This window comes from Massilia pinisoli, from assembly GCF_024753285.1.
Classification (GTDB): Bacteria; Pseudomonadota; Gammaproteobacteria; order Burkholderiales; family Burkholderiaceae_D; genus Telluria; species Telluria pinisoli.
On record NZ_JANUGW010000014.1, the window covers coordinates 57,672 to 169,572 of the forward strand.

Sequence of the window (111,901 nt, forward strand, 5' to 3'; positions counted from 1 at the left end):
CAACAATACGAAGGTTCCGGGCACCCTGCCGCTGGTCGCAGACCGTCAGCAATCGCGCGCCAACTACAGTTACTTCAGCGATCCGCGCTACGGCGACCTCGTGAAGACAACCTTGTATACCTTCCCGACCTTCTTCAATGGCAAGGTTCCCCAAGTGCCAGCGATGGTGGTGCCGGACCCGGCCTTTGTCCAGAACCTGGCCAATAATGCGAATATCAAGCAGCACCTGCAGATGCAGTGCCAGGACGCCAACAACTACTATGGCAGAAACGACGATTGCTCGAACGCGTCTGGCGACTGGAAACCGCTGGTCTACAACGACGATCCGGCCCAGACCAGCCGCCAGCAGGAACGCACCGAAGCCCTCTACGGTCAACTGCGCTTCGGCTTCGACAACTTGCGCTTCCCCGTCGAGGGCAACATCGGCGTGCGCGTGGTCCACACGCGTAGCGAGGCCCACGGCTACACGATCTTTACTCCAAACTATGGCTCGAACACATCGGACGTGATCCCGCGCTTCGCCCCGATCAAGGATCCGGTGAATGCGTCGCAGCAGTACGTCGATGTGCTGCCCAGCCTGAACCTGAAGGCCGACCTGACGGACAAGCTGCAAACCCGTTTCGCGTTCGCCAAGTCGATGTACCGTCCGCCGTTCGACAACCTGAACGAGTACGTCAATCTGAACCAGAACATTACGACGGTGCAGGGCAACGGCCCCGATGCTGGCAAAATCCAGAACGTCAGCTACACGGGCTGGGACAGGGGTAACGCCTACCTGAAGCCGGTCCGCTCCAACAACTTCGACTGGACGCTCGAATGGTATCCGGGCAACGGTTCGTCGCTGACCATGGCCCTGTTCCGCAAGAACGTGCGTGACATCATCCTGAACACGGCATTCACCAGGAACTACAAGAGCCTGGCGGGCAACGATCAGGCGTTCCTGATCACGGGTCCGGATAACGTCGCGAAGGGTTCGGTAACGGGCCTGGAACTGGCTGGCCAGACCTACTTCAACAATGTGCCGGGACTGGACCGCATACTGCCGGACTGGGCCAAGGGCTTCGGCATCTCGGCGAACTACACGTACATCGACAGCAAGCAGAGCCTGTACCATCCGTTCACCCAGAAGTATTGCCCGGCGAACGGATCGTTCAACAACAGCTCGCTGAGCCTGTACGGTTGCGACACCAACGGTCTGCCGTTCACGTCGTTGCCGATCCTGTACCTGTCGAAGAACGCGTACAACCTCATGTTCCTGTATGACCGCGGCCCGCTGTCTGCGCGCCTGGCCTATAGCTGGCGCAGCCGCTTCCTGCAGGGCGTGGGTGCGAACGGCACGGGCGGTGACAACGCCACCAGTGCCGATCCGGCTCGCCAGACCGTGAACAACGGTGGCCCGGCGAGGGACGTGGGCTTCGGCCTGCCGACCTGGCAGGAAGCGACGGGCCAGCTGGACTTTGGCATGGACTACAGGTTCAACGAGCACGTCTCGGGTAACTTCTCGGCGAGCAACCTGACGGACATGGTCGTGCGCCAGACGCAGCAGCAGGGCATCGGCAACATGCCCCGCGCCTGGTTCGAGCCGGGCCGCAGCTTCCGCTTGAGCCTGCGTTACACGTACTAAAGGGCAAAGGCGGTCCCGCCCGCGGGACCGCCTCGGCCGACTCGTCAATACAAGTTGTAGCATCCGTGGGCGATTCGATGGGACGGCAGCAGCTCATACCCCTCGCCAGGCGCCGCTTCCTGGCAGGCGTGCAGCTGACTGACGATATAGTCTATCCTCGAAACTCGTGCTTAAAAAGGATAAATAGTATAAATCGTTTATCTTGTTCGCCTGAGCCTATGGTGCAAAGAAGGCGGAGCGTGTTGCGCTAGTACTGCAAATGAACGTTGTGGTAATCGGCGAATTGCCGCGCTTCACTGGCGTAGTATCTGGCGTAGGTTTCCCTACTTATCCTGGGCTCTCACTCGAGAACACACCCATGCATCATGGGCGTATGTTTTTCAGCGGATGGGCGTTCAGCCGGCTTCTCCGCTGCGGCGGCGTTGATTTCGCGTGGGACGTTCATAATTCAGGGCAGTAGTAACCAGGCAACTTGGACCGGAGGGCCATCATTTTACCGCTAAGCCCACCGGACCGAAGGTCGAATTGCGGTTGACCGGTGTCCAGGAAAGCCGCTGCGGTTCAAAATCGCAGAAACGATGTGCGATGCCATGGCGAGTTTCAACTGGAACTCATCGAAATGCCTGTCGTGTTAGTCTTTCAACACCTAACTCTCTTGCGAGTCAATATGTCCGATCAGCCAGCCGTCGCCTATACCCCGACAGCGAAGGCGCTGCACTGGACGGTCGTCCTGCTGGTCACGATCCAGTTCGTCACTGCGCTCGCAATGCCGGATATCGGTCCGCATACACAGCCTGACACTTGGATCAGCCTGCATTTTTCGTTCGGCGTACTGATACTTGCCGTGATGACGGCGCGCCTGATCCACCGCCTGATGTATCCAGTGCCGCTCGAGGCTTCGCAAGCGCCGGAATGGGAGCGCTTTGTTGCCTTATTGGCGCATCGGTTGTTCTACCTGATCCTGCTGGTCGGCCCCTTGCTCGGATGGGCGTCGGCGTCTGCGCACCGGCTGAACGTAAGTCTGTTCGGATTGGTGACGCTGCCCTCGATCGCCGCACCGAAGGCGCGCTGGGCGCTTATCGCGGGTGACGTGCACGCCACGGCCATGTGGGTATTGCTGGCGCTTGTCGGCCTGCACGCGGCGGCGGCGCTCTACCACCATGTCGTACGCCATGATGGCACGCTCAAGCGGATGCTGCCGACCGAATGAAGGGACAGCAAGTCCGGATCAGTGCGAAGTGAAGCACAGACCGCATCTGTGCGCGGCGATATCGTGTCGGTTCCAATCATCCGTGACGGAAATTATCATGTGCCCGACATTTGAGAACCTAAGCGGGGTGCGCCATGCATAGCGCTGCCTCCGAAGGGTTGGTCCGCCCTCATCTTGGCCTGGCCAGTCAACCAGTGTATGCGACTCTTGTTCAGTTTCCGGCCGTGTGCTTCGTCGGTGCGTTGCTGACCGACCTGGCGTACTGGGAAACCCTGAACGTCATCTGGGAGACGTTTTCGGTGTGGCTGCTGACGGCCGGTTGCATCGTGGCCGCCTTTGCCGGCATCGCCGGCTTGCTGACCTGGTTCAGGCTGCGCCATGTACGCGGGCTGCGCTTTGCCGGACTTCACGTCGCAGCGAGCCTCCTGGCGCTGTTGCTGTCGATCGTCAATGCCTTCGTTCACAGCCGTGACGGCTACACGGCGGTGGTTCCGCAGGGTCTCACGTTGTCCATCATCGTCGTCGTTCTGATGCTGCTGGCAACCTGGTTCGGCTGGCCGCGTCCACAGTACGCTAACGATGCCGGAGGCACGCGATGAAGACGACAACGCTTTTTTCACTCATCGCATCAACCTGTCTGTTGGCTGCATGCGACCACGGCGATCCCGCGGTGCAGGCAGCGCAGCAGGGCCCCGGCCCGACCTTGCCGGCGTTGAAGAACTATCTGCTGCCGCCAATGAAAGTCTCGCCGGCGGGCAGTTGGAAACAGGGCGAAAGCCCCGTTGTGCCGGCATCGCTGAAGATCAGTGCGCTTGCTACTGGACTGATGCATCCACGTTTCGTGTATGCGCTCCCGAATGGTGACATCCTGGTCGTTGAATCGAACGGTCCAAAACAGCCGAAGATGCGGCCCAAGGACGTCATCATGGGGCCGATCAAGGCCTATGGGGGCTCGGCACAGAAAGGCGGAAACCGGATCACGTTGATACGTCCGGCGAGCGGCGGTGCGGCGGCGCAGCGCACGATCTTCCTCGATCACCTGAAGTCGCCGTTTGGCGTGGCCCTGGTCGGCAACGATCTGTACGTCGCGAACGCCGACTCGCTGATGCGTTATCCCTACACCGAAGGCGATACGAAAATTACTGCCGCGGGCACCAAGGTCATCGACCTGCCGGGTGCGGAGGGTGCGCTCAACCACCATTGGACCAAGAGCCTGCTGGCGAGTCCCGACGGAACGAAGCTATACGTCGGCGTCGGCTCGAACAGCAACATTACGGAAAACGGCATGGAAGCCGAGATGAACCGCGCCGATATCCTCGAAGTGGACCGCGCCAGCGGTGCCACGCGTATCTTTGCGAGTGGTCTGCGCAACCCGAACTCGATGCAATGGGAGCCGCATAGCAAGGCCATGTGGGTTGTGGTCAACGAGCGCGACGAGATCGGGCCCGACCTCGTACCCGACTACCTGACGTCGGTGCGCGATGGCGGATTTTACGGATGGCCGTACAGCTATTACGGGCAGCACGTCGACCCGCGTGTGATGCCTCAGCGGCCAGACCTGGTCGCCAAAGCGATCGTGCCTGACTACGCGCTCGGCTCGCACGTGGCATCTCTTGGTCTTGTCTTCAACACCCCGGGTAGCACCATGCCGCCAAGCTTTCGCGAAGGGGCGTTTGTCGGCGAGCACGGCAGCTGGGACCGCAGTCCGCCCAGCGGCTACAAGGTCGTGTTCGTGCCGTTCCACGACGGTAAGCCGTCTGGTAAGCCTGTCGATGTCGTGACCGGCTTCCTGGCGAATGGCCACGCGAAGGGGCGCCCGGTCGGGCTGGCAATGGATCGCAGCGGCGCACTCCTGGTTGCGGACGATGTCGGCAATACGGTCTGGCGCGTCAGCGCGGCGGGGGGCCTTGAGGTGTTGACGAAGGCGCGGCCGCCCGCCTTCTTTTGTCGGCTCGGGCCAGATCGTGTGTGCCGGTCGGGATTGGGGAGCACGGCAACGGGCCTCGGCTCAATCCCTGACCTATCGCTGCGCTAACTCGACTGGCATGCCAGCCCGGATCGTGTTGTGTATTTCGGCTACGGCATCTGTTTCGCGCAGTAGTTGCGCTATCGAGGAACTGGAGGCGGACGAGGACACGGTTGTCCGGTAGGTAATATTGACAAGCCGGCTTGAGCGACCCCCGCTCAAAGCTGTTACCGCCGCGAGCGCAGGATCGAAAACGGTATCAGCGCAGACACCTTGCGGCGATAGGCGCAATAGCTGTCGCCCATCGCATTGACGAGATCGCGCTCTTCGAGAAACAGGGTCGCGATCACGCCGTACACTGTCAGAAAGCCGGCCAGCAGCGCGTGGCCGACGGTCATCGATGGCGTCGCCCAGAGCGCGATGATCAAGCCCGTCTGGATCGGGTGACGCACATGGCGATAGGGGCCGCGCATCGAGAACGGCGGTTCCTGCGCCGCGGGCGAGAATGCTTGCCGCAGGCCATAGAAGTGCCATTGATCGATGCTTCGTATCGCCCAAATCAGCAACAGATTGCCGAGCGCGAACAGGCTGAGTACGGCAAGCATGCCCCATCGCGAATCGACCGTCCACAGCGGCGCTGGCATCGGCGTCCAGAACGCGACGATCATCGCCAGTTGTACGCCCGAGACCAGGATGTAGACACTGCGCTCCAGCTCCGCGGGTACGCTGCGCCGCAGACGTTGCTTGAAAGCGGGGCGTGCCATCAGGCTGTGCAGCAGGCCGAACAAGGCGAGCAGCGCGCAGTTGCCGATGGCCGCAAGCGGGATGCTCGCTGCGGTTCCGGTATCGATACCTTTCGGCGTCCAGTTCTGGAGGAAGCCGATGAAGTACAGTTGCGTGGCCTGGGCCGCCAGGAATGCCGACAGGGCGATGAGACGGATAGTCATGCTGTTCTCCTTGAATGGAATAATCTGTAGCGTATAAATGGGGCGTTCCCTGGGCGTTCCTATGATTTCAAGGAGCTGCGATCGATGACGACGCGTGAACTCAAACTGTTCGGGCAGCCGGCCATCCTCGGCCCGGACGGGGCGACGCCGGTCAGGCTCAAGCGGTGCGCCCTGCTGCTGGCCATGTTGGCCTCGACGCCGGACGGCATGGAACGCGCGACGCTGGCCGAGCGGTTGTGGGAAGAGGGGGAGGAGGCCGCGCGCCTGCGGCGGCTGCGGCGGCTGGTATTCGAAGCGCGCGGTCTGCTGGGCGAAGACGCATTGCCGGAACAGAGCGGGCGGCTCGCGCTCAGCGACGCATGGCGGGCGCACTGCGATGTCGCGCGCTACCTGCAGCAATATCACAGCCTGATCCATCACGGCGGGAACGTGTCGGCGCCCGTGCCCGCATTCGATATCGTGCAAGCCGCGCGCGCCCCGCTGCTCGGCGACTGGGCGTTCGACGAGCGGACGCAGGCGGCCGAATGGCTCGATTTTCAGCGCACTGCGCAAAGCAGCCGTTGCCGCCGCATGCGCGACAAGATCGTCGCGTCGCTTCTGGCACAAGGCGCGCACGATGATGCACTGCGTATGATGTTGGCCGACATCGAGCGCGACCGGATCGACGAAGCAGGCTGGGAACAGGCGGCCATCATGCTGTTCAACGCGGGACGCGACGAGGAATGTATTGCGCGGTACCGCACCCTGCGCGGCAATCTGTTCGAAGCGCTCGGCGTCGAGGTGTCCGCCTCGTTCACGCGGCTGGCGCGCAATGCCGAGGCCAGGCTGGCGCTGCGCAACGTCTGGGGACAGTCGCGTCCGCGCACTTCGTACACGGATGCAGGCGGCGTCTATCTTGCCTGGCAGTGCTTCGGCGCTGGCAAGACCGACCTGCTGATTATTCCCGGCTTCGTATCGAACGTGGAGATGGCCTGGGAGCAGCCGGAGCTTGCGACTTTCCTGGCGCGCGCGGCGCGGGAGTTCCGCGTGATCATGTTCGACCGACGCGGCGTCGGGCTGTCGGACCGTACGCTGGAAGACCCATCGATGTCGACCGCAGTGAGCGATGTCCTGGCGGTGCTGGATGCCGCCGACAGCAAGAGCGCGGTGGTATTTGGTGCGTCGGAAGGCGGGCCGGTGGCGATTCAGCTGTGCTGCGCGCATCCGCAGCGCGTACGGGCACTATGCTTGTATGCCGCGCTGCCGAAGGGCACCGCGAGCGCCAGCTACGGTTCCGCGCTGACGTCTCAGCAGTACGACCTCTGGCGCGAGCGGCTGGTCGCGGACTGGGGCACCGGCCGCAGCATTGCCGCGTTCGCCCCTTCCCATGCCAACGATCCGACCCTGAACGACTGGTGGGCTCGCCTGTTGCGGCTGTCGAGCAGCCCGGGGACGATCGCAGGCATCCTGGACCAGTTGCGCAATATCGACGTGACGGCGCTGCTCCCGTGCGTGCGGTGTCCGACCGTCCTGATGCACCGCCGGGGCGACCGGGCGGTCCGCATCGAGGCCTCGAGATTCATGGCGGCGTCCATTCCCGGCGCAAGCCTGGTCGACCTCGAGGGCGCTGACCACTGGTGGTGGCTCGATGATGTCGATGTGCTTCTCGGCAGATTGCTGGCATTGCGTGACGGCGTCGAGTCTCTTGAAAACGGAAAATAGTATAAATCGTTTATCTAATTTGCCCGGGTCTATGGCTCAAAGCAAGTGCGCCATGTTGCACTGGCACTGCAAATGAGCGTTGCGACAAACAGCGAATTGCCGCGCTTTATCGGCGTAGCATCTGGCCCACGTTTCCCTACCTATCCCGGTTTCTCACTCGAGAACACACCCATGCATCATGGGAGTGAAGGCACTTTTCACTACCAGCGCAATGGCGTTGCCGATTATTTGTGCAGGGAACGAAATCAGGACGACAATCCAATTACCCTACATCTGTCGCTCCTACATTTGTCGGATGTACGGAATTCGTCCAGTTGAAATATATTTGAAGCGTCTTTGGCCACATGGAATGTTGTAGCACGCCTGAGCCAATGTGATATCGGACCGAAAGACCTCTCGACGTCTGAAGACGATGAGATGCCAACAAACAATAGGAGGTGATATGAGTAACAAAAAACTGAAAGAGGCTCTGGGAGACGCACTGGATTCGGACAAGGATCGCAAACCGCAAGAGCAAGTCCGCACCGACGCTGAACTGAGTAATGTCGACCTTGAAGGCGTTGCTGGAGGCAGCAGCATACCTCCGTGCTCCAGCTTTTGTTATGAGCCAGACTGAGTTTGAAAGAAGTGGATTAGACGTCGACCCGGTCGGTTCGATTAATACTGCGCCGGAGGCAACGTGGATGTCGACAGTCATTGCTTTCGACGCGATTCTCTGTCCATTAATATTTACTGATGGCGAATTTTCATTTTGCATTGACGGGTTGGATTATTCCGGTCGGAGGCGCCGGTTGTCGACGGACGCTAACGGAGCCTTCTCTTTTCTGCGTTCCGCGTAAAACGGTGCGTCGGAGTTCGACCCTCTCTACGGGTGGCGCTGCGTGCCTTCACGCCTTGCACGACGAGGTGCTGACGTGGGCCGTTCAAGCCGCGCACCGGCAAAGGTGCGCAATCCGCGTCGCGCCGCGCTTGCCCGAGTAGCGAAAGCAAGGATTCGCGGCGGATCGCGGTTGCATTGCCCCACCAACGGCACATAGGTTCGACAGGCCCGCAAGGGGTCGCCGTCCTGACCGTAAAGCGTTGTGGGAGGCGGCCCAGCGCAGACGGCCGCCGTGCGCGCCGAAGTCCGGTGGCGCCAGAGGCCACTCGTGTCTCGGCAACCTTGCCGCCCCAGCTGTGCTGACGGTTTCAACAGAATTCACGGACCGCGGTACGGCACGTCTACGCCGGTTTTGATTTCAGGCTGTCGCTCCCCTCAACCGCATCGCGTTTGGTCGTACAGCTCTACCGCCCATTCTCCGCGACCACGCAGTCAAGAATTGCTAGCAATGCCTCACTCAACACTGATGTGACAAAGCGCGTATTTGTTCAGAGTGATAACCGTTAAACTGGAGGATTAAGGTTTTTTTCGGTATTTTTGTTATGATCGCACTGGTTTCCCGTCCGTTGCGCGCCATCGCCTGCGCCATTTTGCTCATAGGGACCTATATGCCGATTGATGGCTTTGCGGAGGGCACGGCAAACTGGGCGGCGCTCGCGCGCAGAGACCTTCAGTTCGCAGGCGACACAATCGCTTCGAGGCACGCGGGCGCGGTGGATGGGCAAGCCAGCGTCACCGGACCGCTCGTGAACGGGCTGCGAGCAGCGTTGGCGGAGACTGAGGCCGTTCATAACGAGCAGGATTATCTGCGAGTAATGACGCGCTTTATTGCCGGATTTGGCGATCCCCACACCGGAATCGACTTGCATCTTGCTCCTCGCGGCTGGACCGGCATCCTACTTGACCAAGTCGAAGCGCGCTATCGCGTCGTATGGTCAGAAGCCGGTTGGCCAAATGAACTGCCGCCAGTCGGCGCCGTCGCTGTGAGTTGCGATGGTGTTTACACTGGCACCTATCTGCAGCTGAAAGTCGGACCGTTCGTGAATCGCAGCGCAGAATATGCCACGACCTTGAGTTCGTTGGCTCAACAATCCATGTTCGAAACTGGCCTTGGCTGGACGCCAGCCCAGTGTGTATTTGAGCTGGCCGACGGCACTTCGCGCCGCTTCGACCTGCCGCTACGCCGCGTGCCTGAACAGGTTAGCCATTCACGGTTGAACGCCCTCCGCTCCATTTACCACACGACGGCCAAGCCGGTCGGGGTGACCCAGTTGGGGCCCGGCCGCTATTGGGTCGGCATGCCGACTTTCGATGGCAGGCAGGCAAGTGCAGCCTATGAAGCGCTCTATCCGAAACTGGCGGCGCTGAAGCAGCCCGCATGGGTCGTTCTGGACCTGCGCGGCAATGGTGGCGGCGATTCGACCTGGGGCACGCGCGCGCTCGGTGCCCTGTATGGCACGGATTACAGCAACCAACTGGAAGAAGCCGGCGGTCAACAAGAGTATCTCATTGCCGACAGCGTAACGGTAGATCTGCTCAAGAGGTATATTGCGGCACCAGAATTCGCAAACTCAAGAGAGGATATGATCGAGGTCCTCGCGAAGGTCCACGCAGCGATAAAGGCGGGCAGCAAGATGGCGCTTGTGTCCGGACAAGCCGATGGCCTAACCGCGGATGTCATTCCTGCGCTCGTGGTCCATCGCACGCACGGCCCCCGCCTGGCCGCAATCATCGACCGCAATTGCTTCAGTTCGTGCATGAATGTCCTGCAACAGATCCGCGCAACCGGAGACGCTGTCGTATTAGGGGAGCCGACCATTGGCTATTCTCCTTTCGGTGAAATCACCAGGATCGATCTGCCAAGCGGGCGCGGGACCTTGCTGATTCCGTCCGCTGTGTTCAGGACTGCCCAGGCAACACGCGAACCATTCCTTCCGGACTATGCATTCCCAGGGAAAATGGGCGACGATAACGCGCTGACAGCCTGGGTCAACCGTATTCTCGACGGATTGGCTGCGCACTGAATCACCTGACCTCAATTCGTCCTGTTCGCGCCGTGTGGGGACGGTAGCAATTGGGCGGACCTTTTGTCGCGTGAAATTTCGACGGCAGGCATCGGGGCAGGGTAAAAGAATCTTCCGTCCTTGACGACAGCCATGACCAGGCGCTTGGCCACGACATCGCCTTTCGCATCGAATGTCTGAGCACCCGTCACACCCTGCCAGTTTTTCGTCGAGTGAAGAACGGTACCTACCTTAGCGGGATCAGTGCTGTGCGCGCTGCGCATGGCATATGCAAGAAGCTTCATCGCATCGTAACCTTGAGCAGCTGCGCTGTCCGGGACCATACCGTACTTGTCCGCGTACCGCTGCGTGAACGATTGGACATTCTCCCGATTGTCATTTGGGTTAAAGAGCGTGAACACAACAACCCCTTCCGCGTTGGATTTGCCTAGTCGAATCAAATCGGGGGAATCGAGGCCGGCGCCACCGAAAATCGGCACCTTCAGGCCAGCTGACTGCGCCGCTCGAAGAATGTCGGCACTGTCCGGAAAAGAGCCCACCAGAAAAACCGCATCCAGCTTGAAATAATGGGCCCAATCGGCCATGATGCTCTCGTGATCACGTGCCTTGGCATCGTAAGACCGCCGGTCGACGATCGATAGGCCGATATCATCCGCACGTTGTTCAAAATAGTTGGCCAAGTCCACGCCGTCATCGTTCTTGATGTAGTAGATCGCGATGTTGTGATAGCCTTGCGCCGCCGCCCAATCTGCGATCTGCCGTCCCTGTTCGGAATTGTTGGGAAGATTTCGAAAGATCAGCTTCCCGCCGTGTTCGGTAATCTTCTGGCCGCTCGCACCCGGCGTAATCAGCAATAACCCGGCTCGCTCATAAATTTTTGCGGCGGGTTCCGTAATATATGAGTTCAGATGCCCGATAACGGCGGAGATGTCTATATTGTCGGCAATTTCCTGCGCGACGAGGCGTCCTGTCGACAGCGCTCCTTCATCATCTTTCAACAGTAATTTTACTTTTCTGCCGCTGAAGACGCCGCCTTTGCTATTGATCTCATCCGTCGCAAGCGTAATGCCGTTGACCAGCGTCGCCTTCCCGCCATTCAGAGGCCAAGCTACCGCCACCGTAATATCGCCGGCCGCTTGATCAAGGTGCTCGGCGCGACGCTGCGCGATTGATCTGGTATCGCACGCAGCCAGAGTAAGCGCCAATAACAACCCGAATGCCCAATTTCTCATGGTGATTCCAATTCTTATGCAAGTTGACGTTTAGCCAGTTCCACAAACAGACCGTCTTGAGTCATGAGTTGCTCATAAGTTCCACTCTGCACAACTTTCCCCTTGTCAAGCACGTAGATGCGGTCCGCATTGATAATGGTACTCAGTCGGTGTGCGATAACGATTCTTGTTGCTTTCAGCTGGTCCAGACTTGCGCTGACAATCGCCTGTACCCTGTTATCGAGTGCACTGGTCGCCTCGTCAAAAAATACAAGTCGCGGCTTATTGACGATTGCGCGGGCAATTAACAGACGCTGCCGCTGACCACCGGATAATGTGCCGCCACCATCGCTAACGAGCGTATGTATTCCCATCGGCATCGCTTCGATGTCTGCGTCGAGACCGGAAGCGCGCGCCGCTTCCCATACCTGGTCTATGGAAACCGTCGTGGACCCGGTAATGTTCGAATGGACATCGCCACTCATCAATTTTCCGTTCTGCAGAACTACACCGATCTGCTGACGAACTTCCCGTATGTCGAGCTCGGACAAATCGTGTCCATCATAATAAATATACCCCTGGGCCGGACGTTCAAATCCCAGCATTAGCCGCAGGAGCGTCGACTTCCCTGATCCGGAGGAGCCGACCAGTGCCACGAACTCGCCGGGTTTTGCATGGATGGACACATCTTGCAAAACCGGCGGGCTATCCGGAGAATACGAAAAACTGACGTTACTCAGTTCGATGTCGCCTTTTAACGAGCCCGGGCTGACCTTGTCTTCATCGCTCTCAGGAATTGCCTCCAGAATCGGACGCACGCGATCAAATATGGAAATAACGGACACGAAATCGAGGCCGACACGAACCAGCGACAGTGCGCCACCAAGGAATAATGTAAATGCGGCACTGAAGGCGATGAAATCACCAGTCGACAAAATACTGCCTTCGTTGCTGGACAGCAAAGTGATGCTCAAAAAAATCACAGCTGTCGAGATAACAGGATACGTCACGCCGAATATCGCTGCTACATTGTTCAAGGCGCCCGTACGTAATGCTGCACGCTTTTGGCTGGCAAATTTCGTCGCCCAGTTGGCAAAAGCCTGGCGCTCGGCCCCGGTGATGCGCAACTTGGTAATGCCGCTCAAATATTCAAAAACCAGACCGCTCACTTTGCCGTTCAGTCGAGCGGTCTCACGGGTGGCGCGCACAGCAAAGTAGCCGACAAAGGCATTAAACGCGACTGCGACGGAAGCCAATCCAATCGCAATCAGAGCCAATTTGAGGCTGTACGTAAACAGAAAAAAAACGGTAAGCAGCGAGAAAATGCCGCTAACCAAAGTGGAGATCGTCAATCCAGACAGAATTTCCCGAATCTGATTAATACCATTGATCCTTGTGGCAAGATCGCCGGCAGTATAATCGCGGAAAAATGGCGCCGGCAGACTGAGCACGCGGTCCCAAACGGCCGCCTGCAGATTACTGCTCGCCCGGCCTTCGATCCTCAGCATCGCGAGCGAACGCGTTGCCTCCAGGAGAAGCGTCGCGAGACATACCGCAAACAATATTACGATGATCTCGACCATTTGCCGGCGATCTGCCGCCGGGAATACGCTGTCGAACAAATAGCCGCTCGCGACGGGAATTACCAAACTCAAGGTCGTCGTGGCGAGTGCGATCGCTGCGACAACGCCAATCTCACGGCCCGCGCCTTTCGACGCAAACCGCAGAATATCGGACAGAGCAAGTTTTTTCGACGGTAGTGCGGCATAGAACATGAGCCCAAACAGCATCCCTGTGTCGGCGAACGAAGCGGAGACAACCGTCGAATTTCCGCTGACCGGATCGATCGCTTCATACCCGCCCTCTTTCACTGGTATCAACGCGACGGGGCCCTTGTCCGATTGTGAGAAACCGAGCAGCGGTCCGTTGTCGCTTTTCCACCATTCCCCGGTGAGCGCTACGATGCGTGATCTCACCCTGGATGCCTGGGCAATTTTTCGAACAGTTGTCTTGCCGGGGGAATTCGGCTTTTTAAATTCAATACCTTGATAGTTACCGATGATACGGCAGGCGGCGAACAGCGGATCACTTCCGTTTGGAGAGATCAACCCATGCCTGTCCAGGTCAAAAATGCCGGCGAACTCCAGCAGAGCGTCAGACATGATTTTGCCGTTGTTCTCGCTCTTTGCCTGCAACCGGGCCAACTCGGCGCTGTCTTCCAGCCGCTTCCGTCTGAGTGCTTCGAGGCTGAGCAAAGAGAGCATGGCATCAATCCCATCCAGCATCTCGGCACACAACCCCCGCATATGGATCTGCGCAGTCGTGCTCGCAACAATCTCACATTGAGGTTCGGCACTGATCCATACATCGCTCGACCAGACTCTTACCGGCCCGGCATCGACGGGAATGCTGCCGAAGTACCGGCATTCCCCAGCGATTGCCTCAACCCACCTTACTCCGGGCTCAGGCGCAAGGTTCATCCGCTCGGCATTCGTGGTAAACCGGCTTCCTCCCGGCAACATTCTGCAGGAGGAGGGCGCTTTTTCAGGAAGACCCGCTAACATCGCATCGACAAAATTGTCGATGGGCGCGGTCGCCTCGTCGCTGGAGCTGGCTCGCACTTCAGCTAAAAATTGCGCGCGTGGAATCTTTAAATAACGGGCGCTGGGTCCAATAACTGCAACGAGTCCGAAATAGTCATCTGAAATAACCGGAAGCGAAAACAGGCTTCCGGCACCGACGGAAAAAAGAAAATTATGCGCCCCTTCATCGCCCCGCCCTGCATGTTGAGCAAAAAACAAGTCAACCGAACCGTGTTGAAGATAAAATACGTGTCCGGCCGAATCGACGGAGCTCAATTCCCGCTGTGTCCCGGGGATCCCAACCTCCTCCAGTCGGGCCACTAATCGACTTTGATATTGATCACTCATTGGAAATCAACTCCGCGTACTTGCCACGCAATGTCATCAACTCGTCATGTGTGCCGCGCTCCACGACTTTCCCCTTGTCCAACAAAATAATCTCGTCGCAATCGCGGATCGAACTCAGACGGTGCGCAATAACCAGGCAACTGCATCCCCGGTGTCGCAAATTATCGTTGACAATCGCTTCTGTTACAGGATCCAACGCACTGGTAGCCTCGTCGAGAACCAATAGCCGTGGATTTGAGGTTAATGCTCGCGCAATCTCCATCCGTTGCCGCTGGCCGCCGCTAAAATTCGAACCGCCTTCCGATACCAAGCTGTCGTAACCTCCAGTACGGGCACTGATCATGTCGTGCAAACACGCATCCTTGGCCGCTTTTACCATGGCTGGAGGCGGCACCGTACTGTCCCACATCACCAGATTTTCGCGGATCGTGCCGGAAAAAAGGGCGATATCCTGATCCACTGCTGCAACGGAGTTCAGAAATTGGCGCCGCGGCCATTCGCTCCTGGGCTTGCCATCAAACAGTATTTCGCCTGACCATGGTTGATACAGCCCAAGCACGAGTTTGGCGATGCTCGACTTCCCACACCCAGATGAGCCGACCAGGGCAACACGATGCCCGGGTTTCAGAGTTAGATTAAAATTTTCCAGAAGCGGTGGCTCATGGCGGCTATATCCGAAAGTAACGTTACGCAACTCCAGCGAACCTTCGAGCTTGGCACTATTCAAAACATCGTCAATATGCTCGAGGGCATTAAGGTCTTCGCAAGGCGTATTCGCCACGTCGTCCAAACGAGCCATGTCTCCCGCCAATGTCTGGACCTTGCCACCTAAAGCGATGAGAATATTGGTCGGGTTAACGAAACTGGCGATCAGTGCCTGAAATGCAACGAGAGTACCGATCGTCATGTCGCCGTTCATCGTCCGGATTCCGCCGATTCCTAAAATCACGCAGGTGTTTGCCGTTGTCAGAAACTTTGGCATGATGTCGAGGACAATCGACGACCGATTCATAGCCTGCATGGAATTCGCAAGGCGGGCTTGATAGCCTGCCCAGCGGCTGAAAAAATCGGACTCGCTGCCGGACGCCTTCAGCGATTCAATCAGGGTCAAGCCATTCATAGATATGCCCATGACCTTGCCCTGGTCGATGGACAATTTCTGGTTCAACTCGGTGCGACGCTGCGCGACCATGCACAATATGAGCAGATTTAATGCGACAATGCCGATCGTCACGAGACTCATCGCGACGTCATAAAAGAGCATGATCACTGCAAAAAATATTGCCGTGAGCACGCTCAGCATGCCAGTAGCCACGTCGCCGGAGAGGACTTTGGCGACGCGGTCGTTAATCCCCACGCGCGCACCGATATCTCCGGCGGAGCGCTGGATATAGAACCCAATCGGCAATCGCAGGACGTGCCAAAAAAGATTTGCCGAGGTGCTCAATGCGATACGCATCTCGAGCTTCAGCAGGAAATGTCGTTGTAACCACGTGAGAACGCCGGTCAATATCGACGTGCCGAGCATGATGAGAATCAATGGCAAGACCCAGGTCTTCATTCTGCCCACGAGAACCTGATCAATGAAAGTCGAAGTAAAAGCTGGAATAACGAGACCCGGAACGACCAGCGCAAGCCCGGAAAGGACAAGAAAGAGTATCGCCATGCGCGCGCCGACGAGGCGAGTCCGCAGACTGCTCGTTATACTTGGCTTTTGACCGCTCGGCACGAAGTCTGGACCTTTTTCGAACGTCAGCACGACACCCGTGAACGACTGATCGAACTCTTCACTTGTTACGATACGCCGGCCCATCGCGGGGTCATTCAACAATATTTTGTCGCCGGCGAAACCGTCCACCACCACGAAGTGATTGAAATTCCAGAAGACGATCATCGGTAAGGTCATCGATCTGAGATCGTCCGGCTCTTTTCGCAGGCCACGCGAGATTAATCCGTATTCGCGCGCCGCGCGAATCAAGTTCAGTGCCTTGCTGCCGTCGCGGGAAACCCCGCAAGCGGCTCGGAGCTCTTCGAGCGAGATGTATTTTTTGTAATACGCCAAGACCATGGCCAACGATGCGGCGCCGCATTCGACCGCTTCCATCTGTAGAATCGACGGCGCGCCGGCTCTTCTCTCTGCAGGCGTAAATCCGAGCTTGCGCATTGCCTTATGCCATGCTGCTCGAGAACGCCCAACTATATCTTTCATGGCTGCCATTGATTAGCCGAGTTCCAGGATTTTCTTGAGAATCGGAAGCGCTAATTCGATTGGACGCTGTTCTGACACAGTAATCGCTGCGGAGCAGGACGTCCCGCTCTGAATCTGAAATGGAGGGCCGCTGCGCGTCGACCATTGGTAGTGGCTCGGATTAAGGCCTGATGGGATGAGAGATGCCCGGATTTGGATAGGGGGCAAATCACCTGTGAGGTTGCGGACAAGCTTATCGTTACCAAAAACACGCATCAAACCCTGATCAGTAGAGGGATAGTCGGCGACGGACGCGACAATCGCACGCAGGAAGCCGAATTCTTCCCGCTTGGCGGTACTCGGACTCACTTCCACATTCATATTACTGCTCACCTTCTTTCCCTCTGCGGCAGGAAGATAAACATAGGCTTCGATTTCGTTCGCATCCGAACTCGACGATTCGATACTGATGAGTGGAGTTCCCCGTTCGACAAGCTGGCCCTCCGTGGCTTTGATCTCAAGTACGCGGCCTGTATAAGGGCTTACGATCGACGCAAAATCCTTTGCTTCCCGGATCATCATGGTAACGGTCCGCTTCGCGTCTTCGAGCTGGTTCTTCAGCGAGGCAAGCTCGTTCTCGCTTTGCTTTTCGGCATCGAGGCGCGTCACCTGCAATTGTTTGACTTGGGTATCAATCGTTTTTTGCTCGAGCAATACCGAAGAGAGCTCCAGCTGGGATTCGATCAGGGTCTGCTTGGTGATGAGGCCTTGATCATATAACCCGGTTTGCGTGTCGATTCGTTCACGCAACAACTTTGCCTTGCGGTCAGCGGTCGCCAATTGAAACAGCAATCCCTGTTTCTGTTGGGAGGAGGCGATTTCCCTCGACTTTTCGTTTTTATCGGCCAGCGCCATTGCCTGGTCGTATTGTGCTTGCACTTCCTTCAAATGCGCTTCGCTGGCGTGAATTTTCTGCAATAGATCACTCTGTTCCAGTCGGCCGATAATTTGCCCACGCGTGACCTTATCGCCAACGTCAACGGCCAAATCGGATAAACGGCCGCCAGCGGACGAACTTAATACATTGACGCCACCGTTTTTCACGAGAATGCACTGTTGCGCCACTAGTTTTGTGGGCAGACTGCCGAGTATCGCCCACAATACAGCGGTGATAATGAGCAGGCCGAGGCCTGCCAGTGCCAACCAGCCTTTTACACTGGTTACTTGCAACAAACTGTTCAATTCTTCCGGCGATGATAGACGATTTAATGCCGATTGCCTGAATATATTCTTCATATTTTGATTTCCTGAAGCTGAGACATGGGCGATCGATGCCAGTAAGGGCCGATGTCTTACAAAAATAGCCGCTGCAGATCCTGCAAGCGATCGAGATCAATAGTCACTCGATCCATCGCGCTTTTGCCCGGCACAACTTCTGGTAATAAGGTCCCTGCTGCATAGTTGAGATTTACTAATGCAACCGCGTATTCCAACTCGAGCTGGAGATAGTTGATCCGTGCGTTAACATATCTCGATTCGACATTGATAACGTCTATCAACGTCGAAAATCCGTTGCGCTGTTTGATGACTTCGTGCTCGATGGCCTTTTGATAGGAGGTAAGCCCATCTTTCGCGATCTGAATGCGCTCGGCGCTGCTGGTGACTGCCGCTACCGCTGCCTCGACGTTGTTAACGACTGCGATTTGCAAATCGCGGCGTTTGGTTCTCAGTTGCTCCACCGTGGCGACGGACTGCAGGAGTGCGCCAGAAGCCGAACGGTTCTCGATCGGAAACTGGAAATTCAATACAGCCGATACGGACGGACCGGTCTGCGTTCGGCCCGGGATCGAGATAAAACCAAAATGGGATCCACCTTCCGACGCCTTGCCGTAGCCTGCATTCAGCTGTAGGTCCATCCGCGGTTTCAGGTTATTCTTGGCTACCGCGAGCAATTTAATGGCGGCTTCGGTCTGTAACTCCACAGCCGAAACATCTGAACGTCTGCGCAGAGCACGCTCGCCCAGCGCTTGGACCTGAGCCGGAGAGATCGCACGCAGGACCTGCGGAAGAGGGAGCACGTCTTGCGCCAACGTCAACTGGGCGATTGCAACCGCGTCAAGCCCCAATATACGGCCAAGGCTGTTCTTTGCCTCTGTCCGATTAAGCGTCGCGGCCTTTCGATCGATAACTTTGTCCGCATAATCCGCATTTAATAGGACCAGATCCGCCCGTGGTTTTTCCGCATTGTCGACCAGCTTTTGAGTGGACGCTAGCAATGTCCGGCTTTGCTCCTCGGCGTCGGCCGCAACTTTCTCGAGTTGAATACGGGATCGATACGTCCAATAGGCGACGGCGACATCGCGCACCGTCTGGGCGACGCGATCCCGCACCATATATCCCGATGCCAGTGCGTTGAGTTCGGAGGAAGATTCCTGCCCTGTTACGTTTTCCGTACCGGAGCCACGCAAGAGCGGCAGGGTCAACGATACATTCAGTTTGACAGTGTTCTTTTGCCCCGGGAAAGCGCCAGGGGACGTGTCTTGCGTGGCCGCAGCGACAAGCGAACTACCGAAAGTCATCCCGTTTCTTAACTGCCTGATGACGCCGACTTCATATCCTGACGCAAACTGACGTGTTTGGGTCCAGACCGGCGCACCGTCACCGGCGGTATCGAGAGGGGTGATTGTTCTGCTCAGGTCGGCACTTCCCGCAAACTCCCAGTCGAATTGTGATTTCGCCTGCATTTCTGCACCGCGCAGGAACGTTGTCTGAGACCGCTGCACAGCGATATCTGGGTTTTTCGTCAATGCGATTTCAATCGCATCGATCAACCGTAAATCAGCTGCGAAAGCGCTCCTGGTGTTTCCTGCCATAAAGACGCACAGCAAAGTAACGGGCAGTAACCGGTCCTTAGCAAATTGCCACCTGAATTGCATGAGATATCTTGAGATGTTGAGAAAAGCTTTGCTTTCGATTTGGAAAATTCCAGTTCCTGATGAAAATAGACGCGAGAACCGCCGTCCCACTGCACTTTTATGGTTCAGTGTTACTTGGCGGCCCCCGCGTGGATTTTTTGACGCAGAGCGTCTCATCCCGACTGAGTGACTGGTGCTGGCTCGGCATTAACGCTCAGGCAATGAGTAGTTGTAGCGGCGTAGTCCACCGACAACTCGTTCCAACTCATCGATATTCAATACAATCTCGTCCGAAGATACGTCCTGACTGTTATCGACGCCTCTCGACCTGCCTGCATCTTCGAAGACATCTGTCGATTTTTCGTTGCTCATCCTTGCCCTCCTTTTCTTGGATCAGTACATCGAAACAGGAAAATACTCTTCTAAGGCGCTGCGTCCGCCAAGGAGGCGCTAACAAGCCATCCCAAGGGACGCCGATATTCTTTCCGGGATCACGCGACCTATCGAATCCGGTGGAGGCGAGGAACCGAGCTTTGGTTCGCGTGTCGACGTCTGCTTCGGCTCAACCGTGTCGCCATACCATCGAGTTTTTGCTACCCGCTTGTATGTCGATGATAAGCTCAGGAAATTAATCAGGATTGATTTCTGCGTTGCGTTCAGCTCGCATTCTGAGCGCGAAATGAGCGTTAATGCCAGGACATACTGCAAAGAAAACGGTAGACTCCGGAAACTCAACGGATACTCGCTGAGCGCAATATTGCCGCCTCCGTCACTTGCAAAACGGCAGCGCTGGAGCAAACTGAGCGCATTTTTTACGTTTCCGGGTGCCCAACTGTCGCACCGTTCATATAATTGCGTCAGCAATGTTCCGACAAGATTCCCATCTTCCGAAGTGATAAATTTGATCAGCAATTCGTCCAGGTAATGCGCGACCAAGGAATCGTGTTTGTCGGCCTCACAATGCGCCGCGAGCTTTTCGTGTTTGTACTTCGCGCCACCGCGGTCCGCGTATAGGAAGTCCAGTAAATCGAGAGTCTCGTCGATTGCTGCCTTGTTGCGTTTTGCTGCGACCAATACGCGGACTTTGTTGAGGTTTTGCTCAACCATTCCGAAGATGGCTTCGCCGAACCCTTGATCAAAAAGATTGCTGAAATGATTGAGGCTGATATCAAGATGATGCAGCGCGGTCTCGTGATTCCCTTTGAAATAGTCGTGCAGGGCCAAGGCTGGGTAATATAACGAACTCATGCCAATGCGTGCCAGATCGGTAGCGAGATTTAATTCCCTGCCATGTATCGCATCGAGCCAATGTTGTATTTGCCGGGATTCACGTCGCTTGATACTGGCCACGCACTTTTCGAATTGATCGAAACGGTGCATCATATCGATCCGATTTTCGCACGGTTCGCCCCGGCTGCAGTAGTCCAAGATGGCGTGAAAAATATGTTGTCGAAAAAATGCGGGCGCTGGTTTGTTGGTCTTCTGTCCTTGAACCTGCTCACACAAGGTATCGATGATATTGAGGATTGCGGCCATTGGTCACCCCGTCTTATTCAAAAGCCATTGATTTCAATCGCTCACCAAAACCCGCGTCCTTCTTGATTAAATAATTCATGACGATCCGGTCTTGGATATTTGCTTTGAACGGCGGACAAGCGACTTGGCCCGAATACCACTGCTTAGGGCATGCGCCGCCGCAAACAGGAAACAAATTGCATGATTTGCAAGGGGCGACTTCCCCTTTAATGTCCTCGAACCAGTTTTTCGTTACGGCATTGAGGTTACGTTCTGTATCGATCGTATCCAGGTGGCCGATCCGGTACTCCGGACCTTCGTAGGTCGGCGTATAAGGGAACTCATAGCACGGGAAAACGTTCCCTTTGACATCGTAGACCTCGCTATCCCGTTTCACGACCATGCAGGGACTTGTACTGCGCCGCGGTAGTACGTTCGGCTGGCGGAAGCCCTTTTTCATGGCATAAAGCATCCACTCGATTTCGGCAGCGGCGAAGTCAGCCTTGCTCAGCCCAGTCTGGTCGGCACCATTTCCGCCCCAATCAAAAACCGGAGAAAACTGGATCAATACGCCTCGTTCCTGGACGCCAAAGTGCGCCAACCTGTCGATCAATTTATAGATCGTTTTGGCGCTCGTACTGGTGACATTCACCCTGATGCCAATCGTGCACTTGCGCTCCACGAATTCCGGCAAACTGGCGACGTTAACGATATTCTGAAAGATAATATCGAACGTTTTTTTACCCTCTTTGGTCATCCTTTGCAGGTCGTGCGTTGCGCCGATGCCATCGAGAGTAATCTGGAAGCTTTTGACTCTGCGCTCTGCCAGCTTTTCGAAAACGGCCGGCTTGAAGCTCAAGCCGTTGGTGATCATTCCTGCAGAGTACTTTATTTTATGACTGTCGCAGTGCTCAATGAGGCGGTCACTCATTGTTAGAATTTCGCTGTAGGCCATCAGCGGTTCGGCACCGAACCATTTGACCCCAAGGCTCTCGTATGCACCGTTTTTCAAATTGGAAACGATGCGATTGAACATCTTGTCGCTCATTTCGGCGTCGACGTTCTTCTTCGAATGCACTTGCCCGCAATAGTTGCAGCCGAGCTGGCAATTTGCGGTTGGCATGATCGTCACATCAAGGGAGCGGGAGTCCTCGACTGCCAATACATTCCGTCGCAACACCTCAGCAAACTCATCCTCGTCTTTCCGAACGATGACTTCGGCATGGATCAGGGAAATCAGGTGCTGGTTGGTAAGCTGCGAAAAGTCGCCCCTGCTGATCGCCTGAAGTATTCTGTCTTTAATCGTGATCGTCTTACCGGTCCGGGTTGAATAGAGCAAGCGAGACGGGTCCGAAGATTCGTTTTCGTCGATTAAATCGGTCAGAACGACATATCTGGAGAGCTGATACTGGGTTGTCATGAATGAGTCCACGAATGTTTGATAAAGACAGGGAGCGCGGCTTGGAAGCCTCGCTCCTTGAAGCTTATTTTCCGTTACTCTTCAAACACGTGCATGGTGCCGCACATAGCGCCGCAACCGCCGGCAACCTCATCGAGATCCGAATCCGTCAACATGACGTCTTGTTGTTTCTCATCAAGTTTACCTCCAGCCTTCAGACCTTTAACCAGGGCTTCCTTGATCTTTTCGCTATTTAGTTTTTCATTGCTCATGATATTTCCTATAAGATGTGCTTAATTATCTAGTAGTTTTGAGACGTCAAGATACGGTTCGGTCTTTTGTATTACTTCATGCGGCAGATGTTGTTAACTTTATTTCGGATGGCCTGGATACATAAGCCCGACAAATGTAGGGGCGACAAATGTAGGGGTGGCGCAGCGTAATAGGAAGAATGTGCAAAAAAATATGCGGTAAATGGTTGCCCTGGCGGTTTCGCGCCGATCAATGGGCCCCGATAGGTTCTCGGATACCGGTGAAAATGCTCAGTTAGCGGCAAAAATCCACAAATCAGTGACATAATTTGTATGGCTGTGTTCGGTCCGCGGCATGCGGCATGCGGTGTACGGACGGGTAGCGTTGGAAACAAGGCGGTCCGGGTTGATTCTTCTTTATTGATTACGTGCCCGATGTGTCGCGACGGTTAAACGAATAAATCTACGCGTGAAACAGTTTTCTAAAAAGCTTCTTGTTTGCGCTCGGCCAACCGGTGTCTGCATTAGCCGAGCACAAACAACGGCAATACAAGCGAGGAGCGTACTCGGCCAGACATCCGTCCGATGAGCTGCCCTGTTTGCTGTTACTCTGCCGCCGCCAAGTTCATGGTGCCGCACATTGCGGCACAGCCGCCGGCGATTTCATCCAGATCGGAATCCGTCAGAACCACGTCGTCTTTTTTGCTATCCTGAGCTTCTGCAGGGGTGATGGAATTCGTCAAGGTTTCTTTCAGTTTTTCGTTTGTCATGCTAAGTCCTCTGGATGGATTGTTTTCTCATCTCCTAGTTTAAAGACTTCAAGATACCGTTCGGTCTCTGGAAACTGCATGGCTTGCGCACCTGATGAGGTGGCTTGATTACAGCTGCTCTGCTTTTAACAGATCACTCTGCCAGCCCGGTTTTTGGTATCGCGACGGTGTCCGGTTGTTTGCAACTCTATTTCTATTCACGAGCAGCGTTAAGCCCGACTGATGTAGGGGCGACAGATGTAGGGCGACAGATGTAGGGCCGACAAATGTAGGGCCTACAGTTGTAGGGTGTATAGACATGGGCTCAATGGAGGTAATCTCTACGACGTAAGTTCTACAGACATCGGGCGATAGATCGAGAGCCGAGAGTCGTGTCGCCATCTCGGCGCTGCAAATATCCTTATCAGCTAATTTTGGTAGTGCAGGTTCGCGCAGTTACCGCGTTCACGAGAAATCGTCGACGGCACAGCTTATTATTCGTACGGGCTTGTAAACGTGTTTATCTGCGTGGCGCAGGTTGAAAATTTATGAATGCCAATATATAATATTTCGTTTCTATCAATTTTCTATTTTTAAAAGAGGTTTTAAATGCATTTTGAAACGCCTTCGAAAGTCGTCAAATCATTCAAGGAATTCCTCTCCCATTACGCCATGATTGTGTTGTCAATTCTGACAGCGCTTGCGCTCGAACAAATTGCGTTAAGTACTCACCACCAAGCGGAAGCGAGTAGTGCAAAGGTGGAGATTGAGCAGGAAATTCGCGAAAATCACGCGCGGATCTCTGCGGCCTCGAAGGAGTTAGATGAAACGTTGAAAGTATGGCGAGCTCTGATGGCAGATGGCGTTGTGCAGCTGAAGGCCCATAATGCCTCCAGTTCCGAGCGGCTTAATTTGTTGCGTAAGGCGGCAAGTTACTACAGAGATGGACTGCCGTCGTTGCGCACCAATGCGTGGGATGCCGCGATTGCGAGCCAATCCGTCAACTATCTTAATCAGTCCGATCTCAGGAGGTATTCCGAGTTATATTCCACCCAAAAATTTGTATCGCAGACCGTTTTGAATCTTGCGCTGGACGGCACGATCCAGAATATGGCTGATATGACGCTAGCGCTTAACACCGAGAACGTTGATCCGCTGGAGGCTGTCCGTATCTTAAATTGGCGGGTCCGAACGTTATCGATGATTCAGTCCAACCTGGCGCAACTCGATGCCGCGTTGAACAAGGCTTCCTCGGTGAAATAGCCGTTATTGTTGGGCATCATGTCTGTGGCGGACATTGGCGCTGGGCGGCATAGCTCGAGCAACAAGTTCCGAGCGGACCATGAAACAGTCGACGGTCGCTCAGGCCGGTGAATTTTGATTATTTCGGGGACCCGCCCATCAGAATCCTCTCGAAAATTCGCTAAAATCCGTATCCCGTTTGAAGTGATAATTCTCTCGAAAAATCACTGGGTGTGTAGGAGTTTTCCTATTTTTAACGGTATCGTTGACAGGGTTGTACTAGACAAAATATTATCGTTCGCGTATGCATGGCGTAAGCGGTACGCAGCTACGTTGCAGTTGGATGAGAAAATCGTCAATGCCGTCGATCTTGACGGTAACCGATTCATATAAGAAAAAAGCGAGAGACTTTTGAATGAGCAATACATTTACGCAGAGGGAGCTCGAGATTTTAAGGCTTCTTGCGAACGGAAAACAGAACAAGAGCATCGCGAGGGAGCTCGGAATTAGTCCGTTTACTGTTCGAGATCATTTAAGCGCTATCTTTAAAAAAACTGGCGTGGCGTCGCGTTTCGAGCTTGGCTTACTAGCGGTTCGTGGCGGTTACAGCGTGGATAGTCGTGAGGATAAGTCTCTTCTGGATTTGTGAGGAAGCATCCGCGCCACCCGTTGATCAGCGCTGTTTCACCGGTCAGCGACATGCGCCTCTCTCCGCGTCGCAGAGAAAACCGGCGTTGTCGAACCACTGCATGCGACGGCAGAGGCAATTGCTGGCAACCTACCACGAGCCGGCTGCGGACAGCGGGAAGACTGTGCCATTTGTCTTTGCGGAAGGGCGCGGTTCTCTTGAAATCGTCGTAAGCGCTGCGCCAGCCGCATGCCGGGTTGGCGATGCAGTTGTTATCTATAAGCATAAGCGCGATTGGAGCTGTGCCCATCGACGCCACACGCTCGGAATTTCGTCAACCGGTTGCATGCTTCGTTCCCTCACTGAAGCATTTATACAATTTCAGCCGTTCGACACAGTGCGAAAACTGGTTCGTAGGCATTGTTGACGGTCCCAGGCTCCGCCGCGAATATACGGAAACAAGAACGTGCTGAACCCGACCGTCGTTGGCTCAGCGAATTGTCGCCCATAACTGCCCGAAGACCTCTCCGGCATCCCTGGGCTGGGCCAGGACCAAGGCCCCGTCACCGATGACGACGCGAAGTTGTCGGCGTACGCTCCGGCAGAGAGCCTGAACATGCCCCTGGCGAGGCCGTCGCGGTCTGCCGAGACGTCGATCGTCGTCGAGCAGGCCAGATCCCCGGTATTTCCCGAATAGTCGGCGACCTGGGCGCCAACGCCCGTGACGCTCTGGATGTCTTTTCCATTTCTCCATGCGCGGCAGACCCGGATCGGCTTGAACGGCAATAACGGGAACGCACGAACTGTAGCGGCATGCGCGATGATCTTTACGCTTATGCCGATTGCGAATAGCTCCATACCGAACTCGCATGAACGCCCTGTCTCGTCCACCTACACTCGATTACCCTGCGGCCATTCGTGTCACCGATATCGGCTCGCTCGTTGGGGACATTGATTAATAGGGAAACGGCTGAAGGAGAAGAAGATGAGACGCATCGGTTTAACAACTTGGATTATGGTGGGGATGATGCTGGGTGTGGCTGCCGGGGCAGCCATCCACACCGGGGCATTGCCCGCCGAAGCAAAGCAGATTGCAGGGTATTTCAACATTGTGACGGACGTCTTTCTACGTCTGATCAAGATGATCATTGCCCCGCTGGTGTTTGCGACGCTGGTATCCGGCATCGCAGGCATGGATGACGGCAAGGCCCTGGGCCGCGTGGGTTTCAAGGCATTCGGGTGGTTTGTTTCCGCTTCGCTGATCTCGCTGTCGTTGGGACTGTTCTTCTCGAACTTGCTCGAACCCGGCAAGTCGCTCGGCTTGGCGCTTCCCGCAGCAGATTCGGCAACAAAGCTGGCCACCGCAAGTTTCACCGTCCAGGAGTTTGTGACACACCTCGTACCGAAAAGCATTTTCGAGGCAATGGCAGGCAATCAGATTCTTCAGATCCTGGTGTTCTCCCTGTTTTTCGGTTGCGCGGCGACCGCGGCCAAGCCAGGCGGTGCGACCACGGTCGTGAAGTTTACCGAGGAGTTAGCGCAAATCATGCTGACGTTGACCGGGTATGTCATGCGCGTGGCTCCGTTCGCGGTGTTTGCTGCGCTGGCCTCCGCCATTACGGTCCAGGGATTGGACGTATTGGGCACGTATGGCAAGCTGCTCGGCAGTTTCTTCCTGGCCTTGGCCACGCTGTGGGTGGTCTTGATCGCAGCCGGTTTCCTGTTCCTGGGGCCGAAGGTATTCACCCTCATCAAATTGCTGCGCCAGCCCTTCCTGCTCGGCTTTTCGACTGCCAGCAGCGAGTCGGCCTATCCCAAGCTGATGGAACAGCTGGAAAAATTCGGCGTCAGCAATAAGATAACGAGCCTTGTCCTGCCACTGGGTTACTCGTTCAATCTGGACGGATCGATGATGTATCAGGCATTCGCCGCGCTGTTCGTGGCGCAGGCGTATGGGATCGACATGCCGTTCTCCCAACAGTTGACGATGCTCCTGGTCTTGATGATCAGTAGCAAAGGGATGGCGGGCGTCCCGCGCGGTTCCCTCGTCGTCGTGGCAGCGGTATTGCCCATGTTTGGACTGCCCGAGGCTGGCATCCTCCTGATCATGGGGATCGATCAGATCATGGACATGGCCCGTACCGGCACCAATGTGCTCGGCAACGGTATCGCTACCGCGGTGGTCGGAAAGTGGGAGGGCGCAGTGGTACCTGCCAACGCGCCGGGGTCCGTGCAGGCGCCGAAATCCGGTCATTCATATGGGTCGTCGGAAGTGTCTCAGGCCGCCGAATCCAGATAAGCAAGAGAGCGCCGGCATCGCGCATGCGCGACACCGGCGCTTTGGTTCTCTTTCCCTCCGAGCCTGACAGCGATACGTCGCTTATCGATGTCGAGCTTCGCCAGCCTCACCATATCCCCGTTCAGACAATCCTCGAGCCTTGCTTCCCGCTCGTAGCCGCGCGCACGTGATCGGACGGCCCGGTGCCGGCGTGGACGTCGCCGCATACGAATGGTTCCGACGCCGACTGCACCAATGCCTGGCGGTGCCCGCTTGTCCAGCATGAAGGTGTTCATTGCGGCCCGCACGCGGGGTACGGTACCCGTCCGATCGGATGGCTTACACGGGAGAGACTTCAGCAGGCGAGTGCCCTGCAGGGCAGTGTCGCCATCGGTATCATCAGGGGGAATCGATGCGGCGCTCGGATTGCGCGCAACCGAGGGCGCTACGGAAGAGGGGGGAGGAAGCTCTGCAGGTCGTCGACCTGGTTTGGGTGGCCCTCGACCGCTCGCGACGATGCGGTCGAGGGCGTGTCACGCCGCTTTAGAAATTATGTCGAATGCCAAGGTTGGTAGCAGTGTTACCCGACCCGACATCCGTGCCGTTCCCGACAGTGAACTTTGTGGCGCTGTGGTTATTGATGTGCGCGTATGCAGCGTACAGCTCGGTGCGCTTCGACAAGCTGTACACATAGGCGATGCCGTACTGCTGCGCCGTACCCGAGACAGGAACGCGGTCATGGTGAACGATCACTGAACCGAGCAATTTATGCCGTCCGAAAGGAACGGTAACGCCGAGCAGACTGTCATTGCTGCGGGCCGCGCCAAAGCCGAGATTTTGCGCATGCGCCACGCTGACCGCCACCGTATCCAGGTTGACCTTCGCGACGAACAGCGAATTGCTGGTATGGTCTTTCATGGTGGTTTGTTCGCGCCGGTGTTCCACGGCATACAGGCTGACGATGCCGTGCGTATAGGCGAGTGCGGTGCTGATCGTGCTGCCAAGGCTCGAGTCACCGGCGATCTCGCCCGCGCCATACCCGATATCCGCCGACCAGTCGCCAACCCGTGGACTCTGGTATTCCACCATATTGTTGACGCGCGTGTTCCCGGCCATGATATTGAGCGAATTGCCTGCAAAGCCAATGCCGAACGGGTCTGCGACGTCACGCATGACTTTGTAATACGGCGAATATTGGCGGCCGGCTGTGAGCGTACCCGCCGCACCGGAGAGCCCGACGTACGCCTGGCGACCAAACAGCAGTCCGCCTTGCCCGGCGGTTCCGGTGTCGATGTTGTAGCCATTTTCAAGCAGGAAAATGGCGGCGTTTCCGTCCCCGAGGTCTTCCTTGCCTTTGATGCCGAGACGGTTTCCCGCCGAAACGCCACTGCTGATGTTCGTGGCATTCCCGGTTGGCGTGCCTCGCTCGAGCACGAGGCCGGCATCCGCGACACCGTAGACGGAGATGTTCGTCTGGGCGTGGACGGATGGGAAGGCTGTGCTGAGTACTACGAGGCCGGCGGACAGACGCATGCGCGCACTGTTGTTCATGATGTCTCCTGTGAGTGGTTGGATTAAGCGGTTGCTACGGATCGTGGGCGGGTCAGGCTCGCCGGATGGAGCGCCTGGTCGAGTTCGGCTGAGGTCAGGAGCTCGCTGTCGAGTACCAATTGGCGGATGCTGCGGCCGGTGACGAGGGCGTCGCGGGCCAGTCGAGTGGCGGCTTCATACCCGATGTAGGGGTTCAGCGCGGTCACCAGGCCTATCGAGTTGTCCAGGTTCGCCTGCAGTTGATCGGCATTGGCGGTAATGCCGTCGACGCAGCGCGTGGCGAGAACACGGCAGCCGGCCGCAAGCTGGGAAATACTGTTGTGCAGCGCGTGAGCAATGATCGGTTCGAAGGCGTTCAGCTGGAGCTGACCGCCTTCGGCGGCAAAACTGATCGTGACGTCGTTGCCGAGTACGGCAAACGCGATCTGGTTGACGGTTTCGGGAATCACCGGGTTCACCTTGCCGGGCATGATGCTGGAGCCGGCCTGCATGGGCGGCAAGTTGATTTCGCCGAAACCGCAGCGCGGGCCGCTCGACAGCAGCCGCAGGTCATTGCAGATCTTGGAGAGTCGCAGTGCAAAGCGCTTGAGGCTGCCGGACAGCTGCACGAAGACGCCGACATCCTGCGTCGCGGCGATCAGGTCAGGGGCCGTCGTCAACGCCACGCCGGTCACGTCGGACAACGCGGCGCAGGCGAGGCGCGCATAGTCGGGGTGGCAGTTGATGCCGGTGCCGATCGCCGTTCCGCCCAGGCTGATCTCGCGTAATTTGGAGGCCGCCTCGATGAGCGATGCCTTGTCTTCCGCGAGCATCGCGGCGAAGGTGCCGAATTCCTGCCCCAAGGTCATCGGCACCGCGTCCTGCAACTGCGTCCGTCCCATTTTGACCACATCGGTAAATTCAGCGGCGCGGGCCGAAAACGACGAACGGAGCGTGTCGATCGCATCGAGCAGGTCCTGTACTTGGGCAAAGGCTGCCAGTCGAAGGGCTGTCGGGTACACGTCATTCGTGCTTTGGCCGAGATTGACGTGTTCGTTGGGGTGCAGGAACTCGTACGCGCCGCGCCGGTATCCCATCAACTCCAGTGCGCGGTTGGCGATCACCTCGTTCGCATTCATGTTGGTCGACGTGCCGGCGCCGCCTTGGATTACGTCGACGACAAACTGGTCGTGCAGTCTTCCTTCACCGATCTCTTTACACGCCGCGATAATCGCGAACGCGATGTCGTCGTCCAGCAAGCCCAGCTTGTGGTTCGCGTCGGCCGCTGCCAGCTTCACGGCGGCAAGCGCCTTGACCAGCGCGGGGTATTGGCCAATGCGGATGCCGCTGATGGGGAAGTTCTCCATTGCGCGCAGGGTGTGGACGCCATAGTAGGCATCGCTTTGAACAGCACGTTCGCCGAGAAGGTCCTTCTCGATTCGATGGCGGGTGGTTGACATGCGGATCCCTATATTGAACTCGTCGGAAATCGACGAATTCATTCTATGTAGGTCATCATTGCCAACTATTCCGATGCGGCATAGATAGATGCATTTAAGGAATTATCCATGTCATCGGTCACGATGCAGCGATCGGGAACCCATGCCGGCACCCGGCCCGCAATGCGGTTTTTGCTCGGAAAGCGAATAAACGAATACATCGTTTCATTTGCGGGAGCGCGTCCGTGACGGATTGGATCGGTCGAGACGGGTTCGGCAATCAATGTGGTTTCCCGGTCGAGAATCGATGCGGTGCCGCAAGGGGTTGTTCGCAAATTCATCAATTTGAACTACAATCCCTACGACTCCGGAGAGAATCGATGATTCGAGTTCTGTTGGCCGACGATCATGCGATCGTCCGAAGCGGCGTGAAGCAGTTGTTGCAGATCGCAGGCGATATCGAAGTGACGGCGGAAGCCATCAACGGCGCCCAGGTGCTGCAAGCGCTGCGCGCCGAGCAGTTCGACCTCATCCTGCTGGACATGGGCATGCCCGGCATCAGCGGCGTCGATCTCATTTCGCGCATCCGCCGCCACGACATCACGGTGCCGATCCTCGTCCTCAGCATGCTCAACGAGGCCCAGGCCGTCAGGCGGGCTTTCGCCTCGGGCGCCAATGGTTATGTCACGAAGGACAACGAGCCGGAAGTCCTCCTCGCGGCGATCCGCAAGACGGCGGCGGGCCACCGCTTCATCGACCCGCTCCTGGTCGACGAGATGGTATTCGGAAAAGCGGAGTCCGATACGCAGCCGGCCCACGAGCTCCTGTCCGACCGCGAATTCCACATCTTCAGGCTGCTGGCGCACGGCAAGAGCGTCAACGATATTGCCGACGAGCTCGCGATCAGCAACAAGACCGTCAGCACGCACAAGGCACGCCTGATGCAGAAAATGAACTTCAGCTCCAACGCGGAATTGGTGCGCTACGGTGTCCAGCATGGCCTCGTCGAATGACGCGGGCCTGACCTTGCGCGCGCGCGACGGCCTGATCCTGGTCGTCGACGATACGGTCGCGAACCTGCAGATCCTCGCCGACTTCCTCGTCGACTGCGGCTACCGGGTGCTGGTCGCGCAGGAAGGCGAAGAGGCGCTGGAGCGGGCGGCGCTCGCGTTGCCGGACCTGATCCTGCTCGACGTGATGCTGCCCGACACGGACGGTTTCGACGTCTGCCGGCGCCTGAAGCAGCAGAGCGCGACGTGCGACATTCCCGTCGTCTTCATGACGGCGCTCGTCGAGGTCGAGCACAAGCTGATGGGGTTCGCGGCCGGCGGCATCGATTACGTGACCAAGCCGTTGCAACTGGCGGAAGTGCTGGCACGGATCGACACGCACATGCGGCTGCGCTGGCTGCAAAAACAGCTGGAAGACAAGAATGCCGAGCTCCAGCGCTCGCACGACGAGCTCGAATGCCGGGTTGCGGAACGGACGGCGGAACTGAGCGAAGCCAATCGTTGCCTGCGGCTCGAGATCGAGGAACGGCGGCAGGCCGAGGAGCGGCTTGCGCGGAATGTCACGGCGCTGCAAGAGGCCGAGCAGAATCTGCGCGAACTCGCCGCGCGCCAGCACACGGCGCGCGAGGAAGAGCGCAAGCACATCGCGCGCGAACTGCACGACGAACTCGGCCAGTTCCTGACGGCGTTGCGCATGAGCGTGTCGCTGTTGCGCGTGCGGTTCGGCCAGGACAACCCGGCGCTGACGGAACACGCGAAAAGCATGACGCAACTCGTCGACCGGAATATCCAGGTCGTCCGCAACGTGGCCGCGTCGTTGCGCCCCGCCGCGCTCGACATGGGCATCCAGCCGGCGCTGGAGTGGCTGGTCGACGAGTTCCGCCGGCATGCCGGCAGCGCGGCCACGTTGCTCGTCGTGGAGGACAACATCGTCCTGGACGACGACAGCCAGACGGCCATCTTCCGCATCGTGCAGGAGTCGCTGACCAACGTGGCGCGCCACGCCGAGGCCAGCGACGTGACGGTGACCCTGGACAGCGACGATGCGTATTGCCAGGTGACCGTGCAGGACGACGGCGTGGGCTTCGACCCCGGCCAGGTCGGCAAGTCGTCGCTGGGCCTCGTCGGCATGCGGGAGCGGGTGCTGATGGTCGGCGGCGCGATCGATATCGACAGTGCGCGGGGCAGGGGAACGACCGTGGTGGTCCGCGTACCGCTCGGCGCCCCGTCCGCGCACGAGGCGCAAGCCCAGCCCGACTGATTGCGTCCTGTAGGGCGATCCCTACCCCTGTATTTACCCCCGCCTGACCCAAGAATCAAGATTGCCTGATGGCAGCCCGTTGTTGCGCGTAGCAAGATATGCCCTGGCTGGTTCTTCATGGATCGAACGAGGGATGAAATGACGCAGCAGGACTCACTACCAGGCGAACAGGACGATCGCGCAGCGGAGGCGGTTGCCGTGGCATGCCTGGACGGGACGGCACGCGAACCCGGCGCACGCACGCACGCACGCCCGATGCGCACGCGCGAAGACGAGATGCGTGCTCTGGTCGAGCAGTTGCCGGACGCGGTGGCCCGCCACGATCCCGCGACCCGCATCGTGTACGCCAACCCGGCCTGGACCCGGCTCATCGGTTGTGCGGAGGCCGTGCCGGGCCGGCGTATCGGCGAGGTCGCGCCGGGGTCGACCGCCGTGGCGCGCTACCAACGCGCGCTCGATCAGGCGGCCGCGTCCGGCGAGCCCGCCGAACTCGACTTCATCGGCGCCGCGGGCGGGCGTGCGGCGGCGCGGCTGCGCATCGTCCCGGAAGCGGCCGCCGACGGCACCTTGCTCGGCCTGATGGTGTTCGGCCGCGACCTGGCGCCGCAACACGAACTGGAGGACGAATTGCTGCAATGTTCGGCGGAGTTGCGCGAACTCGTCGAACATGCGCCCGTCAACGTTGCGCACTACGATGCGGGGTGCCGCCGCGTCTACGCGAACGCGCGGTTGATCGCGGCGCTGGGCGGCGATGCGGCGGAGGTGTTGGGGAAAACGCCCGCGGAATCGCCGGGAGGGCCCAGGGCGTCGATGTTCATGCAGGTCTTGCGCGACGTGCTCGAGCGCGGCGACGTGCGCGAGGTCGACATGCGCTGGCACGTGGCGGGCGAGGAGGTCTGCGACCTGGTGCGCGTGAGTCCCCAGTTCGATGGTGCGGGCCGGATCACGCACGTGCTGGCGGTCGGACGCGACGTGACGGAACTGGGCCGCTACCGCAGGCAGGTGCATCTCCAGGCCTTCTACGATCCCCTGACCGCGCTGCCCAACCGCCTGCTGTTGGGCGACCGGATCTCCCAGGCCATCGCCGATGCCCAGTATCACGGCCACGAGTTCGCCCTGCTGCTGCTCGACCTGGACCACTTCAAGAACGTCAACGACAGCCTCGGACACACGATGGGCGACCGCTTGCTGTGCGCGGTGGCGAAGCGCGTCCAGGATTGCGTCCGCACGCTCGATACGGTGGCCCGGCTCGGCGGCGACGAATTCGCGATCCTGCTGCCGGACGTGCGCGGCGTGGACGACGCGGCGGCAGTCGCCGACAAGATGCTCCGGTTCCTGGCGGAACCGTTCCTGATCGACGGCCGCGAATTATTCGTCACCGGCAGCATCGGCATCGCCCTGTTTCCCGTCGATGGGGGCGAAGTCGAGTCGCTGCTCAAGTTCGCCGATGCCGCGATGTACCACGGCAAGCGCGCGGGGCGCAACAATTTCCAGTTTTATGCGCGCGAGTTCACCGCGCGTTCGCTCGAACGGATGGACAAGGAACTGGCGCTGCGCAAGGCCCTGAAAAACGGCGAGCTGGAGGTGTATTACCAACCGCAGATCGACCTGCAGACGGGTCTGCTGATCGGGGCCGAGGCGTTGCTACGCTGGCGCCGTCCTGGCCTCGGGCTGATCGAGCCGGACGACTTCATCCCGATTGCCGAGGAATCCGGATTGATCGTGGAGATCGGCGAGTGGGTGCTGTCCGTTGCGTGCGAGGCCGTCGTGCGGTGGAACGCGCGGCGCAGCAGGCCTCTCAAGATTGCCGTGAACCTGTCGCCGCGCCAATTCGTGCGTAACGAACTGGTCGACACGGTGGCCCGCATTCTCGCGGACACCGGCTGCAAGCCGGCGTGGCTGGACCTGGAAATCACCGAGAACCTGCTGCTGGAAGACAGCGAGCGGACCGTGGCTATGCTGGCCGCGCTGGACGCGATGGGCGCGTCCATTTCGATTGACGATTTCGGAACAGGCTATTCGGCGCTGAGCTACCTCCACCGTTTTCCCGTCAGCCACCTCAAGATCGATCGTACGTTCGTCGACGGCCTCGAGGGCCAGCCCGAGAAGACCGAACTCGTCAAGGCCATGCTGTCGATCGCTGCGGCGTTGAACCTGGGATCGGTGGCCGAAGGGGTGGAAACCGCCCAGCAGGCCGCTTATCTGAAGCAGCGCGGCTGTCGCGCCGCGCAAGGGTATCTGTTCGGCAGGCCGATGCCGGTTGCCGACTTCGAAAATTTCTTGAATAAACAAACGGTGTCGCCGGCATCCTGACGGTGCGGCGGCGAAGTAGTACCTGCAACATTGGAGACTCACATGAAAAACCTGAAAATCGGCGTGCGGATGGGCATCGGCTATGCCATCGTCCTGGTCCTGCTGGCCGCGATCGCGTGGCTCGGCATCGATCGCATGGGGCAGATGCACGCGCGTCTGGAGCAGATCGTCACGGTCGACAATACCGTGTCGGCGTTGGCACGTGACATGCGCATGACGGTCGACGACAGGATGATCGCACTGCGTAACCTGGCCCTGATGGAAACGCTCGACGAAAAGCAGTCCGAGCTGCAGCGCATCCGGCGCCAGGAGCTCGCGTCTGCCGACGCGGCCGACAAGCTTGGGAAGCTGCTCGCAAGCCAGCCTGAGCTGGCGGCGACCGTCGGCCCCATCCTGATCACCATCCGGGACGACGACATCGCAGCCCGGCCTGTCATTGCCAAGGCAATCGACGTCGCGCAGCAGAACAAGCAGAAGGAGGCCACCGACGTCCTGATCAAGGAACTGCGCCCGCTTCAGTTCAAGTGGACAAAGGACTTGGCCAGGCTCGTCGAACACGCGAATATGCAGAGCGAACACAGCGCGGCGAACGCGAACGAGGCATATCAGCGGGCCCGCACCCTGTTGACGGCACTGGCGGTGCTGGCCTTCCTGGTCGGCGGCGGTTTCGCGTACGTGATCACACGTGGCATCGTGCGTCCCTTGAAGGAAGCGGTACAGGTCGCGCAGACCGTTGCCGGCGGCGATCTCACCAGCCGGATCGACGTAACGAGTCTCGACGAAACGGGCCAGTTGCTGCGGGCGTTGAAAGACATGAACGCGAGCCTCGTGAACATCGTCAGGGAAGTCAGGGGCGGCACCGACACGATCGCGTCGGCATCGCAGCAGATCGCCAGCGGCAACGCCGACCTGTCGTCGCGCACGGAAGAGCAGGCGAGCTCGCTGGAAGAGACGGCGTCGGCGATGGAGGAACTGACGTCGACGGTGCGGCAAAACGCCGACAACGCGCTGCGGGCCAGCCGGCTGGCCGTAACCGCATCCGACGTCGCGCGGCAGGGCGGCAACGTGGTGGAGGAAGTGGTCGGCACGATGAGTTCCATCAACGAGTCGGCGCGCAAGATCGTCGACATCATCGGCGTCATCGACGGCATCGCGTTCCAGACCAATATTCTCGCGCTGAACGCGGCCGTGGAAGCGGCGCGCGCCGGCGCGAACGGCGCGGGGTTTGCCGTGGTGGCGACGGAGGTGCGCAACCTGGCGCAGCGCAGCGCGGTCGCCGCCAAGGACATCAAGACGCTGATCAACGATTCGGTCGACAAGGTCGATGCCGGCAGCCTCCTCGTCGGACAGGCGGGCGCGACGATGACCGAGGTCGTCGACAGCATCCGGCGCGTCACCGACATCGTGGGCGAGATCAGCACGGCCAGCCAGGAGCAGAGCGCCGGCATCGAACAAGTGACGCAGGCGGTCGCGCAGATGGAGCAGACCACCCAGCAGAACGCCGCGCTGGTGGAAGAGGCGGCGGCCGCGTCCGACTCGATGCAGGACCAGGCGCACAAGCTGGCGGACATCGTCAGCGTGTTCAAGCTGGACGGGCGGCCGGCGGCGACGGCGCCTGCGCGCACCAAGGCCAAAGGGGCGAGGCCGGTCGCGCTGAGGCATTTGCCGGCCTAGCGCCGGCGGAGGAGTCGACCATGCACGGCTTGGCGAGGAAGGGATGATCCGGATATTGATAGCGGACGATCACGCGATCGTCATCGGCGGGCTGAAGCAATTGCTGGCGCAAGTCGACGACGTCGAGGTCGCGGGCGAAGCGAACAATGGCCAGCAGGTGCTGGACGCATTGGTCCGGGACCGTTTCGACCTGGTCCTGCTGGACATGAACATGCCCGGCCCGAGCGGCATCGACCTGATTGCCCGCATCCGCTCGCTCGATGCGGATCTTCCCATCCTCGTGCTCACCATGCACAACGAAGTGCAGGTGGCACGGGGGGCGTTCAAGGCGGGCGCCGCCGGCTACCTGACCAAGGATACGGAGCCCGAAGTGCTGGTCGCGGCCATCCGCAAGACGGCGTCGGGCGGCAAGTTCATCGATCCGACGCTCGTGGACCAGTTGGTGTTCGACGCCGGCGACGGGCAGCTCGAGGCGGCGCACGACAAGTTGTCCGCGCGTGAGTTCCACGTGCTGGCCTTGCTGGCGTCGGGCAAGACCGTCAACGAGATCGCCGCCGACCTCGGCCTCAGCAGCAAGACCGTCAGCACGCACAAGGCGCGGCTGATGCTGAAGATGAATTTCAGCAGCAACGCGGATCTCGTGCGGTATGCGGTCGAGAGCGGGTTGGCGAAATAGAGTGAGGCGGACGGGTCTTTATTGACTTGCCTGCGGAGGCATCACCGTTTGTCAGGATCGCCATACACGGCGGTACGATGCTCGTACTCCGCCTGGCGCAGCTCCCGGTCGTGATCCTTGTGGGCGCGAATGGGCCCGGCGATGCGGGCGACGATCACGAGCGCCGCGAAGGTAAGTAAGTAGACCATGGGAACTCCCGACTCCATTTCTTGAGTCGATCGTATTTTCTGGCCTGAGCGTTGTCAACTACTATCACGATGAATAAAGGGCGAACCGTTTTATTGGGTTCGCCCTCGATGCGCAGTGGCTCTTCAAGGCAGCAGGCCACGGCGGCGCCTGCCGGGCACGGCGAGGATGCGCAACGCCGTGTCGAGTTGGACGCGTCGGTATTCCATCGCGCGCGCGGCCGCGTGCACGCCGCGGGCGCGCAGCGCATCCTGCACGTTGTCGGCCGTCCAGCGGTCCGTGCGCCGTTCGCCCAGCATTTTTTTCAACAAGCCCTTGTCGTCGATCCAGCGATAAGTCATGGCGGCCTCCTGTGGGTGCGGACCTCCATCGTCGCGCAATTGCGCTACGGCAACTTACTGGGCGTCAAACAGCAAGGCGGTCACGACAGGCGCGCATGATTCAGGATGAGCCACGCGACCGTGATGACGACCATTCCCGTGAACGTCACGCACGACCACGTGAAGCACCAGGCGGACAGCAGCCCGGCCTGCAGCACTTTCTCGAACAGGACGCCGAGCGCGAAATCGAACGCGGTCAGGAACGACCAGCGCCGCAGGTAGACGGGCAGGTAGCGGCTCATCTTGCGGTTGTGCTGGTGCGCGGCGTGCCGTTCGAAGCGGTTGCGCGCGGCGCTGACGTCGCGGAACAGCCAGTCGAAGAACAGGAAGCGGTAGAGCAGGCGCCGGAACGGCATGTCCGGTGGCGGCTCGCCGGCAGGGGCGGGGTGAGGTGGCGTGTCCTTATCGATCGTCATGGTTGCACCGCTGGCTAGAATGGCGTGATCACACCACCGACAGGAAGCATGCCCACGTCGCCCATGGTATGACAGTTGCCGTCCCGGGCACGTTCGTTGGCTAACGTAGCGTGCGCGGGTCCACCGGACATTGTCGGCGAACGACGGCCGGGGTTTCTGAGCAGCACCAATAAAAGCGGAACGGGCGCACGCTGCGCCCGTTCCGAATGCGGAGAACGACCGGTCAGCCTTCCTGCACCCGTTTGGTGATGTGCGCCAGTGCCTCGTCGACCTGGTCGATGAGGATCAGCGACAGGTCGCCCGGCTGCAGGCGTGCCAGCGCCTTGTCGATGGCGACGAACTCGCCCTTGATCTCGTCGACGAACGTCGTGCGCGGCGCGCCCGCGAGGCCCTCGCGCAGCAGCGCGACGACTTCGCCTTCCGAGCGGCCGCGCTGGCACTGGTCTTCGTACAGCAGCACGTCGTCGAACGCTTTGCCGAGGATGCGGGTCTGGTCGCGGATGTCGTCGTCGCGGCGGTCGCCGGCGCCGGAGATGACGACCGAGCGGCGCTTGGCCGGCATCGATTCGACGGCGCCCACGAGGGCCTGGATCGCGTCCGGGTTGTGGCCGTAGTCGGCGATCACGGTCGCGCCGCGGTAGTCGAATACGTTGAAGCGGCCGGGCGCGTTATCGCTTTCGCCGACGAAGGTCTTGAGGCCCAGGCGGATCGCATCCCACGAGATGCCGACGGCCCATGCCGCCGCCACGGACGCCATCACGTTCTCGACCTGGAAGCCGACCACGCCGCCGCGGGTGATGGGTACGTCGGCGAGCGGCACGCGCTCTTCCTTCTTGCCCTGCGCCGCGACGAGGTGGCCGCGGTCGACGTAGACGATGCGGCGGCCCTGCGCGCGGTGCTTCTGCATGACGGGCAGCGAGCTGTCCGCGGCGAAGTAGGTGACGTCGCCCTTCGTGTTCTCGGCCATGGCGGCCACGATCGGGTCGGCCGCGTTCAGCACGGCCATGCCGGTCGGCGCCACGTTCTGGATGATCACGCGCTTCAGTACGGCGAGGTCTTCCAAGGTCGTGATGTAGTTCAGGCCCAGGTGGTCGCCGGCCCCGATATTGGTCACGACGCCGACCTGGCAGCGGTCGAACGCGAGGCCTTCGCGCAGCATGCCGCCGCGCGCCGTCTCGAACACGGCCGCGTCGACGTCCGGGTGCAGCAGCACGTTGCGCGCGCTGCGCGGGCCGCTGCAGTCGCCGCTGTCGATGCGGCGGCCCTGGATGTACACGCCGTCCGTGTTCGTCATGCCCGTGCGCAGGCCGGAGCTCGTGAGCAGGTGGGCGATCAGGCGCACGGTCGTCGTCTTTCCGTTCGTGCCGGTCACGGCGACGACGGGAATGCGGCCGTCGTCGCCCGGCGCGTACAGCGTGTCCATGATGGCTTCGCCCACGGCGCGGCCCTTGCCGAACGACGGGGAGATGTGCATGCGCAGGCCCGGCGCCGCGTTCACTTCGACCATGCCGCCGCCTTGTTCCTCGATGGGTTTCAGCACGCTGTCGCACACGAGGTCGACGCCGCAGATGTCGAGGCCGACCATGTGCGCGGCCGCGATCGCGCGCGCGGCCACCTCCGGATGGACGTCGTCCGTGACGTCCGTCGCGGAGCCGCCCGTCGACAGGTTCGCGTTGTTGCGCAGGGTGACGCGCCGGCCTTTCGGCGGCACGGATTCCGCGTCGTAGCCCTGCTTGACCAGCGAGCCGAGGGCGATGTCGTCGAAGCGGATCTTCGTCAGCGACGTCGCGTGGCCGTCGCCGCGGCGCGGGTCCTTGTTGACGATCTCGACGAGCTGGCGCACCGTGTGCGTGCCGTCGCCCACGACGTGCGGCGGGTCGCGGCGCGCGGCGGCGACGAGCTTGTTGCCGACGACGAGCAGGCGGAAGTCGTGGCCCGGCAGGTATTTTTCGACCATGATGTCGTCGCGGAATTCGGACGCGGCGGCAAAGCCCGCGTCCAGCTGTTCGCGCGTCGTGACGTTCACGGTCACGCCCTTGCCCTGGTTGCCGTCCTTCGGCTTGATGACGACCGGCAGGCCGATCTCCTGCGCGGCGGCCCAGGCGTCATCCGGATCGCTCACGGCCCGGCCCAGCGGCACGGGCACGCCGGCCGCGTTCAGCAAGGTCTTCGTCAGTTCCTTGTCCTGCGCGATCGATTCCGCGATGGCGCCCGTGGCGTCGATCTCGGCGGCCTGGATGCGGCGCTGGCGGCTGCCCCAGCCGAACTGCACGAGGCTGCCCTCGGTCAGGCGGCGGTACGGAATACCGCGCGCGACGGCGGCGTGCACGATCGACCCGGTCGACGGGCCGAGGCGCACGTCCTCGTCGAGGTCGCGCAGCTGCTTCAGCGCGGCGTCGAGGTCGAACGGCTCATCGTTGCGGGCCGCGGTGCACAGCTGCTCGGCCAGGGTCATGGCCAGGCGGCCCACGTCTTCCTCGCTGTATTCGACGACGACCTGGTAGATGCCGCGCTCCAAGGTGGCCGTCGTGCGGCTGAACGTGACGGGGCAGCCGGCCTGCGCCTGCAGGGCGAGCGCGGCGACTTCCAGCACGTGCGCGAGCGGGATCGTGTCGTCATGGCCGGTCGGCTGCAGTGGCCCGATGTCGGGGAACAGGGCGCGCAGGCGCGCTTCGAAACCGGTCAGGGTGCCGATCGATTCCTCCTCCGGCGTGCAGGCGACGATCGCCTCGATCGACGTGTGGTGGCTCCAGAGGTTGGGACCGCGCAGGGCCCGTACGCGAGTGACTTCCATAGATCTTTCCTTTAGGGTCTTGCGGCGCCGGCGCTCATGGCCGCCGGCGCGCGGGCCCGGTCGTGCCGGGCACGTATCGTTATTGAGCCTTGCCTTGTTTGGCGGCCGCGTCGAAGGTGCGCAGGCCGGCGCAGATCAGGTCCGTCGGCACGTCCAGCGCCCATCCGGCAAGCGCGGCCGCGAGCAGGGCGTCCGGTTGCGCGGCGGTGGCGGGCTTGACCTTGTTCATGCCCAGCAGCGGCATCTCTTCGCCGCCCTGGGCCAGCACGATGTGCCCGTCGCGCACGAACGCGACGCGCCCGCCCGCGGCGCGGTGCGCCTGCAGGGTGGCGTTGGCTTCGTCCTGCGCGTAGAACAGCACGGCGCCGTCGCACAGGTCGGCCAGCGCCGTCACGCGGGCGTCGCCGGCGTTCAGCACGGCCGCACCGTCGGACAGCACGACGTCCACCTGGCTGCGCACGACGTTGTACAGCGCGTCGTCGTCGCGCACGTACAGGTCGGCCACGTCGGCGACATTGCCCATGTCGGTCACGATGCCGACCTGGCAGCGGTCGTACGGCAGGCCTTCCGACAGGATCGTGCGCGCGTTCGATTCGAACACGGCGGCCTGCACGGTGCGGTTGATCAGCAGGCGCTGGCCCGCGTCGAAGCGCGTGCCGTCCTGCGCCGTCACGCGGCGGCCGTCGAGGAACAGCCCGTCGCGGTTCGCCACGCCCACGTGCTTGCCGGCCAGGTTCAGCACGGTGCCGACGAGGCGCGCCGCGAGCGCGGCGTCCGTGCTGCCGGTAACGCCCACGAGGGGAATGCGGCCCGTCTCGCCTTCCGCGAACAGGTGCTCGACGATGGCCTTGCCGACGTCGCGCGGCTGACCCTTCGCCGGCTTGATGTGGGCGAGCAGGCCGGGGCTGGAATTGACTTCGATGATGGCGCCGCGCTGTTCCTCGAGCGGACGCGAGATGTCTTCGCACACGAGGTCGATGCCGGCGATGTCCAGGCCGACGACGCGCGCGGCCAGGCCGGCCATGTACGCGACGTCCGGATGGACGTCGTCCGTCACGTCGTCCGCGACGTTGCCGTTCAGCTGGATCAGCACTTTCTGGCCCGCTTGCGGGACCGAATCGGGCGTGAGGCCCTGGCGTTTCAGGTCCAGCTGGATCTCGCTGTCGTGCGGCGTGACGAGGCCGAGCGGGAATTCTTCCGAGTCGCCGCGGCGCGGGTCGATGTTGATCTGGCTGTCGCACAGCTGCGTGACGGTGGAGGTGCCGTCGCCGACGACCCACAGCGATTCGCCCTTGGCGGCCGCGACGACTTTCGAGCCCACGACGAGCAGGCGGTGTTCGTTGCCGGGAATGAAGCGCTCGACGAGCACGGCGCTGGAATCGCCTTCCTCGGCCGCGATGGCGTAGGCGGCGTGCACGTCCGCTTCCGACATCAGGTTCAGCGATACGCCGCGGCCGTGGTTGCCATCGACGGGTTTCACGGCGACGGGCAGGCCGATGTCCTGCGCTTCTTCCCACGCGGCTTCCGCGCTGCGCGCGATCGAACCCTCGGGCACCGGCACGCCGCAGGAAGCGAGCAGGGTCTTCGTCAGGTCCTTGTCGCTGGCGATGGATTCGCCGATCGCGCTCGTGCGGTCCGTCTCGGCTGTCCAGATGCGGCGCTGCGCGGCGCCGTGGCCCAGTTGCACGAGGTTGCCTTCCGTCAGACGGATCGACGGGATGCGGCGGTCGGTGGCCGCGTCGACGATGTGGCCCGTGGACGGACCGAGGCAGTAGCGGTCGACGAGTTCCGTCAGTTCCGCGACCTTGGCCTGCAGGTCGAACGGGGTGTCGTTGATGGCGGCCATCAGCAGCGCATGGCCAGCCTCCAGGGCGGCACGGCCGACGGTCCCGTGGCGCGTGCGGAAGGCCATCTTGTAGATGCCGCGGTCCGCGGTGGAGCGGGTTTTGCCGAAGCCGGTCTTCATGCCGGCCAGGTTCTGCAATTCGAGGACGACGTGTTCGAGGATGTGGCCGGCCCACGTGCCATCACGCAGGCGCTCCAGGAAGCCGCCCCGTTCGCCGACGCCGCAGCGGTGTTCGATCAGTCCCGGCAGCCAGGCGGTCAGGCGTTCATACAGGCCGGGGAGTTTGTTCGAAGGACATTCTTCGAGTTCGCCGAGGTCGAGCCATGTTTCGATGACAGGGCGGTAGGTCCAGATGTTCGGGCCACGGAGGTGGGCCACACGAAGAATTGCAATGTCTTTCTTATATGTCATGAAAATATCCAGCCACGCGATGACCGCTCTCTCATCGCGTGGCGTTGCCTATGTTTGCACATCGTTGGTCAAAGCGGTCGCCGGATCGCGGCGACGCTTCCTCTCTTTCCACAATGCACATGTTGTATACTTGCCGGAACGAAGCTTACCGTGCCGTACCGATTTCTGCCAGTCTGGTCCCTCCGATAGAATACCGTACACGCCTGTACGCTGCCTTTCAGTCCGCGTGCGTGTCAACGGCATTACCGTCCGCAACGTTCCATCGTACAGATCTGCCAGCCTTTGGCACCAACTTCGCCTTCACCGGCGGCATCACATGACAACTCAACAACTTGTTCACTCCGTTCCGCCGGCATTGACTGCCGGTTTCCTGCCTGAGCACTGGCAGGCGGACGTCGCGAAAAAGCTTGCGCCAGGGGAAAACGTTTTAAACAGCGTCGAGGTTGACCTCGATGCGAAATTACGCTTCACCAAGGGTATCCTCGTCGTCACGAATTATCGCCTGCTCACCCGCGCACCCGGCGACACGATGTGGCGCGACTGGCCGTATCGTGCCGGTTTGACAATGCGCCACTACGACCATTCGGGCGTCGGCCACCTCGAACTCGTCGATGCGAACGGCCTGCTGGCCGCCTGGCGCTTCACCCTGGGCCAGAACCTGCAAGCCATCCGCGTCGTCGACCAGTTCCAGGACCAGGTCGAAAGCCACGTCAGCGGCATCGCCGTGCAACCGCCCGAGCAGCATACCTGCCCCAGCTGCAAGGCGCCGCTCGAACCGGACCAGGAAGAGTGCCCCATCTGCACGAAGGTGCTGCACACCCCGCCGTCGACGTGGACCTTGCTGCGGCTGTGGCGCTTCGCGCGGCCGTACAAGGGGCAATTGCTGCTCGGATTCTTGCTCATGTTGGCAAGTACCGGCGCACACATGATTCCGCCGTACCTGACGATGCCGCTGATGGACAACGTGCTGATCCCGTACCAGAACGGCAAGCACATCGATACGCGCCTCGTCTACCAGTACATGGGCGGCCTGTTCGCCTCGGCGATGCTCGCGTGGGCACTGGGCTGGGGCCGCACGTACATCCTGGCCCTCGTGTCGGAGCGCATGGGCGCCGACATGCGTTCCGAAACCTACGAACACCTGCTGAGATTGTCGCTGGAATTCTTCGGCGGCAAGCGCACGGGTGACCTGATGAGCCGCATCGGCAGCGGATCGGACCGCATCTGCGTGTTCCTGTCGCTACACCTGCTGGACTTCCTGTCCGACGTCCTCATGATCATCATGACAGGCGCGATCCTGTTCAGCATCAACGCCAAGCTCGCCTTGATCACCCTCGTGCCGCTGCCGTTCATCGCGTGGATGATCCACGTCGTGCGCGACAAGCTGCGCACGGGCTTCGAGAAGATCGACCGTGTGTGGGGCGAAGTGACGAACGTGCTGGCCGACACGATTCCCGGCATCCGCGTCGTGAAAGCGTTCGCGCAGGAGCACCGCGAGGCGTCGCGCTTCCGCGAAGCCAATCAGCACAACCTCGCCGTCAACGACAAATTGAACAAGGTGTGGTCGCTGTTCTCGCCGACCGTGTCTCTGCTGACGGAGCTGGGCCTGCTCGTCATCTGGTGCTTCGGCATCTGGCAGGTCAGCCAGCAGGAGATCACCGTGGGCGTGCTGTCCGCGTTCATCGCATACAGCGGCCGGTTCTACGTCCGCCTCGATTCGATGAGCCGCATCGTGTCCGTCACGCAGAAGTCGGCCTCGGCCGCCAAGCGCATCTTCGACATCCTCGACCACGTGTCGAGCGTGCCGGACCCCGTCAACCCCATGAAGCTGGACAAGGTCGAGGGCAATATCGCGCTGCGCGAAGTGGGTTTCCGCTACGGCAACCGCGCCGTCAACCGCGGCATCTCGCTGAACATCAAGGCCGGCGAAATGGTGGGCCTCGTGGGCCACTCGGGCTCCGGCAAGAGTACGCTGGTGAACCTGATCTGCCGCTTCTACGACGTTGCGGAAGGCGCGATCCTGCTGGACGGCCGCGACATCCGCAGCTTCGCCGTCGCCGACTACCGCCGCCACATCGGCCTCGTGCTGCAGGAGCCGTTCCTGTTCTTCGGCACCATCGCGGAGAACATCGCGTACGGCAAGCCGGACGCAACGCGCGAAGAGATCATCGCCGCCGCCCGCGCCGCGCACGCCCACGAATTCATCCTGCGCCTGCCGCAGGGCTACGATTCGATGGTCGGCGAGCGCGGCCAGGGCCTGTCCGGCGGCGAGCGCCAGCGCATCTCGATCGCGCGGGCACTCCTCATCGACCCGCCGATCCTGATCCTCGACGAGGCCACGTCGTCCGTCGACTCGGAGACGGAAAAAGAAATCCAGAAGGCGCTCGACAACCTCGTGCAGGGCCGCACGACGATCGCCATCGCGCACCGCCTGTCCACGTTGCACCGGGCCGACCGCCTCGTCGTGCTGGACCGCGGCCAGGTGGTGGAAGAGGGCAACCATGACGAACTGATGGCGCGCGAAGGCGCGTACTACCGCCTGTACGAGGCGCAGGCGCGCAACGTCGACCAGGATCCGGACGACGACGGCAGCAAGGACGACTGAACGATGACGACATTTCATTTACGCCGGGATGCGTTCGGCAAGCTGGTACTGACGAATGCCGAGGGCGAGGAATTCGTCGGCGTCGCGCCCGTGCGCTCGTTCCCCGTGCAGGCGCCGTCGAAGGGCATCTCGCTCGTGCGCGACGGCGGCAAGGAAGTCGGCTGGATCGACGATCTCGAGACGATGCCCGCCGACATCCGCGCACTCGTCACGGAAGAACTGGACGGCCGCGAATTCATGCCGGAAATCCGGTCGATCAAGGCCGTCTCCAGCTTCGCGACGCCGTGCACGTGGACCGTCGCCACGGACCGCGGCGACACGGAATTCGTGCTGAAGGGCGAGGAAGACATCCGCCGGCTGGGTGCGTATTCGCTGCTGATCGCGGACAGCCACGGGATCCACTTCCTCATTCGCGACATGTTTGCCATCGACAAGGGTAGCAGGAAGATACTCGACCGGTTCCTATAAGCGTTGCTGGCTAATGCGGGACGCTATCGCAGCCGGGAATTCACAACTGGTGGGATCTGGATCCTATTAAGCTGATCAGGCCCCCTCTGAGGAACCCGCGAAGACCGACTATGCCCGCTATCAATCCTACACGGTGACAATTCGTAATGCCGAACTCGGGAGCTTATGTCCAGGCCGATACCGTTACACCTCGAACAAGTGGAATTCGAAACAGGAGCCAGGAATTAATTATTCGTTGTCGCGTTCCTCAGAGAAACCCGGCGGTTAGTCGGTAGTCGGCCGCAAGAAAGCGCCTTTGTTGCGTTCAGTTTGCGACGCAAGCTCTTCTATTTTTGTTCCTCGTTTTTATTTTGGTTACGCAGCCGGAGACAATATCAAAAGCAAAGATCATTGTGAAGTACCCGACAATGAATGTGAAGTGGGAAAGGGAGGCTGCTCCACGCAACACTTGGTAGGCGTTAAGGCCCCCTGCGATAGTGACAGATACTTGGCTAACAGATATTGCCATGTTTCCGAGGAAATTATATATAGTATGCATTCCTATTGCCAGCAAAAGTGAATTCCATCTAAGAGCGATGCTTGCATAAAAAATCCCGCTGACTATGATTGTTGCCATTATTGAGAAGTGACAAAGATAAAAGATTAGCGAGGATAAAAATATGGCGTATATCGGCCTCATCCTTTTTAAAAGTGAGCGCAGAAGAAGCTTTCTGAACATGATTTCTTCTAAAACGGCTGCGCCAAACGAATTAATTAGAAACATTGGCAAAAGGTTGTAAGGAATTAAAGATTTTACGAAAGATAATTCCTTTCCTCTGAGCCCGAGGGCGAACAAAATATACAGAACAAGTGCTATATATGAAATAAATAATACGCCCTGCCAAACTATACTTCGCATAACGGTATGCCTTTCGGCGTACAGCAGCAACAGCAATGCACAAGTGACCATGATTGCGAGGTTCCATGGTCCTGTATTGCCTTTATATATCGCAGCCCATAATTTTGCTGCGAATAAAACAGGCAAAAAAAGCCAAGCGTTGATTTTTTTTACATGTTCCATCTGCTCTGGATTTCCGTTTGCGCCCCAACCAATTAAGTTGGGGCGCGATTGGTTAGTTAAATATCATCTGGCGATAAATATCGCTAAATACGCCATGTGATGCAGACTCATCTGCCGTTTTGTTTTTGCGCGGCGTGTGACAATGCATTGGATTGCGCCGATTGCATATTGCCAATAGCCGTCCCCCAACCATTCCAATCCACTGACTCTAATGTGTCGGTAAATGCGTTACTGCAAGCCGTAGCGGCGGTAGCGGCGTTCGTTAGTGTCGGCTTTTTTTTCACGCTGTTAACGGCAACGGCGCACCCCATACCTTCTCCGGCAATACGCACGGCTGCTCCGCCGGTGAGCGGCAAGGAACTTATCGAAGATAGAGTAAAGCCGTTGTGCGCGTCAATTGATTGTCTTTTTCCATTAACTACTACTTGATCCGTGCCGCCAGACACCAAATTGATTTCGATAAGAGATAATTTGCGCATTTTATTTCCTGATAAAAGTTAATTTAATCCACTAACTACGTGGTGCCGTCATTTGTACCGTCGCGAAGTGCCGGTACGCTTACTCCGTTACACTCACTATGGAACAGATTTTCCAATCGATCAGTGTACGGTGATTCTGTTGAGTATATGCTTCAGCGACATCCCAACTTTAAGAAATGCGCCATAATCTCCAATGATTGCTGTTTCGGTTTTTGTAATGGAACTAACTAATCAGCCGATTTTTCAGTCAATGGCCTCATTCCTGGGGCATGGCGCTAAGTCCGACATTAAAAGCTCCGCTCCAACTGTTCTTTGCTCAGAACCAGATGGCTGGGGTCCGCGCAACACCGTTGCGACCCCGCCCTGCAGCAGAACTACCCGTTTGGCCACGTCGATGGTTTCACGACGGTGCGCTATCACCACGCGCGTGAGCGGCATCTGATGGAGTGCTTGATTCACCTTGAATTCGTTGTCGATGTCCAGGTGACTTGTGGCTTCGTCCAACGCGAGTATCTTTGGCTGCTTGTACAGCGCACGGGCCAAAAGTAGGCGCTGCTTTTGGCCGCCAGAAAGGCTGCTTCCCATGTCTCCCACCAGCGTTAGATAGCCCATGGGCATAGCGGCGATCTCGTCATGGATTGCAGCGTAGCGGGCGCATTCCACGACACGCGCCTGGTCAATGCGGGCATCGAAAAATGCGATGTTGTCTTGCAGTGAGCCTGAAAGCAACACATCGTCCTGCATCACGGTTCCCACTAGTTGGCGGTAAGCGCGTAAGCCCAGTTGTGTGATCGGGGTATTGTCGATCAGCACCTCCCCTTCGGTGGGAGGTAGCAAGCCCAAGATGATCTTGCACAGCGTGCTCTTGCCACAGCCGCTGGGTCCCACCAAGGCAATGCTTTGGCCGGCAGGGATATGCAAATCGACCCCGTTGAGCACCCATGGTTCGCCTTCACCGTAGCGGAATCTGACGTTCTTCAACGTGATATCGCACCGTAGACGGCTCAGGTCCGATTCCTGCTCCACTTCGTGTTCCGCCGGTTCCATGACGATATCCGCCAATCGTTCCGCATGCAGGCTCAGAATTTTGAGGCTGAAAAACACGTCAATCAGGCTGAACAGGCGGCCCGAAAAAGTGCCTGCATAGCTGGTAAATGCCATCAGCATCCCTACCGTCAAGGCGTTCTGCATCACGGCATCCGCACCCAGGTAAAACAGCGCAAGTCCCTGTATGCCGAAAATTGCGGTATTTGCCACCTTGAACAGAATGCCAAGCTTTTGGGTTTGGACATCGCGATTGATGACGTCTTGCTGCAGGTTTTGCCAGCGTGCCCTGCGCTCGGCCTCCCGGCCGAACAACTTGAGCGGTGTGATAGCGCGCAGCGTCTCGAGGAAATGGCTGTTTTCCTTGGCTCCCAACACCAGACGCTCCTGCGACGCGTCCCGCAGCGGCTGGTAAAAAGCCCAGCGCAAGAGCGCATACACTACCACCGCCGCCAGCACGACGGCAGACAATGACAGGCTGTACATCAACATCATACCGAGCGCAATCAGCGCCATCAGGCCATCCACGAGGCTTTCCACGAACAGACTGGTTAGCGTCCCCTGAATCGCACCGATACTACCGAAGCGCGACACGATATCGCCCAGATGGCGCTTTTCAAAATACGTCACGGGGAGGCGAGTCAAGTGCCCGAATAGGCGAATCGCCCATTGCTGCCCGATGTGTATGCTCCATCGCATCAGGAACCAACTGCGCGCTAGGCTAATGACTGTCTGGGTCACAGTCAGTAGACCAAAACCGAGCAGCAATACCTTCAGCAAATCGTGGTCGCCGCTGACGATCACGTCATCGATGACGAACTGATTAAACAAAGGTGAGGCAATAGCAAATACTTCGAGCGCCAATGCAAGTGCGATTACTTGGATCAGGGCGCGGCGCAGCCCAGTAATACGGCCGGTTAAGTCGCGAATAGCGACGCGCTTTCTCTCGTCCCCTACAACAAAGTCGGCGCTGGGTGTCAGTTCCAGGGCAATGCCGGTAAAATGCTTGGACACTTCACTCAAGGGCAAGCTGCATTCGCCAACTGCGGGGTCAAGCAGCGTGACGACGCGTTTGCCATTAAGGCGGCGACTGACTTTTTTTAGAACGACGAAATGGTTCATGTTCCAATGCAGGATACATGGCACTTGTAATTGCTCCAGCTCCTCCAGCTCTAAGCGCAGCGGGCGCGATGCCAGTTGTAGCGCCGACGCATGCCGCATTAAATGTTCGAGTGTCGCCCCTTTCAGACTGACGGAAAACTTGCGCCGCAGTTCAGCCAAGTCAACACGATAGCCGTAATAGTTCGCCACCATCGCCAAGCTTGCCAAGCCACATTCGCTGGATTCAGTTTGCAGTACGACTTTCATCGTCAGTATCCGTCTTTCATGAAAAATAATGGCAAGACAGTTTGCACCACCGCTACTTGCCACCGTGAACTGCACCATAACTTTTTCTGGAAAGCACCTTTCTTGCAAGGTCCATATCGACATGTATTATTTGGCAATTGCTAGTAACGGCTCGGCTATCCATTCCCATATCTTTCGACTATCTTGCATAACGTCCGCTTCCAGCGTCATGCCAGGCTTCAGGTATTGCGACCGGCCATATGCTTGGATTGTCTGTTTTTCCGGACGCACCTTAATCCGATACAGGGCCTCCCCACCGCTTCCTTCCCTTGCGTTTTGCTGTGCGTTCGTTAATATCGTACTCGCCAAATTTTGCGGTAACTCATTCGGAGCAAAGGGCGTGGCACTTACGTCAATAACGATACCTTTTTGCAGTCCGAATTTCTGATATGGGAATGCCTGATAACGGATCAATACGTTCTGCCCCCGTGCAACGAAGCCCGCAGTCCGGCTGGGCGCGTACAGGTGCACTTCCAGTTCCGTCGCACCATCTGCGTTATCCGACCGCATAGGGATGAGCGTGGCCAATGTCTGCCCACCGTTGATCGCTTGGCCCGCCTGGTAAGTAATCGTAGTTAACTTCCCATCCTGCGGAGCGGTAATCAGCACGGACTTACGACTATTATTCTCAGCAATTTCTTGTTCAAGCGAAGCTTGTGCTCGCTGTAGCTGAGCAAGATCAGTAGCCAAGGATGTCGCCAGTGCGACCAGTTCACCCTCGACCTCGAGACGGGTGGCACGCAACTGCGCCGCGGTGCGGCCCTCGTTTGCCAGACGTGTGCTCAAATCGATCACAGCTTCTTCCTGCTGCTGGGTTTGCGCTGCAGAAAAATATCCGCTTGCTTGCAGGGTTTCGTATTTGCGCAAGGTTTGCTGCGCGAGTGCCAGGCGGCGCTTGATCAATTCAGTTTCTTGTGCCAGTTGGTTCGCTTCAGCATTCAAACTTTGAAGACGCTGCGTTAACACCGTCTTGCGCTCCTCATTCTGGGCAAGACGTAACCGCCGCTCCGTTTCGAGACTGCTCGTCCGGCTCTTCAACTGCTGGGCGATCAGAGCAGTCAATTCTCCACGGCTACCTTGGCGCTCGGTCGATAATTCGAACAGAGGCTCGCCCGCCCGCACTCGCTGCCCTTCAGTTATATAAGTGCGTACCAACACGCCGGCGTTCGGAGCATTGATTACCAAACTTCCTTTTCCCGGCACTAATATGCCCGTAACACGAGCCTTCTTTGTAATCGTGCCGACGAGTACAAACGTAATGAATGCAAGGAGAATGACAAAGGCTAAACCGGAAATCAGCCAGGAGGACAATGGCTGTGCCAGATGAATCGTACCGAGCCATTGCTGCCCCAATGACGCTGTTGCTTCCCGACGGAACAATAGCGAATTCGGCACTTCGATATTCGACATTTCTCATCTCTTTCGGTAATCGATACACGAACAAAGAAAACAGCGAAATAACTTGTGGACGTATGTGCTCCCGACCAGTGAAGACTATACGATGACGACCATTGAATTTCTGATTGGAAACAAGAAGTGCTTAACTGCACTGATTATGGGCGACTGCGTTGTCTAGTTCTTCACGGTGCTATCCCACCGGCGTATGCCAAATCTTCGACCGGGGCGTGCACCTAATCGATTGCATATTCATCAGGTTGGCAGTCGAGCAGGTAGCCGAGTGCCAAGTCCCAAGTAAGCGACCAGCGCGCGAAACGTGGACAATTCCAGACCACCGATTGATTGCGGCTCGATGTTTGCCACGCCAGCCAGCCGCACGCTTTCGCGTACAGTAGCGGCAACGCAAAACACGGAGGCGCCATCGATCCCACCCGCTACGTCGTCGTCACCATCGGCTCGGCCGGCGACCTGTTCCCCTTCCTCGCGCTGGCGCTTCGGCTGCACGCACGCGGCCACCGCGTCAGCTTCCTCGCGCCCGAGCCGCACGGCCCGTGGGTCCGGGCGGCCGGACTGCCGTTCACGGGCCTGCCCGTTGACGAGGGCGTACTGCACGACCCGGACCTGTGGCATCCGACGCGCGGCTTCGGCGTCGTCTGGCGCGCGACGCGGCCCGCGATGGCGTGCGTGGTGCCGTTCGTCGCGGCGTTGCCGGCGGACGAGCGTTGCGTGCTGCTCGTGCATCCGCTCGCGTTGCCGGAGGCTGACCTGTGCCGCGTGGTTCACCCCGGCGTGAAGATCGCGGCGGCCTACCTGGCGCCCGCGAACCTCATGACGGTGCACGACCCGCTGATGATCGGGCCGTGGCGCGTGCCCGCGTGGGTGCCGCTGGCGGCGCGGCGCGCGTTCTGGCGCTGGGTGGGACGGCGCTTCATCGATCCCGTCGCGCTGGCGGACGTGAACGCGGCAAGGGCCGCGCACGGCCTCGCGCCGGCCGCATCGCTGATGGACTGGATCGCCACCGTACCCGACCTGTCGCTGACCTTGTTCCCCGACTGGTTCGCGCCCACGCATCCGGACTGGCCGCAGCCCCTCGTACGTGGCGACTTTCCCCTGTTCGATCCGAACGCCGGCGCGCAGCTGGCACCCGAACTGGCCGCGTTCCTGCACGCGGGCCCGCCGCCGCTCGTGTTTACGCACGGCACGGGCAACACACAGGCGGCCGCGTACTTCCGCCATGCGCACGCGGCGGCCGCGCGCCTGGGCAGGCGCGCCGTCTTCCTCACACCGCACCGCGACCAGGTGCCGGCCGACCTGCCGGACACGATGCTGTGGCAGGACTACGTGCCGCTCTCGGCACTGCTGCCGCATGCGACGGCGCTGATCCACCACGGCGGCATCGGCACGACGGCCGAAGCCTTGCGCGCGGGCACGCCGCAACTCGTCGTACCGCTGGCGCACGACCAGTTCGACAACGGCGCCCGCGTGACGGCGCTCGGTGTCGGCGCGAGCCTGCCCGCTGCGCGCCTGAACGAGGACCGGCTCGTGCGCGCGCTCGACGCGCTGCTGGCGGCGCCCGGGCTGGACGCGCGCACGCGGGCCGTGACGGCGCGGTTCGCGCCCGAGGCCGGCGTCGACAGGATGTGCGTGGCGCTCGAATCGCTGCGCTGATGGTGGGCGAGCGCACCGACGGCCCTGTCCGGGCGTGCTGCAATACGCCATCGTGATGACATCGGGAGCTGCGCGCATGCGTGATCCATCCAGCAAGGCGACTCTGGCGGGCCACGTGCGCGTACGCGGCGCGCGCGAGCACAACCTGAAAAACGTCGACCTCGACATCCCGCGCGACGCCCTCGTCGTGTTCACAGGCGTCTCCGGCTCGGGCAAGTCGTCGCTCGCCTTCGGCACGCTGTACGCGGAGGCGCAGCGGCGCTACCTGGAATCCGTCTCGCCTTACGCCCGCCGGCTGTTCCACCAGATGCCCGTGCCGGAAGTCGACGACATCGACGGCCTGCCGCCCGCCGTCGCGCTGCAGCAGCAGCGGGGCACGCCGACGACGCGGTCGTCCGTCGGCAGCGTGTCCACGTTGTCGAACTCGTTGCGCATGCTGTACTCGCGCGCCGGCGACTATCCGCCCGGCCAGGAGCTGCTGTACGCCGAATCGTTTTCCCCGAACACGGCGGAAGGTGCGTGCCCCGAATGCTCGGGCCTGGGCCGTGTGTACGACGCGACGGAGGCATCGATGGTGCCGGACGACAGCCTGACGATCCGCGAGCGCGCCGTCGCCGCGTGGCCGCCCGCGTGGCACGGCCAGAACCTGCGCGACATCCTCGTCACGATGGGCTACGACGTCGACACGCCGTGGCGAGACCTGCCGAAGAAGGACCGCGACTGGATCCTGTTCACGGACGAGACGCCCACCGTGCCCGTGTACGCAGGGCTCACGCCGGCGGAGACGCGGCGCGCGCTGAAGCGCAAGGAGACGCCCAGCTACCAGGGCACGTTCAGCGGCGCGCGCCGCTACGTGCTGCAGACGTTCGCGAACACGGAAAGTGCCTCGATGAAGAAGCGCGTGGCACGCTACATGGTGAGCACGGAATGCCCGCTGTGCCAGGGCCGCCGCCTGCGCCGGGAAGCGTTGTCCGTGACGTTTGCCGGCATGGACATCATGACCTTGTCGCGCGTCCCGCTGGAACGTCTCGCTCAACTGCTGCGGCCGTACGCGGAAGGGACCGCACCCAAAGGCAAGGCGCGCACGGGCAAGCATCCGGAGCAGCTGATCGTCACGCAGCGCATCGCCGCCGACCTGTGCGCGCGGCTCGACACGATGCTGGCGCTGGGCCTCGGCTACCTGGCGCTGGAACGCAGCACGCCCACGCTGTCGCCGGGCGAGCTGCAGCGCCTGCGCCTCGCCACGCAGGTACGTTCGAACCTGTTCGGCGTCGTGTACGTGCTGGACGAACCGTCGGCCGGCCTGCATCCGGCGGACACGGAAGCCCTGCTGGACGCGCTCGCGCGGCTGAAGGCGGCCGGTAACTCGCTGTTCGTCGTCGAACATGCGCTGGACGTGATCCGCCACGCGGACTGGATCGTCGACGTGGGTCCGCAGGCCGGCGAGAAGGGCGGGCAGATCCTGTACAGCGGTCCGCCCGACGGCTTGCGCGCCGTGGCGGGCTCGCACACGCGGCGCTATCTGTTCACGGATGCGCAAGACGCCGTGCGCCCGGCCGCGCGCACGCCGCGCGCGCCGACCGGCTGGCTCAAGCTGGAGAACGTCACGCGCAACAACCTGCACGGCCTCGCCGTCGCGTTCCCGCTGGGCGTGATGACGGGCGTGGCCGGCGTCTCCGGCTCGGGCAAGTCGACGCTCGTGAGCCAGGTGCTCGTCGACCTCGTCGGCGCGGCGCTGGGACAAGGTGCAGCCGAGGACGAGCCCGAGGATGGCATGGACCTCGAGCGCGAGGCCGACATCCCCACCGTCGGCCACATCGCAGGCCCACTGCATGGCATCCGCCGCCTCGTGCGCGTGGACCAGAAGCCGATCGGCCGCACGCCCCGCTCGAACCTGGCCACGTACACGGGCCTGTTCGACCAGGTGAGAAAACTGTTCGCCGCCACGCCGGTCGCGAAGAAGCGCCGCTACGACGCCGGGCGCTTCTCGTTCAATGTGGCGAAGGGCCGCTGCGAGCATTGCGCGGGCGAGGGCTTCGTGATGGTCGAGTTGCTGTTCCTCCCGAGCGTGTACGCGCCATGCCCCACGTGCGGCGGCGCGCGCTACAACGCCGACACGCTCGCCGTGCGCTACCACGACCGCAACATCGCCGACGTGCTGGGCATGACGGTCGACGAGGCCCATGCGTTCTTCGCAGAGGAAGAGAGCGTCGCGCGGCCGTTGTCCGTGCTGCGCGAAGTGGGTCTCGGCTATCTGCGGCTGGGGCAGAGCGCGACGGAGCTGTCCGGCGGCGAAGCCCAGCGCATCAAGTTGGCGACGGAGCTGCAGCGCGCCGGCCGCGGCGGCACCTTATATGTACTGGACGAGCCGACGACGGGCCTGCACCCCCTCGACGCCGACCGCCTGCTGGCCCAGCTGGACCGCCTGGTCGACGCCGGCAACACCGTCATCATGGTCGAACACACGATGCGGGTCGTAGCCACGTGCGACTGGGTGATCGACATCGGCCCCGGCGCGGGCGAGGCGGGCGGAACGGTCGTGGCGGCGGGGCCGCCGGCGGAGGTCGCGCGAGCGAAGGGGAGTCGCACGGCCCCTTACCTGGCTGCGGTCCTGCCGGGGCGATAGTCCCTACGCCCTCACTCATGCAATTCCGGTGATGTTCGGCGTAATTACACTGTAACGCCGTCCAATCTCGGCGACTTGGTAAAAATGCACGTTCAAACGAACGCGCCGGTTTGTTTGCTTGCGTTACACTTGGGATATTTTTTTCATAAGAGTAACGACACAGCATGCCTGGTTCGACCATCGATAGTGACCAGTTCCGCCGCATCCTGTCGCGCAACGTCGCCATGCCCTTGGGCATGGGCGTGCTCAGCGCGCTCGTGTTCGTCGGTATCATCGCCTACCTCATCAACGTCCTCAGCTGGGTCGAGCATTCCGAACACGTGATCGGCCGCGCGAACGAGGTGAACCGGCTGTCGTCCGACATGGAAGCGGGCATGCGCGGCTACCTGCTGTCCGGCGACGACGAGTTCCTCGCCCCGTATTTGTCGGCCAAGCCGCGCATGGATGCCGAGCTCGCGAACCTGTCCCGCCTCGTCGGCGACAATGCCGCGCAAGTCGAACGCATCGCGCGCGTGCGCGCGGCGCAGGGCCAATGGCAGGCGTTCGCCGAGGAAATGATCGCGCGGCGCGGCAAGAGCAGCGATTTCGTCGACATCGTCCAGAGCATCAAGAGCGGCCGCGGCAAGCTGCTGACGGACCAGGTCCGGCGCGAGTTCCTCGACTTCATCCTGGAAGAACAACGCATCCTGCAGACGCGTAACGCGACGTCGCGCTCCGTGATCGCGTGGTCCGTCGCCGCGTTCCTCGCGTTCAGCCTCATCGTGGCCGGGTTGCTCGCCCTGTTCGGCCGACGCGAGTTGATGGCGCTGTCGAAGTCGTACGACACCATCCTGCAGGACGAGGCCGATCACAACGACCAGCTGCGCCAGCAGGCCTGGCTGCGCTCGGGCCAGGCGGAGCTGATCGCGAAGACGACCGGCATCGTGAGCCTGGAACCGCTGGCCGAGGTCGTGCTCAGCTACGTGGCGCGCTACGTCGAGGGCGTCGTCGGCGCCATGTATTTCCGTAACGACGACGGCACGCTGACCCGCATCGGTACCTATGGTTTCGCGCACGACGAGACCGAGCGCGGCCGCATCGTGCGGCCGGGCGAGTCGCTGGCCGCGCAGGCCGCCAGCGAGAACCGCATCGTCACGTTGAACGATTTGCCGCCCGACTACATCAAGGTCGGTTCGGCACTGGGCGAGGCCGCGCCGCACACACTCATCATTGCGCCAGTGTCGAATTTCGGCAAGATCAAGGGCATCATCGAGATCGGCTTCCTGCACGGCGTACGCGAGCGCGACGTCCAGTTCATGGAAACGATCGCCGCGTCCGTCGGCGCCGCGGTCGCCAACGTCGTGCACCGCCAGCGGCTGCAGGTGGCGCTGGAAGAGCAGCAGGCGCTGAACGAGGAGTTGCAGGTGCAGCAGGAAGAGCTGCGCACGGCGAACGAGGAACTGGAAGAGCAGTCGCGCGCGCTGGAGGAGTCGCAGTCGGCACTGGAAAACCAGCAGGCCGAGCTGGAGCAGACGAACGAACAGCTGGCCGAGCAGGCCGCGAACCTCGACACCAAGAACAGCGCGCTCGTGCAAGCCCAGGAGCAATTGCGCGAGCGTGCGCTGGAACTGGAGCGGGCGAGCCGGTACAAGTCCGAATTCCTCGCGAACATGTCGCACGAATTGCGCACGCCGCTGAACAGCTCATTGATCCTCGCGAAACTGCTGGCGGACAATGTCGCCGGCAATTTGAACGACGAACAGGTGCGGTTCGCCCAGACGATTTATTCGGCGGGCAACGACCTGCTCAACCTGATCAACGACATCCTCGACATTTCCAAGGTCGAGGCCGGCAAGCTGGAACTCGTGCCGGAAGACGTGCCGCTGCGCCGCGCCATCGAAGGCCTCGGCCGCGTGTTCGAACCGCTGGCGCGCCAGAAGAAGCTGGATTTCCGCGTGCACGTCGAGCCGGATGTCCCCGCCAGCATCCACACGGACCGCCAGCGGCTGGAACAGATCCTCAAGAATCTGCTGTCGAACGCCGTCAAGTTCACGGATGCGGGCAAGGTCATGCTGAACGTGAGCGCCAACGCGGACGGCTGGATCCAGTTCGCCGTGCAGGATTCCGGCATCGGCATCACGCCCGAGCAGCAGGACAAGATCTTCGACGCCTTCCACCAGGCCGACGGTTCCACCGCGCGCAAATACGGCGGCACGGGCCTGGGTCTGTCGATCTCGCGCGACCTGACCGCCTTGCTGGGCGGCACGCTCACATTGACGAGCACGCCGGGCGAGGGCAGCTGTTTCGTCCTCAGCCTGCCGCGCAACGGCACCGTCGCCGCGACGCCGCCCGCGCTGCCGGCCGCCCAGGCGCCGGCGCCCGTGCCGGCACCTGCACCTGCGCCGACCGTCGAGCCGCCGCAGGGCGTGACCTTGGCCGCGTTCACGGACGACCGCGCCGAGCCGGCCGCCGGCGTGCGCACGGTGCTCGTCATCGAGGACGAGCCGGAATTCGCGCGCATCCTGTACGGCCTCGCGCACGACATGGAATTCCGCTGCCTCGTCGCGTTGACGGCGCAGGAAGGCCTGGAACTGGCGACCGGCGAGACGCCGGACGCGATCCTGCTCGACATCCGCCTGCCGGACCGGTCGGGCCTGTCGGTGCTGCAACAGCTGAAGGACAACCCGGCCACGCGCCACATCCCCGTCCACGTCGTGTCCAGCCAGGACAACGGCGGCGAGGCGCTGCACCTGGGCGCCATCGGCTATGCGCTGAAGCCCACGTCGCGCGAGCAGCTGGAGGACGTGTTCCGCAAGCTGAAGGACAAGTCGTCGCAGACCATCAAGCGCGTGCTGCTCGTGGAGGACGACGAGCGCCAGCGCGACAGCGTCGTGCAATTGATTTCCGATACCGACGTCGAGATCGCGGCCGTCGGGTCCGGCACGGAAGCGCTGGACTTGTTGCGCACGCAGATTTTCGATTGCATGATCATCGACTTGAAGCTGCCCGATATGCAGGGCAATGAATTACTCAAGCGTATGTCTCTCGAAGAACTGTGCTCGTTCCCGCCCGTCATCGTCTACACGGGTCGCAACCTCACGCGCGACGAGGAAGCGGAGCTGTTGAAGTATTCGCGCTCGATCATCATCAAGGGCGCGCGGTCGCCGGAGCGCCTTCTGGACGAGGTGACGCTGTTCCTGCACAAGGTCGAGTCGGAACTGTCGTCGGAGCGCCAGTCGATGCTGAAGACGGTGCGCGGCCGCGACCGCGTGTTCGAAGGCCGCACGATCCTTCTCGTGGACGACGACGTGCGCAACGTGTTCGCGCTGACGAGTGCGCTGGAACAACGGGGCGCGAAGGTCGAAGTGGGCCGTAATGGCTTCGAGGCCATCGCCAAGCTCGATGAGAACGATGCCATCGACCTCGTGCTGATGGACGTGATGATGCCCGGCATGGATGGCCTCGAAGCCACCCGCCGCATCCGCCAGGACAAGCGTTTCGCGCGCCTCCCGATCATCGCGATCACGGCGAAGGCGATGAAGGACGACCAGGAACAATGCCTGGCGGCGGGTGCCAACGATTACCTGGCCAAGCCGATCGACCTGACCCGGCTGTACTCGCTGCTGCGCGTGTGGATGCCGACGCTGGAGCGCATTTGAAGAAGCCCATGCACAATCCGCCGGGCGACGTCGACATCGAGTTGCGGATGCTGATCGAAGCTGTCTTCCTCAAGTACAACTACGATTTCCGCGACTACACGGGGGCTTCGCAAAAGCGCCGCGTACTGGCCGCCATGCGCGCGATGGACTGCGATACGGTATCGGCCTTGCAGGCGCGCGTCATGCACGACCCGGCCGCGTTCACGCAGCTGCTGCAGTTTTTGACCATCCCCGTTACGGAAATGTTCCGCGACCCGGATTATTATTTGGCTGTACGCCGGCTCATCGTGCCGTTCCTGAAGACGTATCCGTCGCTGAACGTGTGGGTGGCCGGCTGCAGCACGGGCGAGGAAGTGTATTCGCTCGCCATCCTGCTGCATGAGGAGGGCCTGCTGGAGCGCACGCAGATGTACGCGACCGACATCAATCCGGATGCACTGGAGGCCGCGCGACGCGGCGTGATGCCGCTCGACAAGATGCGCCGGTACACGGAGAACTACCAGAAATCGGGCGGCACGCGCGCATTCTCCGACTATTACACGGCGGCCTATGGCGGCGCGCTGTTCGACCGCGCGCTCGTGGAGCACGTCACGTTCGCCGACCACAGCCTGGCCACGGACGCCGTGTTCGCGGAGACGCATTTCATCAGCTGCCGCAACGTGATGATCTACTTTAACCGGCGCCTGCAGAACCGGGTGCTGGGGCTGTTCCACGAATCGCTGTGCCACCGCGGCTTCCTCGGCCTCGGCAGCAAGGAAAGCATCGACTTTTCCACGTATGCCCAGCGGTTCGAATCGCTCGCGAAGCGGGAGCGGGTGTTCCGCAAGGTGGCGTCATGACGTCCGCGCCTGCCCATGTCGCGGACGATGCGTTGCGCGCCGTCCTGCGCGGCCGGCGCTTCGAGGCCGTCGTGATCGGCGGCTCGGCCGGCGGCGTGGACGCGCTCGTCGCGCTGCTGCCGGCGCTGCCGGCAAAGTTCCGCCTGGCCGTGGTCTGCATCCTGCACCTGCCGGGCGACCGCGAGAGCCGCCTGGCCGAATTGTTCGACGAGCGCTTGCCGCTGCCTGTGAAAGAGGCGGTGGACAAGGAAGAAGTCGTGCCCGGTACCGTGTATTTCGCCGGGGCCGGCTACCACCTGTCCGTCGAGCGCGACCGCACGTTCTCGCTCAGCTGCGAGCCGCCCGTGCACTTCGCACGGCCCGCGATCGACGTGCTGATGGAGTCGAGCGCGGACGCGTACGGGCCCGCGCTGGCCGGTATCCTGCTGACGGGCGCCAACCACGACGGCGCCGACGGCATGGCCCGCATCCGCGCCCGCGGCGGTTTCACGATCGTGCAGGATCCGGCCGATGCGCAGGTGCCCACGATGCCCGTGAGCGCCATCCATCGCAGCAAGCCGAACCTGATCCTGCCATTGGCGCGCATCCACGCCCTGTTGCCCATGTTGGAGACGAATGAACCATGAGCGCACACGACCCTAGCAAACTGCTGATCGTCGACGACCTGCCGGAAAACCTGCGCGCCCTCGACGCCCTCATCCGCGACGAGCAGCGCCTCGTGTTCCAGGCCCAGTCCGGCGAGGAAGCGTTGTCGCTGATGCTCGAGCACGAGTTCGCGCTCGCCATCCTGGACGTGCAGATGCCGGGCATGGACGGCTTCGAACTGGCCGAACTGATGCGCTCGACGTCGCGCACCCGGAACATTCCGATCGTGTTCGTATCCGCCGCGGGCCGCGAGCTGAACTATGCGTTCAAGGGCTACGAGACGGGCGCCGTCGATTTCCTGTACAAGCCGCTCGACCCGGACGCCGTGCGCAGCAAGGTGCACGTGTTCGTCACGCTGGACCAGCAGCGGCGCGAAATGCGGCGCCAGATGGAGGCGCTGGAAGCGGCGCGGCGCGAGCAGGAAGTGCTGCTGCGCGAACTGAACGCGACGCAGGCCGAGCTGCAACGCTCGCTGCACATGCGCGATGAATTCATGTCCCTCGTCGCGCACGAGCTGCGCACGCCGCTGAACACGCTGTTCCTCGAAACGCAGATGCGCAGCCTGCAGCTGAAGCGGGGCAATCTGCCCGCGTTCAATCCGGAACAGATGAGCAGCATGATCAAGCGCGACGAGCGCCAGATCAAGGCGATGATCCGCCTGATCGACGACATGCTCGACGTGTCGCGCATGAAGAGCGGGACATTGTCGATCCGCCCGGCGAAGGTCGAGCTGATGGCCTTGCTCGAGCGCGTCGTCAACGACCTGTCGCTGCAGGCCGCGGCGGCCGGCACGAACGTCGTGCTGGCGCCGCACGCGCCCGTCGAAGGCTTCTGGGACGAATTCCGCATCGAACAGGTCGTCGTCAACCTGCTGACGAATGCGCTGCGCTACGGCGGAGGCGGGGCCGTCGAGGTCAGCGTCCGGACGGAAGGCTGCAACGCGCGCATCGCCGTGCGCGACCACGGCAAGGGCATCGCGCCCGATTTCCTCGAACGCATCTTCGAACCGTATGAGCGGGGCGCCAAGAGCGGCGAGCCGAAAGGGCTGGGCCTGGGCTTGTACATCTCGCGTCAGCTCGCGCTGTCGCACGGCGGCCAGCTGACGGTCGAGAGCACGCCGGGCGAGGGCGCCACCTTCAGCCTTATCCTGCCATGCACGGAGACGGCCGTGCAGGCGGCTGCCACGCCCGCTTGAGCCGCTTCACGATCGTTGCGATAGGCTCGGCCTATGCGGTAGTGATAGCTAAAATCAATTGATAAAATCCATTCAATCAATTTCACATCAAACCCCGTGCAGGGTATAGTACGCACCTGAGCATTTTTTTAACCCCGAAAGAGGAGTACTGCATGTCCATCATCAACACCGAAATCAAGCCGTTCAAAGCAACCGCTTACCACGCAGGCAAGTTCATCGACCTGACCGAAGCCGATTTCAAAGGCACCTGGTCGGTCCTGATGTTCTACCCGGCAGACTTCACCTTCGTCTGCCCGACCGAACTGGAAGACCTGGCTGCTTTCCAGTCGGAATTCGACAAGATGGGCGTGAAAGTCTATGGCGTGTCGACCGACACCCACTTCGCCCACAAGGCATGGCACGACACGTCGGACGCGATCAAGAAGGTCAACTACCCGCTGATCGGCGACCCGACCGGCCTGCTGTCGCGTAACTTCGAAGTCATGATCGAAGAAGAAGGCCTGGCCCTGCGCGGCACGTTCGTGATCAATCCGGAAGGCCAGATCAAGGTCATGGAAGTGCACGACAACGGCATCGGCCGCGACGCGTCGGAACTGCTGCGCAAGGTGAAGGCAGCCCAGTACGTCGCATCGCACCCGGGCGAAGTCTGCCCGGCCAAGTGGACCGAAGGCGCCGCAACGCTGAAGCCGTCGCTGGACCTGGTCGGCAAGATCTAAGTAACACATGGTGGGCGGAGGCCGCCCACCCTACGACACCCGTAGGGTGGGCACTCCGTGCCCATCAGGCAGTAACGCAACAGTTGTACTAGGCACCGGCCGCGAGGGGCGGCCGGTGCCGACCCCTCCCCACGAGCCCAACCGGAACGGGCCCGCCCAAGCAAGACAGGCGATCTCACTAGTCGATCTGCCGGTCCAGATTCACTATTTAGATTGGATGGATGCGTCCGCGATGGACCGCATCGGCCTGAACACGACTGAACGAAAGGATACGATCATGCTCGAACAAGAACTGAAAACCCAACTCGCCGGCTACCTGCAACGCGTCCAGCAACCGTTCGAGATCGTCGCTTCGCTGGACGACAGCGACACGTCGAAGCAGACGCTCGACCTGCTGCAGACGATCCAGGGCCTGCGCGCCGACAAGATCACGTTGCGCACGGACGGCAACGACGCACGCAAGCCGTCGTTCAGCCTGAAGCGCGCCGGCACCGACATGAACCTGCGCTTCGCCGGCCTGCCGCTGGGCCACGAGTTCACGTCGCTCGTGCTCGCGCTGCTGTGGACGGGCGGCCACCCGCCGAAAGTCGAGGCCGAGACGATCGATGCGATCAAGGCGCTGGACGCCGACTACAACTTCGAGATGTACATGTCGCTGACATGCCATAACTGCCCGGACGTCGTGCAGGCGCTGTCCCTGATGGCGATCCTGAACCCGCGCGTCAAGACGACCGTGATCGAGGGCGGCGCGTTCCAGGCCGAAGTCGAGGCGCGCAAGGTGATGGCCGTGCCGATGGTGTTCCTGAACGGCGAGCTGTTCGGCTCCGGCCGCATGATGATCGAAGAGATCGTCGCCAAGCTGGACAAGGGCGCCGGCGACCGCGACGCGGCGAAACTGAACGCGAAGGACCCGTACGACGTGCTGATCGTCGGTGGCGGCCCGTCGGGCGCAGCCGCAGCCGTGTATGCGGCCCGCAAGGGCATCCGCACGGGCATCGCGACGGAGCGCTTCGGCGGCCAGGTCAACGACACGATGTCGATCGAGAACTACATCTCCGTGCTGGAAACGGACGGCCCGAAATTCGCCGCCGCGCTGGAAGCCCAGGTGCGCCACTATGGCGTCGAGGTCCTGACGCAGAACACGGCCGCGAAGATCATCCCGCCGTCCGCACCCGGTGAACTGGTCGAAGTGCAGTTCACGAATGGCGGTTCGCTGAAGTCGAGCACCGTGATCCTGTCGACGGGCGCGCGCTGGAGGAACGTCAACGTGCCGGGCGAACAGGAATACAAGAACGCCGGCGTGAACTACTGCCCGCACTGCGACGGCCCGCTGTACAAGGGCAAGCGCGTCGCCGTCATCGGCGGCGGCAACTCGGGCGTGGAAGCGGCAATCGACCTCGCGGGCATCGTCGAGCACGTGACCCTGGTGGAATTCGCGCCGCAGCTGAAGGCGGACGCCGTGCTCGTCAACAAGGTGGAAAGCCTGTCGAACGTGACGATCCACGTGAACGCGCAGACGACGGAGATCACCGGCGACGGCAGCAAGGTCAACGGCATCAAGTTCAAGGATCGCTTGAGCGGCGAGGAACACCACGTGCCGCTGGCCGGCGTGTTCGTCCAGATCGGCCTCGTGCCGAACACGGAGTTCCTGAAAGGCACGGTGGAATTGTCGCGCTTCGGCGAGATCGTTGTGGATGCGCACGGCCGCACGAACGTCCCGGGCGTGTTCGCCGCGGGCGATGCGACGACCACGCCGTTCAAGCAGATCGTCATCGCGGCGGGCGATGGGGCGAAAGCGGCGCTGTCCGCATTCGACTACCTGATCCGGATGCCGGTGTCCGTCGAAGCCGCGTAAGCGTCGACAGGCAGCGCTGAGCCCGGCCGGGAAACCGCCCGGGCTTTTTCTATTTACTGACTGACGAAGGTGTTGACGCTGCCGGGATCGATCCACGCCGTCGCGACGCCGCCCGTCACCGTGTACTGGCCCGCGTAGCCCGTGTTGTCGGTCGCCGTCGTGCGGTATTTCGTGAAGCCCGGCGCGGCGCTGCCGACCTGCAGCTGGAGCTGGCGCTGCGACGTGCCGTTGTTGATCGCCACCACGACCAGTTTGCCGGCCGTGTTCTTGTACGCGGTGACGAACACGTCGGCGTACGGTTTTTCCGTCGCCGCGACGCGCACGGCACCGGGGCGGACGTATTTCGCGAACTGCGCCATGATGTAGCCGCGCTTGCTGACGTTGCCGTCTTCCGTCAGCAGGCCGTACGGGCGGCGGATGTACCACCACACGTAGGCGCTGTAGTTCGCGACCATGCTGTTGTGCAATTCCAGCGCTACCGGCATCGCCTTCGTCCAGTCGTTCGCGTCGGACGTGCTGTCCGTGTAGTGCTCCGTCATCCACACTTCCTTGCCCTTCGAGCGCGCGAGCGGATAGTCGCTGGGCGTCGTACCGTACAAATGGCCGGCCACGACGTCGAACCCGGGCACCGCCGTCGCGCTGTTGAGGATGGGATCCGTGAGCGTCTTATTGAACGTGGCGGACTCTGCCACGATTACCTTGTAGCTGCCGAAGCGCGCTCCCTGGCCGGACAGGAAATTGATGAACTCCGTCGAGCTCCACAGGCAGCTTTCATACGTGCCCGGGTCGAAGTCCGGTTCGTTCTGGATCGAGATGCCGTACAGCGCCGCGCCGCCGCCCAGCCGGCGCCGCTGAAACCGCCGAAGCCGCGCACGGTCTGGTACGTCGCGGCAGGGTTGATGGCGACCGTCTGCGCGGACGCGCCAGTGGCAAAGGCGGACAACACGAGGATCGCCGACGCGATGCGGCGGGTGGTGCGCGAAAAAGCATGGGGCATGAACGTCTCCGTGGTTCGGGTGGGTGGCCCGGGCGCGGCGGCCCGGGAGTTCGCTGCTTGTGCTGCTTTTGCTGCGGACCCGCGCCGGGCATGCCGGCGGGGCAGGACGAGCGACGCCCGCGCCGGCAGGCGGCACAGGGTCACCGCGAAAACGGCAGACGGTCGTGTTGCGCGTTCAGCGCTGGACGAGGCAGGGGAGGGGAAGCGGTCGACGGGGCCGAATCAGGTTGTGCAGCATGGCTCCTCCGATTGTCGTTATTTAACGTTATCTTGCAAAGTTATGTTTGCGATAACATTTTAGTGCGACTATCTTATGCCTCGCTACATTCGGGATCAAACCAAAGATTATTCGCGGGAATTCACTTCGTGAATTTATGCCGGCCGAGTGTGGGACCCGTGCCGTGCATGGCGCCGCCGCTGGCCGTCGCGCCGCTCGTAGCGGACGGCGGCCGGGACCGGTCGCGCGCCCGTGCCGTCCAGCCCGAATTCGAGCACGTGCCGCAGCGAGCGCACGGTGACGGGTTTCGTGACGGTGGCGCTGAACGCGTCGTACATGGGAGGGAAGGGTTCGCCCTCATCCACCAGCAGGATCGTGGGCGTCTCGGGGCCGAGGCGGGACATTTCGCCCGGCAACGCGCGCCGCTCGCCGCCTGCGTGCGCGCTGGCCGTGAGGACCACGTCGAAGTGCAGCGCCTGCATGGCGTTCAGCGCGGCCTGGGCCGTCGTCGTCTCGGCGACGACATAGCCGAGCGATTTGAGCAGGGTGGCACTGTGGCGGCGTGCGGCCGCGTCATCGTCGTATAACAGGGCGTATTTCATGGATGAGTCCTCCTGACTCAGGTATGGTGCTCCTCTCGTGTTGTTCAACTGCTAATTTGTAACAATTGTGACAACGGCTGCGCGGGCGCGCCGGCAGGACGGTCGGCGCCGCCGGTGCGCGAGCGTCACGCAAAGAGAGCGCCGGCCAGGCGCAAGCTGCGCACGCGCGACCGGCGCGACTGCAGGACGTCAGGACAAGAGCGCAGCGGCATCAATGGAAGAACAGCGGCGCGAAGCCGCCAAGCGCGTCCGTTTCACACAGCAGCCACGTCGTCATGCTCGTGAGGGCGACGTAGGCTGCGGTCCAGGCCGTGGGGAAGAAGCGGATCATGATGAACCTCCGGATGCCGAATGCGGGAAATGTTGATCTCATCTTAGATCGTGTGCATTCTGGAAACTATCGGCTGGCAATCCGTCGCTCTGTAGGACAGTGCCTCGTGCCTTTGTATGAGCCGTTGTGTCACCTCGTCGTAGGCCTCCTACGGTTGCTGTAGGTTGCGTCCTATGGTGTGCGGCCGTGCTCAGGCTTACAGTCGTCCATCATGACCACACACGACCCCAAGCTTCTGCACAAAGGTGCCCTCGCGGTACGCCGCAACACCGTCCGTCGCCTGCTGCAGAACGTATTCGGCATCGAGCACCTGCGCGACGGCCAGCAACGTGTGATCGACAGTGTCCTCGACGGCAAGGACACGCTGGCGATCATGCCCACCGGCAGCGGTAAATCGCTGTGCTACCAGATCCCCGCCCGCATCAAGGACGGCATGACGGTCGTCGTCTCGCCGCTGATCTCGCTGATGAAGGACCAGCTGGAGAAGCTGGAGGAACTCGGCATCCGCGCCGAGCAGGTCAACAGCAGCCTGTCGGCCGAGGAGGAGAGGACTGCGCTGGCCGCAATCGCGGAAGGGCACTGCGAGATCGTGTTCTGCACGCCCGAGCGCCTCGCGATGCCCGAATTCGTCGACGTGCTGGCGGCCGGGAAGATTGCGCTGGTCGTCGTCGACGAAGCCCACTGCATCTCGCAGTGGGGCCACGATTTCCGCCCCGCCTACCTCGAGATGGCCGGCGCGATCGACGCGCTGGCCCGCCCGCCCGTGCTGGCGCTGACGGCGACGGCGACGGAAGACGTGATCGACGACATCGGCCGGCAGCTCGCTCGTCCCCGGATGAACGTCATCAACACGGGCATCTACCGCGCGAACCTGCAGTACGCTGTCGTGCAGGTGACGAACCCGGACGAAAAACTGCAGGAAGCGCTGCGCCTCGTGCGCGAAACAAAGGGGACGGGCATCGTCTACGCAGCCACCGTGAAGGCGGCCGAGGAGATGTACGAACTGCTGCTGGACGCGGGCGAATCCGTCACGCTGTATCACGGCAAGTTGCCGGCAGCCGAGCGGCGCGCGAATCAGGACCTGTTCATGAACGACGAGCGGCGCGTGATGGTGGCGACGAACGCTTTCGGCATGGGCATCGACAAGCCGGACACGCGCTTCGTCGTCCACCTGCAGATCCCCGCGAACCTGGAAGCCTATTACCAGGAATCGGGCCGCGCGGGCCGCGACGGCGACGACGCCAGCTGCACCTTGCTGTTCCTGCAGGACGACAAGCGCGTGCAGCAGTTCTTCCTCGTGAAGCACTACCCGACGGCGGACGAGATCCGCGCCGTGTACGACGCCGTGCGCGACCTGGCGGAGAACGAGACGGCGACGCCGGAGCGCGTGGAGGACGTCCTGGGCGACCTCGCGGGGCCGCACCTGAAAGTCTGCCTGAAACTGCTGAAGGATGCGAAGCTGCTGCGCCAGAACCGCAAGCTCGCGTACCTGCCCGGCAGCGCGGCGCCCAGCGATACACTGTTCGCGGCGATGGCCGAGGTTTATCGCCAGAAGCAGGAGCGCGACAAGGAAGCGCTGGAACAGATGGTATCGTATGCCGTGAGCGGCTTTTGCCGCTGGAAGCTCCTGCTCGATTATTTCGGCGACGAAGTCGACGGTTTCGAGAAGTGCTGCCGCTGCGACAACTGCCTGAATCCGCCGGCCGCCGTGCTGACGGAAGAAATCGAAATCCGCGACGACGAATTCGACCGCGAACCCGACGCGGATGCGCCGCCCGCGCCCGCGTTCGACGTGGGCGCGCGCGTGACGGTGCCCAAGTATGGCGAGGGCGTCGTGCTCTCGGTTGCCGGGGACCAGGTCAACATCGAATTCCCGGACGGCGAGCAGCGCGCGTTCGTCGCCGATTACGTGACACCTGCCTGAGGAGGGACGCCAGCCGCATGGGAGACATGGTCGTCGTACGCAAGGAAGGCCTGTATTGTGTGCCGGGCCAGTTCTACATCGACCCGTGGCGGCCGGTGGACCGGGCCGTCATCACCCATGCGCACGGCGACCATGCGCGCTGGGGCCACAAGCACTACCTCGCGTCGACGCAGAGCGTGGGCATCCTGAAGTCGCGCCTCGGCCAGGACATCAACATCGATGGCCTCGATTACGGCGAGCGCATCGTCCACAACGGCGTGACGATCTCGCTGCATCCGGCCGGGCACGTGTTGGGATCAAGCCAGATCCGCATGGAGTGTGGCGGCGAGGTGTGGGTCGCGTCGGGCGACTACAAGGTCGAGCCGGACGCCACATGCGCACCGTTCGAAGCCGTGCGCTGCCACACGTTCATCACGGAATCGACGTTCGGCCTGCCGATCTATCGCTGGGATCCGCAACAGGACGTGTTCGACGATATCAACCGCTGGTGGCGCCGCAATGCGGACGATGGACGCACGAGCATCCTGTACGCCTACGCATTCGGCAAGGCGCAGCGCCTGCTCAGCGGCCTCGATCCGGCAATCGGTCCCATCGTCTGCCACGGCGCCGTCGAACCGTTGAACCGCATTTATCGCGAGGGCGGCGTCGTACTGCCGCACACGCAGCTCGTCAGCGAGACGGACAAGGCCGATCTCAAAAAGGCGCTCGTGCTGGCGCCGCCGTCCGCATCGGGCTCGCCGTGGACGCGCCGCTTCGGCGACTACAGCGACGCCTTCGCCAGCGGCTGGATGCTGCTGCGCGGTGCACGCCGGCGGCGCGGCGTCGACCGCGGCTTCGTGTTGTCCGACCACGCGGACTGGCCCGGCTTGATGGAGGCGATCCACGCGACGGGCGCGCACCAGGTCATCGTCACGCATGGCTCGATTCCCGTGATGGTGCGCTGGCTGTGCCAGATCGGCCTCGATGCGAAGGCGTTCGATACGGAATACGGCGGGGAGGACGACGAAGCCGTGACGGCCACGCCGGGCGAACCGCAGGCACCGCCGGAGGCAGCCCAGGAGGCGAACGATGCGTGAATTCGCCCGCCTGTACGCGGAACTCGACGAAACGACCGCCACCAACCGCAAGCTCGAGGCGCTGCAGAATTACTTTGCCAGCGCCGCGCCGGAAAACGCCGCGTGGGCCGTCTACTTCCTCGCCGGCGGCAAGCCGCGCCAGGCCGTGCCGAGCAAATTGATGCGCCAGTACGCGATCGAATACGCGGGCCTGGACGACTGGCTGTTCGACGAATCGTACGCTGCCGTCGGCGACATGGCGGAGACCATCGCCCACATCCTGCCGCCGCCGAAGCACCACAGCGACGTGGGCCTCGCTGTGTGGATGGAAGAGCGCATCGGCCCCTTGCGGGGCGCCGATCCGGGCACGATCCGGGAGGCGCTGTTCTCGTACTGGGACGAACTCACGTGGCGCGAACGCTTCCTGTTCGTGAAGCTGATCGGCGGCGGCTTTCGCGTGGGCGTGTCGAAGCTGCTCGTCACGCGCGCGCTGGCCTCGATCGCCGCCGTCGACTCCAAGCTGATCGCGCAGCGCCTGATGGGCTGGACGGACGGCCGCGTCAAACCGACCGCGGCAGGCTTCCTGCAACTGATCGCCGCACAGACCGACAACGAGCACCAGCTGCGCGGCGGCCAGCCTTACCCGTTCTTCCTCGCGCACCAGTTGCAGGGCGACCCTGCTGCGTTAGGCGACATGAACGACTGGCAGGTCGAGTGGAAGTACGACGGCATCCGCGCGCAACTCGTGCGGCGCGGCGGCCAGAACTACCTGTGGTCGCGCGGTGAAGACCTGATCACGGAACGCTTTCCGGAACTGGCGGGACTCTCGCTGCCGGAAGGGATGGTCGTCGATGGCGAGGTGCTGATCTGGACGACGGGCGACGCACCGGCGCCGTTCGCCGACCTGCAGAAGCGCATCGGCCGCAAGACCTTGTCCGCGAAAATTCTGGCGGAGCTGCCTGCGGTGCTGCTCGCGTACGACTTGCTGGAACTGGACGGCGTCGACACGCGCGCGCTGCCGCAGCACGAGCGGCGCGCATTGCTGGAGACGCTCGTCACGGGCGCCGCGCAGCCGCAGCTGCGCATTTCTCCGCTCGTGACGGCGGACAGCTGGGACGATCTCGGCAAGCTGCGGGCCGAGTCGCGGGCGCGCGGCGTCGAAGGCATGATGCTGAAGGCACGGAACGCACAATACGGCGTGGGCCGCACGAAGGACGTGGGCACGTGGTGGAAGTGGAAGATCGACCCGTACGCCATCGACGCCGTGCTGATCTATGCGCAGGCGGGCAGCGGCCGGCGCGCGTCGCTGTACACGGATTACACGTTCGCCGTGTGGGACGGCGAGGGCGAGGCGCGCAAGCTCGTGCCGTTCGCGAAAGCGTATTCAGGCCTGACGGACGCGGAGATCGCGCAGGTCGACAACACCGTGCGCAAGACAACGATCGAGAAGTTCGGGCCCGTGCGCTCGGTGCGCCCGACGATGGTGTTCGAGATCGGCTTCGAGGGCATCGCGCTGTCCACGCGCCACAAGGCCGGCATCGCGGTGCGCTTCCCGCGCATCCTGCGCCGGCGCGACGACAAGACGGTCGACGAGGCGGACACGCTCGATACGTTGAAAGGCTTGCTGGGAGCCGTCACGCCATGAGCAAGACGCAGGCGGAAGCCGCCATCGACTCTTGGTTCGCGGCGCGCGGCTGGAAGGTCTTCCCGTTCCAGCGCGCCGTGTGGAAGGCTGCGCTGGCCGGCGAATCGGGCCTGCTGCATGCGAACACGGGCGCCGGCAAGACCTATGCCGTGTGGTTCGCGGCCATGCTCCGCGGCGCGAATCGAACGCGCCGTGCCAACACCGGCCTGCGCGTCTTGTGGATCACGCCGATGCGCGCGCTTGCCGCGGACACGCAGCGTTCGCTCGAAACGTCGGCGGCGGAACTGGGCGCCGCGAGCCCGGACGTCATCGGCACGTGGAGCATCGGCGCACGCACGGGCGACACGGGCGCGGCCGAGCGCGCGCGCCAGTCGAAGTCGCTGCCGGGCGCCTTGATCACGACGCCGGAAAGCCTGTCGCTGCTGCTGTCGCACGCGGCCGCGCGCGACCAGTTCAAGCACCTCGACATGATCATCATCGACGAGTGGCATGAGCTGATGGGCAGCAAGCGCGGCGTGCAGGTGCAGCTGGCGCTCGCGCGGCTGCGGCGCTGGAATCCGGGCCTCGTGGTGTGGGGCTTGTCGGCCACGATGGGTAATCTGGCGGAAGCGCGCGGCGTGCTGCTGGGCGATCCGGCCGGCGGCGTCCTGGTCGAGGGCGATCTGAAAAAGCAGATCGTCGTCGACTGCCTCGTGCCGGACAGCGTGGCGCGCTTTCCGTGGGCCGGCCACCTGGGCCTGCAGATGCTGCAGGCCGTCGTCGCCGAGATCGAGCACCACGAGGCGACGCTCGTCTTCACGAACACGCGCTCGCAATCGGAGCTGTGGTACCAGAACATCATCGAGGCGCGTCCCGACTGGGCGGGCCTCGTCGCGCTGCACCACGGTTCGCTCGACCGCGACGTGCGCGAATGGGTCGAGACGGGCCTCAAGCGTGGCGATCTGAAAGCCGTCGTGTGCACGGCGAGCCTCGACCTTGGCGTGGATTTTTTACCCGTCGAGCGCGTGCTGCAGGTCGGCAGCGCCAAGGGCATCGCGCGCCTGCTGCAGCGGGCGGGGCGCAGCGGCCACGCGCCTGGTCGCATCTCGCGCGTGACCCTGGTGCCGACGAACAGCCTGGAATTGCTGGAGGCGGCCGGTGCCAAGCGCGCCGTCGCCACGCGCCGCATCGAGGCGCGGCAGGTGCCGAACAAGCCGTTCGACGTGCTCGTGCAGCACCTCGTCACCGTGGCGCTGGGCGGTGGGTTCCGCTCCGACGAGTTTTACGAGGAAGTGAAAAGCGCGTGGTCGTATCGCCACCTGACGCCGGAGGAATGGCAGTGGGCGCTGGACTTCGTCGCGCGCGGCGGCCAGAGCCTGACGGTCTATCCGGAATACAAGCGCGTGCTGCCGGACGAGGAGGGCGTCTACCGCGTGCCCGACGTGAAGATCGGCCGCCGCCACCGCATGGGCATCGGCACCATCGTGTCGGACGCGCAGATGCAAGTGAAGTACGTGAGCGGCGGGCGGATCGGCAGCGTGGAGGAATCGTTCATCGGCCGGATGAAGCCGGGCGACCGCTTCCTGTTCTCGGGCCGCATCCTGGAGCTCGTGCGTGTGCACGAGATGACGGCGTTCGTGAAGCGATCGGACTCCACGCGCGGCGCCGTCAGCCGCTGGCAGGGCACCAAGATGCCGCTGTCGTCCGAGCTCGCGCACGCGGCGCTGGAAGAATTGAAACGGGCCGGCGAAGGTATCTATGACGGACCGGAGATGTGCGCGCTGCAGCCGCTGCTGGAGATCCAGGCGCGCTGGTCGGCGCTGCCCGACAGCGACGTGCTGGTCGTGGAAAGCATGAAGAGCCGCGAAGGCTATCACCTGTTCATGTACCCGTTCGCGGGGCGCGCCGTGCACACGGGGCTCGCGTCGCTGTTCGCGTACCGCGTGGGGCGCATCATGCCCAGCACCTTCTCCATCGCCATCAACGACTACGGGTTCGAGCTGCTGGCGCCGGAGCTTGTGGACTGGGCCACCGTGTTTGCCGGCGAGACGGGCGCCGACGTCGGCCTGTTCGACACGTCGCACCTGCTCGAGGACGTGCTCGACAGCCTGAATGCGACGCAGCTGTCGCAGCAGCGCTTCCGCGAAGTGGCGCGCATCGCGGGGCTGATCTTCCAGGGCTATCCGGGCCAGCACAAATCGATGCGCCAGGTGCAGGCGTCGTCGTCGCTGTTCTTCGAAGTCTTCCGCAAACATGACAGCAACAATCTGCTGCTCACGCAGGCCGAGCGCGAAGTGCTGGAGCAGGAACTGGAACTCACGCGGCTGCGCGACACGCTGGTCGAGCTGCACGCGCGCCGCGTCGCGTTTCGCGAGGTCAAACGCGCCACGCCATTCGGCTTTCCGCTGATGGTCGAGCGTTTCCGCGAAAAGGTCAGTACGGAAAAGCTGGCGGACCGCGTCGCGCGCATGGTGCGCGAACTGGAAAAGGCGGCCGAGGCATGAACGGTGTCGCCGTCGACGTCGCGGGCGAGCAGCTCGTGCTGCTGCCGCAAAAAGCTGTGTACTGGCCGCGCGAAAAAATGCTCGCGATCGCCGACATCCACTTCGGCAAGGCGGCCGCGTTCCGCTCGTTCGGCATTCCCGTCCCGCACGGGACGACCAGCGAGAACCTCGATGCGCTCGACGCGCTGATCGACGCGACGGGGGCGAACCAGGTGCTGTTCCTCGGCGACTTCCTGCACGCGCGCGCGGCGCACGCGGCCGGCACACAGGCCGCGATGCTCGCGTGGCGCCGGCGCCGCTGCGACCTCGTGCTGACGCTCGTGCGGGGCAACCACGACAAGCACGCGGGCGACCCGGCCGCCGTTCTTGCCATCGACCTCGTCGACGAGCCATACACGGTCGGTCCGATGTCCTTCTGCCACCATCCGGACCTGGACGCACCGGGCTATGTGCTGGCCGGCCACGTCCACCCGGTGTATGTCTTGGCGACACGTTTCGACGCATTGCGCCTGCCGTGTTTCGTGGTAGGGCCTTGTAGGATGATTCTTCCTTCGTTCGGATCTTTTACCGGCGGACATGTCATGCGTCCCGAGCCCGGCGATCGCATCTTTATTACCTCCGGGGAAGCCGTGCACAGCGTTCGGCAACGCACCGAACCCGGCGGGAGCGCGGCGTAAGCTGGTCATATCGACAACAAGATACGCCGGAGGACCTCATGGCAACAACCCGACAGACACTGGCTGCGGCCGTCGTGGCCGCGCTGCCTCTCGTCACGCTTCCCGTTACGGCACCCGTGCACGCGCAAGAGCATCCGCGCGCGGCCCGGCTGGCACCGCGCATCGACGGCTTCAACGTGGACGAAGTGCGGCGCCTAGAGCCGGGCACCGAACTCAATTTCGACCTGTACGGCACGCCGGGCGGCTACGCCACCTTGCGCATCGACGGCGCCACGCGCAACCTGACCCTGACGGAAACGTCGCCGGGCACTTACCAGGGCACGTACACGATCGGCACGCACGACCGCATCAATCCGGCCAGCGCCGTCACCGCCAACCTGCGCGTCAACAATATGGTGACCACCCGGTTGCTGGCCGAATCGATCGTGCGCGGTCCCGGTCGAGACGACCGCACCGACCGCACGGCATCGAACATGCCGCACGTCGACCGCTTCGACGTGCGCGGCAGCGATGATCTGGCGCCGGGCAACGAGCTGAAATTCACGGTGCGCGGCACGCCGAATGCGAAGGTCGAGGTGCAGATCGCCGGCACGCGCGGCATCTTCTTCCTGCCCGAAGTGCGGCCGGGCGAGTACAGCGGCCTGTACACGATCCGCCGCGATGACCGTATCGCGCCGGACGCCCCCGTGACGGCCACGATCCGCGCCAACGGCCGCTATTCGACGGCGACGCTGGGCCAACCGCTGATGGCGGGCGGCAGCGGCCAGGGCATCAACCCGCCGGGCACGCAGCCGCGCGTGGCGCGCTACTGCACGAATTGCGCGACGGTGGAAGCCGTCAACGTGGTGCAGGTGAGCGGCGACGGCAGCTATCTGGGCACGGGCGCCGGCGCCGTCGTCGGGGGCCTGCTGGGCAACCAGGTCGGCAGCGGCAGCGGGCGTACGGCGGCCACCGTCGCCGGTGCGGTGGGCGGCGCCCTCGCGGGCCGCGAGATCGAGCGCAACGCCCACACGAGCCAGCGCTACGAAGTCGTCGTGCGCTACCCGAACGGCGCCACGCAGACCATTCCTTACGAAAACAACCCGGGCTTCCGCGTCGGCGACCGGGTGAAGGTTGCCGATGGCGTCCTGATCCGCGACTGAGCGGGCGCGCAAAAACAGAAAGCCGGCTTCCGCGAGGAACCGGCTTTTTTTCGTTCGACTTGCAGATGGGCGGTCAGGGCCGCCGTGCGATCAGACTGTAGCGAGGACCTGGCCGTCGCCGGAGGAATCCGCTTCGGCCTTGTGCTTGGCGTTCTGCTTGGCACGCGAGCGCGATGGCGGCAGGCGGCGCAGCGTCTTGAGGGCTTCCGGATCCTTGATGCCGATGGTGCGCTGGTCGACCGTGATGAGGCCGATTTCATTGAACGCGGACAGCGTGCGGCTGACCGTCTCGAGCGTCAGGCCGAGATAGCTGCCGATTTCGTGGCGGGTCATGCGCAGGTTGAACAACTTGCTCGAATACCCCATCGCGGCGAAGCGTTCCGCCAGCGAGATCAGGAACCGCGCCACGCGCGCTTCCGCCGACAAGGCGCCCAGCATGCCGATCATCGCCTGCTCGCGCACCAGTTCGCGGCTCATCACGCCGTACATCAGGTTCTCGAGCTCGGCGTGCACGCGGCCGAGCGCCGTCAGCTTCTTGAACGGCACGAGGATCAGGTCGCAGTCGGACAGGGCCACGGCTTCCGACGCGTAGTGGCGCGTGTGGATGCCGTCGACGCCGAGCATGTCGCCCTTCATCGGGAAGCTCAGCACCTGCTCATTGCCGAATTCGTCGATGAGCACCGTCTTGAGGAAGCCCGAGTTGACGATGTACAGCGTGTCGAACGCCTGGCCGATCGTGTGCACGCGCTGGCCGGTCTTGAACTGTACGTGCTGGAACAACAGCTCTTCCGTATTCATCGATACGGCGGCCGGGATGTGGAGCAGGTCGCAGACCTCTTTCAGGTTCGACCAGAGACGGCCCTGGCGTTGGCGTCCCGCTTCCATCTGTGACGAGTGCAGGGTCGACGGGGCGGCATTGCGTTGTTCTGAAGTTAGCGGGGACTGCATACTCATCTCCAGGGTTTAGGATTTCAAAGAAGCAAGCTGCGGTCCGGTGGTGCCGTTGCGGTGCTTGGCATCGCGCTGAAGGCTGGATACGGATATGGACCGCAGGCAAGTCGAAACGCTGAAGTCAGTATGCCAACACGAGTCCGGCATTAATATCAGCAACGGCTGAATGTGCAGTAGGAGAGTACGTCAGCGTGTAGGAATTTTCTTACTGCCGATGGCGCATCGAGAGGGAAAGCGGGGAAGCGGGGAAGCGGGGAGAGGACAACGGCAACGAACCGCCCTGCATGGCGGAGAAAGTCGCCGGGACAGGGCACAGATGACGCCGTCGAATGTCACCCTGCGTCGTACGGCGCCGTCAGGCTTTCATTGGCGCCAGCAGACGATGCGCCACCGCGTACTGGACCATTTCCGACAGCGACGTCATGCCCATTTTCTGCATGATGCGCGTCTTGTGCGTGCTGACCGTCTTGACGGACAGGTGCAGGTTGTTGGCGATCTCCGTAATCGATTTGCCGCCCACGAGGAGGGAGAATACCTCGAATTCACGGTCGGAGAGCTGCTTGTGCAGCAGTTGTTCGTTCGGCGCCATGATGTTCAGCGCCAGTTGTTCGGCCACTTCCGTGCTGATGTACGGCCGGCCGCCCGCCACCTTGCGGATCGCGCCGACGAGCTGCGTGCCCGCACTTTCCTTCGTCAGGTAGCCCTGGGCGCCGGCGCGGATGGCGCGTACGGCGTACTGCTCTTCCTCGTGCATCGTCAGGATCAGGATCGCGAGCTTGGGCGCCTCGCTGCGCACCTGGCGGATCAGGTCGACGCCGCTGCGGCCCGGCATGGAGAGGTCGAGCAGTAAAAGATCGAAGCCGCCCTGGCGCACCAGCGACAGCACTTCGAAGCCGTTGGTGGCCTCGCCGACGATCTCGATGTCGAGTGCGCCGTCGAGAATACGCTTGAGACCCTCGCGCATGATCGTGTGGTCGTCGGCGATGACAATGCGAATCATAAAGTATCCGTATGGATCAATTGTAAAATAGAAGGTAAAAAGATATCACAGCAGCAACACTGCCGTTGCCTTTTTTTGCACAATGCCCGCTGTCCGATACGGCAGCGGCGACTCGGGGGGATACACTCAGGTGCCGGGCTCCCGGATCAGGCGGTGCACGAGCACGGGTTTGGTCGTATGGGACAGCACCTTGTTGGTTACGCTGCCGAGCAGCAATTGTCCCCAGCCACTGCGGCCGTGCGAGCCCATGAAGATCAGGTCACAGTGTTGCTGTTCCGCCACGTCGACGATCTTCAGCGCCGCCGCGTCGGAAAACACCGTCATGCACGCATGCTTGAGGCCGCAGCCTTCCGCCGAGCGCATGACCGACCCCATGTATTCGAGGCCCAGGCGCTGCATCTGCTCGACGTATTCCTCCTCGCTGGGATAGGCGGGCGGCACGATTTCGACGTAGACAGGGTACTGGTACTCGGGCGCGACGAACAGGGCGAGCACTTCCGCGCCCATCTGCTGAGCGAACTTGACCCCGGCGCAGGCGGTATGTTGCGATACCGTCGAGCCGTCGGTGGTAATCAGGATCTTCTGGTACATGGTGAGTCCTCCCTCACGTCACGCTACACTCCCATTGTAGTTCGCGTTGGCCTTCTTGGCAGAACGTAAATGGTTGATCTTGCTCAGTGATATGCTTTGCTATTCGCGAGCAAATACCGCTTGTCACAAATTCCTCCGCGATAAAAAAATACAACAGATACTTTGCGAAATTATTCAGAAATGGCTGTAAAAGATTGTCGACAGGCCAAGATTACTCACGAATCGGCAACGCGGGCATTTCAGAAGATTTACCTACGGCAACCACACTGATACACTCGTCGGAAATTCTTACCGTCAGCGACCTGACGGCAGCCGTACCGCACACAGCAAAGATCATCGCGATATTTAAATTATGGAGAAGCAGGGACTATGACCGACGCCGCTGACGATTTCGACGCACTATTCGAGGAAGTGGCAGCGCAGCGTGCCAGCGCACCCGCAGCCGCTCCATCTCCCGCCCCCGAGCCCGCTGCCGGCGGCGACAGCGGCGACACGGACGACCTGGAGGCCTTGTTCGACCAGGTCGCGGCCACCAACGCGCCGGCGCCGGCCGTCGTGCCCGCTCCGGCAGCGCCGGTCGCCGCAGCGGTCGAGGCCCATGGGGAAGAACACGAAAAAGGCATGTACGAGCGTCTCGGCGGCATCGTGCGCCTGCTGCACGACTCGCTGCGCGAGCTGGGCTACGACAAGGCCCTGACCGAGGCATCGTCCCAGATCATGGACGCGCAGGACCGCCTGGAATACGTCGCCAGCTTGACCGAACAGGCCGCCAACAAGGTCTTGAACACGCTGGACGACGGCATGCCGGCCCAGGATCTGCTGTCGAAGCAGGCCAAGGACATGGAAAACCGCTGGGACGACCTGTTCGCAGGCAAGCTCTCGATCGAACAGTTCAAGGCGCTGGCCGGCGACTCCCGCCAGTTCGCCCAGATCGTGTCGGAAGCGACGGAAGCCGAGAAGGCGCGCCTGCTCGAGATCATGATGGCCCAGGACTTCCAGGACATCACCGGCCAGCTGATCAAGAAAGTGGTCGTCATCACCAAGACGGTCGAGAACGAGCTGACCCAGTTGCTGAAGGACAGCGCGCCGCCGGACGTCAAGGAAAAGCTGGCGCAGAAACAGGCCGCACAGGAACAGCCGCAGCCGCTGATGTCGGGTCCGTCGGTGCCGACCGTGGCGCTCGACCAGGACAGTGTCGATGATCTTCTTGCCGATCTGGGATTCTAATGGATGAAATGCTCAAGGATTTCGTCGTCGAGGCGATGGATCTTGCTGCGAATGTTGAAGAGCATCTGCTGCACCTCGAACGCGATCCCAATAACAAGGAAACGCTGAACGCGGTGTTCCGCTCGTTCCACACCATCAAGGGTGGCGCGGGTTTCATGGGGCTGCCGGCGCTCGTCGCCGCCTGCCACCTGACGGAAAACCTGTTCGACGCGCTGCGCACCGGCGCGGCCCCCGTCACGCCCGCCGCGATCGAAGCGTCGCTGCAGGCTTCCGGCTTCGTGGCCGACCAGCTGAGCGACCTGAACAATGGCGCCACGCCGGACCAGCTGCCGCAGATGCCGGCCGACCTCGAGCGCATGCTCAAGGAAGCGATCGCCGGCAAGGACGCCGCGCCAGCGCCGAAGGCGGCTCCGGCTCCGGCCGCGGCTGCACCGGCGCCTGCCGCTGCGCCGGCACCGGTGGCCGCGCCTGTCGCCGCCCCGGCCGCCGCGCCAGGCGCCGACGGCCTCGACTGGGAAGCGATGTACATGGCCGTCGTCCCGCCGGGCACCTATACGCCGAGCGCGGCGCCTGCGGCCGTTGCGGTCGTCGAGGCTGCCGAGGTCGCCGCACCCGTGCAGGCCGCGCCGGCCGAAGCTGCCGCTGCCGCTGCCGCCGCCGGCAAGCCGGGCTGGGATGGCGTCGAGCGCCGCAACGAGGCCAAGCCGGCCGCCAGCGGTCCCGCGAAAGACGAGAGCATCCGTATCGACGCGGTCAAGCTGGACGCACTGCTGGAAGTCGCGGGTGAATCCGTGCAGGCAGCGAACCAGGCGGCCGTGCTGCTGGAGCGCCTGTCGCAGTTCAAGTTCGAAGGCCAGGCCGCCACGCTGATGGCCACGTTGACGGAAACGCTGGAGCGTGCGTCGCGTTACTCGGCCGAGCTGCAGCGCGCCACCTTGGCGACCCGCATGCAGCCGGTGGGCCGATTGTTCCAGAAATTCCCGCGCCTCGTGCGCGAGCTCGCGAAGGACCTGGGCAAGGACGTCGAACTGACCATCGAAGGCGCCGAGACGGAAGTCGACCGCGTCGTCGTGGACAGCCTGTACGACCCGCTCGTGCACATGCTGCGCAACGCGCTGGACCACGGCGTCGAGTCGCCGCAAGACCGCCTCGCCAACGGCAAGCCGGCCAAGGCGTTCATCCTGCTGAAAGCGTGGCAGGAAGCGAACAGCGTCATGATCGTGCTGCAGGACGACGGCCGCGGCATGGACCCGGCCAAGCTGCGCAAGAAGGCCCTCGAAAAGGGCCTGATCGGCGACAACCAGGCCACCAGCGACGACGAGGCGTACCAGCTCGTGTTCCTGCCGGGCTTCTCGACGAAGGAAGTGGCGTCGTCGGTCTCGGGCCGCGGCGTGGGCATGGACGTGGTCAAGACGGCCGTCGAGAAGAACCGCGGCGCGATCCGCATCGACTCGAACCTGGGCACGGGCACGAAGTTCTCGATCCGCCTGCCGATCGAACTGTCGATCGTGCCGACGATGCTCGTGTCGACGTCGGGCGCGCAACTGGCGCTGCCGATGGCCGTCGTCGAGCGCGTCGTCGAACTGCCGGAGACGTTCATGCAGGTCGGCGGCGCCCCGGTGCTGAAAGACCAGGGCCGTCCGCTGCCGGTGCGTTCGCTGGCGCTGTCGCTCGGCTACGAGGAGTGCGTGGAGCGCGTGGGCATCGTCATCAACGCCCCGCAGCCGTACATCATCGCGGTGGAAGCCGTCGACGGCACGGCCGACCTCGTGATCAAACCGATGACGGCGCTGAACGTCGACGGCATCACGGGCACGGCACGCTCGGCGGAAGGCTCGCTCGTGCTGGTCGTCGGCCTGTCGTTCCTCATGGACGGTTGCCGTACGACGGTCCGGTTGGCGGCATAAACGACGCCGACATCATTTTTGCTACAAAGCTACGAAAAGCCTGCGCAGGAAATGCGCAGGCTTTTTTTATTTGCATGTTTGGATACTCGTCCAAACAAAATTTTCGTATGGATGAGTTCATTGGAATAATCGTGCTCGAAGGGCCTTGCTTCCGCAGTGCACAAATATGGCATAATCAAAGACCATGCCCGCATAAGCGGTCGTTTCACTGGATTTGACATGTTAAAAACGCTCTACGACAAACTTTGGGATTCGCATGTCGTGCGTGCCGATGCGGATGGCACCACCGTGCTGTATATCGACCGTCACCTGGTCCACGAAGTCACCAGCCCGCAGGCGTTCGAAGGCCTGCGCGAAGCGCACCGTCCGCTATGGCGCACTTCGGCCAATCTTGCCGTAGCCGACCACAACGTGCCCACGACCGACCGCTCGCACGGCATCGCCGACCCCACCTCGCGCCTGCAGGTCGAGACGCTGGACAATAACACCAAGTCCTTCGGCGTCACGTACTTCAACATGAACGACAAGCGCCAGGGCATCGTGCACGTGATCGGCCCGGAGCAGGGCGCCACCTTGCCCGGCATGACGGTCGTGTGCGGCGACTCGCACACGTCGACGCACGGCGCGTTCGGCGCGCTGGCCCACGGCATCGGCACGTCGGAAGTGGAGCACGTGATGGCCACGCAGACGCTGCTCGCGAAGAAATCGAAATCGATGCTGGTGCAGGTCGACGGCGACCTGCCGCCTGGTGTCACCGCGAAGGACATCGTGCTCGCCGTGATCGGCAAGATCGGCACCGCGGGCGGCACGGGCTATGCCATCGAATTCGGCGGCTCGACGATCCGCGCGCTGTCGATGGAAGGCCGCATGACCGTCTGTAACATGGCGATCGAAGCGGGCGCGCGCGCCGGCATGGTCGCCGTCGACGACACGACGATCGACTACGTCAAGGGCCGTCCGTTCGCGCCCGTCGGCCCGCAGTGGGAACAGGCTGTCGCGTACTGGCGCACCCTGCACACCGATCCGGGTGCGAAGTTCGACCTCGTCGTCCAGCTGAACGCCCAGGACATCCGTCCGCAGGTGACCTGGGGCACGTCGCCCGAGCAGGTCACGACGATCGACGGCCGCGTGCCCGATCCGGACAAGGAAAAAGACCCGGTCAAGCGCGACGCGATGGAAAAGGCCCTCGTCTACATGGACCTGAAGCCGAATACCGCGATGGAAGACATCCGCATCGACAAGGTGTTCATCGGTTCCTGCACCAACTCGCGCATCGAAGACCTGCGCGCCGCCGCCGCCATCGTGCGCGGGCGCCAGCGCGCGTCGAACGTGAAGCTGGCGATGGTCGTGCCGGGCTCCGGCCTCGTGAAGGAACAGGCGGAACGCGAAGGCCTCGATGCGATCTTCAAGGCCGCCGGCTTCGAATGGCGCGAGCCGGGCTGCTCGATGTGCCTCGCGATGAACGCCGACCGCCTGGAACCGGGCGAGCGCTGCGCGTCGACGTCGAACCGCAACTTCGAAGGCCGCCAGGGCCAGGGCGGCCGTACGCACCTGGTGTCGCCGGCGATGGCCGCAGCGGCCGGCATTGCCGGTCATTTCGTCGACGTTCGTAAAATTTGAATATGAAGAAAATTTTTGCTCTCGCACTCATCGCTATCGCTGCCGCCGGCTGCAACACCATTTCCGGCGTCGGCAAGGACGTGCAGAAAGTCGGTCAAGTCATCACGGGCGCAGGCGGTAAGTAATCATGGATAAATTCACCGTACACGAAGGACTGGTGGTCCCGCTGGACCGGGCCAACGTCGACACCGACGCCATCATTCCGAAGCAGTTCCTCAAGTCGATCCGGCGCACCGGCTTCGGCCCGAACCTGTTCGACGAATGGCGTTATCTCGACCACGGCGAACCGGGCATGGATAACTCGAAGCGCCCGGTCAATCCGGACTTCGTGCTGAACCAGCCGCGCTACGCCGGCGCGTCGATCCTCCTGACCCGCAAGAACTTCGGCTGCGGCTCGTCGCGCGAGCACGCGCCTTGGGCCCTGCAGCAATATGGCTTCCGCGCCATCATCGCGCCGAGCTTCGCCGACATCTTCTTCAACAACTGCTTCAAGGGCGGCCTGCTGCCGATCGTGCTGGACGAAGCGAAAGTCGACCAGCTGATGAACGAAGTGAAGGCCTTCCCGGGCTACAAGCTCGTCGTCGACCTCGAGAAGCAGACCGTGGGCACGCCCGACGGCAAGTTCGCGTTCGAATTCGCCATCGACGACTTCCGCAAGTACTGCCTGCTGAACGGCCTGGACGACATCGGCCTCACCTTGCGCCACGCCGACGACATCCGCGCCTACGAAGAGCGCCACCTTCGCGCGCAGCCGTGGCTCGCCAACACCATCTGAACGAGAACAAGACATGAAGATTGCCATTCTGCCGGGCGACGGCATCGGTCCCGAAATCACCGCGCAAGCCGTCAAGGTGCTGAACGCGCTGGGCGAATCGTTTGAACTGGAAAGCGCGGAAGTCGGCGGAGCCGGCTATGCCGCGCACGGCCATCCGCTGCCGCAGGGCACGCTGGCACTGGCGAAGGCGGCGGACGCCGTGCTGCTGGGCGCCGTCGGCGACTTCAAGTACGACTCGCTGGAGCGTTCGCTCCGCCCGGAACAGGCGATTCTTGGCCTGCGCAAGGAACTGGGCCTGTTCGCCAACCTGCGTCCCGCGATCCTGTATCCGGAACTGGCCGGCGCGTCCACGTTGAAGCCGGAAGTCGTGTCGGGCCTCGACATCCTGATCATCCGCGAGCTGACGGGCGACGTCTATTTCGGCAAGCCGCGCGGCGTGCGCGAATGCCCGGACGGTCCGTTCGCGGGCCAGCGCGAAGGCTTCGACACGATGCGCTACGCGGAAGGCGAGATCCGCCGCATCGCCCACGTCGCGTTCCAGGCCGCGCGCAAGCGCAACCGCCGCCTGACGAGCATCGACAAGGCCAACGTGCTGGAGACGTTCCAGTTCTGGCGCGACATCGTCACCGACGTGCACAAGGAATACCAGGACGTCGAGCTCGAACACATGTACATCGATAACGCCGCGATGCAGCTCGTGCGCGCGCCGAAGAAGTTCGACGTGCTCGTCACCGGCAACATGTTCGGCGACATCCTGTCGGACGAAGCCGCGATGCTGACCGGTTCGATCGGCATGCTGCCGTCCGCATCGCTGGACGTGAACAACAAGGGCCTGTACGAGCCGTCGCACGGCTCCGCGCCGGACATCGCGGGCAAGGGCATCGCGAATCCGCTGGCGACGATCCTGTCGGCCGCGATGATGCTGCGCTTCACCTTGGGCAAGGCCGAGCAGGCCGACCGCATCGACAACGCCGTCAAGAAGGTGCTGGCGCAGGGCCTGCGCACGCCGGACATCTACGAGGAAGGCACGACGAAGGTCGGCACCGAGCAGATGGGCGACGCGGTCGTCAAGGCATTGGGTTGATCAGGAATACGCCCGGACGGGCGGAACATTTTTAAACGAGGGATATCATGAAATTAGTAGGTCTGGTTGGTTGGCGCGGCATGGTCGGTTCGGTCCTCATGCAGCGCATGCAGGACGAGGGCGATTTCGCCCACATCGAGCCGGTGTTCTTCACCACGTCGAATCCGGGTGGCGCTGCGCCGAAGATGGCGAAGAACGAAACCACGCTGAAGAGCGCAACCGACATCGCCGAACTGTCGAAATGCGAGATCATCATCTCGTGCCAGGGCGGCGACTACACGACCGAAGTGTTCCCGAAACTGCGCGCCAGCGGCTGGAACGGCTACTGGATCGACGCCGCGTCCACCTTGCGCATGAACGACGACGCCGTCATCGTGCTGGATCCGGTCAACCTGAACGTCATCAAGGACGCGATGACGCGCGGCGTGAAGAACTTCGTCGGCGGTAACTGCACGGTGTCGTGCATGCTGATGGGCCTGGGCGGCCTGTTCAAGCACGACCTCGTCGACTGGATGACGTCGATGACGTACCAGGCCGCATCCGGCGGCGGCGCGCAGCACATGCGCGAGCTGCTGACCCAGTTCGGCACGATCAACTCGTCCGTCAAGCACCTGCTGGACGACCCGGCATCGGCCATCCTTGAAATCGACCGCGGCGTGCTCGCGACGCAGCACGGCCTGTCCGCCGAAGAGACCAAGCAGTTCGGCGTGCCGCTGGCCGGCAACCTGATCCCCTGGATCGACAAGGACCTGGGCAACGGCCAGTCGAAGGAAGAGTGGAAGGGCGGCGCCGAGACCAACAAGATCCTCGGCCGTCACAACGGTTCCAACGTGATCCCCGTCGACGGCCTGTGCGTCCGCATCGGCGCGATGCGCTGCCACTCGCAGGCGCTGACCATCAAGCTGAAGAAGGACGTCCCGCTGGACGAGATCAACGACATCATCGCGAACGACAACCAGTGGGTGAAGTTCGTGCCGAACACGCGCGAAGCGTCGGTGCGCGACCTGACCCCGGCCGCCGTCACGGGCAGCCTGACGATCCCGGTCGGCCGCGTGCGCAAGATGTCGATGGGCCCGGAATACATCTCGGCATTCACCGTCGGCGACCAGCTGCTGTGGGGCGCCGCCGAGCCGCTGCGCCGTATGCTGCGCATCGTCCTGGACAAGTGATGTAAGCTGCGCCTGCGGGCGCGGAAAAAGAGGCGGCCGCGGGCCGCCTTTTTCATTGTTGGGCTGCCTGCGATGGCTTATCCTTTGATGCTGTCGAATTGACACGGGATCATCCAAAAAACATCACAAGTCTGAATACACCGTCTACATATCTCAGACCCGCTGAATGTTTCTCCCTGCGGAACTTGCATGCCACAGTGCATGATGATATGTTGCTGGGACCTCCGGGCAAGCCGTTTCGCCCCCGTCAACCCACACCGCTTTCGAATCTATGCATGTCACTCACCGCCTCCCGATGAAGTCGTCCGCGCTGAAGAAACTCACCGCGGCGGTCGCAAGTGCGCTGGTCCTGACGTCCGCGGCCCACGCGGCGGGCCTCGGCAAGCTCACGGTGTTGTCCGCGCTCGGTCAACCGCTGCGCGCCGAGATCGAATTGACGGCGGTGTCCGGCGACGAGGCGTCCGGCCTCGCGGCCAAGCTTGCGTCGCCGGAGGCATTCAAGGCCGCGAACATCGACTTCAATCCGGCCCTGCTGTCGCTGCGCTTCACCGTCGAGCAGCGCGGCGGCCGCCAGTTCATCCGCGTGAGCTCCACGCAGCCGCTGAACGAGCCGTTCGTCGACATGCTGCTGGAACTGTCGTGGAATAACGGCCGCCTCGTGCGCGAGTACACGTTCCTGCTCGACCCCGCCGAGCTGCGTGCCACGCAATCGGCCCAGGTCGCGCCGAGCGAGACCCGCGCCGCGCCGGCTGCCCGTCCGCAGGCCGCGGCGCCGTCGACGGCCGATGCGGCACGTCCGCAGGAAACGGAGCGCGGCGCCGCGCGCGCCCCGCGCCGCGCGGAGGCCGACGAGAGTGCAGCGTCGAAGTACCGCGTCAAGCCGGGTGATAACCTGGGCCGCATCGCCGCCCAGGTCAAGCCCGTCGACGTGTCGCTCGACATGATGCTCGTTGCGCTGTACCGCGCGAACCCGGATGCATTTATCGGCAACAACATGAACCGCCTGAAGTCGGGCCGCATCCTCACGGTCCCCGCAGGCGACGCGGTGCGCGGCACGGACGCCGCCGAGGCGCATGGCGTCGTCGTCGCCCACGCGGCCGACTTCAACGCCTATCGCAACAAGCTGGCGGGCCAGGTCGGCGCGTCCGAGCCTGCCAAGGCCCCGGAAGCGGGGCAGGGTGCGGCCGGCAAGATCACGGCCAAGGTCGAGGAACGCCCGACCGCCGCCAACGAAGCCCAGGACAAGCTGCGCCTGTCCAAGGCCGCGCCGGCCCAGCCGGCCGGCAAGGGCGCGACGATGAGCACCGAGGACCGCATCGCCAAGGAGAAGGAACTGGCCGATGCGCAGTCGCGCGTGCGCGAGCTCGAACGCAACGTGAGCGACCTCGAGAAGCTGGCCACGGTCAAGAACAAGGCCGGCGCCGAGGCGGAGAAGAACGCATCGGCACCGCCCGCCGCGACCCCTGTGAAACCGCAGGCGCCGGCGGTGGCCGCAACGCACGCACCGACGGCTCCGACGAAACTGCCGACCATCAAGCCTGCCGTCAAGCCGGCCGCCGCGCCGCCGGAGCCGGGCCTGATGGATTTCATCATGAACAACCTGCCGCTCGTCGGCGGCGCCGCGGCCGCGCTGTTGCTGGGCGGTCTGCTCGTCGCCCAGCGCCGCAAGAAGCAAGTGGTCAAGACGGTGGCCGAGCCGTCGGTCCTCGGCGTGCCGAGCGAACCGGCGCACTCGATGTTCGCCGAGACGGGCGGGCAGAGCGTCGACACGAACAACAGCGTCTTCAATTCCAGCTTCGCGCCGTCCGCCAGCCAGCTCGACACGAACGAAGTCGACCCCGTCGCGGAAGCCGACGTGTACATCGCCTATGGCCGCGATGCGCAGGCCGAGGAAATCCTGAAGGAAGCCTTGCGCACGCATCCGGAGCGCGCGCCCGTGCGTCTGAAGCTGCTCGAGATCTACGCGGCCCGCAAGGACCTGCGCGCGTTCGAGACGCAGGCGACCGAGCTGTATGCGACGACCCGCGGCCAGGGCGACGAATGGGCGCAGGCCGCCGCACTGGGCCTGTCGATCGACCCCATGAACCCGCTGTACGCGCACAGCGCCGCGCCGGCTGCCCCGGTGGCCAGCACCGAGGAACTGGGCCAGCAGGCCATGCTGTCGAAGGAACTGGACGACGACGCCTTCCGCGCGTCCGCCGCGCACGAGGCCGATCCGTTCGCCACGCAGCCGGCCGCGATGGACTTCGGCCAGCACTTCGCCGACGCCATGGCGACCGCGCAGCCGGCACCGGCACCCGTGACCAATGCGCCGTCGCCGACGCCGGTCCCGACCGAAGACGACCACATGCTCGACTTCGACCTGGGCGGCCTGGCGTTCGAGCCCGTCGAGGCGGCGGCCGCGCCTGCGGCGGCAGCCCCGGTGGCCGAGGCGAACGACGTGGCCGACTTCGACTTCGACATGAGCGCCTTCGAGAAGCCCGCCGTGCCGGCACCCGCACCGGCCGAGCCGGTGGAAGCGGTCGCGCCGGTGAAACCTGCCGTCGCGCTGGATAAGGCAGGGCACGAGCCCCTCGACTTCGCGTTCGACATGGATTTCGCCGCACCGGCACCGAACCCCGTGCCGGAACTGGAAGCGCACACGGAACACGACCTGCTGGCGCCGACCGCCGCGCCGGCCGCCGCATCTACCGCCGCAGCCGACATCGAGATGGCCAGCCTGGCCCGCGAATTCGACCTGCCCGACCTCCCGACGGAACTGCAGGCCAGCCTGCCCGCCGAACCGGCAGCGTCGGCGGCGCCCGAGGCGAAGGACTCGCTGTTCGACCTCGACGCCATGGACTTCGGCCTGCCCGAGACGCCGCATGTGGAAAGCCCGGCGTCGATCCCGACGGCCGCGCTGGACGAGCACCTGTTCGACATCCCGGCCACGCCGGCGCCCGCCGAGGCGACGTTCGCCGAGCCGGACCGCATCGTCATCGAACCGGTGACCGAACCGGTGGTGCCGCAGTTCGACATGGGCGGCTTTGATCTCGATCTGCCGGCCGACGGCAGCCTGCCGCTGCCGGAAGTGCAGTCGCTGTCCGAGCCCGAGTTCGCCGCGCCGGCGGCCGATGCCGCTCCTGCGGGCGCACAGTCGCCTGCCCACATGGAGATGGAGACGAAGCTCGACCTGGCCATCGCCTACCAGGAAATCGGCGACAAGGAAGGGGCGCGCGAGCTGCTGGAAGAAGTCATCCGCGGCGGCAATCCGGAGCAGGCGGCACGGGCCAACTCGATGCGCGCGACGCTGGCGTGAGGTAACGGGTCTTTGGCACGCATCGCTTTGGGTGTCCAGTACGTGGGCACCGCCTGGAACGGATACCAGAAACAACCTTCGCGCGACACGGTCCAGGATCAGCTGGAGATCGCACTCGAGAAATTTGCCTGCACGCCGCTCGCGACGACGTGCGCCGGCCGCACGGACGCCGGCGTGCACGCGATCGAGCAGGTCGTCCATTTCGACACGGACCTCGACCGCGCGCCGCAATCGTGGGTGCGCGGCACGAACGCGTTCCTGCACGAATCGATCGTCGTGCGCTGGGCCCACGTCGTGGCGCCGGACGCCGATGGGCAGGATTTCCACGCGCGGTTCTCGGCCCGTTCGCGCACCTATCACTACGTGCTGTACAACCACGCCAACCCGTCCGCGCTGCTGGCCGGGCGCGCCGGCTGGGTGTTTCGCCCGCTCGACGTCGAGCGCATGCGCGAAGCCGCCACGCACCTGATCGGCACGCACGATTTCACGAGCTTCCGTGCATCCGGCTGCCAGGCGAATTCGCCCGTCAAGCAGATGCACGAGGTGAAGATCGAACGGCTGGGCGACATCATCGTGTTCACGGTGCGCGCGTCCGCGTTCCTGCATCACATGGTGCGCAACATCGTCGGGTCGCTGATCTACGTCGGCACGGGGCGCAACGAGCCGGGCTGGATGGCCGAGGTGCTGGACGCGCGCTCGCGCGACGCGGCGGCGCCCACGTTCATGCCGGATGGGCTGTATCTCGCCGCGATCGACTACGATCCGAAGTGGGGGTTGCCGCAGGAGCCGGCGCCGCCGCTGCCTTGGCTGTAGAATGTTTGTTTGACCAACTGCCGTAGGGTGGACAGCTCTGCTGTCCACGCGTTCAGGCGGCCTTGATATCGTCGCGACGGATCCAACTCTTGTTGAACGCGTGGGCGGCATAGCCGCCCACCCTACCAAAATCTCCATGGCTCGTACACGCATCAAAATCTGCGGCATCACCCGCGAACAAGACCTGCACGCCGCCATCGATGCCGGCGCCGACGCCCTCGGCTTCGTGTTCTATCCGAAAAGCCCGCGCTACGTCACCGCGGCGCGCTACGCCGAGCTGGCGCGCGCCCTGCCGCCATATGTGAACGCCGTCGCCCTGTTCGTCAACGCGACCGTGGACGAGGTGAGCGCCGTCGTCGCGGCAGGGCCGGTAGCGCTGCTGCAATTCCACGGCGACGAAACGCCGGAGCAGTGCGCGGCGCTGGCGGCCGCCGTGCAGCGGCCGTTCACGCGGGCGTATCGCGTAAAACCTGACACGACGGGCGCCGATTTGCTAGAATCGGAAGCTCAATACCGCGCCGCATCGCCCTGGTTCTCGGGTCTTCTGCTCGACACGTACGTCGACGCCTACGGCGGCGCAGGAAAGGTTTTCGATTGGTCTCTAATTCCAAAAGAGCTCGCGCCTCGGGTCGTTTTGAGTGGTGGCTTGAGCGTACACAACGTGACTGGCGCGGTGGCGCTAGTACGCCCCTTCGCGGTCGACATCAGTAGCGGTGTCGAGGCGGCGAAGGGGATCAAGGATGCCCGCAAGATTGCCGCGTTCATCGACGCGGTGCGGGCGGGCGATGCCACCCTTTTGAGCCAGGAACACCATGAAAGCGAATCAAGTTAGCGGCGCCCAGCCGCTGTTTCATACCCCCGAGTACCAACTGCCGGACACCACCGGCCACTTCGGCCCGTACGGCGGCTCGTTCGTCGCCGAGACGCTCAGCCACGCACTGGCCGAGCTGAACGACGCGTACGCGCGCTACAGCCAGGATCCCGAGTTCCTCGAAGAATTCCGCTACGAGCTGGCGCACTTCGTCGGCCGTCCTTCGCCCGTCTACCACGCCAAGCGCTGGTCGGAGCAGGGCGGCGGTGCGCAGATCTTCTTCAAGCGCGAAGACCTGAACCACACGGGCGCCCACAAGATCAACAACGTGATCGGCCAGGCGCTGCTTGCGAAGCGCATGGGCAAGCCGCGCATCATCGCGGAGACGGGCGCCGGCCAGCACGGCGTCGCGACGGCCACGATCTGCGCCCGCTTCGGCCTCGAATGCGTGATCTACATGGGGAGCGAGGACGTCAAGCGCCAGGCGCAGAACGTCTACCGCATGAAGCTGCTGGGTGCGACCGTCGTCCCTGTGGAATCCGGTTCGAAGACCTTGAAGGACGCGCTGAACGAAGCGATGCGCGACTGGGTCACGAACATCGAGAACACGTTCTACATCATCGGCACCGTGGCCGGTCCGCACCCGTATCCGATGATGGTGCGCGACTTCCAGTCCGTGATCGGCGAGGAATGCCGCGTGCAGATGCCGCAGATGACGGGCCGCCAGCCGGACTACGTCGTCGCCTGCATCGGCGGCGGCTCGAACGCGATGGGCATCTTTTATCCGTACATCGACGAGGCGGGCGTGAAGCTCGTGGGCGTCGAGGCGGCGGGCGAAGGCCTTGACTCCGGCAAGCACGCGGCGTCGCTGACGGCCGGCTTCCCCGGCGTCCTGCACGGCAACCGCACCTACCTGCTGCAGGACGAGCACGGCCAGATCATCGAGACGCATTCCGTGTCGGCCGGCCTCGATTACCCGGGCGTCGGTCCGGAACACGCGTGGCTGAAGGACAGCCAGCGTGCGCAATACGTGTCGATCACGGACGACGAGGCGCTGGCCGCCTTCCACGACTGCTGCCGCATCGAGGGCATCATCCCGGCGCTGGAATCGTCGCACGCGATCGCCTATGCGGCCAAGCTGGCGCCGACACTCCCCAAGGACCAGATCATCCTGGTGAACCTGTCGGGCCGCGGCGACAAGGACATGCACACCGTGGCGCAACGGGCGGGACTCAACTTCGGCTGAGCCCCATCCATCGTTTGCCAACCACAGAATAAGGAATCACAGCATGTCGCGTATCGCACAAACCTTCGCCGCCCTCAAAGAGAAGGGCAACACCGGTCTCGTTTGTTTCATCACCGCCGGTGACCCGGCCCCGGAACTCACCGTCCCGCTGCTGCACGCCCTCGTGGCAGGCGGCGCCGACGTGCTCGAACTGGGCGTCCCGTTCTCCGACCCGATGGCGGAAGGCCCCGTCATCCAGCGCGCCTGCGAGCGCGCCCTGACGTTCGGCGTCAGCATGACCGACGTGTTCGCGCAGGTCGCGGAATTCCGCAAGACGAACGAGCACACGCCCGTCGTCCTGATGGGTTACGCGAACCCGATCGAGCGCATGGGCCAGAGTGAATTCGTCCGCCGCGCCAAGGCGGCCGGCGCCGACGGCGCCATCGTCGTCGACTATCCGCCCGAAGAATGCGAAGCGTTCGCCGCCGAGATGAAGGCGAACGGCCTCGACATGATCTTCCTGCTCGCGCCGACGTCGACGACGGAACGCGTGAAGCAGGTGGCGCGCCACGGCAGCGGCTTCTCGTACTACGTGTCGCTGAAGGGCGTGACGGGCGCGGGCGGCATCGACACGGCCGACGTGGCCAAGCGCGTCGCCGCGATCCGCGAGCACGTCAAGCTGCCGATCGGCGTGGGCTTCGGCATCCGCGATGCGGCGACCGCCAAGTCGGTGGCGGCCGTGGCGGATGCCGTCGTGATCGGTAGCCGCATCATCCAGGAACTGGAAAACACACCGAAGGAGCAGGGGCCGGCGGCCGTGCGCGCCTTCGTCGCCGGGATCCGCGAAGCGCTGGACGCGCGCTGAAGCGGGCGGCCGCAGACGACCGAACGGGGCCGCTGTCCCCGTTTTTCACGGCACAATGCCGTGCTGTACCCAGGCACAAGATTGCCTAAAAAGCAAGTTATTAACGGCAAGAATTCGACAATCTGTATGCGAGCGATTACACTACGCCCAATTCCAGAATTGCCGCAAAGGAGAGAACATGAGTTGGTTGGAAAAGCTGCTGCCCCCCCGGATCCAGCGCTCCGATGCCGCCAAACGCCAGACGATGCCCGAGGGCCTGTGGGTCAAGTGCCCGTCGTGCGAGTCGGTCCTGTATCGCTCCGACCTCGAGTCGAACCTGCATGTTTGCCCGAAGTGCAGCCACCACATGCGCATCCGCGCCCGCGACCGCCTCGACGCACTGCTCGATGAAGGCGGCCGCTACGAGATCGGCCAGGACGTCCTGCCGGTCGATACCCTGAAGTTCAAAGACAGCAAGAAATATCCCGACCGTCTGAAAGACGCGATGGAAGCCACCGGCGAGACGGATTCCCTCGTCGTGCAGGGCGGCTCGATCATGAGCCTGCCCGTCGTCGTCGCTTGCTTCGCGTACGAATTCATGGCCGGCACGATGGGCTCCGTCCTCGGCGAGCGCTTCGCCCGCGGCGCCCAGGTGGCGCTCGAGCAGAAGGTACCGTTCATCTGCATTACCGCCAGCGGCGGCGCGCGCATGCAGGAAGGCCTGCTGTCGCTGATGCAGATGGCCAAGACCACCGCCATGCTGACCAAGCTGTCCGAGAAAAAACTGCCGTTCATCAGCATCCTGACCGACCCGACGACGGGTGGCGTGTCGGCCTCGTTCGCGTTCATGGGCGACGTCGTCATCGCCGAGCCGAAGGCGCTGATCGGCTTCGCCGGCCCGCGCGTCATCGAGAACACGGTGCGCGAAAAGCTGCCGGAAGGCTTCCAGCGTTCCGAGTTCCTGCTGCAGAAAGGCGCCATCGACATGATCGTCGACCGCCGCAAAATGCGCGAAGAGCTTGCGCACCTGCTCGCGCTGCTGCAAAGCCAGCCGGCCGACGTCATCGCCTGATCGTTCATCACGTACGGCCGGCTTCCGCTTTGCGGCGCCGGCCGTTCGCATTTTGAAGCCTCCCATGCCCAATCTCCCGACCACCTTGCCCGACTGGCTGGCGCTGCTCGAGTCGCGCCACGCCGAAACCCACATCGACATGGGACTGGACCGCGTCCGCACCGTCAAGGAGCGCATGGGCCTGGCCTTTTCCTGCCCCGTGATCATGGTCGCCGGCACCAACGGCAAGGGTTCCACGTGCGCCATGCTGGAAGCGATGCTGCTGCAGAGCGGCTACAAGGTCGGCCTGTACATCAAGCCGCACTTCCTCGACTTCAACGAGCGCGCCCGCATCAACGGCGAGATGGCCAGCGACGCCTCTCTGATCGCGGCATTTGACGAAGTCGAGGCGCGCCGCGGCGACATCGACCTCACGTATTTCGAATTCACGACGCTCGCCATCATGCACCTGCTGGCCACGTCCGGCGTCGACGTGGCGATCCTCGAGGTGGGCCTGGGCGGCCGCCTGGATGCCGTCAACGTGATCGATGCGGACGTGTCCATCGTCACGAGCATCGACATCGATCACAAGGATTATCTGGGCGACACGCGCGAGGAGATCGGCTTCGAGAAGGCCGGCATCTTCCGCCCCGGCAAGCCTGCGATCTGCAGCGATCCGTTCCCGCCGCAATCGCTGCTCGATCACGCGGAAAAGATCGGCGCCGACCTGTGGCTGCTGGGCCGCGACTTCAACTACCAGGGCGACAAGCAGCAGTGGGCGTACGGCGGCCGCAACCAGCGCCGCAATTCGCTCGCCTACCCGGCGCTGCGCGGTGCCAACCAGCTGCTGAACGCATCGGCCGCACTGGCCGCGCTGGAAGCGTTGCGCAACGTGTTGCCGGTGGGGGCGCAGGAAGTGCGCACGGGGCTCGCGCTCGTCGAGCTGCCGGGCCGTTTCCAGGTGCTGCCGGGTCGTCCGACGACGATCCTCGACGTCGCGCACAACCCGCACGCGGCGGCGACGCTCGCGCAGAACCTGTCCAACATGGGGTACCACCGCTTCACGTACGCCGTGTTCGGCATCATGCAGGACAAGGACATCGATGCCGTCGTCGCGCACATGGCGCCGAACATCGACCACTGGTGCGTGGCGGCGCTGCCGTCGCCACGCTCGGCCGACCCGGCTGCGCTGGCCGAGAAGCTCGCCGCGTTGAAGCCGGCGGGAGCGAAAGATGACGAATTCTCCGTCAAAACGTTCGCGAATCCCGCCGAAGCATTCGCAGATGCAACAAGCAGGGCCGGACAGGATGATAGAATAGTGGTCTTTGGTTCGTTCTACACCGTAGCAGGCGTGATGGCGGCCCGTAAATCCTCTCTTCATTGACGTGACACCGCATGGGTTTGTTCTCCCGTAAAAGCAAGCAGGACCGCCTCGCCGAGGACAGTGGCCGCTTCTACAGCAAGGACGACGACGCCAAGATCGGCGAACGCGCCCGCGCCAAGCGTGCGAGCAATGCCGGCGGCGGCGCGACGCGCCGTCCCGGCAACGACCCCATGCTCCCCGAAAAGAAGCGGGCCCGCCGCCGCCTCGTCGGCGCCATCGCGCTGGCGCTTGCCGCCGCCGTCGGCCTGCCGATGCTGCTCGATTCCGAACCCAAGCCCATCGCCGGCGACATCGCCATCCAGATCCCCGCGAAGGACAAGGCCGCGCCGCTGCCCGTGCCGGCCGCCGAGAAGGCCGTGTCCGCCGCGGACAGCGTGGACAAGGGCGAGGAAGTGATCGATGCGCCGCCGCCCGCCAAGGCCCCGGCCGCCGTCGCTGCCGCCAAGCCGGACACGGTGACCGCGCCGAAGGTCGAGCACAAGCCCGAATCGAAGCCGGAACCTGCGAAGCCGGAATCTAAGCCCGAGACCGCCAAACCCGAGCACAAGGACGCGCCTAAGCCCGAGCACAAGGACACGCCCAAGGCCGAGCACAAGGAAGCGAAGCCCGAGCCGCGCCCCGCGGAAAAGGACAAGGCCCCCGTCAAGCCGAAAGCGGACGAGAAGCCCGTGAAGCCGCATGACGACACGGCACGCGCGCTGGCGATCCTGGAAGGCAAGCAGGCCGAGAAGGCCGCCGAGAAGGAGCGCTCTGCCGAGTCCGGGTCGCAGAAATACGTGCTGCAGGTCGCGGCCATGTCGAGCGCGGAAAAGGCGGCCGAAGTGCAGGCCAAGCTGCGCGAAGCGGGCATCCCGTCGTACACGCAGAAGACGACGACGCCGTCCGGCGAACTGATCCGGGTGCGGGTCGGTCCCCTGAACAAGGAAGACGCCGAAAAAGTCCGCGCCAAACTGGGCCGCCTGGGCATGTCCGGCGCCATGACACCGGTCTGACGCCTGCCTGCCCGATGCCGACCATGAACGTAGAAGCCGCGCCGTGACGATTTTCGACTACGTGGTGTTGTTCATTCTGGTCGCGTCGGTTGTCATCAGCACCATGCGCGGCCTCGTCAAGGAAATCCTGTCGCTGGCCGGCTGGGTGGCCGCCTTCATCGTCGCCAACGCCTTCGGCGCCAAGCTGGCGCCCATGCTACCATCCGTGATTCCGGGTGAAGCCTTGCGGCTGATCGTTGCCTTCATTGCATTGTTCCTCGGCGTGCGCGTGCTGATGGGCCTGTTGGCCCTCGCGATCAGCGCGCTGATCGAGGCGTCCGGACTGAGCCTGGCCGACCGCGGCCTCGGCGGCCTGTTCGGATTGGGGCGGGGCATTGTCATCGTGCTGGCCGGCGTCATATTGTGCGGGATGACTTCCATCCCCCAGCAGGCTTTCTGGAAAGACGCGTTGCTCTCGCCCCTGGCGGAAACCGGAGCGCGCACGGTCAAGCCTTTCTTGCCCGCTGCCTTCGCGCAGCACGTACAGTTTTGAACATCTCTTCACGGTATTAGGAGCACACCATGTGTGGCATCGTCGGCGTCGTCTCGCAAGCCCCCGTCAACCAGCTGTTATATGATGCTTTGCTGCTGTTGCAGCATCGCGGTCAGGACGCGGCGGGCATTGCAACCAATCACAGCAGCATGTTCTCGATGTACAAGGCCAACGGCCTCGTGCGTGACGTCTTCCGCACGCGCAACATGCGTTCGCTGCAGGGCAATTCCGGCATCGGCCACTGCCGCTATCCGACGGCCGGCTCGTCCAGCGAAGAGGAAGCGCAGCCGTTCTACGTGAACGCCCCGTTCGGCATCACCTTGGCACACAACGGCAACCTCACGAACCAGGAACAGCTGAAGGAAGAACTGTTCCGCAACGACCGCCGCCACGTCAACACGAACTCCGATTCGGAAGTGCTGCTGAACGTGCTCGCGCACGAGATCGCGCAGGCGGCCGACGGCTACACGCTCGCGCCGGACGCCGTGTTCAAGGCCGTCGCGCACGTGCACCGCCGCGTGCGCGGCGCGTATGCCGTCATCGCCCAGATCGCCGGCCATGGACTGCTCGCGTTCCGCGACCCGTTCGGCATCCGTCCGTTGTGCCTCGGCATCAACGAGACGGAGAACGGCCCCGAATACCTGCTCGCCAGCGAATCCGTCGCGCTCGAAGGCCTGGGCTTCCGCTTCGTGCGCGACATCGCGCCCGGCGAAGCCGTCTGGGTCGACGCCGACAGCCAGCTGCACACGCGCCAGTGCGCCGAGAATCCGTCGCTGAACCCGTGCGCGTTCGAATACGTGTACCTCGCCCGTCCGGACTCCGTGATCGACGGCGCCTCCGTGTACGCGACGCGCCTGCGCATGGGCGAATACCTGGCCGAGAAGATCCGCAAGGAGATCCCGGTCGAAGAGATCGACGTCGTGATGCCGATCCCCGATTCGTCGCGCCCGGCCGCCATCCAGCTCGCGCTGAAGCTGGGCGTCGAGTACCGCGAAGGCTTCATCAAGAACCGCTACATCGGCCGCACGTTCATCATGCCGGGCCAGACGATGCGCCGCAAATCGGTGCGCCAGAAGCTGAACGCGATTGCGTCCGAATTCAAGGACAAGAACGTGCTGCTCGTCGACGACTCCATCGTGCGCGGCACGACGAGCCGCGAGATCGTGCAGATGGCGCGCGAATCGGGCGCCCGCAAGGTCTTCTTTGCGTCGGCCGCGCCGCCGGTGCTGTATCCGAACGTGTACGGCATCGACATGCCGACGCGCGACGAGCTGATCGCCCACGGCCGCACCGTCGAGGAAGTGTGCCGCGAAATCACGGCCGACCGCCTCGTCTACCAGGACCTGGACGCGCTGCGCAAGTCGATCTCGGACGTGAACCCGGCGCTGACGAGCGTGGAAGCGTCGTGCTTCGACGGCGTCTACATCACGGGCGACGTCACGCCGGCCTATCTCGACCAGCTCGAGAACGTGCGCCATAAATCGTCCGGCAAGTCGTCGGACGATCTGGTGCGGACGCAGCTGAATTTGAATCCGCCCGTCGCGGCCGAATAATTCGGGCCGCGTGCCCGTAGGGTGGACGGCTCTGCCGTCCACGCGTTCAACGGACGTCGGCATGGTCCCGGCATATCTTCTGACTCGTATCACCGCGTGGACGGCGAAGCCGTCCACCCTACAAACATGAGCGACAAACCATCCTACGGCTTCACCACCACCATCCTGCACAACGACCGCCGCAAGCCGATCGAGCACTATTCGCTGCACAAGCCGGTCCACACGTCGGTCGCCTTCGGCTACACGGACGCGCGCCAGCTGGCGTCCGTCTTCCAGGGCAAGGAACCGGGCTTCCGCTACGGCCGCCAGGGCAACCCGACCGTCTCCGCGCTGGAAGACAAGATCAGCAAGATGGAAGACGGGGTCGCCACGCTGTGCTTCGCGACGGGCATGGCCGCGATCGGCGCGCTCGCGCAGGCGCTGCTGCGCGCGGGCGACCACGTCGTGTCGTCGTCGTTCCTGTTCGGGAATACCAACAGCCTGTGGAACACGGTGGCCTCGCAGGGCACCGAGGTGTCGTTCGTGGACGCGACCGACGTCGCCAACGTGGAAGCGGCGCTGAAGCCGACCACGCGCATGGTGTTCGTCGAGACGATCGCGAATCCGCGCACGCAGATCGCGGACCTCGCCCGCATCGGTGAACTGTGCCGTGCGCGCGGCATCCTGTACGTCGTCGACAACACGATGACGACGCCTTACCTGTTCCGTCCGAAAGCCGTCGGCGCGGGCCTTGTCGTGAATGCGTTGACGAAGTCGATCGGTGGCCACGGCATGGCGCTGGGCGGCGCGCTGACGGACACCGGCGTGTTCGACTGGAGCACCTACCCGAACATCGCCGACAACTTCCGCCGCCAGCCACCGGCCGCACAGGGCATGGCCCAGCTGCGCGCGAAAGGGTTGCGCGACTTCGGCGCGTCGCTCGCGCCGGAGGCGGCGCATCACATCGCCGTCGGTGCCGAGACGCTCGCGCTGCGCATGGAGCGCACGTGCGCCAACGCGCTCGCGCTGGCGCAGATGCTGGAAGCGGACGAGCGCGTCGCCGCGGTGTACTACCCGGGCCTGCCGTCGCACCCGCAGCACCGGCTGGCATCCGAGCAGTTCCGCGCCTACGGGTCGCTGTTCAGCTTCGAGCTGAAAGAGGGCATCGACTGCTTCGACTACCTGAACCGCCTGAAGGTCGGCATCCCCGCCAGCAACCTCGGGGACACGCGCACGCTCGTGATCCCCGTCGCGCACACGATCTTTTTCGAGATGGGCCCGGAGCGCCGCGCCAGCATGGGCATCGCGGAATCGCTGATCCGCGTGTCGGTGGGTATCGAAGACACGGCCGATTTGCTGGCCGACTTCGGCAACGCGCTGTCGTAAAGCTGCGTAAAGCAGGGGAGGGCGGCCAGCCTTTCCCGTTGAGCACGTGCGGCGCAGCGGTTATGATCGTCGTGTTGCCATCTCTCCATTCGTAGGACCGCATACCCATGAAGACTGTCCTGTTGTGTGCCGCACTGCTGTGCGGCGCGAGCGCACTGGCCGCGGAGCCCGCCGCCAAATCTTCGGCGAAGGCCGGCGCCGCAAAATCGGCTGCGGCCGCGACGGCGCCATCCGCCAATGCCGCCGCCGAACTCGCCGAAGCGGACGCGCTGTTCGCCAAGAAAGCGTATCCGGAAGCCCTGCAGAAATACACGAAGCTGGCGAACGCCGGCAACGTGACGGCCCAGCAGCACCTGGGCGAAATGTATTTCTATGGCGAGGCGGGCGCCATCGACATGGACAAGGCCGCGCAATGGTTCCAGAAGGCCGCCGCGAAAGGCAATGCCGTCGCCATCGCGTCGCTGGCACTGATGAAGCAGCGCGAGGCGCGCCGCGCCGACCTCGACTACTGGATCGCGAAGTACGACGGCTCCGACCTGCGCACGACCGAATACCGCTGCCCGGCGCCGCGCTTCCCCGCGATGTCGAAGGTCAACGAGGAAATCGATTATTACAGCGGCAAGATGAAGGATTGGGAGGCTTGCCACAACCGCTGGGTGAAACACCTGAACGCATCGCTGCCGCTGACCAAGCGCATCCCGGACGACATCGCCAAGCTGTTCACGAAGGACGAGTCCGACAAAGCTGCCGCGCACCTGAAGGACGTGGGTGACCGTCTCGCGGAAGATACGAAGGTGGCCGGCAAGCTCGTCATTGCGGACTTCGACGCATGGCGCGCGGGTACCGAGGCGTACGTCAAGGAACACAACGAGATGGTCAAGAACGCGCCGCCGCGCGATCCGGACGAGGGCAAGTGACGGCTACGAAGCGTCGCGACAGGATGCCGGATCGTCGATGCCGGCCCAGTCCAGCGCTTCCTGTCTCTCGCCGAATGACAGGTACTCGGTGATCTTCCCGTCGCGGAACACGAATCCATCGGCGAAGCGCCCGCCGATCCATTCATTGGTCGCTTGCAGACGCACCCAGGCGTACAGGTAGACGACGACCTTGTCGCCGTTGACGAAGAATCCCTCCGGCTCGCATGTCCCCTCGGCCCACGTGCCGCGTCCGGCGCGCACGTGCTCGCGTACGTGCTCGATGCCGCGATACGTGCCCGCCATCGGAAAGCTAGATGGCTCGATGCGTACGATGTCGGGTGCGAAGTCCTTCGTCATCGCTTGCATGTCGTTGCGGTTGATCGCGGCGAAGAAATCCTGGAGTGCTTGGACGTTGGGGTTCATGGGACTCCCGTTGGCGTAACGATGTTGGATGGTCGAAGCGGATCCTGCGGCATGGCCCGACGCGGCCGGGCGAGGCGTTGGAATTTTAGATCGAATCGCGCTCCAGTCTACGCAACTGGAGATAGTCCCGCAGCCGGAAGAGGGCAGCAACGATCATCGCAGCGATCGTAAATCCGACACATACCAAAAAGCCTATCCAGCTGTCCTCGAACAGCCAAACGGTTCGATAGATTTCCATGCCGTGGCCGTTCATGACCGCGGTAACTGCAAGAAACATCATCGCGGCGAAGCCGAAAACGGACGCAACGCCGGCAATGATGAAGCCCGTCGATATCAAACGCCGCAGTCTGCGGGGAACCTTGGGGTTGGCTTGCTTGATTTACCGATGCTCCTAGCGATTCGTGGGGGCGACAGTGGCCGACGCGTAACGGACTGCGCCTTTAATCCTTCGCCGTACGTCGCTTCCCGGCCAGCCTTCGCAACCACGGAAAAATGTCCGCCTGCGGACTACGCAGGAGGTGAGCGATCCATGCGTCCGTTTGCCAGTCCTCGTATCCATAAAGAAAGCCTTCACGTCGTTCGAACTCTTCGCTCCACCCACGAACATCGGCTTCCGCCTTCAATTCGAAGAACGCATCGATTCTCCAGCTCTCTTCAGGAAGCGAATAAAGTACCCAACGTATTCCCTTCACGTGGCGATGCGTCGCAGGAGGAGGGGTGTCGAGGAACGTGACAAACTCGCGCTTTTCGAACCTGCCGGCATCGACATATGGCCTGAACGCATTCTCTGGGATGATCCTTTCGGAAGGCTCGTCGGGATGCGAATGATAGAAAACCGCCAGCGGTTTTACCCCCGCGACCATTAACTCCAGTTCACGGCCGGTGTGAACGAGGTAAGGCAAATCGGCGAATAAAGTCATGAGTTATTTGCGAAAAAGGCCGCAATATGCGGCCTTTCGATGTCATGGATGAACTTGCGATCCTCGAGGCTCAATGCCACGACCGCAGCAACCCGACCGCCAGCCCTTCCAGCGCAAACTCGTCGGCGCTCGGATCGACGGTGATCACGGAAAAGTCCGGATTTTCCGGCAGCAGTTCGATCGTGGACCCCGTCTTGCGGTAGCGCTTGACCGTCACTTCCTCGCCGATGCGGGCGACGACGATCTGGCCGTTCTTGGCACTGTCGACCTTCTTGACGGCCAGAAAGTCGCCGTCGCAGATGCCGGCGTCGCGCATCGACCAGCCGCGCACTTTCAGCAGGAAGTCGGGCTTGCTCGAGAACATCGCCGGGTCGACGGAGTAGGTCGCCTCGACGTGTTCCTGGGCGAGGATCGGCGAACCGGCGGCGACGCGGCCGACGAGCGGCAGGGACATCAGGTTCGGCGGAATCGCCGGCACGAACGACGGAATGGCCGACTTCGACTCCGGTGCGGACTGGCCGACGAGGCGGATGCCGCGCGATGTGCCGGGGGAAATTTCGATCGCGCCTTTACGGGCAAGCGCCTGCAGGTGTTCCTCGGCCGCATTGGCCGAGCGGAAGCCAAGCTCCTGGGCGATTTCGGCGCGGGTCGGCGGGAAACCCGTGTTGTCGATGGCTTCCTTGATCAGGTTGAGGATCTGTTCTTGCCGTGCGGTGAGCTTTAGCATGTTCGTCTTGGTTGCGGTGCGGGATCAGACTGTATTTTTGTACAGTATTGCGCCGCGCGCAAGGGGATTTCAGATTTTTTTTCGCGGTGCGGCACGCAGCGCGTGTCCACAACCATTCGCGGTGCGGCATGCAGCTCGTCGGCAATTTTTGGCGCTGCGACAAAGATGGCGCACTTGACGTTTTTACGGTTATAATGTCGGGCTTCCCTTCCCACACTCGTCTTGACGCCGAGGTGGGCATTTGTTTAAACGTCCTTAAGGAGTGTTTCATGCGTCATTATGAAATCGTGTTTATCGTCCACCCGGACCAGAGCGAACAGGTCCCGGCGATGATCGAACGCTACAAGACCACGGTCACCTCGCGCGGCGGCAACATCCACCGCGTCGAAGATTGGGGCCGTCGTCAAATGGCTTACCAGATCCAGAAGCTGCCGAAGGCACACTACATCTGCATGAACATCGAATGCGACAACGAGACCCTGGTCGAGCTGGAAACCGCATTCAAATTCAATGATGCCGTGCTGCGTCACCTGACCGTGAAGATGAAGAAAGCTGAAACCGCACCGTCGCCGATGATGAAGTCGGTCCAGCGCGAAGACGCAGCCAAGAGCCACCGCGCCGAGCAGGCCGCCGCTCCGGCCGCTGCAGCCTAAATCTCTCGCGGGAGCATCAGGCTGTAAGTGAACGAGCTGTCGCTGGTCGCAAGCATTCTGGAACGCGACACCTTGCGCTACACACCGGCCGGCATCCCCATCGTGGGCGGCGTCCTGCAACACGGATCGACGCAGACGGAAGCGCGGATGGACAGGCAGGTCGACTTCGAGATTCCCGCGGTTGCCGCGGGCGAGATTTCGGGACGATTTGCCAACGCCGAGTTGGGCGCGATGTACCGCTTCACGGGATTCTTGGCCAGGAAAAGCCGTCACAGCAAAAGCTTGGTGTTTCACATCATTGATTTCAGTGCCGCCGCATAAAAGTTTGCGGGCACGTTTATAGATAGATACAGGAGCCTCAAAATGGCATTCGGTAAAAAGTTCGACAAAAACAAAGCTAAGCTCAAAGAGAAGCGTAAACAGCAGAACCCGCTGTTCAAGCGCAAGAAGTTCTGCCGCTTCACCGCTGCAGGCGTGGAACAGGTTGACTACAAAGACGTCGACACCCTGAAGGATTTCGTCCAGGAAAACGGCAAGATCATGCCGGCACGCCTGACCGGCACCAAGGCACACTACCAGCGTCAAGTGGATACCGCCATCAAGCGCGCCCGTTACCTGGCTCTGCTGCCGTACACCGACCTGCACAACGCTTAATCGTCGGTCGCGACATCAAAGCATAGTCAGATTACTGGAGAATAAAATGCAAGTTATCCTGCTGGAAAAAGTCGTCAACGTCGGCAACCTGGGCGACGTCGTCAAGGTCAAGGACGGTTACGCACGTAACTTCCTGATCCCGCAAAAAATGGCCCGCCGCGCAACGCAAGCTGCCGTCGCCGAGTTCGAAGTCAAGCGCGCCGAACTGGAAAAAGCCGCTGCCGAGAAACTGGCCGCCGCTCAAGCCCAAGGCGACAAGCTGAACGGCATGACCGTCACCATCGCCCAGAAAGCCGGCGTCGACGGCCGTCTGTTCGGTTCCGTGACCAACTTCGACATCGCTGAAGCCCTGACCAAGCAAGGTTTCGCCGTCGAAAAGGCACAAGTGCGCATGCCGACCGGTCCGCTGAAGACCACCGGCGAGCACCCGGTGTCGGTCGCTCTGCACACCGACGTCGTGGTGGAAATCACCATCGCTGTCGTGGGCGAAGCTGCCTAAGAAACATTCTGTTGCCAGAATGAGAAAAGCCGGGGACTCCCCGGCTTTTTTATTTTTGGAAACTCACCAATGATTTCAGCGCCTGATCGGATACGGGTATAATGCCGGCCATGAACACCCCAGCAGACCCGCAGATCGAGTCGCTCCGCATTCCCCCGCATTCCATCGAAGCAGAACAGTCCGTCATCGGCGGCCTGCTGCGCGACAATGCGGCGTGGGATCGTATTGCCGACTTCATGCATGCGGAGGATTTTTACCGCTACGACCACCGGATCATCTTCGAACAGATGGTCCGCCTGATCAATGCCGGCAAGCCCGCCGACGTGATCACCGTGTACGAGGCGCTCGTCCAGCTCGGCAAGGCCGAGGACATGGGCGGCCTCCAGTACCTGAATGCGATGGCGCAGAATACGCCATCCGCCGCCAACATCCGCCGTTATGCCGAGATCGTGCGCGATCGCGGCGTGCTGCGCCAGCTCATCACCGTCGCCGACGAAGTCTCCGGCAAGGCATTCAATCCGCAAGGCGCCGAGGTCAAGCAGATCCTCGACGAGGCCGAGTCGCGCATCTTCGCGATCGCCGAGCAGGGCGCCCGCGGCGCGCAAGGCTGGCTGCCCGTGCAGCCGCTGCTGACCCAGGTGGTCGAGCGCGTCGACGAACTGTACAGCCGCGACAACCAGGGCGAGATCACGGGTGTGCCGACAGGCTTTATCGACCTCGACAAGATGACGTCCGGCCTGCAGCCGGGCGACCTCGTCATCGTCGCCGGCCGCCCTTCGATGGGCAAGACGGCGTTCTCCGTCAACATCGGCGAGAGCGTGGCCGTCGACGCCGGCCTGCCGGTCGCGATCTTCTCGATGGAGATGGGCGGCGTGCAGTTGGCGATGCGTATGCTCGGCTCCATCGGCCAGCTCGACCAGCATCGCCTGCGTACCGGCAAGCTGCTCGACGAGGATTGGCCGCGCCTGACGCACGCGATCCAGAAGATGAACGATGCGCAGATCTTCATCGACGAGACGCCCGCTTTGAACCCGATCGAAATGCGCGCTAGAGCCCGCCGCCTGGCGCGCCAGTGCGGCAAGCTGGGCCTCATCATCGTCGACTACCTGCAGCTGATGCAGGGTTCCAAACCGGGCGACAACCGGGCGTCCGAGATCTCGGAGATCTCGCGCAGCCTGAAGGGCCTGGCGAAGGAACTGGGGTGCCCCGTGATCGCGCTGTCCCAGCTGAACCGCTCGCTGGAACAGCGCCCGAACAAGCGCCCCGTGATGTCCGACTTGCGCGAATCGGGCGCTATCGAACAGGATGCGGACGTGATCATCTTCCTGTATCGTGACGAAGTTTACAACCCGGACTCGCCCGACAAAGGTACCGCCGAAATCATCATCGGCAAGCAGCGTAACGGCCCGATCGGCGCCATTCGCGTGACCTGGATGGGCATGTACACCAAGTTCGGCAATTACAGCGGCAACCTGGGCATCTACCAGGGCGATTAAGCCGATAGCAGTCAAGGATCGCGGCGCCCGGTCCATGAGGACGGGCGCCGCGACTTTCGAGAAGTCCCAAGAGAATTACCCAACGGAGAACCTATGTTTGGACGCCTGATGCCCACGGAGGGCAAATTTTTCGACCTGTTCAACCAGCACGCCGCGTTGTGCGTGAAGGGTGCACAAGAGATGGTCGGCCTGATGACCAACTTCGACGACCTGGAAAACCGCACGCACGCCGTGGAGAGCATCGAAAAACAGGCGGACAAGGTCACCTACGCGTGCGTCGACCTGCTGCACAAGACGTTCATCACGCCGCTCGACCGCGACGACATCCACAAGCTGATCACCCGCATGGACGACATCCTCGACATGATGGAGGACGCCGCCCAGACCATCTCGCTGTACGACCTGCACGCCGTCACGCCGGAAGCGAAGCGCCTGGCCGAGCTGTGCCTGTCGTGCTGCGAAAAGGTCCAGCAGGCCGTCGGCATGCTGCACAACATGGACAACGCCCAGAAGATGGTCGCCATCTGCGAAGAGATCGACCGCCTGGAATCGGACGCCGACCACGTGATGCGCGCCGCGATGTCGAAGCTGTTCCGCGACGAACCGGACGTCCGCAACCTGATCAAGATGAAGGCCATCTACGAGATCCTCGAGACCGTGACCGACCGCTGCGAAGACGTTGCCAACATCATCGAAGGCATCATCGTCGAGAACGCGTAACGACCGGACCAATAAAAACAATATGGAATCTCTTCACATCAGCATCTATGTGCTGGGCCTGCTCGTCTTTCTCGCGCTGATCTTCGACTTCATGAACGGCTTCCACGATGCCGCCAACGCGATCGCGACGGTGGTGTCGACCGGCGTCCTGCGTCCGCAGACGGCGGTCGCGATGTCGGCGATGTTCAACTTCGTCGCCATCTTCACCGTCGGCCTGCACGTGGCGTCGACCGTGGGCAAGGGCACGGTCGATCCGCACATCGTCGACCACTACGTCGTGTTCGGCGCGCTCGTCGGCGCCATCATCTGGAACGTGATCACCTGGTACTACGGCATCCCGTCGTCGTCCTCGCACGCGCTGATCGGCGGCCTGGTGGGCGCTGCCGTCGCCAAGAGCGGCACCGGCGCGCTGGTCGGTGGCGGCCTGCTCAAGACCGTCGAGTGGATCCTGCTTTCGCCGCTGCTGGGCTTCATTCTCGGCTCGCTCGTGATGCTGGCCGTGTCGTGGATCTTCGTGCGCACCCCGCCGCGCAAGGTCGACACGTGGTTCCGCCGCTTGCAGCTGTTCTCGGCCGCGGCCTACAGCCTGGGCCACGGCGGCAACGACGCGCAGAAGACCATCGGCATCATCTGGATGCTCCTGATCGTGGCCGGCGTGTCGAAGGCCGGCGATACGGCGCCGCCACTGTGGGTGATCATCGCCTGCTACACGGCGATCTCGATGGGCACCCTGTTCGGCGGCTGGCGCATCGTGCGCACGATGGGTCAGAAGATCACGAAGCTCAAGCCCGTTGGCGGCTTCTGTGCGGAATCGGGCGGCGCCATCACGCTGTTCATCGCCAGCGCCATCGGCGTGCCGGTGTCGACGACGCACACGATCACGGGCGCCATCGTCGGCGTCGGCTCGGCGCAGAAGGCATCGGCCGTTCGCTGGGGCGTGGCCGGCAACATCGTGTGGGCGTGGGTCTTCACGATTCCCGCATCGGCGTTCATGGCCGCGATCGCGTGGTGGGTCGGTACCCATATCCTGTAAGCGCGTGATGCATCGAACGAAAAGCAGCCTGCGGGCTGCTTCTTTTTCGCCGTTCGCCCGCATTTGCGCCGGCGCCACACCCGACGTTTCCTTTTTCATTTTTACTAACGACGTAGTAATATTACATACGATCGTCGGCCAGCGTTGCCGTCCGGGCCACGCCTGTCGGTCAGAATAAGAATGAAGAGGGGACAATATGATATCGAGAAGTAGTTTGACTTCATGGCGAGGCGTCGTCGCGGCTGCCTGCGCCGGCCTGCTGCTGGCCGGTTGCGGCGCCGGCGACGCGGCTCAGCCGGGCGCGCCAACCGGCAACCGGATGCTGGCGCTCTCCGCCTCGGCAGCCGCCACGCCGGTCGCGCCGGGCAGCATCCGCATGCACTTCCACCGCGTCCAGAACGACGCGGCCCAGTGGGGCGTGTATTCGTGGGACGGTCCGCGGCAACCCAGTTCCGCGTGGATCACCGACCGCTTCATGTTCGCGAACAGCGACGCCTTCGGCGGCTACGTCGACATCCCGCTCGCCGCCGGCAAGAGCGCGATCTGGTTCCTCGTCACCGACGGCAACGGCACGAAGAACTGCGGCGCCGACCAGCACGCGGACCTGAACGCCGACGTCGCGACGACAGGGCAGGAGGTCTGGATGCTGGAGGGCGACTGCACCGTGTACGCGAGCCAGCCCGCGCTCAGCTACGGCAACCTTTCCTTCGCCAAGGCGCACTGGCTGTCGGCGACGACCCTGGCCTGGCCGGGCGCGGCCGCGAACGGCAGCTATAAACTGTTCTACGCCGCGAACGGCGGTCTCGCGCCCACGCCGGGCGGCGCCCTGGGCCTGTCGGGCGCGGACAACGCCTTCGACCTCACGGTGGCCGCGCTGCCGGACGCGATGCGCCAAAAGTATCCGCACCTGGCCAGCGCCACGGGCCTGCGCCTGTCGGATGCCGACGCGGCCAAGGTCGCCGCCATGGTCAGCGGCCAGTTCGCCATCGCGCAGTACGATGGCGCCGGCAACCTCGTGCAGGTGACGTCGCTGCAGACGGCCGGCCTGCTGGACGACCTGTTCGCCGCGAAGGCGACGCAGGCGCAGCTGGGCGTGTCGTTCGACCGCGGCGGCCGCGCGACGTTCCGCGTGTGGGCGCCGACGGCGAAATCCGTCGCGCTGAACCTGTACGCGAGCGCCAGCGCGGCGACCCCGGCGACGGTCCCGATGACGCGCGACGCGGCCAGCGGCGTGTGGAGCTATACGTCGAACGATCCGACGCTCGCGAACCGCGCCTACTACACGTACACGGTGCAGGTGCTGTCGCGCTGGGCGGACAACAAGGTCGTGACGAACACGGTGACCGATCCGTATTCCGTAAGCCTGTCCGCGAACAGCGCGCGCAGCTTCGCCGCGAACCTCGACAGCGTGCAGATGAAGCCCGCCGGCTGGGACGACCAGCGCATCCCGCAACTCGATGCACCCACCGACATCGCGCTGTACGAGCTGCACATCCGCGACTTCTCCGCCTCCGACGCGACCGTGCCCGCCGCCCACCGCGGCAAATACCTCGCCTTCACGGACGGCGACTCGCACGGCATGCGCCACCTGAAATCGCTGCAGAAGGTCGGCATGACGCACGTGCACCTGCTGCCCAGCTTCGACTTCGCGAGCGTCAACGAGAAGGGCTGCGTGACGCCCACCATCCCGGATGCCGCGGCCGATTCGACGGCGCAGCAGGCCGCCGTTGCCGCCGTGGCGGATACGGATTGCTTCAACTGGGGCTATGACCCGGTCCACTACGATGCGCCCGAAGGCAGCTACGCGACGAACGCCGACGACGGCGCCGTGCGCGTGCGCGAGTTCCGCGCGATGGTGCAGGCACTGCACGAAGCCGGGCTGCGCGTGACGATGGACGTCGTGTACAACCACACGAGCCAGTCGCAGCAAGGCCCGCTGTCCGTCCTCGACCGCATCGTGCCGACGTACTACTACCGCCTCGGCAATGATGGCCACATCCTGAACGACAGCTGCTGCGCCGACACCGCGCAGGAAAACGCCATGATGGGCAAGCTGATGATCGATTCCGTGTCGCTGTGGGCCCGCCAGTACAAGGTCGACAGCTTCCGCTTCGACATCATGGGCTTCACGCCGCTGGACTTGCTGAAGCGCCTGCAGGCGAGCGTCAACCAGGCCGCCGGCCGCGACATCTACCTGTACGGCGAGGCCTGGAACTTCGGCTCCGTGGCCAACGATGCCCGCTTCGTGCAGGCGCGCCAGGCGAATATGGCCGGCACGGGCATCGGCTCGTTCAACGACCGCATCCGCGACGCCGTGCGCGGCGGCGGCTGCTGCGACGGCGGTCAATGGCTCATCAGCCAACAGGGCTTCATCAACGGCGCCTACCTCGACCCGAACGCGCAATCGACGCAGACCCGCGACGACGCGCTGCGCCTCGCGGACCTCGTACGCGTCGCGTTGTCCGGCACGTTGCGCGACTACCGCTTCACGGACCGCTTCGGCAACGTGCGCACGAATGCGCAGATCGACTACTTCGGCCAGCAGGCCGGCTTCGCGGCGAATCCGTCCGAGACGATCAACTACGTCGAGGCGCACGACAACCAGACGCTGTTCGACGTGAACGCGTACAAGCTGCCGCAAGGGACGTCGCTGGCCGACCGCGTGCGCGTGCAGACCTTGGGTGCCGCCGTCAACGTGCTGGCGCAGGGCGTGCCGTTCTTCCACGCGGGCCAGGAGATCCTGCGTTCGAAATCGCTCGACCGCGACAGCTACAACGCCGGCGACTGGTTCAACAAGCTCGATTACAGCTACGCGTCGAACAACTTCGGCGTCGGCCTGCCGATGGCGGGATCGAACCAGGACAACTGGTGGCTGATGTCGCCCATCCTCACGAATCCGCTGATCAAGCCGGACACGCGCGCGATCCTGGCGGCGAAAGGCGCGTTCTCGGACTTCCTCGCGATCCGTTCCGACACCACGCTGTTCCGCCTGCGCACGGCGCAGGACGTGATCGACCGCCTGAAGTTCTACAACGTGGGCCCCGACCAGGTGCCGGGCATCGTCGCGCTCTCGATCGACGGCGCGGGCTATCCGGGCGCGAAGTACAAGGCCGTCGTCGTCGTGTTCAACGTCGACAAGGTCGCGAAGACGATCGCGATCCCGGAACTGAAGGGCCGCAAGCTGCAGCTGCACCGGGCCCAGCGCAACGGCAGCGACGACGTCGTGAAGGCATCCGGCTACGATCCGGCCGGCGGCACGTTCGCGATCCCGGCCCGCACGGCGGCCGTGTTCGTCCAGAACGCCAACGACTGACCGCGGCGTGAATAGGGCATGAAAAAGGGTTCATCGCGGGGAAT

At 62.4% G+C, this 111,901-nt stretch carries 92 protein-coding genes (1 of these 92 running past the window's edge); 58 read left to right on the plus strand and 34 right to left on the minus strand.

All coding sequences use genetic code 11. The features are described 5' to 3' along the window. The 4 genes from NX784_RS18365 to NX784_RS18380 form a co-directional block, all read left to right on the plus strand. A protein-coding gene (locus tag NX784_RS18365) for a TonB-dependent receptor (RefSeq protein WP_258818144.1) crosses the window boundary here: on the plus strand, positions 1 to 1,624 show its 3' portion. The gene continues 1,529 nt to the left of window position 1, outside the view; only the last 1,624 of its 3,153 coding nucleotides appear in the window; its start codon lies off the left edge, out of view; its stop codon occupies positions 1,622 to 1,624. 667 nt (positions 1,625 to 2,291) lie between these two features. Beyond that, a complete protein-coding gene (locus NX784_RS18370) occupies positions 2,292 to 2,834 on the plus strand; it encodes a cytochrome b (RefSeq protein WP_258818145.1) in 543 nt (180 codons plus the stop codon). Positions 2,835 to 2,968: 134 nt separating this feature from the next. After that, a complete protein-coding gene (locus NX784_RS18375; RefSeq protein WP_258818146.1) occupies positions 2,969 to 3,433 on the plus strand; it encodes a DUF2231 domain-containing protein in 465 nt (154 codons plus the stop codon). Continuing rightward, complete coding sequence (locus NX784_RS18380) at positions 3,430 to 4,869, plus strand: PQQ-dependent sugar dehydrogenase (protein WP_258818147.1); 1,440 nt, start codon at positions 3,430 to 3,432, stop codon at positions 4,867 to 4,869. The genes NX784_RS18375 and NX784_RS18380 overlap by 4 nt, the downstream gene beginning before the upstream one ends. 158 nt (positions 4,870 to 5,027) lie before the next feature. On the opposite strand, the gene NX784_RS18385 is transcribed toward NX784_RS18380, so the two are convergent. Continuing rightward, a complete protein-coding gene (locus NX784_RS18385; protein WP_258818148.1) occupies positions 5,028 to 5,747 on the minus strand; it encodes a methyltransferase family protein in 720 nt (239 codons plus the stop codon). Positions 5,748 to 5,831: 84 nt separating this feature from the next. Between NX784_RS18385 and NX784_RS18390 the strand changes: the two genes are divergently transcribed. From NX784_RS18390 to NX784_RS18400, 3 genes are all read left to right on the plus strand, one after another. Further along, a complete protein-coding gene (locus NX784_RS18390; RefSeq protein WP_258818149.1) occupies positions 5,832 to 7,448 on the plus strand; it encodes a bifunctional AfsR/SARP family transcriptional regulator/alpha/beta hydrolase in 1,617 nt (538 codons plus the stop codon). Positions 7,449 to 7,890: 442 nt separating this feature from the next. After that, positions 7,891 to 8,064, plus strand: coding sequence for a hypothetical protein (locus NX784_RS18395; protein WP_258818150.1), 174 nt, complete (start codon positions 7,891 to 7,893; stop codon positions 8,062 to 8,064). A gap of 806 nt (positions 8,065 to 8,870) precedes the next feature. Then, entirely contained in the window at positions 8,871 to 10,352 is a 1,482-nt protein-coding gene (locus NX784_RS18400) for a S41 family peptidase (protein WP_258818151.1), read from the plus strand. A gap of 11 nt (positions 10,353 to 10,363) precedes the next feature. Here NX784_RS18400 and NX784_RS18405 read toward each other — a convergent pair whose 3' ends face one another. From NX784_RS18405 to NX784_RS18450, 10 genes are all read right to left on the minus strand, one after another. Further along, positions 10,364 to 11,584: an ABC transporter substrate-binding protein gene (locus NX784_RS18405; protein ID WP_258818152.1), complete on the minus strand. Its 1,221-nt coding sequence runs from the start codon at positions 11,582 to 11,584 to the stop codon at positions 10,364 to 10,366. A gap of 14 nt (positions 11,585 to 11,598) precedes the next feature. Continuing rightward, positions 11,599 to 14,493, minus strand: coding sequence for an NHLP bacteriocin export ABC transporter permease/ATPase subunit (locus NX784_RS18410; protein ID WP_258818153.1), 2,895 nt, complete (start codon positions 14,491 to 14,493; stop codon positions 11,599 to 11,601). Further along, positions 14,486 to 16,657 (minus strand): NHLP family bacteriocin export ABC transporter peptidase/permease/ATPase subunit, encoded by a 2,172-nt coding sequence (locus NX784_RS18415; protein ID WP_258818154.1) that lies wholly within the window; start codon positions 16,655 to 16,657, stop codon positions 14,486 to 14,488. Before NX784_RS18415 ends, NX784_RS18410 begins: the two co-directional genes overlap by 8 nt. Positions 16,658 to 16,714: 57 nt before the next feature. Then, positions 16,715 to 17,977, minus strand: a complete 1,263-nt coding sequence (locus NX784_RS18420) for an NHLP bacteriocin system secretion protein (RefSeq protein ID WP_258818155.1) — start codon at positions 17,975 to 17,977, stop codon at positions 16,715 to 16,717. 56 nt (positions 17,978 to 18,033) lie between these two features. Then, positions 18,034 to 19,617, minus strand: a complete 1,584-nt coding sequence (locus NX784_RS18425; protein ID WP_258818156.1) for a TolC family protein — start codon at positions 19,615 to 19,617, stop codon at positions 18,034 to 18,036. A 186-nt stretch (positions 19,618 to 19,803) separates the two neighbouring features. After that, the gene (locus tag NX784_RS18430) at positions 19,804 to 19,968 is read right to left on the minus strand and encodes a hypothetical protein (protein WP_258818157.1); all 165 of its coding nucleotides are present in this window, start codon (positions 19,966 to 19,968) and stop codon (positions 19,804 to 19,806) included. Between the two features lie 78 nt (positions 19,969 to 20,046). Next, positions 20,047 to 21,132, minus strand: a complete 1,086-nt coding sequence (locus tag NX784_RS18435) for a hypothetical protein (RefSeq protein WP_258818158.1) — start codon at positions 21,130 to 21,132, stop codon at positions 20,047 to 20,049. A gap of 13 nt (positions 21,133 to 21,145) precedes the next feature. Next, positions 21,146 to 22,531, minus strand: a complete 1,386-nt coding sequence (locus NX784_RS18440) for a radical SAM/SPASM domain-containing protein (protein ID WP_258818159.1) — start codon at positions 22,529 to 22,531, stop codon at positions 21,146 to 21,148. A 74-nt stretch (positions 22,532 to 22,605) separates the two neighbouring features. Beyond that, positions 22,606 to 22,782, minus strand: coding sequence for a hypothetical protein (locus tag NX784_RS18445; RefSeq protein ID WP_258818160.1), 177 nt, complete (start codon positions 22,780 to 22,782; stop codon positions 22,606 to 22,608). Between the two features lie 584 nt (positions 22,783 to 23,366). Then, positions 23,367 to 23,531: a hypothetical protein gene (locus NX784_RS18450; protein WP_258818161.1), complete on the minus strand. Its 165-nt coding sequence runs from the start codon at positions 23,529 to 23,531 to the stop codon at positions 23,367 to 23,369. 588 nt (positions 23,532 to 24,119) lie between these two features. On the opposite strand from NX784_RS18450, the gene NX784_RS18455 reads away from it, so the two are divergent. Beyond that, positions 24,120 to 24,773 (plus strand): hypothetical protein, encoded by a 654-nt coding sequence (locus NX784_RS18455; RefSeq protein WP_258818162.1) that lies wholly within the window; start codon positions 24,120 to 24,122, stop codon positions 24,771 to 24,773. 394 nt (positions 24,774 to 25,167) lie between these two features. Next, positions 25,168 to 25,401, plus strand: coding sequence for a response regulator transcription factor (locus tag NX784_RS18460; RefSeq protein ID WP_258818163.1), 234 nt, complete (start codon positions 25,168 to 25,170; stop codon positions 25,399 to 25,401). Positions 25,402 to 25,761: 360 nt separating this feature from the next. On the opposite strand, the gene NX784_RS18465 is transcribed toward NX784_RS18460, so the two are convergent. Then, a complete protein-coding gene (locus tag NX784_RS18465; protein WP_258818164.1) occupies positions 25,762 to 26,238 on the minus strand; it encodes a hypothetical protein in 477 nt (158 codons plus the stop codon). A 127-nt stretch (positions 26,239 to 26,365) separates the two neighbouring features. Between NX784_RS18465 and NX784_RS18470 the strand changes: the two genes are divergently transcribed. Further along, on the plus strand, positions 26,366 to 27,679 hold the full coding sequence (locus tag NX784_RS18470) for a dicarboxylate/amino acid:cation symporter (RefSeq protein WP_258818165.1): 1,314 nt from the start codon (positions 26,366 to 26,368) through the stop codon (positions 27,677 to 27,679). A 522-nt stretch (positions 27,680 to 28,201) separates the two neighbouring features. Here NX784_RS18470 and NX784_RS18475 read toward each other — a convergent pair. The 3 genes from NX784_RS18475 to NX784_RS18485 all read right to left on the minus strand — a co-directional run bounded on the left by NX784_RS18475 (position 28,202) and on the right by NX784_RS18485 (position 30,968). Continuing rightward, positions 28,202 to 29,209, minus strand: a complete 1,008-nt coding sequence (locus NX784_RS18475) for a porin (protein WP_258818166.1) — start codon at positions 29,207 to 29,209, stop codon at positions 28,202 to 28,204. 23 nt (positions 29,210 to 29,232) lie between these two features. Then, complete coding sequence (locus tag NX784_RS18480; RefSeq protein ID WP_258818167.1) at positions 29,233 to 30,648, minus strand: aspartate ammonia-lyase; 1,416 nt, start codon at positions 30,646 to 30,648, stop codon at positions 29,233 to 29,235. Between the two features lie 65 nt (positions 30,649 to 30,713). Beyond that, complete coding sequence (locus NX784_RS18485; protein ID WP_258818168.1) at positions 30,714 to 30,968, minus strand: hypothetical protein; 255 nt, start codon at positions 30,966 to 30,968, stop codon at positions 30,714 to 30,716. A 39-nt stretch (positions 30,969 to 31,007) separates the two neighbouring features. Between NX784_RS18485 and NX784_RS18490 the strand changes: the two genes are divergently transcribed. From NX784_RS18490 to NX784_RS18510, 5 genes are all read left to right on the plus strand, one after another. Then, on the plus strand, positions 31,008 to 31,640 hold the full coding sequence (locus NX784_RS18490; protein ID WP_258818169.1) for a response regulator: 633 nt from the start codon (positions 31,008 to 31,010) through the stop codon (positions 31,638 to 31,640). Beyond that, a complete protein-coding gene (locus NX784_RS18495) occupies positions 31,624 to 32,898 on the plus strand; it encodes an ATP-binding response regulator (RefSeq protein WP_258818170.1) in 1,275 nt (424 codons plus the stop codon). The genes NX784_RS18490 and NX784_RS18495 overlap by 17 nt, the downstream gene beginning before the upstream one ends. Before the next feature lie 138 nt (positions 32,899 to 33,036). After that, the gene (locus tag NX784_RS18500; RefSeq protein WP_258818171.1) at positions 33,037 to 35,211 is read left to right on the plus strand and encodes a putative bifunctional diguanylate cyclase/phosphodiesterase; all 2,175 of its coding nucleotides are present in this window, start codon (positions 33,037 to 33,039) and stop codon (positions 35,209 to 35,211) included. A gap of 42 nt (positions 35,212 to 35,253) precedes the next feature. Further along, positions 35,254 to 36,885, plus strand: coding sequence for a methyl-accepting chemotaxis protein (locus tag NX784_RS18505; protein ID WP_258818172.1), 1,632 nt, complete (start codon positions 35,254 to 35,256; stop codon positions 36,883 to 36,885). Positions 36,886 to 36,928: 43 nt separating this feature from the next. Continuing rightward, positions 36,929 to 37,561: a response regulator gene (locus tag NX784_RS18510; RefSeq protein ID WP_258818173.1), complete on the plus strand. Its 633-nt coding sequence runs from the start codon at positions 36,929 to 36,931 to the stop codon at positions 37,559 to 37,561. A 41-nt stretch (positions 37,562 to 37,602) separates the two neighbouring features. On the opposite strand, the gene NX784_RS18515 is transcribed toward NX784_RS18510, so the two are convergent. The 5 genes from NX784_RS18515 to NX784_RS18535 form a co-directional block, all read right to left on the minus strand. Next, positions 37,603 to 37,749 (minus strand): hypothetical protein, encoded by a 147-nt coding sequence (locus NX784_RS18515; protein ID WP_258818174.1) that lies wholly within the window; start codon positions 37,747 to 37,749, stop codon positions 37,603 to 37,605. A gap of 123 nt (positions 37,750 to 37,872) precedes the next feature. Then, entirely contained in the window at positions 37,873 to 38,088 is a 216-nt protein-coding gene (locus tag NX784_RS18520) for a hypothetical protein (protein WP_166861416.1), read from the minus strand. 80 nt (positions 38,089 to 38,168) lie between these two features. Next, on the minus strand, positions 38,169 to 38,543 hold the full coding sequence (locus NX784_RS18525) for a hypothetical protein (protein ID WP_258818175.1): 375 nt from the start codon (positions 38,541 to 38,543) through the stop codon (positions 38,169 to 38,171). Between the two features lie 223 nt (positions 38,544 to 38,766). Next, entirely contained in the window at positions 38,767 to 41,337 is a 2,571-nt protein-coding gene (gene cphA / locus NX784_RS18530; protein ID WP_258818176.1) for a cyanophycin synthetase, read from the minus strand. 79 nt (positions 41,338 to 41,416) lie between these two features. After that, on the minus strand, positions 41,417 to 43,594 hold the full coding sequence (locus NX784_RS18535) for a cyanophycin synthetase (RefSeq protein ID WP_258818177.1): 2,178 nt from the start codon (positions 43,592 to 43,594) through the stop codon (positions 41,417 to 41,419). A gap of 316 nt (positions 43,595 to 43,910) precedes the next feature. Here NX784_RS18535 and NX784_RS18540 point away from each other — a divergent pair, with 316 nt between their 5' ends. After that, a complete protein-coding gene (locus NX784_RS18540; protein WP_258818178.1) occupies positions 43,911 to 46,199 on the plus strand; it encodes a cyanophycin metabolism-associated ABC transporter in 2,289 nt (762 codons plus the stop codon). 3 nt (positions 46,200 to 46,202) lie between these two features. Further along, positions 46,203 to 46,667: a cyanophycin metabolism-associated DUF1854 family protein gene (locus tag NX784_RS18545; RefSeq protein WP_258818179.1), complete on the plus strand. Its 465-nt coding sequence runs from the start codon at positions 46,203 to 46,205 to the stop codon at positions 46,665 to 46,667. A gap of 304 nt (positions 46,668 to 46,971) precedes the next feature. Here the strand turns inward: NX784_RS18545 and NX784_RS18550 are convergent, their stop codons facing one another. From NX784_RS18550 to NX784_RS18565, 4 genes are all read right to left on the minus strand, one after another. Further along, positions 46,972 to 47,727, minus strand: a complete 756-nt coding sequence (locus tag NX784_RS18550) for a CPBP family intramembrane glutamic endopeptidase (protein ID WP_258818180.1) — start codon at positions 47,725 to 47,727, stop codon at positions 46,972 to 46,974. Between the two features lie 107 nt (positions 47,728 to 47,834). After that, the gene (locus NX784_RS18555; protein ID WP_258818181.1) at positions 47,835 to 48,206 is read right to left on the minus strand and encodes a hypothetical protein; all 372 of its coding nucleotides are present in this window, start codon (positions 48,204 to 48,206) and stop codon (positions 47,835 to 47,837) included. 243 nt (positions 48,207 to 48,449) lie between these two features. After that, on the minus strand, positions 48,450 to 50,618 hold the full coding sequence (locus tag NX784_RS18560) for a peptidase domain-containing ABC transporter (protein WP_370662949.1): 2,169 nt from the start codon (positions 50,616 to 50,618) through the stop codon (positions 48,450 to 48,452). A gap of 126 nt (positions 50,619 to 50,744) precedes the next feature. Further along, a complete protein-coding gene (locus NX784_RS18565) occupies positions 50,745 to 52,067 on the minus strand; it encodes an HlyD family secretion protein (protein ID WP_258818183.1) in 1,323 nt (440 codons plus the stop codon). Positions 52,068 to 52,397: 330 nt separating this feature from the next. Here NX784_RS18565 and NX784_RS18570 point away from each other — a divergent pair, with 330 nt between their 5' ends. The 8 genes from NX784_RS18570 (at position 52,398) to ahpF (ending at position 65,237) form a co-directional block, all read left to right on the plus strand. Next, entirely contained in the window at positions 52,398 to 53,723 is a 1,326-nt protein-coding gene (locus NX784_RS18570; RefSeq protein ID WP_258818184.1) for a glycosyltransferase, read from the plus strand. Between the two features lie 76 nt (positions 53,724 to 53,799). Beyond that, on the plus strand, positions 53,800 to 56,349 hold the full coding sequence (locus NX784_RS18575; RefSeq protein ID WP_258818185.1) for an excinuclease ABC subunit UvrA: 2,550 nt from the start codon (positions 53,800 to 53,802) through the stop codon (positions 56,347 to 56,349). Between the two features lie 164 nt (positions 56,350 to 56,513). After that, positions 56,514 to 59,987, plus strand: coding sequence for a response regulator (locus tag NX784_RS18580; protein WP_258818186.1), 3,474 nt, complete (start codon positions 56,514 to 56,516; stop codon positions 59,985 to 59,987). Positions 59,988 to 59,995: 8 nt separating this feature from the next. Continuing rightward, positions 59,996 to 60,826 carry a CheR family methyltransferase gene (locus NX784_RS18585; RefSeq protein ID WP_258818228.1) on the plus strand — a complete coding sequence of 277 codons (831 nt, stop codon included), beginning with the start codon at positions 59,996 to 59,998 and terminating at the stop codon, positions 60,824 to 60,826. Beyond that, positions 60,823 to 61,452 (plus strand): chemotaxis protein CheB, encoded by a 630-nt coding sequence (locus NX784_RS18590; protein WP_258818187.1) that lies wholly within the window; start codon positions 60,823 to 60,825, stop codon positions 61,450 to 61,452. The genes NX784_RS18585 and NX784_RS18590 overlap by 4 nt, the downstream gene beginning before the upstream one ends. Next, positions 61,449 to 62,666 carry a hybrid sensor histidine kinase/response regulator gene (locus tag NX784_RS18595; RefSeq protein ID WP_258818188.1) on the plus strand — a complete coding sequence of 406 codons (1,218 nt, stop codon included), beginning with the start codon at positions 61,449 to 61,451 and terminating at the stop codon, positions 62,664 to 62,666. Before NX784_RS18590 ends, NX784_RS18595 begins: the two co-directional genes overlap by 4 nt. 152 nt (positions 62,667 to 62,818) lie before the next feature. Continuing rightward, positions 62,819 to 63,382, plus strand: coding sequence for an alkyl hydroperoxide reductase subunit C (ahpC, locus tag NX784_RS18600; protein ID WP_258818189.1), 564 nt, complete (start codon positions 62,819 to 62,821; stop codon positions 63,380 to 63,382). A 277-nt stretch (positions 63,383 to 63,659) separates the two neighbouring features. Continuing rightward, the gene (gene ahpF / locus NX784_RS18605) at positions 63,660 to 65,237 is read left to right on the plus strand and encodes an alkyl hydroperoxide reductase subunit F (RefSeq protein WP_258818190.1); all 1,578 of its coding nucleotides are present in this window, start codon (positions 63,660 to 63,662) and stop codon (positions 65,235 to 65,237) included. A gap of 53 nt (positions 65,238 to 65,290) precedes the next feature. On the opposite strand, the gene NX784_RS18610 is transcribed toward ahpF, so the two are convergent. From NX784_RS18610 to NX784_RS18620, 3 genes are all read right to left on the minus strand, one after another. Then, on the minus strand, positions 65,291 to 65,929 hold the full coding sequence (locus NX784_RS18610) for a glycoside hydrolase family 30 beta sandwich domain-containing protein (RefSeq protein WP_258818191.1): 639 nt from the start codon (positions 65,927 to 65,929) through the stop codon (positions 65,291 to 65,293). Positions 65,930 to 66,606: 677 nt separating this feature from the next. Beyond that, positions 66,607 to 67,053, minus strand: a complete 447-nt coding sequence (locus tag NX784_RS18615) for a response regulator (RefSeq protein WP_258818192.1) — start codon at positions 67,051 to 67,053, stop codon at positions 66,607 to 66,609. A gap of 211 nt (positions 67,054 to 67,264) precedes the next feature. Beyond that, positions 67,265 to 67,426: a hypothetical protein gene (locus tag NX784_RS18620; RefSeq protein ID WP_258818193.1), complete on the minus strand. Its 162-nt coding sequence runs from the start codon at positions 67,424 to 67,426 to the stop codon at positions 67,265 to 67,267. A 169-nt stretch (positions 67,427 to 67,595) separates the two neighbouring features. On the opposite strand from NX784_RS18620, the gene NX784_RS18625 reads away from it, so the two are divergent. Genes NX784_RS18625 through NX784_RS18650 form a run of 6 tightly spaced genes read left to right on the plus strand, consistent with a single transcriptional unit; the run spans position 67,596 to position 76,310 of the window. Next, entirely contained in the window at positions 67,596 to 69,308 is a 1,713-nt protein-coding gene (locus tag NX784_RS18625) for a RecQ family ATP-dependent DNA helicase (RefSeq protein ID WP_258818194.1), read from the plus strand. 17 nt (positions 69,309 to 69,325) lie between these two features. After that, a complete protein-coding gene (locus tag NX784_RS18630; protein WP_258818195.1) occupies positions 69,326 to 70,384 on the plus strand; it encodes a ligase-associated DNA damage response exonuclease in 1,059 nt (352 codons plus the stop codon). Continuing rightward, positions 70,377 to 72,008 (plus strand): ATP-dependent DNA ligase, encoded by a 1,632-nt coding sequence (locus tag NX784_RS18635; protein WP_258818196.1) that lies wholly within the window; start codon positions 70,377 to 70,379, stop codon positions 72,006 to 72,008. The genes NX784_RS18630 and NX784_RS18635 overlap by 8 nt, the downstream gene beginning before the upstream one ends. Continuing rightward, complete coding sequence (locus NX784_RS18640) at positions 72,005 to 74,491, plus strand: ligase-associated DNA damage response DEXH box helicase (RefSeq protein WP_258818197.1); 2,487 nt, start codon at positions 72,005 to 72,007, stop codon at positions 74,489 to 74,491. Before NX784_RS18635 ends, NX784_RS18640 begins: the two co-directional genes overlap by 4 nt. Further along, on the plus strand, positions 74,488 to 75,168 hold the full coding sequence (gene pdeM / locus NX784_RS18645) for a ligase-associated DNA damage response endonuclease PdeM (RefSeq protein ID WP_258818198.1): 681 nt from the start codon (positions 74,488 to 74,490) through the stop codon (positions 75,166 to 75,168). Before NX784_RS18640 ends, pdeM begins: the two co-directional genes overlap by 4 nt. A gap of 38 nt (positions 75,169 to 75,206) precedes the next feature. After that, positions 75,207 to 76,310, plus strand: coding sequence for a glycine zipper 2TM domain-containing protein (locus NX784_RS18650; protein WP_258818199.1), 1,104 nt, complete (start codon positions 75,207 to 75,209; stop codon positions 76,308 to 76,310). Positions 76,311 to 76,400: 90 nt separating this feature from the next. Here NX784_RS18650 and NX784_RS18655 read toward each other — a convergent pair whose 3' ends face one another. From NX784_RS18655 to NX784_RS18665, 3 genes are all read right to left on the minus strand, one after another. After that, positions 76,401 to 77,195: a Crp/Fnr family transcriptional regulator gene (locus NX784_RS18655; RefSeq protein ID WP_258818229.1), complete on the minus strand. Its 795-nt coding sequence runs from the start codon at positions 77,193 to 77,195 to the stop codon at positions 76,401 to 76,403. 421 nt (positions 77,196 to 77,616) lie between these two features. Beyond that, positions 77,617 to 78,261: a response regulator gene (locus tag NX784_RS18660; protein WP_166861458.1), complete on the minus strand. Its 645-nt coding sequence runs from the start codon at positions 78,259 to 78,261 to the stop codon at positions 77,617 to 77,619. Positions 78,262 to 78,387: 126 nt separating this feature from the next. Continuing rightward, positions 78,388 to 78,852, minus strand: coding sequence for a universal stress protein (locus NX784_RS18665; protein WP_258818200.1), 465 nt, complete (start codon positions 78,850 to 78,852; stop codon positions 78,388 to 78,390). A 369-nt stretch (positions 78,853 to 79,221) separates the two neighbouring features. Here NX784_RS18665 and NX784_RS18670 point away from each other — a divergent pair, with 369 nt between their 5' ends. From NX784_RS18670 to NX784_RS18760, 19 genes are all read left to right on the plus strand, one after another. After that, the gene (locus tag NX784_RS18670; RefSeq protein ID WP_258818201.1) at positions 79,222 to 80,079 is read left to right on the plus strand and encodes a protein phosphatase CheZ; all 858 of its coding nucleotides are present in this window, start codon (positions 79,222 to 79,224) and stop codon (positions 80,077 to 80,079) included. Next, positions 80,079 to 81,986 carry a chemotaxis protein CheA gene (locus NX784_RS18675; RefSeq protein ID WP_258818202.1) on the plus strand — a complete coding sequence of 636 codons (1,908 nt, stop codon included), beginning with the start codon at positions 80,079 to 80,081 and terminating at the stop codon, positions 81,984 to 81,986. The genes NX784_RS18670 and NX784_RS18675 overlap by 1 nt, the downstream gene beginning before the upstream one ends. Before the next feature lie 219 nt (positions 81,987 to 82,205). Continuing rightward, a complete protein-coding gene (gene leuC / locus NX784_RS18680) occupies positions 82,206 to 83,606 on the plus strand; it encodes a 3-isopropylmalate dehydratase large subunit (protein ID WP_258818203.1) in 1,401 nt (466 codons plus the stop codon). Positions 83,607 to 83,608: 2 nt separating this feature from the next. Next, positions 83,609 to 83,731, plus strand: a complete 123-nt coding sequence (locus NX784_RS18685) for an entericidin A/B family lipoprotein (protein ID WP_258818204.1) — start codon at positions 83,609 to 83,611, stop codon at positions 83,729 to 83,731. Positions 83,732 to 83,733: 2 nt separating this feature from the next. Beyond that, a complete protein-coding gene (gene leuD / locus NX784_RS18690; RefSeq protein WP_258818205.1) occupies positions 83,734 to 84,381 on the plus strand; it encodes a 3-isopropylmalate dehydratase small subunit in 648 nt (215 codons plus the stop codon). A 13-nt stretch (positions 84,382 to 84,394) separates the two neighbouring features. Continuing rightward, on the plus strand, positions 84,395 to 85,465 hold the full coding sequence (gene leuB, locus NX784_RS18695) for a 3-isopropylmalate dehydrogenase (protein ID WP_258818206.1): 1,071 nt from the start codon (positions 84,395 to 84,397) through the stop codon (positions 85,463 to 85,465). 47 nt (positions 85,466 to 85,512) lie between these two features. Then, positions 85,513 to 86,634: an aspartate-semialdehyde dehydrogenase gene (asd, locus tag NX784_RS18700; RefSeq protein WP_258818207.1), complete on the plus strand. Its 1,122-nt coding sequence runs from the start codon at positions 85,513 to 85,515 to the stop codon at positions 86,632 to 86,634. 271 nt (positions 86,635 to 86,905) lie between these two features. Then, positions 86,906 to 89,932, plus strand: a complete 3,027-nt coding sequence (locus NX784_RS18705; protein WP_258818208.1) for a motility hub landmark protein FimV — start codon at positions 86,906 to 86,908, stop codon at positions 89,930 to 89,932. Between the two features lie 12 nt (positions 89,933 to 89,944). Beyond that, positions 89,945 to 90,745: a tRNA pseudouridine(38-40) synthase TruA gene (gene truA, locus NX784_RS18710; protein ID WP_258818209.1), complete on the plus strand. Its 801-nt coding sequence runs from the start codon at positions 89,945 to 89,947 to the stop codon at positions 90,743 to 90,745. A 130-nt stretch (positions 90,746 to 90,875) separates the two neighbouring features. Further along, the gene (locus tag NX784_RS18715; RefSeq protein WP_258818230.1) at positions 90,876 to 91,577 is read left to right on the plus strand and encodes a phosphoribosylanthranilate isomerase; all 702 of its coding nucleotides are present in this window, start codon (positions 90,876 to 90,878) and stop codon (positions 91,575 to 91,577) included. Then, positions 91,558 to 92,802 (plus strand): tryptophan synthase subunit beta, encoded by a 1,245-nt coding sequence (gene trpB, locus NX784_RS18720; RefSeq protein ID WP_258818210.1) that lies wholly within the window; start codon positions 91,558 to 91,560, stop codon positions 92,800 to 92,802. The genes NX784_RS18715 and trpB overlap by 20 nt, the downstream gene beginning before the upstream one ends. A gap of 43 nt (positions 92,803 to 92,845) precedes the next feature. Next, positions 92,846 to 93,646, plus strand: coding sequence for a tryptophan synthase subunit alpha (gene trpA, locus NX784_RS18725; protein ID WP_258818211.1), 801 nt, complete (start codon positions 92,846 to 92,848; stop codon positions 93,644 to 93,646). Positions 93,647 to 93,824: 178 nt separating this feature from the next. Further along, positions 93,825 to 94,697 (plus strand): acetyl-CoA carboxylase, carboxyltransferase subunit beta, encoded by an 873-nt coding sequence (gene accD, locus NX784_RS18730; protein WP_258818212.1) that lies wholly within the window; start codon positions 93,825 to 93,827, stop codon positions 94,695 to 94,697. A gap of 64 nt (positions 94,698 to 94,761) precedes the next feature. Next, a complete protein-coding gene (folC, locus tag NX784_RS18735) occupies positions 94,762 to 96,060 on the plus strand; it encodes a bifunctional tetrahydrofolate synthase/dihydrofolate synthase (protein ID WP_258818213.1) in 1,299 nt (432 codons plus the stop codon). Positions 96,061 to 96,071: 11 nt separating this feature from the next. Further along, positions 96,072 to 97,052: an SPOR domain-containing protein gene (locus NX784_RS18740; RefSeq protein WP_258818214.1), complete on the plus strand. Its 981-nt coding sequence runs from the start codon at positions 96,072 to 96,074 to the stop codon at positions 97,050 to 97,052. Positions 97,053 to 97,095: 43 nt separating this feature from the next. Further along, on the plus strand, positions 97,096 to 97,584 hold the full coding sequence (locus tag NX784_RS18745) for a CvpA family protein (RefSeq protein WP_166861474.1): 489 nt from the start codon (positions 97,096 to 97,098) through the stop codon (positions 97,582 to 97,584). A 29-nt stretch (positions 97,585 to 97,613) separates the two neighbouring features. Further along, the gene (purF, locus tag NX784_RS18750; protein WP_258818215.1) at positions 97,614 to 99,137 is read left to right on the plus strand and encodes an amidophosphoribosyltransferase; all 1,524 of its coding nucleotides are present in this window, start codon (positions 97,614 to 97,616) and stop codon (positions 99,135 to 99,137) included. A gap of 126 nt (positions 99,138 to 99,263) precedes the next feature. Continuing rightward, positions 99,264 to 100,502, plus strand: a complete 1,239-nt coding sequence (locus NX784_RS18755; RefSeq protein ID WP_258818216.1) for a cystathionine gamma-synthase family protein — start codon at positions 99,264 to 99,266, stop codon at positions 100,500 to 100,502. 107 nt (positions 100,503 to 100,609) lie between these two features. Next, entirely contained in the window at positions 100,610 to 101,419 is an 810-nt protein-coding gene (locus NX784_RS18760) for a tetratricopeptide repeat protein (protein ID WP_258818217.1), read from the plus strand. Positions 101,420 to 101,422: 3 nt separating this feature from the next. Here NX784_RS18760 and NX784_RS18765 read toward each other — a convergent pair whose 3' ends face one another. From NX784_RS18765 to lexA, 4 genes are all read right to left on the minus strand, one after another. Continuing rightward, positions 101,423 to 101,842, minus strand: coding sequence for a nuclear transport factor 2 family protein (locus NX784_RS18765; RefSeq protein ID WP_258818218.1), 420 nt, complete (start codon positions 101,840 to 101,842; stop codon positions 101,423 to 101,425). 85 nt (positions 101,843 to 101,927) lie between these two features. Next, complete coding sequence (locus NX784_RS18770) at positions 101,928 to 102,179, minus strand: hypothetical protein (protein WP_258818219.1); 252 nt, start codon at positions 102,177 to 102,179, stop codon at positions 101,928 to 101,930. A 103-nt stretch (positions 102,180 to 102,282) separates the two neighbouring features. Next, positions 102,283 to 102,762, minus strand: coding sequence for a hypothetical protein (locus NX784_RS18775; protein ID WP_258818220.1), 480 nt, complete (start codon positions 102,760 to 102,762; stop codon positions 102,283 to 102,285). 70 nt (positions 102,763 to 102,832) lie between these two features. After that, entirely contained in the window at positions 102,833 to 103,489 is a 657-nt protein-coding gene (gene lexA, locus NX784_RS18780) for a transcriptional repressor LexA (RefSeq protein WP_258818221.1), read from the minus strand. A gap of 269 nt (positions 103,490 to 103,758) precedes the next feature. On the opposite strand from lexA, the gene rpsF reads away from it, so the two are divergent. The 8 genes from rpsF to pulA all read left to right on the plus strand — a co-directional run bounded on the left by rpsF (position 103,759) and on the right by pulA (position 111,857). Beyond that, entirely contained in the window at positions 103,759 to 104,142 is a 384-nt protein-coding gene (gene rpsF / locus NX784_RS18785; RefSeq protein WP_036232978.1) for a 30S ribosomal protein S6, read from the plus strand. A gap of 27 nt (positions 104,143 to 104,169) precedes the next feature. Then, positions 104,170 to 104,463 (plus strand): primosomal replication protein N, encoded by a 294-nt coding sequence (gene priB, locus NX784_RS18790; RefSeq protein WP_258818222.1) that lies wholly within the window; start codon positions 104,170 to 104,172, stop codon positions 104,461 to 104,463. Positions 104,464 to 104,505: 42 nt separating this feature from the next. Beyond that, complete coding sequence (gene rpsR, locus NX784_RS18795) at positions 104,506 to 104,796, plus strand: 30S ribosomal protein S18 (protein WP_020656854.1); 291 nt, start codon at positions 104,506 to 104,508, stop codon at positions 104,794 to 104,796. Positions 104,797 to 104,842: 46 nt separating this feature from the next. After that, the gene (gene rplI / locus NX784_RS18800) at positions 104,843 to 105,295 is read left to right on the plus strand and encodes a 50S ribosomal protein L9 (RefSeq protein WP_091656281.1); all 453 of its coding nucleotides are present in this window, start codon (positions 104,843 to 104,845) and stop codon (positions 105,293 to 105,295) included. Positions 105,296 to 105,405: 110 nt separating this feature from the next. Beyond that, complete coding sequence (locus tag NX784_RS18805; protein ID WP_258818223.1) at positions 105,406 to 106,791, plus strand: replicative DNA helicase; 1,386 nt, start codon at positions 105,406 to 105,408, stop codon at positions 106,789 to 106,791. Between the two features lie 93 nt (positions 106,792 to 106,884). After that, on the plus strand, positions 106,885 to 107,511 hold the full coding sequence (locus NX784_RS18810; RefSeq protein WP_258818224.1) for a DUF47 domain-containing protein: 627 nt from the start codon (positions 106,885 to 106,887) through the stop codon (positions 107,509 to 107,511). Between the two features lie 22 nt (positions 107,512 to 107,533). Then, on the plus strand, positions 107,534 to 108,544 hold the full coding sequence (locus NX784_RS18815; RefSeq protein WP_258818225.1) for an inorganic phosphate transporter: 1,011 nt from the start codon (positions 107,534 to 107,536) through the stop codon (positions 108,542 to 108,544). A 214-nt stretch (positions 108,545 to 108,758) separates the two neighbouring features. Continuing rightward, a complete protein-coding gene (pulA, locus tag NX784_RS18820; RefSeq protein WP_258818226.1) occupies positions 108,759 to 111,857 on the plus strand; it encodes a pullulanase-type alpha-1,6-glucosidase in 3,099 nt (1,032 codons plus the stop codon). Positions 111,858 to 111,901 lie beyond the last annotated feature (44 nt).

Bases quoted from the DNA above. Each gene is read 5' to 3' on its own strand.
- NX784_RS18470 (WP_258818165.1), top strand. From the start codon at position 26,366: ATGAGACGCATCGGTTTAACAACTTGGATTATGGTGGGGATGATGCTG.
- NX784_RS18805 (WP_258818223.1), top strand. From the start codon at position 105,406: ATGAACACCCCAGCAGACCCGCAGATCGAGTCGCTCCGCATTCCCCCG.
- NX784_RS18440 (WP_258818159.1), bottom strand. From the start codon at position 22,531: ATGACAACCCAGTATCAGCTCTCCAGATATGTCGTTCTGACCGATTTA.
- NX784_RS18810 (WP_258818224.1), top strand. From the start codon at position 106,885: ATGTTTGGACGCCTGATGCCCACGGAGGGCAAATTTTTCGACCTGTTC.
- NX784_RS18445 (WP_258818160.1), bottom strand. From the start codon at position 22,782: ATGAGCAATGAAAAACTAAATAGCGAAAAGATCAAGGAAGCCCTGGTT.
- NX784_RS18415 (WP_258818154.1), bottom strand. From the start codon at position 16,657: ATGCGCAAGCTCGGATTTACGCCTGCAGAGAGAAGAGCCGGCGCGCCG.
- NX784_RS18435 (WP_258818158.1), bottom strand. From the start codon at position 21,132: ATGGCCGCAATCCTCAATATCATCGATACCTTGTGTGAGCAGGTTCAA.
- NX784_RS18500 (WP_258818171.1), top strand. From the start codon at position 33,037: ATGACGCAGCAGGACTCACTACCAGGCGAACAGGACGATCGCGCAGCG.
- NX784_RS18380 (WP_258818147.1), top strand. From the start codon at position 3,430: ATGAAGACGACAACGCTTTTTTCACTCATCGCATCAACCTGTCTGTTG.
- NX784_RS18390 (WP_258818149.1), top strand. From the start codon at position 5,832: ATGACGACGCGTGAACTCAAACTGTTCGGGCAGCCGGCCATCCTCGGC.
- NX784_RS18455 (WP_258818162.1), top strand. From the start codon at position 24,120: ATGCATTTTGAAACGCCTTCGAAAGTCGTCAAATCATTCAAGGAATTC.
- NX784_RS18490 (WP_258818169.1), top strand. From the start codon at position 31,008: ATGATTCGAGTTCTGTTGGCCGACGATCATGCGATCGTCCGAAGCGGC.
- NX784_RS18590 (WP_258818187.1), top strand. From the start codon at position 60,823: ATGACGTCCGCGCCTGCCCATGTCGCGGACGATGCGTTGCGCGCCGTC.
- NX784_RS18815 (WP_258818225.1), top strand. From the start codon at position 107,534: ATGGAATCTCTTCACATCAGCATCTATGTGCTGGGCCTGCTCGTCTTT.
- NX784_RS18595 (WP_258818188.1), top strand. From the start codon at position 61,449: ATGAGCGCACACGACCCTAGCAAACTGCTGATCGTCGACGACCTGCCG.
- NX784_RS18580 (WP_258818186.1), top strand. From the start codon at position 56,514: ATGCCTGGTTCGACCATCGATAGTGACCAGTTCCGCCGCATCCTGTCG.
- NX784_RS18660 (WP_166861458.1), bottom strand. From the start codon at position 78,261: ATGATTCGCATTGTCATCGCCGACGACCACACGATCATGCGCGAGGGT.
- NX784_RS18535 (WP_258818177.1), bottom strand. From the start codon at position 43,594: ATGACATATAAGAAAGACATTGCAATTCTTCGTGTGGCCCACCTCCGT.
- NX784_RS18515 (WP_258818174.1), bottom strand. From the start codon at position 37,749: ATGGTCTACTTACTTACCTTCGCGGCGCTCGTGATCGTCGCCCGCATC.
- NX784_RS18430 (WP_258818157.1), bottom strand. From the start codon at position 19,968: ATGAGCAACGAAAAATCGACAGATGTCTTCGAAGATGCAGGCAGGTCG.
- NX784_RS18585 (WP_258818228.1), top strand. From the start codon at position 59,996: ATGCACAATCCGCCGGGCGACGTCGACATCGAGTTGCGGATGCTGATC.
- NX784_RS18450 (WP_258818161.1), bottom strand. From the start codon at position 23,531: ATGACAAACGAAAAACTGAAAGAAACCTTGACGAATTCCATCACCCCT.
- NX784_RS18650 (WP_258818199.1), top strand. From the start codon at position 75,207: ATGGCAACAACCCGACAGACACTGGCTGCGGCCGTCGTGGCCGCGCTG.
- NX784_RS18675 (WP_258818202.1), top strand. From the start codon at position 80,079: ATGGATGAAATGCTCAAGGATTTCGTCGTCGAGGCGATGGATCTTGCT.
- NX784_RS18565 (WP_258818183.1), bottom strand. From the start codon at position 52,067: ATGTCGAATATCGAAGTGCCGAATTCGCTATTGTTCCGTCGGGAAGCA.
- NX784_RS18635 (WP_258818196.1), top strand. From the start codon at position 70,377: ATGCGTGAATTCGCCCGCCTGTACGCGGAACTCGACGAAACGACCGCC.
- trpB (WP_258818210.1), top strand. From the start codon at position 91,558: ATGAAAGCGAATCAAGTTAGCGGCGCCCAGCCGCTGTTTCATACCCCC.
- NX784_RS18545 (WP_258818179.1), top strand. From the start codon at position 46,203: ATGACGACATTTCATTTACGCCGGGATGCGTTCGGCAAGCTGGTACTG.
- leuB (WP_258818206.1), top strand. From the start codon at position 84,395: ATGAAGATTGCCATTCTGCCGGGCGACGGCATCGGTCCCGAAATCACC.
- NX784_RS18620 (WP_258818193.1), bottom strand. From the start codon at position 67,426: ATGAGATCAACATTTCCCGCATTCGGCATCCGGAGGTTCATCATGATC.
- NX784_RS18520 (WP_166861416.1), bottom strand. From the start codon at position 38,088: ATGACTTATCGCTGGATCGACGACAAGGGCTTGTTGAAAAAAATGCTG.
- NX784_RS18405 (WP_258818152.1), bottom strand. From the start codon at position 11,584: ATGAGAAATTGGGCATTCGGGTTGTTATTGGCGCTTACTCTGGCTGCG.
- NX784_RS18755 (WP_258818216.1), top strand. From the start codon at position 99,264: ATGAGCGACAAACCATCCTACGGCTTCACCACCACCATCCTGCACAAC.
- NX784_RS18615 (WP_258818192.1), bottom strand. From the start codon at position 67,053: ATGAAATACGCCCTGTTATACGACGATGACGCGGCCGCACGCCGCCAC.
- NX784_RS18410 (WP_258818153.1), bottom strand. From the start codon at position 14,493: ATGAGTGATCAATATCAAAGTCGATTAGTGGCCCGACTGGAGGAGGTT.
- NX784_RS18765 (WP_258818218.1), bottom strand. From the start codon at position 101,842: ATGAACCCCAACGTCCAAGCACTCCAGGATTTCTTCGCCGCGATCAAC.
- asd (WP_258818207.1), top strand. From the start codon at position 85,513: ATGAAATTAGTAGGTCTGGTTGGTTGGCGCGGCATGGTCGGTTCGGTC.
- NX784_RS18540 (WP_258818178.1), top strand. From the start codon at position 43,911: ATGACAACTCAACAACTTGTTCACTCCGTTCCGCCGGCATTGACTGCC.
- NX784_RS18485 (WP_258818168.1), bottom strand. From the start codon at position 30,968: ATGAATTTGCGAACAACCCCTTGCGGCACCGCATCGATTCTCGACCGG.
- pdeM (WP_258818198.1), top strand. From the start codon at position 74,488: ATGAACGGTGTCGCCGTCGACGTCGCGGGCGAGCAGCTCGTGCTGCTG.
- NX784_RS18465 (WP_258818164.1), bottom strand. From the start codon at position 26,238: ATGGAGCTATTCGCAATCGGCATAAGCGTAAAGATCATCGCGCATGCC.
- leuD (WP_258818205.1), top strand. From the start codon at position 83,734: ATGGATAAATTCACCGTACACGAAGGACTGGTGGTCCCGCTGGACCGG.
- NX784_RS18395 (WP_258818150.1), top strand. From the start codon at position 7,891: ATGAGTAACAAAAAACTGAAAGAGGCTCTGGGAGACGCACTGGATTCG.
- NX784_RS18420 (WP_258818155.1), bottom strand. From the start codon at position 17,977: ATGAAGAATATATTCAGGCAATCGGCATTAAATCGTCTATCATCGCCG.
- leuC (WP_258818203.1), top strand. From the start codon at position 82,206: ATGTTAAAAACGCTCTACGACAAACTTTGGGATTCGCATGTCGTGCGT.
- NX784_RS18495 (WP_258818170.1), top strand. From the start codon at position 31,624: ATGGCCTCGTCGAATGACGCGGGCCTGACCTTGCGCGCGCGCGACGGC.
- NX784_RS18480 (WP_258818167.1), bottom strand. From the start codon at position 30,648: ATGTCAACCACCCGCCATCGAATCGAGAAGGACCTTCTCGGCGAACGT.
- folC (WP_258818213.1), top strand. From the start codon at position 94,762: ATGCCCAATCTCCCGACCACCTTGCCCGACTGGCTGGCGCTGCTCGAG.
- NX784_RS18510 (WP_258818173.1), top strand. From the start codon at position 36,929: ATGATCCGGATATTGATAGCGGACGATCACGCGATCGTCATCGGCGGG.
- cphA (WP_258818176.1), bottom strand. From the start codon at position 41,337: ATGGAAGTCACTCGCGTACGGGCCCTGCGCGGTCCCAACCTCTGGAGC.
- trpA (WP_258818211.1), top strand. From the start codon at position 92,846: ATGTCGCGTATCGCACAAACCTTCGCCGCCCTCAAAGAGAAGGGCAAC.
- NX784_RS18655 (WP_258818229.1), bottom strand. From the start codon at position 77,195: ATGGAAGCGGGACGCCAACGCCAGGGCCGTCTCTGGTCGAACCTGAAA.
- NX784_RS18575 (WP_258818185.1), top strand. From the start codon at position 53,800: ATGCGTGATCCATCCAGCAAGGCGACTCTGGCGGGCCACGTGCGCGTA.
- NX784_RS18670 (WP_258818201.1), top strand. From the start codon at position 79,222: ATGACCGACGCCGCTGACGATTTCGACGCACTATTCGAGGAAGTGGCA.
- ahpF (WP_258818190.1), top strand. From the start codon at position 63,660: ATGCTCGAACAAGAACTGAAAACCCAACTCGCCGGCTACCTGCAACGC.
- NX784_RS18560 (WP_370662949.1), bottom strand. From the start codon at position 50,618: ATGAAAGTCGTACTGCAAACTGAATCCAGCGAATGTGGCTTGGCAAGC.
- NX784_RS18550 (WP_258818180.1), bottom strand. From the start codon at position 47,727: ATGGAACATGTAAAAAAAATCAACGCTTGGCTTTTTTTGCCTGTTTTA.
- NX784_RS18760 (WP_258818217.1), top strand. From the start codon at position 100,610: ATGAAGACTGTCCTGTTGTGTGCCGCACTGCTGTGCGGCGCGAGCGCA.
- NX784_RS18425 (WP_258818156.1), bottom strand. From the start codon at position 19,617: ATGCAATTCAGGTGGCAATTTGCTAAGGACCGGTTACTGCCCGTTACT.
- NX784_RS18625 (WP_258818194.1), top strand. From the start codon at position 67,596: ATGACCACACACGACCCCAAGCTTCTGCACAAAGGTGCCCTCGCGGTA.
- rplI (WP_091656281.1), top strand. From the start codon at position 104,843: ATGCAAGTTATCCTGCTGGAAAAAGTCGTCAACGTCGGCAACCTGGGC.
- NX784_RS18375 (WP_258818146.1), top strand. From the start codon at position 2,969: ATGCATAGCGCTGCCTCCGAAGGGTTGGTCCGCCCTCATCTTGGCCTG.
- NX784_RS18685 (WP_258818204.1), top strand. From the start codon at position 83,609: ATGAAGAAAATTTTTGCTCTCGCACTCATCGCTATCGCTGCCGCCGGC.
- NX784_RS18400 (WP_258818151.1), top strand. From the start codon at position 8,871: ATGATCGCACTGGTTTCCCGTCCGTTGCGCGCCATCGCCTGCGCCATT.
- NX784_RS18370 (WP_258818145.1), top strand. From the start codon at position 2,292: ATGTCCGATCAGCCAGCCGTCGCCTATACCCCGACAGCGAAGGCGCTG.
- NX784_RS18475 (WP_258818166.1), bottom strand. From the start codon at position 29,209: ATGAACAACAGTGCGCGCATGCGTCTGTCCGCCGGCCTCGTAGTACTC.
- purF (WP_258818215.1), top strand. From the start codon at position 97,614: ATGTGTGGCATCGTCGGCGTCGTCTCGCAAGCCCCCGTCAACCAGCTG.
- NX784_RS18505 (WP_258818172.1), top strand. From the start codon at position 35,254: ATGAAAAACCTGAAAATCGGCGTGCGGATGGGCATCGGCTATGCCATC.
- NX784_RS18630 (WP_258818195.1), top strand. From the start codon at position 69,326: ATGGGAGACATGGTCGTCGTACGCAAGGAAGGCCTGTATTGTGTGCCG.
- NX784_RS18385 (WP_258818148.1), bottom strand. From the start codon at position 5,747: ATGACTATCCGTCTCATCGCCCTGTCGGCATTCCTGGCGGCCCAGGCC.
- accD (WP_258818212.1), top strand. From the start codon at position 93,825: ATGAGTTGGTTGGAAAAGCTGCTGCCCCCCCGGATCCAGCGCTCCGAT.
- NX784_RS18740 (WP_258818214.1), top strand. From the start codon at position 96,072: ATGGGTTTGTTCTCCCGTAAAAGCAAGCAGGACCGCCTCGCCGAGGAC.
- ahpC (WP_258818189.1), top strand. From the start codon at position 62,819: ATGTCCATCATCAACACCGAAATCAAGCCGTTCAAAGCAACCGCTTAC.
- NX784_RS18640 (WP_258818197.1), top strand. From the start codon at position 72,005: ATGAGCAAGACGCAGGCGGAAGCCGCCATCGACTCTTGGTTCGCGGCG.
- NX784_RS18665 (WP_258818200.1), bottom strand. From the start codon at position 78,852: ATGTACCAGAAGATCCTGATTACCACCGACGGCTCGACGGTATCGCAA.
- NX784_RS18525 (WP_258818175.1), bottom strand. From the start codon at position 38,543: ATGACGATCGATAAGGACACGCCACCTCACCCCGCCCCTGCCGGCGAG.
- NX784_RS18705 (WP_258818208.1), top strand. From the start codon at position 86,906: ATGCATGTCACTCACCGCCTCCCGATGAAGTCGTCCGCGCTGAAGAAA.
- rpsF (WP_036232978.1), top strand. From the start codon at position 103,759: ATGCGTCATTATGAAATCGTGTTTATCGTCCACCCGGACCAGAGCGAA.
- rpsR (WP_020656854.1), top strand. From the start codon at position 104,506: ATGGCATTCGGTAAAAAGTTCGACAAAAACAAAGCTAAGCTCAAAGAG.
- NX784_RS18555 (WP_258818181.1), bottom strand. From the start codon at position 48,206: ATGCGCAAATTATCTCTTATCGAAATCAATTTGGTGTCTGGCGGCACG.
- NX784_RS18460 (WP_258818163.1), top strand. From the start codon at position 25,168: ATGAGCAATACATTTACGCAGAGGGAGCTCGAGATTTTAAGGCTTCTT.
- NX784_RS18775 (WP_258818220.1), bottom strand. From the start codon at position 102,762: ATGACTTTATTCGCCGATTTGCCTTACCTCGTTCACACCGGCCGTGAA.
- lexA (WP_258818221.1), bottom strand. From the start codon at position 103,489: ATGCTAAAGCTCACCGCACGGCAAGAACAGATCCTCAACCTGATCAAG.